This is a genomic window from Arcticibacterium sp. GJ41-1 (assembly GCF_055808875.1).
The window spans coordinates 1,967,451-2,082,793 of the sequence record NZ_CM147888.1 but is presented as its reverse complement, the minus strand read 5'-3'; the positions used below and the strand labels follow the sequence as shown (position 1 = coordinate 2,082,793).

Below are 115,343 nucleotides of genomic sequence, written 5' to 3'. Positions count from 1 at the left end.
ATTCTTTGGTGGTAATAATTTGGGTTTGAACTGACGCCATCTTATCAAAAGTGGTACCGCTGCTTTTGACCACCACCTCATTTAAAGTACTGGTGTCAGGCTTTAAAGTAAACTTAAAAGGACCTGCTCCATGAGCCATCACAGTATCTGTTTTAAAACCCAGATAGCTAATAATTAACTGATGTTGTCCTGTGTTTTTTGGAATGGTGAATTGACCGTTTACGTCGGTCATGGTGGCGTTTGATGGCTCTGATAGCCATTTGACCACTGCTCCTATTAAAGGTTGGTCTGCTTTTTCTAAAACAGAACCACTTATTTGTTGGCCAAAGGCCGAAGTATTAAAAACTAATACTGTAAAAAGTATGATATATTTCATAAGATATTTTAAATAAACAATTGACTAACAACCGAATACTAAAATTATCTTATAGCAAAAATGTCTGAATTTTAATAAGGAGTTTCCGGCCAGTATTTGGCGGAGCATTGGCTAAAAAATCAAATGCCTTTTGCTCTGGAAGAGCATCAAAAATAGCATGGAAATTAAATACCCTTGGAAGAGCCTCCATTTTCAAAACAGGCCAAGCCACATTTTGAAAAGATGAACTAGTTTCTAATTCAAGATTTTTGAAGTGAGCATGCGTTTCGCAGCATTCGTTTTGCTTAAAACTTAGCTCTCCGCTATTATTTTCTACGGTGATGGACTCCATAGAGCAGGAGTCTTCCTCGGAAAAACTACTAGTAGTAAGGCCTATGGCATGACAAGTATGCTCAAACATGGCAAGCCCCGTAGCACTAAAAAGGATAATTAGTGCCATAAAAACGGCCAGTACTTTGAGCGATATTCTCATGATGTTGCAAAATTAACGAAAAGTTTCACGAATTAGTTACATCTAAATCCTTGCCAATTGTAAGATTTGCAAGAAATGGCATCTTATTTGGAAATAAAACCATGAGATATATCGTTTTTACCGTGTTACGCCTTTCCAAGAATAAATGATAATTAGACTACTTTTTTGCTTCCTTCTTTTTAATACGGCTCAGGCCCAATTCTTTAGTCAAACGGATAATACCCTGGAGACTAACAGAAAGAACCCCGTTTCGTTTTCTCATCAGCCATTTTTACTGCTGAAAGTTACGCCTACGGCAGTTTTAGGTAGAGATAATGTGCTTCAATATGGTGTAGAATTAGCTCCGCCTTTTGGTAAGTTTAGTTTTGGTTTTGATTACGGAAAAGGAAAAGGCGACTGGTCGTTTAATAAAGAGCAGAAAGCAAATCACCCTGAGCAAGAAACCCGAATTATACGTGGAGAAATTAGAGGTTATTTTTCTGATTGGTATCCTTTTTACGCTTTAGACAAAAAGCCATTTGGTAGGTATTACTCGCTGGAATATGTTCAGAAAGATTTAAAATATGCGGCTTCGCCAAACCTGGAATCATACGGTGGCACGCAGGTAGAAGGTATAGGTCCTTTTGATGTCAATTACATAGAACGAGCTTTGCATGTAAAATTTGGAAAGCATTTTATCATTACAAAGTGGTTTTTTATTGATGGTTTTGTGGGAATTGGTGTAGGGCAGTACAGCTCTCAATCTGACGATTTAGAGGCTGTTCAGGTAAAAAATAGTTTCAGTTTTAAAAGACCAACTAGAGATTTAGCATCCAAAGGTTTGTTTTTAAGTAAAACCGCTGGAGTAAGACTTTGTTTACCGCTTTAAGAAATAAAATATTATGATTAAGGTTATAAAATATTCAATATCACTTTTGTTTTTGGTAGGTATGTTGGCATCATGCTGGGCTCCTAGATGCCCTATGGACACCTGCAGGTCAAAATACGAACATAGGCATAACGACCAAGTGGCAGGCGTCTTCTCTCCTAGATACGGGCTGCCTCACCGCGTGCATTACTTATGGGATAAAGACAAAGGCGAGAGTAACCCGGGTACAGATTTTGTCCCTGGTGAAGGCAGCAAGAAGAAAAAGGCCAAGAAACGATACCCTTGGGAGAGGTGGTAGGGGTTTGTTTAGAAGTCTATCACTAGCTTGGTCGAAGGGTCTTAATCGCTGTAAGCGAGCCTAATTGTTAGGTGCTGTTTTTATTTTTTTTAGCCCAATCCATTCGTGTTCAATATCTTTCATTAATAATGCATTGTCAAATTTTACAGAACCTTTTGGAAAAATATTTTCATTTTCAAAGAAACTTGATTTAACGCTCTCAACTTCTAAAAGTGATACTTTCCAATTATATGCTTTTAACTCAAGTACATCAAAGTCATTTTTGTCAGGTGAATATCCAATAGAGCCATTTTCAAAGAATTTAGAAACACATTCTAAGTTTTCAAATACACTCTCGGTATTCCAAGAGTTTGTTTCTTTTGCTTTTATTGATAGTGAAGTTTGGTCATCGCTGATAAAACCAACTTCGTAGTTTCCGCCTTTTTCTATTACTTTAAAATCTGCTAAATGATGAATTCCGGGAAATATAGTTCCGCCTGCTAAAGAATTTAATTTAGAAGAAGTGTCTCTTCTTGGAATATAAACCCCTTCTTTTTGCTTTCCGTTTTCAGTCCATTCAACAGCAATTCTATGAGCTCCATTTTCAGAGGAAATTCCGATTTGTTTCGGCAAACCTTTCGGTCTGATTTCTTTTAATCTTATCAAACAGATTCCTGCAATTCCTTTTCCGTTTACCAATTTTGGTTTAAAAGGTTTCGGTAGATAATTTTCCAAGACTTCTTTATCAATTTGGTAATTGATAAAAATTCGTCTATCTATTATTCCTTTTATTTTCGGTATTTTCATTTGAGTGAACAAATTGCACCTAACGTTTGAGCTATGAACAGTACGGGAGCAAGCTGGCGTTTGCTTTCCGCCACGCACATAGCGAAATCTTTTGGTTTTCTTTTTTTCCTTGTCCCGCTAAAAAGCAAAATCCAAAAGATTTTGCGGACTTTAAAAAGTACAATAACCTTTCGATTAAGCCCGAAGCCCGCATAGTTTATAGGTTTTGTTGTGCTTTCGATATTTTTTTACCGTTAATATTATGTCCTCGAATTTTCTGTCAATATGCAATTTTAAAATGTGTTTTACTTCATTCCAATCTTGCGAATCATATTGAATGTCAATTTTTTCTCCATACATAACAGAAACTTTCTGACGTTTATTAACCTCAATTACATATTCTTCGTCATTATCCATTAGTATTGATATCCAAAAAGCACCATGCTCCTCATCCATTTCCTGAATATACTTTATCGCTTTATCAATATCCTCAATCGTTACATTTCCTTTATCATATCCAGCTGCGTACTGGATGTAAGAATCAGACAGCACAACTCCTTTAGATTCATGAAAATAATTAATCAGTCTCTCATGAAACTTTTTAAAGGATGGGATTCGCCTTACAGATAAATAATCCAATAGTCCTTTATTGTCATTTTTTGACAATAAGTAAAAGTAAATCGCATATGTGATTGAGAACCCATTACTTAATCCAACTGTTTTTGAATCGGAGTTGTCTTGTTTGTCGTCTTCTGGATTAGGATATTCCTCGACAAGCTCAATCTTTGATTCTTTTGAGTAGCTATAACAAGTGAATTTAATCAAGTCATCTTTCTTATTCTCATATATTGAGAGTAAATCTGAAGATGCTATGCCGCTTTGTTTTTGTTCTTCCTTAGATAATCGTTCCAATATTTCTGAATCAGAAGTTATCAAGTCTGCTTTCAAAATTGATGATAGCTCTTTGTCAACCTTTTCAATTAATGGATGATTAAATAATTCTATTTTCTTTTTAAACCACATTAATTTTTAATCTATCTTTTTTACTCATAAATTGACGCACCTTTCATAATAGTCATGAAATTCTCCCAGGTGGCTTTGTCTGCATCAATATTCAATTTCATATTATCGTAATAGCCTTGTACATCTTCGGTATACCTTTCCATAGCTTCTAAAAAATCATCAAGAGTCTTATTCTCCCATTTTGAATCATTGTTTGTCAGGTCTTTTCTAAACTCTTTAAGAAACTCTATAAAATCTAATCTTGTCATGGTTGCAGGGTGTTTTTTATAATGAAGCACAACATTAGTACACGCAAATTAGCCGTTTTTAACGGATAAAAATGGCTTAAAAGAATAAATTGATTATCCGGTAATCCGTCCTTTAAAACGCAAAAAGCCCACCTAAGAAAACCAAGATGGGCAAATGTTAGCTAGAATTTTAGATACTCAATATTCTTACCAGCATTGCTGACATCCGTCTGAAGGCTGAAAACTATATTTCACGAGGTCAAAAAGAGCTTATGGAGCGGGGCTAGCAAATATCTGGGCTTGAGCTCAACATAGGCTAAAACGAACCGAAGCCCTACTTCGCTGCATTCGAGCCAAATTGTTAGTGGTAGTCTTTATTAATCTATTAGCCGCCTATGATAATTTATTTGTCCAAGATGATAAGTCAAATGTTTTAATAAATGAACTAGTAAGTATTCATTTGTTTCTACTTTGGAAAACTTCAAAATTGGATAATCGTTTTTCAATTCTTCCTTTGTAATAGATAACAGCGATTTTTTAACCATTTCTAAGGTGGTATTTATACTGTTAATCAATTCAATTCTTGGTACATTTTTTTGAGTAAATTCAAGTTCTCTATTCCTAACATAGTTTGTTTTTCCAATTTCTTTTCCAATAAAAGTGTGTAAGTTCCCAATTAAATGCAAAGTTAAATTTCCTGCTGAATTAGAGATGCTTTTTTCTATTCGCCAAATATTCTCTTCATTCTTATAAAGTTCTATTTCAGTGATTAAGTTGTTCAGGTCACTTTCAAAAAAGGTTATTAACTCGTTTCTATTCATTTGTAAAATCTATTAATTTTCATTAGTATTTAAGACTTATTTATCTCGAAGTGTAAATCAGATTCTGATGTTGTGTAATTACCACTAACATTAGTATACACGCAAATTAGCCGATTTTAACGGATAAAAACGACTTGAAATAATAAATTGATTGTTCGGTAATCCGTCCTTTTAAACGCAAAAAGCCCACCTAAGAAAACTTAAGATGGGCAAATGTTAGCTAGAATTTTAGACACTCAATATGCTTATTCACCAATGCTGACATCGGTCTGAAGACCGAAAACTGTATTTCACGAGGTCAAAAAGACCTTGTGGAGGGGGGACGCATAGTCGATATCTGGCGAATTTGGCGAAAGCCAATTGAACGTGTTCATCGCTTGTTACCTTTCGTTAATTAATTCACTTCATATTATTCTTTCATGGCGAATCTTTATCCACTTTCTATAAGTCAGGCTACGCCAAATCCATTCTAAGGGGCCAAATTTGAAATATTTTAACCAGATATGGCTAAAAATAATTTGCGATACTAAAACAAGAATAGCAATACCTGATGTATGTAATAAACCGATTTTACCAATTAAATTAAATCCAAAATTGTAAAATATAATAATCATGATTATGGTCTGAAACAAGTAATTGCTCAGAGCCATTCTCCCCACAGGGATTAAATATCTAAATGCTTTTCTACCTATCGAAGTTTGAACAATTTTAGAAATGGAGGTTATATAGAAAATGCACATAAATATCTGGCCAGCCAATGCTAAGAGCTTATAAAGAATGTTTAATGGAGTTGATGGGAACATATAGAAACTTCCACCAATTGTTTTAGCTGAAAAAGTAGCCAAAAGACCTACGATTAAACTGGTTATTAACAATAAAGTTGATTTTGATTTTTTTGTAAAGAATTCAATTGAAGCGAAATAGTAACCAAGAAGAAAAATTCCAAGGAATTTAAAATATCCTCCTGATGGAATATAACCTAAGTATTTCCAGACAAGATTATGAATGTTTAAAAAGAATATGTCTGCAATTGAACCATTCTGGAATGTATTGATAACTGCTTCAACGGTCATATCTGGATATTGAACATGTGCAATGGCAGTCGTTTTTTCAGGACTAGTAGAACTCAAAGCCTCAGAAAATGGCAAGAGAGATAAATCGATTAAAAGTGGAAATAGCAGGAAAAATAACGACCAGAGAATAAGATTTTTTGACTTGACATTCCGGAATAAAATGAGGATAAAACCAAATATGGAATAGGCAAGTAAAATGTCTCCAAACCAAATTAAACTGTGCAAAAACCCTATCAATAACAGAAAAAAGAGTCTTCTTCGATATGTTTTTAAAAAATCAATAGAATCTTCTTTGTTCTTTTCATATTGAATATAGAACCCAACAGCAAAAAGAATTGAGAAAAGGGTGTAAAACTTTCCTGTGACTATAATATGTAAAAATGAATATAATTTTTCATCTAACTGAAAATCAGTTATTTGTTTAAGGTCATCAAAGGGCATAAAAACGTATCCGCTAAAAAATCCCATGTTCATGAAAATGATTCCAAGTAAAGCGAAACCTCTTAGGATATCTAGAATTTCAATTCTTTGTTTAGGTTCTATTGGTTGATTAGATGTCATGAGTTCAATATTCTATTTGAAAGAGAAATTATATTCTCAGCAAAAATTTCAATAACGTGGTTTTGACCTTAATGCATGGTAACAATAGTAAACATGTAAAATGGCCGTTTGAAAAAGATAAAAAACGGCTCAAAATAATAAATTGAATTCGGTAATACGTCCTTTAAAACGAAAAAAGCCCACCTAAGAAAACTTAAGATGGGCAAATGTTAGCTAGAACTTTAGATACTCAGTATGCTTTTTCACCAATGCTGACATTGGTCTGTAGGCTGAAAACGGTATTTTACGAGGTCAAAATGAGCTTATGGAGCGGGTGCTTATTCGAAGGACCTTAATCGCTGCATTCGAGCCTAATTGTTGCACCTTTTATTTATTCATCCATTGAAATCCATGCAGTCGAAATTCACCTCGCTCCTTCAAGTCAAGAAGTATAGGGGTTGAATAGGGAAAAGCCCTAAAATCAGTTCCTTTTATGGTGATTTTTTTAGAATTTTTGTCTTCTCCTAAATGAATCTCTTTGAAGTTGTCACCATTCAAATCTTGAATCAATATCAATGATGAATTTAAGGGTTCATCCAATTCAAAACTCTCTTTCAAAGGGTGGTTCATAATTATTATGAGTTTGTTAGAGTTCAAGTTAATGGTGGAATCAAGCTTGTTACCGAACATGAATTCGATATCGGAACCTGGAGTTTCTTCCATTTCATCAAAATCATAGTTTAGGTAATCTGTCGAAATCATCTTGGATTCAGAAACCCTAAAGAACTTATCAGTCCAGAATGTTCCAGTTAGATTTTGTTCAAGAATTGTAGATGCTTCTACATCAGTTAGACCAAATCTGATAAGGTCTTCGACACTTGATTGTTTAGTGTCTGCTGGTCGATGAACAAGACAAATAATGTCGAAATTCTGTTGTTCTGCTAGAGCATCTTTTCCTCTGTCAACTAGTTTAATAGTTAAGATTGAAATTCCAACAATTCCAAATACAAAGAGTAGATGACGGATGTTGAATTTGCTTTCTGATGTTGTTAGCAAGTAGAGGTTGGCAAGTCCAACTCCAACTATCCAAATTATCTGGAATGGAAAACTGATTGCACCAATCCAAGGTCCGAACACAAACCAAAGGAGTAATACGAAAATTACGGTTTGTATTGTTGTAAAGACAACAGACAAGATAAATCCAACCACAAAGTGTACTCTCTCAAATGCCTTGTTATAAAGCCTAATCAATAAAAGAGAGATAGTTGAAAGAATAAGAGTATAAACAGCAAAAGGTGCTACATCCCCCTTACCAAATCCATCGTTCGAAAGGACGTATAGATATGCTATTAGAGTTGAACAAGCAGTTAAGATTAATATGTAAATAATTTTCTTCAATACAGAGAATTGGTGCTAACGGTTGGTATATGCAAAGTAGGCGATTGCGGGCTTCAAACTTATCAAACCGATATGATGTTGAAGCGGGCTACAACCCTTGAAATTACTGCTATCACGCCTATTTTGTATATACATTGTTAGCGGTTGTTATTCCTTTTCTGCTTTCAATATTTCTGTTAATTCCAGTTTCAATTTCTCAATTGTTGTTGCAGTAATAAAATAAATTCGTCTACCTGCAAGTCCTGTACTTTTCCTAAAATCAGAAAGCATTGAAAAGGTAGAAAAGTCAGCCATTCTATTTGTTACAATAATCAATGCATCCAAACCTGAATTATCAAATTGATGCTTAATTTTCATTAAAATGTCTTGTCGTATACGAGATTTTACTTCGACACCAATTTTCCTATTGTTATGTTTAATCAAGAAGTCAAATGAAAAGTCTTTAGCATTTTTGGTATAATCTTCAAATTCTAATTTCATTTGACTGATAGCTTCGCATACAAGAGACTCAAAATTCCTATAATCAACAATAGATTCAGGTCGCGTTTCTTGTATTTCTTCAAATTTCTTTTCCAACTCATCGGTAATCTGTTGCTTTCTCTTAGTTATTAAACCATAAAACAATAAAACACTAATTACCAAAGAAAGGATTGAAAGAATATATGTAAGTATTGAGAAAAGCGATTTTTTGGTCTCTGCTTTTGAAGTAACAATCTGGTCAACAGGGATAAATAGTTTTAAACTATCAATTTTATCATATAAAACTACACGTTGTTTAAGAGGAATAAATTTATCACTCATAAACGATTCTTGAACTTCAACGAGAACTTCAATATTTGACTTTGGATATATAATGTTGTATTTAATCTCTTTTCCCTTTATTAAAGTGGGAACAAGCAAGCTGTCAATTTTATTATCCGAGAAAAGTATTTCTTTAAGGTCAGTAATAATTTCATTACTTGCTGTTTCCTGCCTCTGTCTATTAGCGTCCATTACATAATCAGGAATAACAATAAGTCCATAGATACCAAAAAACAAAGTAGCAATTGTTCCAATTACACCTATTATGTTCCAAATATTTTTTCTCAATTTATCCATATTGCTTGAGTGTTTTTTAATAACCGCTAACGATTGGATATAGCACATATTAACCATATCCATCTTGTATAATACACTAATCTAACCCGTTTTTTATTGATTTAAGGTCTCTAGGAAACACTTTAAGGCAAATAATTATCCGTTTGTAAACGATTAATAATGCTGTTAATCTTCTCAAGGTTAGCAATGAGTCAACTTACGAGATAATTTTCAATAGCCCTTTCAACGTCTTTAAACTCACTCAATCCTACATTATCATCTCTTATTAACTACTGGTTTAAATTCGCATCAAGGCATTTGCTTTATTCTCAACGTTATCAATTTCCTCAAAAAAAGGAATTAACTCAGGTTCTATCCATCTAATCAGGTTGTATAGTTTAGTTCTTATGCCCAAGGCTTTAGAACAATCTATAGCAGCCCCCACAAAACATAGTGGTTCACAATGATTCGTTCTATTCCGAAATGCTCTAATATCATCAAGCTTAGCATAAATCTTTGCTCTATCTTCACTTGCAGGCTTATTCGCAAATATTTGAATAGGTTCTCCTCCAATTAATCTATAATGATGAGCCAAATAAAGAGCCACCCAGAAACCAAAATTTTGGTCCGATACAATTTTACCACTTGTAATAGGTATCCCTCTATTTCTAAGCTTATTTTCCGTTTTTTGTACCGACCTTTTAAGAAAGTAATTAGAATTTCTCAAGGAACTATTACTCATAAATCCAAGCCTTTGATTTATTATCCAATCAGTATCTCCAAAATGATGTGAAAGCTGTTGATTTAGGCTATTTCTAAGAATAACTTCAAACTGAGTCAATATTGGATGAAATGCTTGAGCTAATCTAACATTAGCATTGTATAGCCTTTTAGCCCTTAAATTATCATTTCCCGTTGCCAAAAGGTATCGATTAATTCGTGGTCTTGATAGGTATTTATTTCTAAGTTGTATTTTCATTCTATTGCAAATATTATAAATAAGTGGTACTTTTGTAGCATATAGACTTGTTAAAGCCTCTTCTCCTCGTGAGAACGTAATCAAGTAGAAGATTAAAGGGAACTCATTTTTGAGGTCCCTTTTTTTATGTCCTTAATATTGCTAACTAGAGAGCCCTCAACAGTTTCACAACCTTAGTCTTCCACGGTAGAATCTCATTTTTGTAGCCAAAAACTATCGTTCATTTTTCTACTATACGACCTTAAAGATACTTATGCGAGCCATCACAAGTCGGCTTTCTTTTGGTATGACCGCATACACAATCATTTATACCTATTCCGTTCTTAATTCTGTCGGTATATTTCTCAATTCTTGAAAGACGAGTAGCGGATTGTTTAGCACCTGTAAAATGCAGATTATAGGCTCGCTGTCGGCCTGGGGTTAATGCTTCAAAAGCTGTTTTAAAAGCTTTGTCTTCTTCAAACTTCTGTAATAACTCTTCCGGAAACTCTAAGTTCTTACTTTTGGGCTTATCTATTTTTAGACCTGCTTTTTCTACTTCTATGGCTTCATAGATATAGGCTTTGAGCGTGGCTTCTAAATCTACAATATCTTGTAAACTGGTAAAGCGAGCCATTTTTACCGACTGTGAGTTTTCACCAGGCGAAACTAAAATGCCTTTCGCGTCATTTAACAACACTCCTTTGAAAAAGCTAAGGGTACAATACTCCTTAAAGTTGCCAAATAAGGCAATGTTGCTCCCATTAAAAGTATAACAAGGCACACGCCATTTGTACTCTTCTGTTAGGCCACAGTCTAAAAGAATGGTTCTTAACAGAGCAGCTTCTTTTTGCCACTGCTTTATTCTGCCTATATAGTCGTCTACCTTTGGATTCATTTTAATGGTTTTTTCTTGTGATAAAAATAAGTATCAAATTGCTTTAAATGCTACTTAATTACAGTTCTTCTTCTCAGATTCACATTTTATTCCGTTGGCCTTCCAGCCGGGATTTCATTTTTTGCGGGTCGCCGCACCGTTTGAAAAAAACGAACCAAAAAAAGCAACACGGCAGCGGCCGACCGTCCTGTAAACTCACACGCTCAAAATCCTGTAAAGTCAAGTTTTAATTTAGCTTTATGGGTTAAATTTTGACCGTATTCAAACAGTACAGGGCGACATAAGGAATTTACATTCTTTTACTATTACTATGAGTCATTTCTTGTAACTATAAGCCAAGCCCATGGCCACACTGTTAAAGTTATCGCCTGATTTGATTTTGGCTTCGCCAAATTTCTCTAAAAACACATTTTGCAAAGCCCTAACCATCGATGTACCACCCGTCATAAAAACAGAATCGATGGATTCATAAGTAGCATTGTTTTTTAATAAAAACTCATCTAGGTAAGCACTGATTTTTTGAAGCTCTTCTGCTATAATTTCCTCTTCAAATTCTTTGACTGAAACTTCTTCTTTAAAATCAATTTCGTCTTCCTGATAAGCAAAAGTTGCTGTATCTTTCTTGGTCAGGTCTATCTTTGTTTTTTCTACTTTTTGAAACAGGTAATAGCCTAAGTTTTGCTCTATCAAAGTGAGTAGGTTCTTTACTTTTGGGTTATCGCCAGACCTGAAATAAGATTTGCGAATAGCCTCACGCATCTTATTGGTATTTAAGAAGTTCATTTTTGCCCAAGTAGTGATATTGACAAAATATGAAAGCGGTAAAGGCACCAATTTCTCAAAAAACTTCTCTTTTACTCCTCTGCCAAAATGTGGGGTTCCTTTATGCCACATGAGTTTAGAGTCAAAATTATCTCCTCCTATATAAATACCCCCCTGCACTATTTCGTCATGCGATTTATTTGCTCCTAAATGCATCAGTGTAAAGTCGGATGTACCTCCGCCAAAGTCTGCCACCAAAACCAATTCTTCTTTTTTAAGGGAGCGTTCGTAGGTAAATGCCGCCGCTATGGGCTCCATCTGGTACTTCGCTTCCTCAAATCCTGATAATTTAACCGCATTTTCTAAACGCTTTTGAGCGATAGCTTCTTTCTCAGGTTCTTCACTAAAAACTACGGGTCTTCCTATCACCGCTTTTGTTACTATCACGCCTAAATAGTCATCTGCCTGTTTCTTTAAGGCAGTTATTATCAAAGCCACCAAATCTTCTGGCTTAAACACTTTGTTGGCTATTATAGTATGCGTGAAACTCTTAATCGGCAATACAGACTTTATGGATTTCATCAATCGCCCGTCAGACCTACTTTCCACATATTTCTCAATAGCCTCTTTCCCTGTAAAAAAGGAAAAGCCATGTTCCATATTTGGAAAAAAAAGCACAGAAGGCATGGTAAATACTTTGACTACCTCATTTTTGTCAAGGTCTAAAATAGCTAGTGCAGAATTGGTAGTTCCAAAATCGACACCATATATAAAGTTGGGCATGAGAGGAAATTAAAAATGGGCTGCAAAAGTAGCCTTTCAGATTTTAAACTCTCCCATACCTTTTGAAATAATCGTAAAAAGGTTTCAATTTTAGAATCATAGGGGATAATACATTTGTCATGATTTTGGCTTTTTAGGCCAAAATCCCGCCAAATGCTCTTTGGGGGACTGTGTTCATTATGGATTAGTCCTTTTTACCGATGTTTCGCCCCTAATGGGGCTTGCCAAAATCTCGCCAAGTGCTCCTTGGAGGGGCTTTGTTCATGACGGCTTACACCCATTTTTTTACCAATGTTTCGCCCCGAATGGGGCTTTGCTCAATCATGACTTTGGCTTTAACTGTCAAAATCCCGCCAAATGCTCTTTCGGGCTCTTTGTTCATGACGGGCTTAACCCTTTTTTTTACCGATGTTTCGCCCCTAATGAGGTTTTTCTGAGATTAGTTTATATCTAACCACATCAATTCTAGTTTCCTGTATAAAGCGTCACCACACCTTTGGCAGGCACTATAAAGATTTCTTCTTTGCCTATTCCAGCTATTTCCTCCGCATCACTTTTTTCTCCTGTTCTAATTAGTCTATAATTATTAGCACCACCCCTTAGCTGCACAGCTTTACCTTCTTCAGAAACATTAATTAATACTACGGTAGACACGCCCTCATTTTCAAAAGCGAGTGTCAGAATATCATCCGTGGAGCTAGATGCTACTCTGTAGGCATTTGGTCTTATGTATTTATAAAACTGCTTACTCACATAATATCTTTTTGACTTTTCGCCTGCCGCATTCATCAGACTGTAAGCGTCTAAGTTTTGCGTACTCAGCGACCAGAAAACCCAAGCTGAAACTTGCCCATATTTTAAAGCCGTGTACATGGCTTTTGCTAAATCATTTGCTCCATTTAAAGAGTTTTCATAGCCAGAAGTTTCTGTCATCCAATGTGGTTTTCCGTATGCCGCACCCCAGCCGTACATGGTTTCCCAGGTGGTCGCATCTACACTGCCTGCCGTAATTCCATCAAAAGCATAACCGTGGGTGGCTATAATATCCACGTATTCTCTGGTTTCTGGGTCATTTAACATAGGCAGCGTCATAGATTTGACTCCGTCAAAATAGCCTACATCTTCGGGTGCAAATAGTTTGGTAGTTAGTTCCTCTTTTTTAAATCGTTTTCCTACGGTAATTATCAAATCTTTTAATGCTTCGCCATCATACACGCATGACTGATAAAACTGTGAAAATCGAGGTTCGTTTTGAACACTTAATGCATATAAATCAACACCAATTTCACGTTTGAAAATTTTGCAATAAGCCACCATAGACTCCGCAAATTCCTCATAATTTTCTTCTTTCAGTTGGTTTGTAGTTTCATCAGGCGTTCTAGTATAAGCAGGTGCCGAATTATTCTCTGTTCCATTATCAATGCTGTTGTTCCATTTCATCCATGGAGCAGGAGACCAAACCGAGGCAATAAATTTCTCTACACCTGCCTCTTTTAAAGCCTTCAAATGTGGTATTCTGCCGGCAAAAGGTTCATGATGTCCGTCTATTTTCTCATTGATATTGAACTTACTTAAGTCGGTATCAAAAGGGTCGTCATTATCATTTACGATTTCAAAATTGGTAGGTACATCATCTCTAATAATAGTTATGCCTAGGTCTTCTACCAAGTCTTTGACAAACCTATCTGACGTAAAAGGTCCAGCTCGCCAGTACTCCGTTTGCCCACCAAAACCACCGAAGCCTTCCATCTTTTGAAACTTGGTAGAAGGGTCTACCGTAACAAGGTCAAAATTGGTATTTATATTCACCTGAGCCTTCACAGGGCTAGAATTACCATCTGTAACCGAAATACTTACCGTATAAGTATTTCCTGCCTCAAAAGTAGCCATTTCTATAGCTGCTCCTGTTTTAGTAGTACCATTTCCAAAATCCCAAGTGTAGGTAAGTGGGTCAAATTCTTGGTCTAAAGCATCTGCCGAAAACTCAAAAGTAAAGGGATTGGTACTTACCAATTCTGCTTCAAGCTTTACTATGGGAGCCAAGTTTGGTTTTGCATCTTCTTTAGAGCTACAGCCCAAAACAAGAAGTGTGATTAGTAAAATATTAATTCTATTTAATTTCATTTCAATCTTAGTTTTCAATTTCTTTTAAATACCTGAAGACGAGCATCATTATTGCCTACCAACAGTAAGTCAGCATCCTTCTTTGTCTTAATTTTTTCAATAAATTTAGCTTCTTTATTTGCCAAGAAACCACTGTTTTTCAGGAGGGTAAAACCACCTTTTTTATCATTCAAAAGGCAGGTTCCCAAACTGGCATCATACCAGCCGCCAATGGTTTCTGATGCTGTGGAGTTTCCTACCAAAAGTGCATCTGAATAGCCATCGGCATTAAAATCGTCAATCAAAATGCCGTAAATAGGACTAAATTGAGTTTCAATGGGCAGCTGATGTGCCACAAATGCTGAACCCGTATTCTCAAAATAGAGTGTTCTTAATTCACTTATTTCAGCATGGTAAGCAGATTGAATTTCTTCTTTGGTAAAAGACTCTTCAAACCTAGCTTCCGCATATTTTCTATAATCAGGAAATCGCCTTTTCATAGACGGGATTTGAAAAGTCAAAATATCTCTGGTAGCCAGCATCCATTTTTCATGATGAAGATATCGTGTGACAATAGGGTCTAATGAGCCATTTTGGTCAAAGTCTGCCGCATATATTTCAATGGGTTCATATTTAGCCGTTTTAAGGTTGGTATTTAAACCAAGGTTTCCTGCCATGATGTCTAAGTCGCCATCTTGGTCAAAGTCTGCCACAGCCAAACTGCTCCACCATCCCGTTGGGAATTTTGTGTCAAAATCACTTTTAGAAGACAAAGCGTATGCTCCTTTTGAGTTTTTAGTGCCAAAGAATATTTTTAGCGGCATCCACTCCCCTGCTATCGCCAAATCTTGCAGACCATCTTGATTAAAATCTGCCGCAACTGCATCATTTATTAAGCCTATTTTCAATAATTCAGGAGCTTGCTCTCGGGTGATGTCTTTAAATACGCCTCCTCTGTTTTCTAGTAAATAGCTATTTGCAGGAATAGGATATTGCCCTGAAACACATCTACTTCCTCTAAAAATGTCTAAATCCCCATCTTGGTCAAAATCAATAGCTACCACAGCGGAGCCACTCACATCCATTTTAGGCAATAGGTCTTTCTGCCATTTAAAACCTCCCTTTCCGTCGTTTAAATAAAGACGGTCTTGATATGCTTGTGAGTTTCCTTCTAAATGACTTCCTCCACTTACCACATATAAATCTTGGTCACCATCCCCATCTGCATCAAAAAACAGAGCATCGGTATCCTCAAAGTAGGCTTCTTTGGGTACTTCAACATTTGTAAAAGCACCATGCTGGTCTTGAAAAAAAATGTAGGACTTTTGCCCATAATCAGAGCCAATGAAGAAATCTTCCATCCCATTTCCATCAGCATCTTTGACCGCGATAGGCGGCCCATTTTCAGATTGCTTATTGATTAAAAGTGGCGTTCTGCCAAAATCATTAAACTCATTTTCAAAGTGAGTAAAATCTAAATCAGTTTTGAACAATTCGGTAAACATTGGAGCAGATTCCGTTTGTTCCTTTTTCATTTTCTCATTTGGCTTATAAGCTACATCATAAACCTTGTTTATAGGGATATCCTTTTCGGTTTGACATTGACCGTCCGGCCAAATAATCTCTACAGAATCTACCTTATTTCTTTTCCCTAAGCCAAAATGAACAAATGGCTCCACCGAAGACACAAAACCTCTGGTTGGGCTAAAATGAGCCGTTTGAACTAAAGAATCTGCATACACTTTAAGTTTTGCACCCTGCACTAGCTTGTGCTCTAAACTTATTCTTAGCCAATTGTTCTCTTTCGAATTGTTCTTATAAATTCCCGCAGGGCTATCAATGTTATTGACCACCAAATCTAAGTCGCCATCGTTATCAAAATCAGCATAAGCAGCTCCATTTGAGAAACTTGGTGTATTTAATCCCCAACTTTCAGACACATCTTCAAAAGCTAAATCCCCTTTGTTTTGATAACAAAAATTAGGAATCTTAACCTCTGGCAGGTTCATGAGTTTTTTATAGGCATCCTTCCTTTTTTGTGTTGGGTCACCAAAACCTCCGGCATGTAACTCTTGTAAATAAGCCGTAAAATCTAGATTGGTTACATCTCTCCTATAGCCGTTAGAGATGAAAAGGTCACGCTGTCCGTCATTATCAAAATCGGCAAAAAGAGGAGCCCAGCTCCAGTCAGTTTTCTCTACACCTGCTAATTGCGATATTTCGCTCCACTGCAATTGACCTTCTTGTGCCATTTGAAGGGTGTTTCGCATGTATTGTGGCTGATAACCCATTTTGAGGTCCATCTTAAAACGCTCATAATTGCTTCCTGGAAGCATCATTTTTTGCCTTACATTGGTATTGGGTAGCATGTCTACCACCATTATATCCATTAAATGGTCATTATTGAAATCAGCAATATCAACACCCATGGCATTATGCGTTTGATGCTTTAAATAGCTAGCAGCCATGTTTTTAAAAGTGCCATCTTGCTGATTTACCCAAATCAAATCGTTTGACAGAAAGTCATTAGAGCAGTAAATATCTTCCCAGCCGTCATTATTTAAATCGGCTATGGCTATGCCCAAGCCATAACCTTCGGTCAAAATTCCAGCCTCGGTAGACACATTTTCAAACAGTGGCTGGGCTGCTCCATTGTTTCTATAAAGTCTATCGTTTGAAGCTCCTTCCCCATTGACTTTTTTAGGCCGCAGTGCGTTTCTGTTATATTTTTCTAAGGCATTAGTTAACACATAGGCATCTAAATCGCCATCATGGTCATAGTCAAAGAAAGCCGTTTGCGTACTGTAGCCCATATCGTCTAAGCCATATTCCCTAGCCATTTCTTTGAACGTTAGTTCTCCACCGTTTACACCTGATTGGTTAACAAACAAAAGATTAGCCCTTTTCATAGAATCTTCTACAAAACCTGCGACAGAGATGTAAATATCAGGCCAGGAGTCTTGGTTAATATCTACCACGGTAACACCTGTGCACCAAGCGGAAGTACCAACATTTGCCGTTTCCGTAACATTTTCAAACTTAAGCCCCTCGCCAGTATTTAGATATAACTGCGAGGAAACCTGATTTCCCGTAAAAAACATATCCAGAAAACCATCTTTATTAAAGTCGCCAATGCCCACTCCGCCACCGTTATAGACGTATTCAAATTCTAGGACATTGAAGGTTTCACTTTCTACTATGTCGTTAGAAAAAAGGACACCAGACTCTTCAGGAGAAATGAGCTGAAACCGCTTTTCGGGTGCTGGTTTACAGCCAAACAGTAAAGTCAGGCCAATAATTATATACTTACCTCTCATTTTAAAGCGAATTCCTTTTGATAAGAAGCATCGGAATATTGACACTTTGTTTTTGATTCTTTGTGATTATTGAGCGAAGCGAGTTACTTACAGCTTCCGTATCGGTTTTTATAACTGAAATACCGCCTGCTATCAATTCTTTATAGATAGAATCTCCAAAAGAAACTAGGCCTACATTTTCCCCAATAGTTAAGTCTTTTCTTTTTAAATCTTTGACAATAGACACCAAATGTGCATTATCAAAAACCATAAAAGCGACTCCGTCGGTCACCTCTACTTCATCTGGCGAATCGATGATGCGAGCATCTAAATTATTCAACTTAGCAAAAAGCAAGAATTCGGTGTACCATTCTGCTGGAATGTATTCATTATCAGTGGTTACAAAGTAGAGCGTTCTATACTTTTGAAATACCTCCGCATTTTTAAAGAGCACATTTTTGAAGTTAGCATAGTTGCTATAATTGATGCTAGAGCAAGCTGATAAGGCATCTGTCTGTTCCGAATCAATGAAAATAAGTCTTTCATTAGGTATTTTACTGAAGCCATCTTTCATGTCATTTGCTTCATTAAGATGTGATGAAACCACTACAAAGTGATGATAGTCTCCCGCTTGTTTTTCTAGTCGCTCTAAAAGGTATTCTTTTCTATATTCATGCAGACAGATATCAATCTTATAGGTCTTATCTAACTGCGACGATAAACTATTATAAATGGCTAGGGTGTTCTCTGTTATTTTGCCAAATATCAATAGCACTCGCTTTACTTTCTTTTGCTCTGTAATGAAAAAACCTTTCCGATAAGTAGACTTCACGTGGCCACTTTGAAAAAGTTTTTTGTATGCTTTTTCTACCGTTGCTCTTGCCATCAGAAACTCTTCACTGGTTTCATTAATGGAAGGTAATCTATCGCCAGGTTGGTAAATACCATCTTCTATTTGCGATAAAATCCTATTGGCTATTTGTAAAAATTTTGGAGTTTCGCTTCGCTCATCAATAGCAAAGCATGCATCGTTAGTGTAGGCTAATTCTCTCATAATTATTAGTTTTATTTCTTTCGAAATTGACTGGTGATAAAGCTTACAATCTGATATTATAAAGCTTCCTAGTCAATTTCAATTCGGGTTGTTTTTCTATGGTTCAAATGTACTTTGATGGCCTCCAAGCTATTAGGACAAATCGCACAAAAAACAGGACATTACGCACAAGGCTCCCATAACCAACTGATAATAAAAGATAAAGCCCAGTCAAAAGACTGGGCCATATTCAAGAAAATTCACTTTACTTACTTAAACCTTATATTTTAGTAACCCGTATTTTGCTGCACATTCGGGTTTAAATCAATTTCATTTAACGGTATTGGGAAATAAAGATTTTTAGAGACGTCAAAGGAAACATCATCTCTAGCTGAGCTAAAATCATAGCCTGCTCCTAAGTTGATTTTTCCTGCCATGTGCCATCTTCTAAGGTCTAACCATCTGGTGCCCTCTTCACCTGCCAGCTCCATTAATCTTTCTTTATTAATCCAGTCAAAAACTTTAGCTTTATCAGACTCGGCTGTACTATAATTAGCAGGAGCAGTTCCTTCCGGATTCATATTTCTAGCTCTAGTTCTAACCTCATTAATTAAATCTATAGCTGCTGATGCCGAACCTCCGCTTTCTAAAATAGCTTCTGCTTTTAGAAGTAATATGTCAGCGTATCTTAAAATTCTTGGATTGTTTGCAGAGCCTACACCTGTATTAGTTTTAAGGTCGCCTGTGCTCCAATATTTCTTAAAGCTCAAGTCTGATGGGTCAATAGTAGACGCTATTCTAGGGTCACCTTCTTCAAAGGCATCCATTAGTTTCTGTGTACCTATAAAAGGAGCTGTTCCAAATAAAGAATAATGGTTTTCATAAAAACCCCAATAAGCGGAAGTAGAACCTACACCACCAGCTTGGAAATCATTTGGTAACCAAACATTATCATTATCTGGCTGAGAAGCTTGAAATTCAAAAAGTGACTCTGAATTATTCTCGGTTTGAGCATTAAAGTTATCGGCATAGTCCGCAACTAATTCTCTATCAGTTATTTTATCCAAAGCAGCCAAAGCGGCAGCGAAGCTTTCAGTACTTTGCGTAGCACTTCCTTTAAATATCAAAGACTTACCCAACATACCGTTAGCAGCACTTTTGCTCACTCTACCTAGGTTATTATTATCCCAAGAGCTTGGCAATAGATTAGCAGCAGCCGTAAAATCTGCAATAGCTTGGTCTAATAAGTCTGTTCCGCTTGAACTAGGAGGCGTAATCTTATCAGAAGACTGAATTCGCTCATCTATCAAAGGTGCCGTTCCAAAGTAATTCCAAAGCAAGAAATTACCATAGCCTCTAAGAAAGAGAGCTTCGCCCATCATGTTATCCTTATAACCAGCAGTAGTAATTATTCCAGACTCTTCATTAAGTTTTTGAATGGTCGTATTTGCTCTATTGATAAGCTGATACGTTACTTGATAGAAACTATTAAGTTTACCATCAGCGGGCTGCAAGGTTCCGAAGAGCTCAAAAGAAGCAGTACCTGTGGTGGTGATATCATCACCTGGCAGTTCCCATAATGCATGAAGGGAGTTTCCGCCATTATACCAATAAAGGTCCGTCAGTTTAGCGTAAACACCAATTACTGATTTAGTATAATGCCCTTCCTCGGTAAAGTAAGATGCCTCTGTAGGCGAAAGCGGGTCTAAGTCTATTCTAGAATCATCACAGCTGGTGTAAATCAGCATAGAACAGCACAAAAATGTAAAAATGAATAATGCTCTTTTTTTCATAGATCTATTATTTAAATCGTTTTGAATTTCTTTTTAAAAGGATGCCGTTATACCTGTGGTAAATGACCTAACTGGAGGAATTAAGCTTCCACCTGGGCTTGTATCTTCTGGGTCAAGACCAGTCCATTTTGAAGCCACAAATAAATTAGTTCCTCCCACATAAATTCTAGCTCCATTAATAAAGCCTACGCTTTCTAAAATATTGGCCGGTGTGGCATAGCCTAACTGTACATTTTTAAGGCGTAAGAATGCGGCACTTTCAATAAATCTATCGGAGTATCTATTGTTTCCGGCTGGGTCAGACCTTACCGCTCTTGGCATGGTGGTAGAAGGATTTGCTTCTGTCCATCTATCAAGGGTTGTAGTCCACTGGTTATTACCAGCACCAAGCATTCCTTCTCCGTTTGCTCTAAAGCCATTATATCTATAAATATCACCTACTCCTTGGAAGAAAACAGATAGGTCTAATCCCTTATAATTAGCTCCAACATTAAATCCATAATAGAAACCAGGAATAGTATTGGCTAAAAATGTACGGTCTTCTGCGTTTACTACGCCATCAGGCACACCATCTGGACCACTTACATCTTGGAAATACATATCACCCGGTTGGAAATTATTATTGTTATTTCCATCCGTCATTGTGGCTGTCCAAGCATCTATTTCTCCTTGGTTTTGGAATATGCCATCTACTTTATAACCCCATAGATAATTCATAGGCATTCCTACTTCAATACGTCCACCACTGCCACCAAAAGGTTGGTCACGGAAAGTTTTCTCTACCGTATTATCAACCGTGGTAAGGTTACCACTAAAGCTATACTGTAAGTCGCCTACGTTTCCGTTATACCCTAACTGAAACTCCATCCCTTTGTTTCTTACTGCAGCAATGTTTAGAATTGGTGCATTTTGATTACCAACACTTGCTGGTAATGCCGCAGCTTGTAGAATCCCAGAAGTTAATCTGTTATAGTACTCAATAGTAGTGGTCATTTTTCCTTTGAAAAACGACGCATCAAAACCTAAACTATACGTTTCACCAATTTCCCAACTTAAATCTTCTACAGGAAAATCAGGTAAGGCTGCACCATTTTTTAAAGTTCCGATAGCGTTTCCGTTTCCAGAACCAAAGGCATAATCTGGAGTATTAGAAATAAGAGACAAGTAAGCAAAAGAACGTGTCTCTTGGTTTCCTAGTCTACCCCAACCAGCCCTTACTTTAAAATCGTCAATAAAAGTCAAGTCTTTCATAAATGGCTCTTGACTAAGTCTCCATGCAGCTGAAACCGCTGGGAATGTTCCCCACTTATAACCCGGAGCAAATCTTGAAGCACCGTCTCTTCTTACCGTAGCGTCTAAATAATACTTACTTTTGTAATGATAACTTACTCTTCCTAAATAGCCTTGAAGTGCATTTTTCTCTCTAAATGAGGCCGAAGTAACATAAGGCTGTACTGTATTAATATTCCTAAAGGCTTCTTCAGAAAACAATATTTGAGAAGAATTTCCGCTCATGTATTCGTAAGAATAGTTCTGGTCCATGGCATTTACCAATAAATCTAAATGATGGTTTTGGTTAATAACCTTGGTATAGTTAATACTAAACTCTTTTATGATATTCAGATTCTTAGTGTGACGTTCTCCGTAACTACCTTTTGACGTTCCGTCTCCTATAGTGTACGGGTTCCCGGCAGTTTGTGAGAAAAGATAATTATCAAATTCTGTCCAAGAATTTCTTCTATTATAAAGCCAGTCAACACTCATTGTACCTTTTATTTTCAAACCAGGAATAGGCTCTATTTGTGCAAATGCTGAACCCATATTTCTAAGTAAAGTGTACCTATTATCCGAAGTAGCCGCACGTCCAAAACCATTTGAATTAGTTTCTGGGCCGTAAAGAAGATTTACGTCACCATCAAAAACATAAGGAGGAATAGATGGCAAATACTGTGGACGGGTAAAGTTTTCAAAAACTTGTCCTAATTCAGGATTAGGAATAAAGTTAACACTGATTGATGGAGCATAACCATAAGGACCATTTGGGTCATAAATTGGTTGCCATGGAGATGTTTCAGCAGCATATCTTAAATCGCCATAAGCTCCTTGGTCAAGTACTTTATTATGCGATAATCTGAAATTTACGCCAGTAGAAATATATTTATTGACTTTACTATCTATATTCATTGCCAATGAGAGCCTATCCATAGCATTTCCTTGAAGCGAACCCTCTGTGGTACTGTAACCACCAGAAACGTAATATTTGGTAAACTCATTTCCTCCAGACACTCTCAAACTGTAATCCGTATTTGGAGCATTCGAATTTATAAGTGGCGTTTGCCAATCATAGGTTTCCCTATTGCCAAGGTAGTTAGGACTAGAAGCATCAAACTGGTCAGGAAGATTTCCTGCCTCATTAGGATTATTTGCATAAGCTTCTCTGTAAAGGTTGACATACTGATTTACATCCAACATATCTAGCTTCTTTGTCACATTCTGAACACTATGTGATATAGACATGTCAATCTTTGGAGCACCAGACTTACCTTTCTTAGTAGTTATCAAAATAACACCATTGGCAGCTCTAACACCATAAATAGCTGCAGCCGAAGCATCTTTCAGCACAGACATAGACTCGATGTCATTAGGATTTATCATGGCCAAAACATTGACACTACCTCTAATATCACCAGTTAATCCATCTGTGGTACCGCTACCATACTCCGTTAACGGAATTCCATCAACTACATATAGGGGTTCGGCGTAGCCAAATGTACTTATCCCTCTGATTCTTACTTGAGGTCTAGCAAAAGAACTTCCACCTGGTGTAGAAACAAAAACACCAGCCATACGACCTTGCATAGCTAATTCAGGAGACTGTGCTACACTTTTTGAGATGTCTTTAGAAGATACCGTGGATATGGCACCAGTTAGGTCTTTCTTTTCTCTAGAACCATAACCTATAACCACCACTTCATTAAGTGTACCTTCCTCAGCATTTAATACAACATTGTATTCGCTAGCACCAGTAATGGGAACATTTTGAAGAACATAACCTACATAAGAAAAAACAAGTGACTTAGCTGACGCAGGTACTGTCAGGCTAAACTTTCCATTCATATCGGTAATAGTTCCTACGGTGGTTCCGCTTACCAGAACACTAGCCCCAGGTAGTGCTGTGTTATCCAAGCCATCAGTGACGGTACCATTTACCGTCTTTGTTTGAGCCTGCGTTTCGAGGCAAAGAAAGAACACGATTGCCATCGAAACCAGAAATTTAAAACAGGAGTAATTTTGGTTCATAATCTATTTTACTAGGTGAGAATAATTGATTGAAATGCTAAATTTGTATCTTTCGAGGATTTTTTTATCCTATTCTGTCTGTTTAACCATGTCGTTTTTGAAGAAAGTATTGCTCTTAAATCTACTCCTTAGCACCGCTTATGCTCAGATAGATTTTAAGCATCTCACCACGGCTGACGGATTATCCCAAAGTAATGTTTGGCAAGTAATTCAAGACAAAAAAGGCTTCTTTTGGTTTGCTACCTCTGATGGGTTAAATAGGTTTGACGGCTATGATTTCAAGGTTTTTAGGCATGACTTAGAGAATCCAAACAGCTTACCCATCAATGACATCACCAATGTATTTGCTGATTCTAAAAACAGCATTTGGGTTTCTACCCGAAACAATAAACTATGTAGACTAAATGATGATGGAAAAACCTTTCAACAACACTCTATTTCAATAGGAGGAAATGAAGTAGAGAACTTAAGTATTTCGACATTTGCTGAAAGCGAGGGCAAATTATGGATAGGTACCATGGAGTTTGGCCTTTTCTATTACGACTACCAAACCAAAGAAATTAATAGAACCAAGGTAACTAGTTTAAGAAAATCAGTAACAGCCCTTTTCAAAGATGAGCAAGACCTCATGTGGGTGGGTAACAAACAGGGAGAAGTTATGATTTTCAACCCTACATCTAAGGCCATATCAACGTTTAAAATACCAAAAAAATCAAGTGAAAAACCTTTCCATTATTCTATCACCTTTATAAAGAAAGATTCGCAAGGAAGAATATGGGTAGGTACAGCAGGAAGCGGTCTTTTTGAATTTAACATTCAAACTAAAAGCTTTAGACAGGAATTACTAGACCCAAACTTATATGAAACTGTTAATCTAATTACAGACCTTATAGAAGACCATGATAGAAACTTATGGATTCTTACAGACTACGGTGCATTTTTCTATCCTAATGGAGACAGCTCTAAAAAGGTCTATTTATTTCCCGACCCTGATAATGACAAAGCTTTAAGTACACATGCTTTAAAAAAAGGAATATGTGATAGAGATGGAAATATAGTAATAGGCACTTGGCAGGGTGGCATCAACATAAAATATGCAGAGACCGAAAAGTTTAACTCATTTAGGCATCAACCTTTTAACGCTCAAAGCTTACTGACCGACCGAGTTACAGCCCTTGCCCATGATGATGCTGATAATATTTGGGTTAGTTCTACCAAAGGTCTTACCGTCATTTCTAAGAACAGAAAGAAATTCCAACGCTATACCACCGAAAATTCTTCTTTACCGAGTAATGACATCAATGACCTTTTAGCTACCAAAAATGGAAACATTCTGATATCTACATGGACCGAAGGCTTTTCGCTTTATGAAACTAGCTCAGGAAAGTTTATTCCCTTTAAACTGAAAGGAAGTAAATCAGTCAAAACTTTTGCAAGAGCAGGAGATGGAAAAGTTTGGATAGGCACCATGGAGAGAGAATTATATCTCTTTGATGAAAACACAAAGTTGGTAGAAAGAGTAACCCATACCACTCTCGTAAAAATCCTAAAGGAATATGACATTAATCTCCTTTACGAAGACTCCAATAACAATCTCTGGATTGGCACTTATATATCTGGGCTGGTAAGGTGGAATCTAAAAACCGATGAAGTAAAGATTTTCACAGCAGATGAAAAGGTAGGCTCTTTGCCATGCAATGCTATTTCAACCATGCATGAAGACCTTCAAAAGAGAATATGGATTGGTACCAGTGGCTGCGGACTCTTATTGTTTGACCCAAAAACAGAAACTTTTCAAACCCATAACAAACAAGATGGTCTCATAAACAATAATGTATCTAGCATTTTAGAAGACCGTCAACAGAATTTATGGATAGCCACTAATTCTGGCATGTCACGATACGACCCATTTTCTGAAAAGTTCGAGAATTATAATCAGTCTGACGGTTTAGTAGGTCATGAGTTTGTTAAAGAAGCTGCATCTCAGTTGCCAAATGGTGACTTGGCCTTTGGAAACATGCAAGGCATGGTAGTTTTCAAGCCAGAACAGGTCAGAAAAATAACCTCAGCCCCTAACCCATATCTAACCGACTTAAAGATATTTAACGAGTCCATAGACCAAGAAAGTAGCAGTGCACCTACAAAACTTGATATGACCCAAGCCACGGAATTGGTTTTCACACCTTCTCAAAACATTTTCTCTATTGAATATACCGCTCTCTCTTTCCACCCTTACCATAACATAAAATACGCCTATAAGCTATCAGGTTTTGATACCGACTGGAATTATGTGGGTGCTCAGCGTACAGCTCCGTATTCTAATTTGACCGAAGGTACCTATACGTTTATGGTAAAAGCGGCTGAAGGCAATAGTCCATGGAGTGAGGCAAAAATGGTCAAAATTATAGTTTTACCACCATGGTACAGAAGCTGGTGGGCATATGGACTTTATACTATTTTGTTTTTAGCGGCTATAGTAGCTTGGCGACAAAACATTTTAATACGAGAGCGTTTAAAAGCAGACATTAGGATTAAGCAGTTAGAAGCGGAAGCCATAAAGGCACTAGACGATACTAAATCTAACTTCTTCACCAACATCTCACATGAATTCAGAACGCCGCTTACTCTTATTTTAACACCATTAGATAAACTCATAAACGACAGAAGTCAAAAGAGTCAAGTCAAACACCAATTTTTGGTGATGCAGCGAAACGCTCAAAGGCTGTTAAGACTTATTAATCAAATATTAGATTTATCTAAAGTAGAAAGTCAAAGTTTAAAGCCTGAAATTACTCAGAACGACATCATTGCTTTTCTAAACAGAATAGTAGAATACTTTGAAGATTTAGCGAAGAACAAAAACATCACCCTCACTTTTCAGTCAAACGTAGCATCTCATCAAGGTTATTTTGACGCAGACATTGTAGAAAAAGTCATTTATAACCTATTATCAAATGCCTTTAAATTCACTAATGCTGGAGGCGACATTAAAGTTAAAGCTAACGTAGACCAAGCTACGCAGCAATTAAGCTTAGTGGTAGAAGACTCTGGAATAGGTATTTCAGAGCAAGATATGTCACACCTTTTTGAACGATTTTATCAAACTCAGGGAGAAACTAGACAGAAGAAAACAGGCTCAGGAATAGGGCTGGCACTTACCAAAGAGCTGGTCGACTTACACCTTGGAACCATTAAAGTAGAAAGCCATCAAGAGGTAGGTACAGCATTTCACATTCAACTACCCATGGCAGCTTCACAGTATCCTAAAGACTGGCTTAATGCAGCCAAAGGCTTGGATATACCGAAGCTAAAAACAGTCAAACACAGCATAGAAACCACTCAAAGCTCTGATGTATATACTAACACCTTAAAGCCTCTTTTACTCATAGTAGAGGATAACGAGGAGTTACGCCAATACTTGCAAGAGTGCTTCTTAGAAGACTACAGAGTTATTACAGCAGAAAACGGTAAAAAAGGAATAGAAAAAGCTAAAAGTGAAGTTCCTGACTTGGTAATTTCGGATTGGCTTATGCCTGAAATGGACGGAACAGAGTTTTGTAGAGCTCTTAGAAAGAGTGAAAAAACAAGTCATATTCCGTTTCTACTTTTAACTTCTAGGTCTGCTAATACCAGTCAAATAGAGGCTTTTGATATGGGAATTGATGATTATATCACCAAACCATTTAACCTGAATATTTTAGAAACTAAGGTCAAAAGCCTTATCAAAAACCGTCAACTGCTAAGAGATAAATGGAGTAACAAGATTTTAGCATCGCCATCTGAAATAGAGCTACCAGTAATGGAAGAACAGTTTATTCAGAAGGCTGTTGATTTTATTGAAGCCAATATTGACGATGCCAACTTTGACTCAGAACAGCTAGAACTGGCCATGAATATGAGCCGTATGCAGTTTTACAGAAAGCTAAAGGCCATTATGAATCTTTCTGGAACAGAATTTATTAGACAAGTCAGACTAAAACGAGCCATCCAGCTAATGGATAGTGGTCATTTCAATGTTTCGGAAATAGCTTGGCAAGTTGGATTCAATGACCCCTCGTACTTCAGTAGATGTTTTAAAAAGGAATTTGGCGTGTCTCCTTTAAAGTATAGAAAAGAAGGAAAGGACGTTTAATCTACGTTAAAGGTTTGAAGCTCTTCAAACACCGTTACAAACAAAGGATACTTTTCTCCAAGTTTATTATACTCGGCGTTTTCTTTATTAAGTCTATGTTTGGTCACTTTAGCTTTCAAAACGTAAGTCCCTTTTTGATTTATGTCCGTTTCAATTTTGAAAGTTCGTTCTTCGCCAGGAAGCATGTTATTATCAGAATTTTTTTTAGCCTCAGGGTACCATTCCCACTCCTCTCCTATTCGGTACTTCTCTGTCTTTATTAGTTTTCCGGTTTCTGTTGAAAGTGTTAATTCTATCAAGAAAAAGCGTTCTGGGTCTCCTGTTGGTACTTTATGACCTGCGTTCTCGTTTTTTAACCTTAGTTTATAAATGAATGCTTCCTCATTCAAATAAGATTTAGCCAGTTTATCTGGATAGAAATTATAACCATTCAGCATGGTGGTTTTAACTGAATCAAACTTTGGAATTCCTGAACCTGAAAAGAAATGACGATGACTTTTTCTTACAGGAAAACCAGGCACTATACTTCTTTCCACATCTTCCATATGGCAATCTTTGCAGTTTTTCTCTCCATAAAATGGCCCTGCTTTCCACTCATCTCCTGTTTCAAAAGTACAGGCCAACGTTGGCGTGATTACGGCATTAGCATTATGACAAGAAATACAAAGATTCTCAGATAGTAATTCAGGAGCCACCTTCACTTTATGTGGAGCCATTCCTGTGCCTTGTGTTCCTATAATTTCATTATTCCGTACATGACAGCTAGCACAGTTTATACCTTCCTGCTGAAGTACTGGGTCAAAGAATGGGTTTCGCTCTTTTACAGGTCTATAAATGTCACCATTGATAAGTCCTGTAACTATTTCTTCTTGTTGGTTTTGAAGCGGAATATGGCAATTAATGCACATAAAAGGGCTTGACTCTTTTTGAAGTTCTGCCTGAAACTGAAGGTCTGTCCATGCATGAGCGTGGGTCGCTAATTTCCATTCAGCATAATGCTCTTGGTGGCACACACCACAATCTTCCGACTTTAAAGAAACCAGTCCTTCTGGAATTTCTTGATGTGGTATAGGGGTTTCCCAAGACTGGGTCAAAGGCATTACCTTATCTCTAAAAAAGATGGCATAAACGGCGGCAGCTACAAAACCGACGAAAATAAGAACGTAGATTATTCTCTTCAATAATTTCTATTTTAACAAAAATACATCAAAGGCTTTTCACTTTAAGTGATTTTTGTCACAAGATTAGCTCACTCTTCCTCTTTAAAAAGAGCGTTTGGCATATTATCAGAAGAACTAACTTTCATTATACCCGATTCATCTACTTCCGTTTTTAGAATTGGCATTCTGTCAATTTTACTTTCCTGAATGCTAAACTCCTTATTAAAAAAAACTTTAGCCGTTGGATCTTTTAGTGCTTCTCCATATTGAAAATCCTTTATCAAAGAGCCCTTTTGAGAATAGGGTATTTGAGCGGTAGCGGCAGCACTTACCAGTATTAAAAGAGAGCAGAGATATTTCATAAATCTTGTGTTTAGCCTTTAATTTAAATCAAGTGGCTTATAAAGAGCAAATTATTTAACATTTGATTTTAGAAATACCCCAGCCACCAATTCAAAAATCAAGCTTACAGTTAACCCATTCTTCGTCAAACTTAGCTCCGTATTTTTCGTAGAAAGTTATGGCAGACTTGTTCCAGTCTAAGACTTGCCACATCATACCGGTGCAGCCTTCTTCTTTACCTTTCTGAATAACGGCTTCAAAAAGCATTTTACCAGCTCCTTTGCCTCTTAATGATTCCTGTACCACTAAGTCTTCTAAATATATTCGCCTGCCTTTCCAGGTAGAATAACGGTAATAATAAATAGAAAGACCTACTACTTTCCCATCAACTTCCGCCACAAAAGCACCAAAAATAGGATTGTCTCCAAACCCATCTTTAAGCATCAATTCTTCCGTATTAGTTACTTGCTCTGGAGCTTTTTCATAAAGGGCTAATTCTTTTACCAAGCCCATCATAGCAGGCACATCAGCCGCTATGGCCTCTCTTATCACCGTATTCATTCTTAAATATTCTTAGTTATGTTGTACGTAATGGTCCCATTTAGCTATCAGGTCTACCATATCTTCAGGTAGTTCTGAGTCAAACTGCATCCACTCTTCTGTTTCCGGGTGTTTAAAACCAAGAGACTTAGCATGCAGAGCCTGACGCGGCATAATTTTGAAACAATTGTCAACAAACTGCTTATACTTTGTAAACATATTTCCTCTTAATGCTCTATCGCCACCATAAGTAGTATCTCCAAAAAGTGGATGCCCTATATGCTTCATGTGAGCTCTAATTTGGTGCGTACGTCCTGTTTCCAAATTGCACTTTACTATACTCACATAACGCATTCTTCTTATAACCTCATAATGCGTAATGGCCACTCTACCGTGGTCCCCTTCAGGAAAAACCTCCGATATTCTTCTATCCTTAAAACCTCTACCAAGGTTCGCATTAATAGTACCTTTATCATCTTTAGGCTCGCCCCAAACCATGCAATAGTACGTTCTCTCTGTACTATGGTCGGCAAATTGCTTTGCCAAATATTGCATAGCATATTCCGTTTTAGCAATTACTAAAAGGCCTGTAGTTCCTTTGTCAATTCTATGAACTAAACCCGGCCTGATGGTTCCGTTTTTAGACGTAGGAAGGTTCTTAAAGTGAAAAACCAATGCATTTACAAGCGTTCCATCCCAGTTATTAAAACCAGGGTGCACCACCATGTCAGCATCTTTATTTACCAATAAAACACTATCGTCTTCATAAATAATATCAAGCGGAATATCTTGTGGGATAATTTCAGATGGCTCTTTCGGAGGTTTTGCCAAAGAAATAATGATATTATCTCCAGGCCTAACTTTATAACTTGATTTTACTAGGTTTCCATTAACTTTTACAGACTCACTATCAATAGCGTGCTGAATTTTATTTCTAGAGCTATTAGTATGATGTCCTATAAACTTATCAACCCTAAGTGGCGTTTGCCCTGGGTCTGCGGTAAGATTGAGATGTTCGTACAACTCATCGTCTTCCAAATCGTCTTCTATATGTTTCTCTTCCAAAAAGATGTAATTTTAGCCCGCAAGTTACCTCTTTAAAATTGGTTTTTGAAAAACACATCCTATATCCTACGCCATTAGAAAAACTATCTAGTCCAGTTTTTGACAAGAAAGGACTGGAAATATGGGTAAAAAGAGACGATTTATGCCATCCTGAAGTCTCAGGCAACAAATTCAGGAAACTGAAATTCAACCTTTTAAGAGCTAAAGACCTAAAAAAAGAAACGTTAATTAGTTTTGGCGGAGCTTACTCAAACCACATTTATGCTTTAGCGGCAGCTGCCAAATTATTTAATTTTAAGTCGGAAGCTATCATTAGAGGTCAAGAGCTTAATGAGACATCTAGCCCTACGCTGGCATTTGCTAGTCAAAAAGGGATGAAAATGCATTTTGTAACACGCTCTGACTACAGAGAAAAGGAAGCTTTAAGTTCTAATTTCTCCGATGAAAGCAAGTTTTTCATTCCCGAAGGGGGAAGTAATCAATACGCATTACCCGGCTGTGCTGAAATCATTGATGAGGTTTTGACCGAAATTACGCCAACTCATTTTTGTTTGGCCGCAGGCACAGGAGGCACTGCAGCTGGTGTATTATCAAATAAAAATTTTAAGGGTGAAGTCTATGGATTTCCTGCACTGAAAAACGGAGGTTTCCTGATAGATGAAATTCAAGATTTGCTTCAAGAGCCAACTGACAGACTTAGTTTTTTTGAGAATTACCATTTTGGCGGCTACGCCAAATACAATGACAAGTTACTTAGGTTCATCAAAGATTTTGAGAACGAATTTAACATTCAGCTAGAACATATTTACACCGCAAAACTATTTTACGGAGTATTTGATTTGATAGAGAAAGGGCACTTTCCTGCTGGCTCAAAAATAGTTATCTATCACTCTGGAGGACTTCAGGGGAGATTAGCTAGCCTTTAAAACTACCTTAAGCTAAACTCAAACCAGAACTTTATAAGGAAAGCACTCCGATTAACTTTCTCCGTTTAAGCGAATGTTAAATCCAATATTTTGTATTAATTTCGTTAGCAACACATTACAACCTTTTAAGGACAAAAAAAATGAAGACCTTTCTTTCTCTTAGTTTGCTTTTAGTATCGTTTTTTTCCTTCTCGCAGGACAATGTTGCCTACTTTTTAGACAAAATATCTACTGCCTCCTCAGGTTCTAGGATAGATGTAAATGCTGAAGGAGATACTATACTTGTTTCTGAATATGATGCCAAAAATGTAAGGTTGAACACTACACAGGCTTTTGAAAAAAAATATTTGGGCACACCCTATTTTAAGAATGGTTGGTTTAAAGAAAAGGTGCTTTTAGAAGGAGGAGAACCCGTAGAAGGGCTAATAGCCTTTAATCTAGAACAAAACACGCTTTATTATTCCAAAAACAAATCAACCCCCTCTGTGGAGCTGAAACCTCTAGAGTTCAGAATAAACGGGCATAATTTTTCCCGATACGAAGATGAGATAAAAGGAGCAGGCGATTATTATTATGAAACACTGTCTTATTCTGAGCCAATGCTCTTAAAACTATATGACTGTAAATTTACCCCATCTAGCTCTGGAGTTAGTACTGGTTATGGCTCTTCTAATTCCAGTATTTATGAAGGGGAATTTGAAAAAAGAGAACGTTTTTACCTTGTAGTTGACAATAAAATGATTTTAGTAAGCCATAAGAAATCCTTCCTTAAGAATTTGGGAAAGTATAGTGAAACGGCCTCTACTATTGTCAAAAAAGATAAGCTTAACATGAAAAAACAAGGAGATATTGTCTCCTTGTCTAAATCTCTAAGTAAAATATGATTTGAATCTATTACAAAATGTACTGGCTCAAATCTTTATTCTTAACAAGGCCAGATAGTCTTTCTGTCACTTTTTCTTTATCTATTAACAATTTAGAGCCTGGTTCTATCTTATCTGGAACATCAAACAGGATTTCATTTAATAAATGACTCATAACAGTTTGAAGTCTTCTGGCTCCAATGTTTTCCACCTCGCTATTCGCTTCAAATGCTATTTTAGCGAGTTCTTTGAGGGCTTCATCATTAAATTCTAAGTCTACCCCCTCCGCTTTTAGCATAGCCACGTATTGCTTTGTAAGAGCATTTTTAGGCTTACTAAGTATTTGATAGAAGTTTTCTTCTGTCAACGACTCTAGCTCTACCCTGATAGGGAAACGACCTTGAAGTTCAGGAATCAAATCAGATGGTTTTGACACATGAAAAGCACCTGCAGCTATAAACAATATATGGTCTGTATTAATAGAACCATGTTTTGTATTCACTGTAGAACCTTCCACTATTGGAAGCATATCTCGCTGCACACCCTCACGGCTTACATCAGGACCACTTTTACCTCCACCTGCTGCTATTTTATCTATTTCATCAATAAATATCATCCCAAGGTTTTCAGCTTTCCAAATAGCTTCTTCTTTTACCTCATCCATATCAATAAGCTTAGCAGACTCTTCTTCTAAAAGAATCTTTCTAGCTTCCGAAATAGGCAATTTCCTTTTCTTGTTTTTCTTTGGCATCATGCCACCTATCATTTCCTGAATATTCATCATGGAAACATCATCAATAGGTCCACCCATAACGCCAATTGGCGAAGCTGAAGAATTTTGAACATTGATTTCAATCTTCCTTTCGTCTAGCTCACCTCTCTTCAGTTTGCCCCTAAAAGATTCTCTTGTTTTCTCATTCAGTTCTTCATCTTTTGACGAAGTCATACCTTCAGGAATTCCAACTTGAGATTTCTTTGACATTGGTGGAATAAGAATATCCAATATCAATTCTTCTACAGTATCGGCTGCTTTTATCTTAACTTCTTCTTTTTTCGCTGTTTTGACTAGATTGACAGAATGCTCTACCAAGTCACGTACCATGCTTTCCACATCACGTCCTACATAACCTACTTCCGTAAATTTTGAAGCTTCTACCTTAGTAAAAGGGGCATCCGCTATTTTAGCTAACCTTCTAGCAATTTCGGTTTTACCCACACCGGTAGAACCAATCATCAATATATTATTAGGAACTATCTCGCCACGAATGTCTTCGTCAGCATTCATTCTACGCCACCTATTTCTCAGAGCGATCGCTACGTTTTTCTTAGCGTCTGTTTGACCAATGATATATTTATCAAGCTCTTCTACGATTTGGCGTGGAGTGAGATTCTCTATTTTTTTTGACATCTAGCTTTATCTTTAATTTGGAGTTTGCAAAGCAAATCAATCTTTCGGTCTTTCCAAAAGAAAGGATTCTGGAATGGAAGAACATCAAATGAGGGGGAAATCATTCCGCTTAAGAAGGAAATTTAGAGGCTAATTTAATGACGAACCACAAAACGCTGTGTAAGCTTCTTTTCGCCATCTACAGCCACAGTAAGGATATACAATCCATCAGGCCATGAAGATACATCAATTTTCTCTGTGTCTTTAGTCAAGTCCAGAACGTAAGAGCCCAATTGTTTTCCATTAATACTAAATACAAACATATCGGCACTTCTAGCTGTCTTAGGAACTATATAATCTATGTTTAAATCATCCTTAACTGGGTTAGGATAAATTTTGGCTACCGTAATAGCTTCTGAAGTACCTGTTGGTATCATGGACGAGCTTTCACAATCACAAACACTGATGTTTACAAATTCACCAGGAACCTCATCTACTAAGCTTTTAACTTCGGCTTCTACCAAAGCACTTCTTGAATCCTTCTTTTTATCATAAAAAGCAACAAAGTACTTCCCTACTTTATCTGGTCTAAAAGAGTTTCCTTTTCCAACCTGATTAATACCAAGCTCGTCAGAGTACCAATAAGTCTTAACTTTTTTACCTCCATCATTCTCTACTTTGAGCGATGGCATTACTCTAGCCGGACTGTAATACTCCACCGTACTTGCCAGTTCTGGCATTTGCATTAATTGCCCATTACAATCTGGAGCATTTACAATTTTGAAAGAACGACATTCTCCACTCATATCAGTGGAGACCAAGGTTACATTAGGCATAAATGCAGGTATATTATCTACCCTATAGTATCCTCCTCCAAGAGAAGTTACATACCCAGAACTTGAGGTTAACGGTAGAATATTTAATCGCCTTAAAAAGTTTGTCAATACAGGAAAACTAAGGTTAGATAAGGCATAGTAAACCTTCTCTACTACACTCCAGTTATCATTAACTAGATGAACTACCATGCTATAACTATCTACCGTAGTGTTACAGTAAACAGAATCTACCACAATCGCAGGCCCCTTACAGCTCTCTACTAAAATAGGGCAACAGGAATTAAACGTACATTCGCCTATCTGTTTAGTATACGTATATTCGCCGCCTTGTTTAATGCTTAAGGAGCTGTCGGCATTAATTTCTGCAATCGTTGAATTTGTTGTTTCATTAATGGCCGAAAAGTTACCTGCAGCGTCTTTGTAATACCAAGTAAGGTTAGCATAACTATCTAGAGTCACTCTATACACTTCGTCCTTTTTTATAGCAATGGGTACAGATACACAACTGGTAGCAGCAATAGCATGTGAATTATCTTGTGTCGGCAGTTGCTGTCCGTAAAAAATTGTATAGCTATTTGCCTTTGAAACATAAGAGGTAAGGTATGATAAACCTTGCTCTTTAACTCGAGCCCTTATAATAAGCTTTGGTTGCTGGCCAGCTTTCAAATCCCCAATTTGCCAAACATTGCCGATAGGCGTAAACTCCCCTATATCTGCAAAGAAGTAAACCAACTCTAATGACTCGGAGAAAAATTGCTTTAGTTCAAGGTTAGTAGCAGCTTGCCCTCCATTATTTTGAACTATGGTAGTGAAGGTTATAATATCGCCAATTTCAGGAGAAGGATTATCCACCCCTTGTATTACCTCTATTTGCGTGTAATCTAGTTTTTCGGCAAAATTAATATGAGAGAGATGAACAGACTGCTCTGTAAAACAATCCTCTGTTTTATTATAGAGCTTTATTTTATATGCGGCATCAAGACTTGGATTTTTTAAACCTTTTATCTCAACGCTTGATTGACCTTCCACAAGCTCAGATGCCAGTGAAAAATCGAATGGTGTGTTGTTTTCTAGGATTTCGTAGTGGGTAGCATTTTCAATGCCTGAAATGACAATTTTACCGTCATTAGTTGTAGCGTTTGTTACGTTTTTACCTCCAACTCTGTAGGTAGGAACTTTACAGCTATTTATTTTGATGGTATTAGCATCTTGTTGAGAAAAAACTGGAATAATACTTAGAAGAAAAAGACACCCAATAAAAGCTTGTTTTATTGCAGTGAGGGCGGAACTCAAAATATTTGGGTTTCCATGATTCATTCTAATTCTGTATTCTATCAGGAAGTTTTATTAAGTAAGTAGTAGTAAAAAGGCAACCTTAAAAGAAAGGCTTTAAAGAAAGCTAGCCCAGGATTCCTCCTGGACTAGCTTCAAAGTATAATATAAATATTAAAGTGTTCTTGTGATGCTTGCTGGCTCACAATACCCTCCTGGGCACACACAATCTTTTTCTGTCAAGTCAACCGTTCCAGTTTCTACACATCCAAACTCATTAGTAATTTGGATAGCATATGAAGTTGGACCAGAGCCTACAGTAGGATTTGTTAAGTTTGAAGCAAATGCTCCACCATTTGCTCTCATGTCAGTTCCAGTTTGAACCGGTTCTGTAACTGAGGCAGGATTAAAGGTAGCTCCCGCATGCCATAACAGTTCATCAGAGTCACGATAGTCTGTAATATACAATCTTGCGTCATCTTGAGCTGCGTCACCCACACAAAGTGCGTTAACCGCTATAGGCTCAATATTCGGCTTAGGATTAACAATTACACGAAGGTCTTCCATTGGTCCCTCACAAGATAAAGTAGAAGCGTCTGGTGCAATATACTGCCACTCTTCCCAAACTAAACCATAACTAGAACCGGCGTCATCTGTAGTTGGAGTTGGTACCGCTACTCCATCATCTGTAAACGCTGGATAAGTCCAATGTGTATAAGTATTTGATGGTGAAGTAGTACTAGCAGTAGATGGTGTCAAATGATTATCCAATGAAACAGCCGCATCATCTAAACAGTATACTGGGTCATCAAAACCAGGTCTGTCTGGCGTATCTTTTATATACACTATAAGCTCTGCATTATAAGATTCACAACTTGTAGTTCCGAAAGTCTGCGTAACATAAAATCTTAAAGTATCTACCGAAGAGGCATCAGGAGTAGGAATAACGGGGTCGGCAGGTGTTCCACCAGCACCAGTGGCTAATGTATCATCATACCATGTTAGCGTATAAGCTGCACTTAAAGGTGTTGCGGTTAAAGGTACTGTAGTAGTAGACCCTTCACAGTAAGCCAAATCTTCCACTACAGGTGGCTCTGGCAATGCATTAATATTCACTACAAAAGAATCTGGATAAGACTCACAGCCATTTAAATCTGTTTGCGTAACATAATATGGCCCAAATTGTCCTGCAATAGAAGAATCTGGTTTATCCCATAGACTACTTGTATAAAAAGGTGTATCTCTTACCGGTGTTTGGTACCAGCTAAGAAACCCTGTAGCTCCAGTACCTGAAGAATCCACTACGTGCTCAATAAACTCAGCAATCTCATCATATTGACAATACGTGCTATCTTGCATAACAGGAGGCTCAGGAAGTGGATTCACCAACATTGTTACAGTATCAGTTTTAGCACAGTAAGTATCAACAGAACCCGAAGTAAATGGACTCGTAAAAGTTTGAGAAACTTGAACTACGTAATCACCTGAATGTGCTACAGGATCCGCATCTAAAATGCCAACACTGTCGCCTATAGCTGCAAAAGTAGTTGCGGAGTCTGCCTCATACCACCAATTAAAATCATAATCAGTACCTGGGAAATCCGTCATATTAGTAACCGTCAACTCTATCTGCTCTTCTTCACAAATAGGAGTATTAGAAGAAGCTATTGGCTTTTCTATATCCGTAATAACAAATTCAAATGTAGTAGAGTCTATACATGTTGCATGAAGTTCATCTAAAGCTTTTAGTTTATAATAATATGTACCAGCTGTTTGTGGCAAAGTAGACAAGTCTAATGTTAAGGCTGTTTGCCCTACAATAGTATCTGTAGTTGGGTTATCAGTTCCGTTATCGTTAAACCACTGATATACTACCTGCCCTCTATCAGAATCATAATTTCCAGGAGGTGTGTTATCTTGTGCTATTACTGTAGGAAGTGTTTCATTCAAACAAATAGCGGCAGGTGGCATAGCTAAAAGCTCTGGCCTTACACCTTGAACTATATCAATAGGACAACATCCTACTGCATCACAACTAGCATTAGTTGGATGATCGTATCTAAAGTTATAAGAACCCACTGATAGTATAGTTAATGAACCATCAGCATTAAGTGTATATTCACCAGGAACAGATGCAGTAATATCTGAACCATCTTTTTGCCATGTAATACCTGTATAAACATCACTAATCAAAGTGAAGTCAAATGAATCTGTAGTACACCAATCCCATGGAGTAGAAATACAGGTAGAACTCTCATCATCTTCATCTTCAAAAGCACTTCCACCCCCTTCAACCAAAGGCATAGAGTCTAACTCATCCACTGAACCGTCACCGGCAGTATTAACCTCTGCTCCTATTTGAAAAACACCTCTTTCACTTACAACATATGTTAATTGTAAGGTGTAAGTTGCTCCCGCGGGTACTGTACCTACATCCCATAATAAAGTTCCTTCATTATAAGTACCATTCCCTCCTGTGTCAGACGAACCTCCAACTAATTGCAAACCTGATGCCGGCTCATTAACAATAATTTGAACACCAGTAGCATCTACTGTGTTAACTCCCGCATTCGTATTATCATTAAATACAGAAACAGTCACCGTTACTGTAGCACCTACGGTAGTGGCATCACCACTTTTAGCTACAGTGACGTCTAGATCAGTATAATCTGGTTCCGCAGACCAGTTTACTCTTGGTAATACAATAGTAGAGTCAGAATAACAGCTATTATCAGGCATTTGAACCCTAACTGTGTATTGCTGCCCTGCTGGGGTTGCTGGATTAGCCAAACCTGTAGCGATATATCGCCCTAAGGTATTTGTCTCAGTAGCCGCTGTAAGCGTTCCATAAGTTGCTGAAGGCGTACCAGAATAGGTGGTACCTGAAGCGTAGTCTACAATATAATCATTGGCTGGTACACCAGATAACACTAGTTTAGCGTCACCTACTCCTTCCGCAGATTCATCAATAGATTGGACTGTGAATTCAATTTTTTCGGCACACTCTATTTGGGCGAAGGTTTTAGTATTCGCTAAAAATAATAAGCAAGCAGTTAAAAGAATGAATCCAAACCGTCCAAGCCCTTTCATGGCGAGCTTTTCTCTGTTTTTAATCAATAATTCCATTTGATTTGATTTGAATTAAATAATGTTTAAAATTTATTTTATACATGGGGGGGTTGCAAAACCTTTTAGGTGTGTGTGTCTCTTTAAAAATCTATATTGTAGGTCTCTCGACGTCAATTTTTACTTTACTTTATTAATACTAGCTGGCTCGCAAAACGGTAAACAATCGTCACATTGTCTTTCGAACTCAACCGTATGGTCAACAGGGCAACCATCTCTACTTAGTATCCTTACGGTATAATAAGTGGTAACTCCTGATGGGTTATCTATTGTTTCGTACATTCTACCATTTGATGGTATTACTGCTGGTGTTGCTGGAATTGCGGTAGAAGCATCAAAAGTGCTGCCTTCGCTAAAAGAGTAGGTTTCTCCTTCTCTAAATCCTGTTGCTATTAAAATTCCATTATCTAAAGGAACTTCACCAACACATGTACTATTTACAGTTATCACCTCCGCATTAGAAGTTTCCCTGATTTCAGCAACTGCTAATGCTCTATTAAAGCTTTCACAATTACTTGTTGATGTACAGCTAGCAAAATAATTCGCAGTGGCCACCAATGATTTAGTCTCAAATGTTGTGCCAAATCCCACAATTGAATTAGAAAATTGATTATCAAACCAGGTGATAGTTCCTGAACATCCTGATGCCGTGAGCGTTAACACCCCAGGACCACATCTATCAGCATTTGTAACAATTGGTGCCTCTGGAGCAGGGTTCACAATTACATTAACAGAATCAATAGTTTGGCACGAATTTAAATCCGTGACTTGCACTATATAAGAACCACTATTCAATGTATCAACATTACCTATGCTAGGATTTTGCAAACTAGAAGTGAAACCTTGTGGACCTGACCATGCATAAGTATCACCTCCGTTTACCGTTAAAAAGACTGAATCTCCTTCACAATATTCGCCTCCAGTCATTGAGATTACTGGTAATGGATTAACCGTTATAAGAATAGTATCTTCAGAAGTACAACCATTAGAATCAGTGGCCACCACTATAAAACTTGCGTCAGCAGCTGGAGATACTGTATGAGAATTCCCGTCTGGTAAACCATTATTCCAAGAATATACTATTGGAGCATCTCCACCTGTAGAGCTTGCTGTTAACAAGGCTGTAGAGCCAAAGCAAATAGTAGTATCAGCAGAAACCGTCAACACTGGACCAGGGTGGTCTGTTAATGTTACATCTGATAAGTCTATTGGACATTCGTCATTCTCCCATCTTACCCATAAATCATAGGTGGCTGGAGCTAAACCAGAATAACTTACGCTTCCCGCATTATCGTTAACCGCTGTTTCATAGGTAACACCACCATCTAAACTAAATTCTATTTGTGTTCTGGTAGCTTCATCTGGGAAGGTGAAAGTTATTTGACCATTATCTGTAGTACATGTAGGGTCTACATAAGTTACTGTAGCGGTTGGAGCTGGACGCTCTTCTAAGTCTACGTCCCCTAAATCAATAGGACAGCTATTATCGCCCCACCTTGCAAAAATCTGATAAGTGCCTGCACTAAGCGTATCAATACTATAAGTATTTAATGAATCATAAGTGAAGTAAGGATAAGTTAGCCCTCCATCAACACTAAATTGAATAGTATCTTGATAAGGCTCATTTGAAAAACTGAAGGCTATTTGACCATTATTTGGTATACATAATGGGTCTACATTGCTCACTGTAACATCAGGAAAATCGTTCACAATTAAAATAGCTGGTGCCGAAGATGCGTCTGTACACCCTACACCATCCGCAAAACTGTTAATTCTGTACTGATACTGCCCAGCGACAGCTGTGGATGGACTGTAAACAGAATCCGTTTCACTACCAATATTTTGCCAAGTGACACCATTAAATGCTTGCCACTGATAGGTAATATTTCCAACACCATTCTGAGGACTTCCCTCAAAAGTAACTGGAGTTCCAAGGCATACTTCTGCATTACCTGGAAGAACATCAATTGACAACTGCGGTAATACTGCAACACTAGCAATATCAGAAACGGCAGTTCCGCAGCCAACTCCTGAGGCAGTAGCCTCTAATCTGTAATATAAAGTATCAACTGATGCTGTACTTGGAATAAGCTTAGCTTCAGTAGAATCTGCTATTGGATTAAAAGAACTTCCATCTGAAGAACTAAACCATTGATAAGTCACGGTACCTGTACCTGTACCTGATGTAGTATCAGAGACTAACTGTACCAAACCATTTTGGCAAACTATATTATCATCCAAAGACACATCTACTTCAAATACTGGAAGTACCTCCACTGTAGCAGTAGCCGACCTAACGGTACCACAGCCAGAACCAGATGCTGTGGCTTCTATGTAATAATAGGTAACTCCTAATGAGGATGTATTAGCTGTTAAACTTGAATCTGTTTCTCCAGGTATTAATGTAAATACACTATTATCAGAAGATTCAAACCATTGATATGTTACCGTTCCTGTACCATTGGTGGTATCAGCCACTAAATTCACATTACCGCCCACACAAACTGTATGATTTGTCAAAGCTACATCCACAGAGAATATTGGTAAAACCTCTACGCTTGCCGAAGCGGAAGTAACCGTACCACAACCCGAACCACTTGCTGTGGCTTGAACTTGATAATAAGTTATACCTTCTGAGCTTGTATTTGCAACATATACTGAATCGGTAGCCCCACTTATTGGACTGAAAGTACTGTTATCCGTAGATGATAACCATTGATATGTTACTGTTCCTGTACCATTAACCGTATCTGCCTCTAACTGTACAGCTCCGCCAATACAAACTACGGCATTATCAACATTTACATCAACATCAAAAATTGGTAAAACGGTAACCGTAGCATTGTCAGAATCAACTGTTCCACAACCTGAGCCACTTGCTGTGGCTTGAACTCTATAATATAATGAGCCTACTGCACTCGTGTTAGGAATGTAAGTAGAATCCGTTTCTCCGCTAATTGGTGTAAATGTGCTGTTATTTGAAGACTCATACCATTGGTAAGTAATAGTACCGCTACCTGATGTAGTATCGGCAAATAGTTCTACAGCTCCGCCAATACAAACAGTGTTGGATAATAATGTTACATCAACCTCAAAAACTGGTAAAACTTCTACAAAGGCTGAATTTGATGTTACCGTTCCACAACCTGAGCCACTTGCCGTAGCCTCAATTCTATAATATGTAATTCCTACAGAAGCAGTATTTGCTGTCAAATTGGAGTCTGTTTCTCCGCTAATTGGTGTGAAAGTGCTATTGTCTGAAGATTCAAACCATTGATACGTCACTGTTCCTGTTCCATTTGTGGTATCGGCTATTAGCTCAACAGCCCCTCCTACACAAACAGTGTTATTTGCTAAAGAAACATCAACAGAAAAGACAGGTAAAACTTCAACCGGAGCAGAATCCGATGTTACTGTTCCGCAACCCGAACCACTTGCCGTAGCTTGAACTTGATAATAAGTTATACCTTCTGAACTTGTATTAGGAACGTAAACTGAATCGGTAGCCCCACTAATTGCACTGAAAGTACTGTTATCTGAAGATGAAAGCCATTGATATGTAACCGTTCCCGTTCCGTTAATAGTATCTGCTTCTAATTGCACCGCTCCTCCAATACAGACAACTGGATTATTTACAGAAACGTCAATATCAAAAATTGGCAAAACGGTGACGGTCACATCATCAGAAATAGCGGTTCCGCAACCCTCTCCGCTAGAAGTGGCCTGAACTTGATAATACATGACTCCTTCTGATGAAGTAACTGGTACAAATGCGTTTCTGGTAGAGTCTGTTACAGGACTAAAATTTGAACCATCTGTACTGCTAAACCATTGATAAGTTACTGTTCCAGTACCAGAAGTAGTATCGGTAATTAATAAAACCTCACCACCAATACAAACAGTATTTGACAACAAACTAGCGTCTACTTCAAAAACGGGTAGAACCTCCACTGTTCCAGTAGCAGATCTTACTGTTCCGCAGCCAGATCCTGAGGCTGTTGCCTCTACATAATAATAACGTGTTCCTACTACAGCGGTATTGACATTCAACAAGGAATCTGTTTCTCCATTAATTAAAGTAAATACACTATTGTCGTCAGACTCAAACCATTGATAAGTTACTGTGCCTGTACCATTCGTGGTGTCAGCAAATATTTCAACAGTTCCTCCGACGCAAACAATATCATCACTTACTGTAATTTCAATTGAGAATATTGGTAAAACTTCAACAGGTACTGAAGGTGAAACTACTGTTCCACAACCAGAACCATCTGCAGTAGCCTCTACTCTATAATAAGTAATACCTTCAGTGGCTGTAGATGCAACATAATTAGAATCGGTAGCACCAGAGATGGGGCTAAAGCTTACATCATCTGTTGACTCAAACCATTGATAAGTTACTGCTCCTGCTCCATTTGTTGTATCGGCCACTAATTCTACAGCCCCACCAATACATACTAGCGGGTTGTTAACAGTAACATCTACTGAAAACACTGGTAACACTGTTACTGAGGCATTTGCTGAAGTAGCCGTTCCACAACCAATTCCACTAGCGGTAGCCTCTACTTGATAATACATTAAGCCTTCTGAAGAAGTAACTGGAGAATAAGTGGAGTCTGTAGCTCCGCCAATTACACTAAAATTAGTGCCGTCTGAACTACTTAACCAGCGATAGGTAATATCTCCTGAACCAGAACTAGTGTCGGCAGTAAGCACTACAGATCCATCAATACAAACAACATTATCAATCAAGGAAACATCAACATCAAATACTGGTAAAATTTCTACCCTAGCATCGTCTGATGGAGGAGCATTACATCCATTTCCATCAGGTATGGTTGTTAATCTATAATACTCTACTTTAACCACATCAGAAGGTACATTTAAAGTAGCGGTGGTATCATCTGGTAAATCAACCCATGGAGCATTTCCATCAGAAGAATATTGCCATTGGTACTGATACTCTCCTGTTCCCCCTGTTATGGTTGGTATAAGTTCTACATCACCATTTAGACATAGACTTATATCTGTAGTGTTTAAATTGATAACGGGATCGTCTACCACATGAAATAATACAGCATTAGAAAGAGCATCATTACAGTCAAATGTTAAATCTTCAACAAAGACTCTATAATATATTTGATGAGCTACAGACGTTTCTGGATGATAAACAGAGTCTTTTTCTCCTACTATTTCGGTCCAAGTACCAGTGGTATCATAAGTAGAGAACCATGTAAAATCAAAATCACCAGAACCGCCCACTACCTCTGCCGTAATAAAGGCCATACCATCAACGCAGACTGAGTCTGGGCCAATTGATACCGTAAGGGTAGGCTGATCTTCAACGGCTACATTAATAGTATCTGTAACTGGACATCCTGAAGAATCTCTTACAGTTACTATATAATCAGTAGTTACACTTGGATTAACATTTACTGTAGCGGTGGCAGGCAAACCATTATCCCACTCAAAAGTATAAGGGGCATTTCCTCCAGAAGGAATAGCTTCTAGTGTTACTTCGCCAGAACCTATACATTTAACCTGATCTTCTGTTACTAGAACTTCAATAGGCGGAACTATAATTTGGGTCAATGCACTGTAGACAGAACACTGCGGGTCATCAATAGTACCTGCGGTAGTAGCAAGTCTAATTCTATAAATTCTCCCACTTAAAGCAGAAACTATTGGTGTTGGCAAAGTTAAACTCACATCCATAACTCCAGAAACGTAAGTTCCTTCAGCTACTGCGGTAACTTCATCCCATGTAGCTCCGTTATCATCACTTTTCTGCCATTTGAAGAATGTGTGCTCCGAATATGGGTCACCAATACTGGCATTAATTTCTTCACTATCTCCTCCAAGGCAAGCTACCGTGGTACCACTAAGTTCAATTTCTAGTGGACACTTGCTCACTTTAATATCATCCAAAATCCAGTTATTACCAAAACCTCCAGGAGCAATGTTTCTAAGAGCAAAAAGAGCTGATGTAGTATTATCACCAGTTTTAAAGGAGAAACCTACTTTTTGCCAACTGGTACCTCTTACTTCACCAGACCTCGCCATTATGACACCATCAATAATAAATGCAGCATCAGGCTGAATTGGTGAATCTGGGGAGATATTTCGCATCCACGCAGTAAAGTTATACTGCGTATTTGGACACAAATCACCAATTTCCTTTTCAATTACAATGTTAGGTGTATAACCAGCATTGATAACCATCATATAGCCCTGAGTATCTCCAGGAGTATGATCTTGACTTAAAATATCCCACCAACCTGTGGCTTGAGAAAATTGAAAAGCTTGATGATTATTATTATCACAATCTGTCTCGTATACTATGGAATAAAAACTATCCCAAGGAGAGTAACAAGTATAGTTAGAATAGCCATACTGCGTCTCTGTCAAAACTGGACCGTTTTCATCTGTTCCAGAACCAAAATCTCCATTTGGAAATAAGTTTGGAACCGAATCATCATCACAGAAAACGTCACTTGTACAGTCTGCACCATTATTTGGTACTTCAATATATCTTTCTGCGTAACAGAATTCGTTTGCCCTAGACACCTTAACATAATATAAACCAGGGGTTAGGTCTTCTATTGTACTATTATCTAATGTTGATATTGGTACGGAGGCTCCTTTTAAAGTGGCCAGCCAAGTAACATCATCAGATTGGCGAATTCCTTGTAATTGTATTGAACCATTAGCAGCATAACAATCTGAGGCTGCCGTAACATTTTGCCCAGTAAAGTAAGACGAAGTAGTGGATACTAAAGTGTTATTAACATTCTTACAGATATTCTGTGTACCATAATCTCTTACATAAAAGAAATAATTACCAACTCCTAAACCACCAAATGTATGAGACCCTCTATACCAGTTGACTCCATCCAAACTTGTTTGGTATTCGTTGGTAGCGGAAATCGTAACCTGCCCTGTATTCGATGTACAGAAAGCTGGATTAGAAGGAATTATAACATATTGTTGGTCACAAATATTATTACAATTATTAACCACCGTTAAATTTGTAGTAGCTGTAGCTGTACAGCCATTAGAACGTGTTGTGGTAATGGTATAAGTTCCCCCATCAGAGTTTTGCGTCACCAAAAATGTAGGAGATTGCGAAGGACTAGACCAACCCGAAGGACCTGACCAACTATAAGCACTTACGTTATTTCCACCACCAGTAAATTTAGCTGTAGAGCCTTTGCAATGCCTTTGTGTTACTGAAGCCGTAGCTGTAGGTACAGGCAATATATCAACAAAGACCTCGGCTCTCGTAGAACTAGGACAAGTAAACTCTGTACAGTCAACATAATAATTTCTATCACTGCTTAAAGAAGGGCTAGTAAAAGATTCACCAGTTCCTAATACTGTAGAACTACTAGAAGTGCTATACCAACTATAAACTCCTGAACAGCCAGAAGCCGTAATGGTTACTGTACCAGGCCCACACCTCTCCACGTCACTTACAATTGGTGGGTCAGGAATGGTATTTACAGAAATTGCCACTGTAGCACTTGCTGTACAGCCTTGAGGTACCGTAGTCACTACCAAGGTATAAATACCTGTCATATTGGTAGTACCGTTGGTTCTATTAGGGTCTTCCTGTGAAGAAGAAAAAGAGTTAGGACCGGTCCAAGCGTAAGTTCCACCGCCACTACCTTGTAAATTCAAGGTTTGTCCTACGCATATATCTGCAATAGTGACAGAAGCTACTGGCGTTGGTGCTGGATTAACGGTTACATTCATGGTAGAGATAGATGAACAATTATTGATATCAGTTACCTGAACGGTATAAATACCATTGGCTCCAGCAGGAACACTAGCTATTGTTGGGTTCTGACTTGAAGATAAGAATCCATTAGGTCCTGCCCAGCTATAAGAATTTCCTCCACTGGCAGTCAAGTTAAGTGTTTGACCTTGACAAGTAGGCCCATTATTTGAGGTTGCAACTGTAGGTAATGGATTTATAACCACATTAACAGAAGCTGTAGCTGTACACGAAACTGAATCTGTTACTGTAAAAGTATAAACACCATCAGCTGCTAATGTTACATTGTTTATTTGTGGAATTCTAAGACTTGAGGTAAATGAGTTTGGTCCAGACCAATCATATTGGTCTGCAGTAGATCCATTTAATATTAGTGTAGCTCCTTCACAAACCGGCCCATTACTAGTAGCACTCGCGGTGGGAATTGAAACTACTATCTCGGTTGTTGCTGTACCTGTACAGCCATTTGCGTCTGTAACAGTCACTGAGTAAATGCCAGCATCAGAAGCGGTCATGCCACTTATTACTGGATTTTGGGCATTTGATGTATAACTGTTTGGTCCTGTCCAGGAATAAGTAGAACCGCCAGTTGCGGTCAAAGCTACATTTTGCCCTAAGCACGATATTCCACTATTATTTGCTGTAGGATATACAATAGACACATCTACATCATGTGTGGTAGAGTCAATACAGCCATAGGTATCTATTACAGATAATGTGTAAATTCCTTGAACCAAACTATCCGAAACGGAAAGTACGGGATTTTGAGAAGAGCTCGTAAAACTATCTGGGCCTTTCCAAGTATAAGTTGATGCCGAACCTGTACTAAGATTCAAACTAGAACCGAGACATACTGGTTGATTACTTGAAATTACCGGTACAGGTAATGCCCTAACCGTAACAGATGTAGTAGCGGTGGTGGTACAGCCTGCTACATCTACAGTAACACTATAAACTCCAGAATTAGATGTATTAGAATTTACTATAAACGCATCTGCATCAGATGAACTAAAACTAGATGGACCCGTCCAAGAATAATTGGTCCATCCTGGCATCTCTAATTTCAATGAGTCTCCGGTACAAATAGATGGTAAGGAGATTATAGGATCTGAAGTATTAAGAATCGTTACATTAATACCCGTGGTAGCAGTACAACCCAATGAGTTATTTACGGTTACTGTATAAACTCCACCTTCTGAAGAGCTAGCACTTGGGATACTGATACTAGAAGAAGAGCTTGTAAATGAATTTGGACCAGACCAACTATAGCCTATACCTCCAGCTGCTTCTAAACTTATTAAACCACCTTCACATAATGCAGTATCACTAGAAACCACAAGGCTTGGGAATGAAAGTGATAATTCTGTAGTGGCAGATGCCGAACAGCTAGAAGCATTAGTTACAGTTACTGTATAAATACCTGTTTTGGCATTGGTAATATTATTTACTGTCGGGTTTTGCTGATTTGAGCTAAAACTATTTGGACCTACCCACGCGTAAGAAACTCCACCAGAAGCCTGAAGTTGGGCATCATCATATTGACAAATGGTTCCGGGGTCGGTTACGGAAACATTTGGCAAGCTATAAAGCGTAAGTTCTGTAGTAGCAGTTTCAGTACAAGCATCATTAATAGAAACCGTGACGGTATAAATACCTTCATTACTTAGTGCAGTATTTGAAATACTTGGATTTGCTGAAGAAGAACTAAAACCATTTGGTCCAGCCCAGCTGTATGTATCTCCTCCTGAGGCCGTTAAATTAATAGTACTTCCAACACATTTAGGACCGTCATTACTAGCAGTTCTATTATTAGCAACTACATTAATAGACACGGTAGCTGTAGCTGTACATGAATTAGTATTGGTACCAGTTACTGTATAAACGCCCGTATTAGAAACAGAAGGACTGTTAATTGTTGGGTTTTGACTGTTTGAAGAAAAACCATTTGGACCAGTCCAAGTATATGAATTACCTCCAGAGGAGTTTAAATTCAATGCATATCCAGAGCATATTTTTGAATCTGGTGTACTGGCAGTTACTGTAAGGCCTGAAGTGACTGAGACATTAACAGCGGCATTGTTTGAACAACTATTAGCATCAGTAACTGTCAAATTATAAACCCCTGCATTTGATGGAGACACCGAAGCTATGTTTGGATTTTGATTAGTTGAGCTAAAAGAGTTTGGACCAGTCCATGTGTAATTATTACCTCCGCCTGACGTAAGGTTAATAGTACTTCCTGCACATACTGGAGAATTAGAGCCTATACTTACTGTTGGTAAATTATTAACCACTACAGCAATAGTATTAGTAGCAGTACAGCCTTCGCTATCGGTAGCAGTAATACTATAGGTGATATTACTATTAGGGCTTACATTTTTACTACTTCCTGTTCCTAAACCATTACTCCAAGAGTAACTAACGCTTCCTACTCCATTCAATAGTGAAGCTCCTAAAGTAGAACTTTCACCAAGACAGATGGTAGGGTCACTATTAGTAGTATTCAATGTTCCAGAAACCCTAGCAATATTAACAGAGCCTAAATCTACGGGACACTCATTATTCCCCCATCTCGTCCAAACTTCGTAATCACCAGGACCAAAACCTCCAATGGTAGTACTCCCTACATTATCGTTTACATTATTTCCGTAAGAGCCGCCATTATTAGTACTAAACTCTATTCCTGTTCTACCACTTTGGTCTGGGAAGGTAAAAGTGATTTCACCATTATTCAAACCACAGTTAGCGTTTTGACTGGTTACAGAAACATTTGGAGCCACATTAACAGTTACATTGGTTGACGCCGTGGCTGAGCAACCTGAATTAGTGGCAGTTACCACATAATTACCAGAAACAGCTGAACCTACATTTGCGATAGTAGGGTTTTGCTGAGAAGAACTGAAACTGTTTGGTCCAGTCCATGTATACACCGCACCAGAACCACCACCAGAAACACTTAAGTTTAATGACTCTCCTGTACAAACAGCCGAATTAGAAGTAGCCGTGAGATTACTAATGGCACAGTCATCTATTATAAGATCAAAATCTGCAACATCACAGACATTCCCATTGCCCCCTGACTCACTATACTGCGTAACCTTGATACTATATGTTCCTACTCCCCAGTTTAAAGATACTGCATCAGTTGGCATTCTATATGGAGAAGCACTTTCAATATTACTTTGATTCGCATCTCCTGTGACCTGGAACTCCATACTACCAACGGAACCAGTTCCCGTGGCTTCAATATTCCAATTATTGGGCAATTGACCTGTGTAAAGAGTAGCTCCGCCAGTAATGTCAATATCAGAACTTCCGCCCAAATCATTAATCATAACCTGATCAATATCAGAACACGAAGGGTCTGGAACGCAGCTTATATTTGCTATCCAACCTGATTCGTTCACGGAATAATCAGATGTAAACCTTATAGTCAAACAGCCTTCTGTAGAGGTAATTGTCCCTGGGCTTGAATTACCAGTGTAGTCATCGAACAATTCGTCTGAAACAGAAGTACCATCATAGATTCTTAGATAATCATACCTGTCTTCAAGGCTAAAACTGCTAAAGGTAAAACGAATATTATTCCCTGGGCTAGCACAGTAAGTTCTTGTGTAGTCTTCATAATTAGAATAATTCCCACCGCTTCCACCAGTATCTGTAAAAGTACCAGAACATGTAGAAGGTAAGTCTGTTAAGATAGAGACATCGTCTATAGCAAAAATATTTCCTGATGACTCTCGAGTAAACTCTTTTATGGCAAATGTTACCGTACCCGTAGAAGTAGCAGTATAAACCACCGTTATCTTTTGCCAAGTATCATTGGCAACTGAGGTACTACCTATCTGAGAACCATTGGCTGTCCAGCCCAAAGTAGAAAAATTTCCATTATATGCATTCCTATACCAAAAAGACAAGGTGTAAGTCTGTCCGTTGGTTACAGAAATATTAGTTTGCCAAACATCATCATTATTAGTACTTCCATTAGCTATTAGCATTTCGCCAGCACTAGTACCTACAGTGTGATCATAAAAATCGTAAAAGGCATTATTTACATCTCCGGGCTCATCATCAATATCATAGTCGCCATTACTAGAGCCATTCCAATCGTAATCAGAAGAAAAACCATTTCGGCCATCATTGAAATCACCGTTTGTAACTAAATCAATAGGAAAAGCAAAACTTTTAAACCCTATCAGCATGAGAAAGGCTAAAACACCAAAAGCCCTGCAGTATTTAGCATGAAGGGCTAAACCTTTACAAGGCTCATCTATCAGTTTTTGTATTTTCCTTTTAGGATTACTCACTTATCGGTTTTGGTATTCAGCAAGATTTGCTATTAAAGACCTTCAGTCTTCCAGCATGACTTTACACTTCCTTGTGCAGAATCTCTTATATAGTACCAATCACCGTGCCAAAAGGAGGTAAACGAAAACCCAACAAGCATTCAAACTGAGACAGGAAGCTCTTTAACAATAAATTACCTTCAATAATAAAATATTTAAAAAAGCTAAGCCGCTTCAAAAAAGCATACTGAAATTCTATTTAAAATAGAGCTATTTATCATTCTAGTGTTGGACGTGTAAAAAGCCCCCAACAAGTACAAAAAGCTAGTATTAAGGCCTAATCGCTCTGTTTTTATCCTTGAAAAAACTTAATTCATATATCTAAAACCTTATTTTTTGATAAAGAAATGGCTAACTAATCACAAAAACTGTTATAACTCTAATGCCAAAGAATGAGATGGAAAATATTTTTCCCGACATTTGAGAAAAATAAAATTTGATGAATTTCTACCCAGGTCCTTCCAAAATTTATCCTTCTGTAAAAGGTTTCATGTCTGAGGCCTTTGACTGCGGTATTTTAGAGAAAAATCATAGAAGTGATTCCTTTATGGACATGCTAAAGGAAACCATTGATTTGTTTAAGACAAAAATGGCTGTCCCGCCAGAATACGAAGTCTACTTTACCTCATCTGCCACCGAATGCTGGGAAATAGTGGCACAGTCGGTACTCTCTGGAAATGTTCAGTTTGCTTATAATGGAGCCTTTGGAAAAAAGTGGTTTAAATACACCGTTACTAATCCTAGTCCAAACATTGACAGAAGCATTGAAACCATAAATGGAATTAGAGGTTCTCGTTTTTTCTTAGACCAAGAGCTTTCAGAAATACAGATTGCCGAAAACTATGACTGTTTTTGTGCGGTGCAAAGTGAAACCTCAAATGGAAGCTACATTAACAATGAAAACCTCAGAAAACTTCCTGCTCACTTCCTTAAATGTTTTGACATAACCTCATCTTTAGGAGGCTATGCTATTGATTTTTCTGCTGGTGATGTTTTCTTGGCCTCTGTGCAGAAATGCCTTGGGCTTCCTTCTGGAATGGGTCTTATGATAGTTTCACCAAAGGCAATAGAAGCAGCCATTAAGCTTAATGAAAGAAATCATTATAATAGCTTTCTTTTTATTCGAGAAAATTTTCAAAAATTCCAGACCCATTACACACCAAATATTTTAAATATTTTCTTGCTAAACAGAATCCTTGGAGAAGTTGAAAATATAGAAATAGTTTCTTCAAAGCTAAAAGATCGTGCAGACGACTTTATTGAACATGTAACGTCTTTGAAAGGAATTAATCCATTGATTAAAAACAAACTAACCCAGTCTCCAAATGTCATTGCTATTGACGCTGAAGAAAAAATAATCACCATGATTAAATCTAAAGCCAAGCAAAATGAAATACTTTTGGGGAATGGTTACGGAGAATGGAAAAATAACACCTTTAGAGTGGCCAATTTCCCAGCTATACCAAACCAAGATTATCATCAACTAAAAGCTTTTTTAAGCGACACTTTAAGTAATGCCATTTGATTTTAAAGAAATTCTATCTGTAACGTTAATTCTATTTTCCATCATTGATATTTTGGGCTCTATACCTATTATATTAAATATTAGAAAAAAGTCTGGCGGTATTGAAGCAGAAAGAGCCACTATTATCTCTGGGGTTTTAATGTTTGGTTACCTCTATCTTGGAACAAAAATCTTAGCATTATTTGGTGTTGATGTTAGTTCTTTTGCGGTAGCAGGTGCTATTATTCTCCTTTTAATGGGTTTTGAAATGATATTAGGAAGAGAAATCTTCAAACATAACCCTACCACTGGGGCACGTTCCAGTTCTGTGGTGCCTTTAGCATTTCCTATGATTGCTGGAGCCGGAACCATGACTTCGCTTTTATCGCTAAAAGCTGCCTATCATGTTGAAAACATTATTGTAGGTATTCTAATTAACCTTGTCCTGGTTTATATAGTACTTAAATCATCTTCTTGGTTAGAAAGAAAAATAAGTCCAGCCAGTATAGAAGTCTTACAAAAAGTATTTGGACTTATACTGTTGGCCATTGCTATCAAACTTATCAAGGCCAATCTCCTTTTATGATTTCATAGGTTTTCATGAATACTTTCCTGCTTTTAATGCGTTAATTAGATGAATCCCTTATTTTAGACCTATTAAATTTAAATCATCTCAAAGCTAGATTACATGGAAAAACTTGTTTCAACACCAAAGAAAAAGAACACTTTAGAGCGTAAAGAATTTATGAAACAGGTAGGAATAGGCTTCGGCGGAATTCTACTGATGAATTGTCTTCAAGCTTGTTCGGACTCAGAAATACCTGACCCAATGCCAGGAGGCAGTGGAGATAAAGTAGATATAACATTAGACCTTAACTTAACTGCAAATAACAAACTGAACACACCAGGAGGTTACGTGGTAACAAATGGCGTTATAGTAGCACGAACCTTGGCCGATAATTTCATAGCGGTTTCTGCTAAATGCACCCATCAGGGCACTATATTAGAGTACAGACCTTCTCAAAAAGACTTTTATTGTCCACTTCATGAGTCTGAATTTTCTGAAGCGGGTGCGGTAGAGAAAGGACCTGCTACAGGTGCTTTAGTGAGATATAATGTTACTTCTGACGAAACGTCCAATACTGTCCGTGTTTTTGAATAAATGATAATAAGAGCACAAGACGGAGATTTATTAAATACAAAATCAGACCAAGAATACTTCAAAAAAGTTAAAGCTTTCATAGTAGCTTGGGAAAATGGGCAAGAGTATATTGAAGTTAAAACTTCAGGTTCTACAGGCACTCCTAAAATCATTTCTCTCTCAAAAGAACAGGTATTAGCATCTGTAGATCAGACTGCCAAAGCATTTCATTTAGACCAAGATTGTATTTTCTTGTGCAATCTTTCTGTAGATTTCATTGCGGGCAAACTCATGATAATTAGAGCCTTAGAGCTTGGTGCCGAACTTATAGTTTTATCGCCAGAAGGTGACATACTAGAAACTCTTGGTCAACACAAGTATCTTTTGACTAGGAATATGGGCAAAAACTTCTTTGCTTTTGTGCCTATGCAGTTAGAGAAATTGCTAATTAACCCCCATGCCTTCGAGGTGCTTAATACGGCAAGAGCCATCATTCTAGGAGGTGCGTCAGTTGGTGAAAAGTTATTACAGAAAATTCAAGAAATCAGAACACCCGTTTACGCCACCTATGGCATGACCGAAACGGTAACTCATTTAGCTACCAAAAGACTAAATGGCGATAAACCAGATAAATATTTCAGAGCTTTCTCTGATACAGAAATCAAACTTGACGAGCGAGGCTGCCTGTGTGCTAAAAATAAAGCTACAGGAGACAAATGGGTTATCACCAATGACTTAGCTACGCTCAAAAAAGGTAATCAATTTCAGTTAAATGGGCGTATTGACGGAGTTATAAACAGCGGTGGTGTCAAACTTAATTTGAGTGAGATTGAATCAAAAATTGACAAATTAGGTTTAATCACAAAACCATTTTTCTGTTTTGGTATTCCTGATGAAAAGCTTGGTCAAAAATTACATCTCTTTGTAGAAGATTCTTTTAAAGATGATGCTCTGGTAAACCATCTCAAAAGGAAATTGCCTAAATTTGAGGCTCCAAAGCAGGTTGTTTTTGTTAATTCATTCTCAAAAACTGGTTCTGGAAAAATAGATAAAATAAAAACTGTAGATGCATATTCAATTTCAAACAAGTGACCTAGTTCCCCCTCCCTACGCCTATGCTGTAGAAATACACCTAGAGAAAAAAGAAAATGGAGAACAACACCTAGATTTTGAACTAAGCTATTTAGACCGTGATGGTTTATCTACAGACGAAATATACGACGAAGGTTTCTCAGAAGACGACGACTTAAAATGGTCTGGTGATTTAAATGAGGATTGGTCTGAATACATTGAGAGCATAAAAAGCGATTTGCATCTTATCAAGAAATCAGAACTCCGCTCAGGAGATAATTTCTGGCAAATAACGTATAATAAAAGAACAGGATACCCAGACGAAACTGAACACCTTTCTATTTTTATTCAAGAACTACAGCAAGCCGCTTTTGAAGCCGCAGAAAGAGAATCTCCTTTACTAATCAGGGTTTTACGAATTTCTAATGAAGAAAGAAAAGACTACAGTTTTGAAGCTTCATTCAAAGAAAGATCATACTCTGAAACCCTAAATGGTCAAAAGAAAAGTCACCCATGGGATGATTTAAACATTTTCTTGAAAGATGTATTTTCTGGAGATTTCAGACCAGAGCAGGCGAGCAAAAAAGCACCTAGAAAATCTGGCTTATATCTTAGCATTGGAGACGAACTTTGGTATGAGTTAGGAAAAAGCTATTTAATTCAGCCTTCTAAAATTCAGCAGTACTTATCCTAATCGCTTTAACTCTGCTTGTAGCTTTTCTACTAAATCATTCAGTGTACTTAGGTCTTTAGTTGGCTGCGGAAGCGTTTTTGAAAAGAATGCTTTCACCTCCCATAGTTCCTTAATTTCAGAAACTGGAATTTCTATGGTGTCTATATCGCCAACTTCGGCACTTAAAATCACCGTACCTTTTCTCCCTATTTGACTAAAAACTGTGCGGTATAATATTCCGTGTGTTTTTGACACCACCAAGTACCTATCGCCATCTTCTAAATCACTAAAGTTTTCAATTGGTGATACAAACAATACACTTTTAGCAAAAGGGAAATCCTGACCCGTTTCAAAAGCCCTATAATTCTTACCCTTCGGTAAGTCGAAAGATACTTTTTTAAGCTGGGGTTCTAAAGATGCCCAAGAGCTATTTAGATATTTGGCGAAATACTTTAACTCTACCAATGGAATAAGTGGCAAACCATGCTTGCTCTCACCACTGTCTGTCAAGCTAATATTAAGCGAGTGTAATTGTTCTTCCAGAGTCGCATCGCTCCCCTCTTCTCTTAAAATTATATCTTTTTCGTCCTCCTCTTCCTCTATTTGCTTTAAACGCTCTATCTCTTTTTCTAAAGGACTGCCCCAAAGCTCATCTTCTGTCATAGTTTCTACAGAAAGATTAAAATGGTCGGCTATTCTTTTAAGTTTTGGATATGGCGGCATGGCTCTCCCGTCTTCATAGGCATCCACAGATGCTCTGGTAAGACCTAATCGCTCTCCCATATCTGTTTGAGAAATATCTATTTCCTCTCTTAGAAACCTTAAATTTTTAGCAAAAACCGACGCCATAAATCACTTAATAATTAATACGCTTGAAGTTAAGAAATTAAGCACCAATTAGTCTAGCGTTTCTATTACTAAATTATGATTTGTGTAAATACAGATATCCGCCGCAATGTGTAAACCTTCTTCCACCATCTCTTTTGCGGTAAGCTGCGAAGCATGTTTTTTAATAGCAATAGCCGCCGACTGAGCATACATACTCCCCGACCCTATTGACGCTATTTGATTATCTGGTTCTAGCACATCACCTGTTCCAGATATTATCAGCATTTCATCTTTATTTGCCACTATCATCATGGCCTCTAACTTTCTTAAATATCTATCTGTACGCCAATCTTTAGCCAATTCTATAGCCGCTCTCTTCATATTTCCGCCATAGGCTCCCAATTTCTCCTCAAACTTTTCTATCAGCGTAAAAGCATCAGCCGTACTTCCTGCAAAACCTGCTAATATCTTACCATCAGCTAGTTTCCTTACCTTTCTCACGTTTGATTTAGCTACGGTATTTCCCATGGTAGCCTGACCATCTGCCCCTAAGGCTACTTTGCCATTATGAATTATTCCAAGTACCGTTGTTGATTTTATCTTTGTCATCTCTCTTTGTCTCTATTTTAAGCTTCGCAAAAGTAAAAATTTATGTACTAAGTTCTCTTTGAAATCATGCTTTGCTCCCAAAGCTTTCGCTTCAAAAAACGTAATCTTGACTTAGTTTCTTAATTAAAACAATCTTGATACGCTCTAGTAAGTTCAAAAGCACTAATATTAAATTTCAATTGCAGGAATTTATACCTTTGAAATAGAATAATCAGCCAATCTCATGTCGTTCAAAAACAAAACATTGATAATAACCGGTGCTGCTCAAGGCATTGGATTTGAAATTGCGAAGCAATTAGCCTCAAAAGAAGTAAACATTATTTTCAATGACATGGACAATGATTTGGGCTTAGCCGCCCAAAAAGTTTTACAAGACTTAGGAAATTGTCGTTTTGTACAGGGCGATGCGGGAAATTTAAATATTATAAAAAAGCTTATTGACACCGCTATTAATGAATTCGGCTCTTTAGACTTTGTTATTGCCAATGCGGGTATAACCACTTCTTGCCCATTTTTAGATTATACCAAAGAAAAACTAGACCAGCTCCTTCACATCAACATTCAAGGCACTTTTTTCATAGCTCAGCAAGCTGCCAAACAGATGCTAAAGCAAAACACTGGCGGTAGAATTATCATGCTTTCTAGCACCACTGGTATTCAACCCCATGATGAATTAGAAGCTTACGGCATGACCAAAGCCGCTATCGCGTTCTTAGCCAAATCTTTAGGCACCAAACTAGCTCCACATGGCATTACAGTAAACGCCATTAGCCCTGGAGCCACAGTTACCGAAAGAACAGTATCCGTAGAAGGGTATGAAGAAGGCTGGGCAAAGCTAATTCCTACCAGAAAAGTTTCTAAAACTAGTGATATTGCCGCTACGGCACTCTTCCTTCTATCTGATGGAGCGGGGCAATTAACAGGTCAAAATCTCGCTGTAGACGGAGGCTGGCTAAACGTAGGACCCATGCCAGATGCTATATAAAAAATGGGTATAATTTAGCTATCAAGGGCTTAAGCTGAGCTAACATCAAACTTGATATACGCCTATTATCCTGTTTTATCTCACATAATCACTTTTTACTTCTCTCAGGTCAAAGTTTTTTCCGACTTTTGCGGAAATTTTGTTTCAACAAATATCCTCAATGGAAAAATTCGATAAAAATTATATTATAGGTTTTGTATTGCTGTTTTTGATGTACGGTTCGTACATGTATTTTTACCCAGCGGTACCTAAAGAGCTTCCAGCTACAGAAACTACTCAAGAAGTTCAAAATTCAAACACCACCACCAATGCTGCTGCAAGCACTCCAGTAGTTTTAGATTCGGCTGCTGCACAAGCACAGTATGGAAGTTTTGCATCTGCAGTTAATGGTGAAGCCAAAGATGTGGTTCTAGAAAACGCAGAACTTAAAGTAACCATCAGCTCTAAGGGTGGTGTGGTTAAAGAAGTTGCTCTTAAAAACCATAAGACATACGACGATTTTGATAAAGGTATAGATGCCCCAATGGTCATTATTGATGAGAGTAACTCTGATATCGACCTTGAAATTAAAACGCCTTCAGGAATTGTAAATCTTTCTGATTTATACTTCACAGTAAGTAGTCAGTCATCAAATGCTGCAGTTCTTGAACTTAAGTTAGCGGATGGCAAAACAGTAAGACACTCTTATAGCCTTCCTGAAACTGGTTATGTTTTAGATTATGATTTAGCTTTTGACGGAACTGCTGGTTTGATTAATAATGAAGCTGTTAACTTTAAATGGGAAAACAAGCTTAAAAGACTTGAGAATGATTTAGAGGAAAACAGAAAAGCTGCTCAAGTTAATTATTATGAAACGGATGGCGATTTTGAAGACATTGGTTTAAATAGTACAAGCGACGAAGCAGAACAAGCAGAAAGTCCAATTAGCTGGTTCTCTTTCAAACAGAAATACTTCACCAGTGGTTTTGTAAGTAAAAATGAAGGATTGGATAATCTTAGCGTTAGCTTACTTACTCCAAAGAACGATACGACTATAGTTAAAGATGCCACTGTTTCGGCTCTTATCCCTATTTCTGCTCTTACTTCAGGAAAAGGTAATTTCAGATATTACTTCGGACCTAATACTACAAAAGACCTTAACACGGTAGCAGACGGATTTTCTCAAAACCTTTACTTAGGTTATGACATCATTAAACCTATTAACAAGTACGTTTTTGTACCATTGTTTAACTGGTTAGAGCAGTTCTTCACAAACTACGGTTTCCTTATCATCGTGGTAGTTTTGATTATCAAATTAACATTAACTCCACTTTTATATAAGTCTTACACAAGTTCAGCCAAAATGAAAATTCTGGCACCTGAAATAGCAGAGATTAAAGAGAAAGTAGGTGACGACTCTGTAAAGGTTCAGCAAGAAACCATGAAGTTATACCAACAGGTAGGCGTGAGTCCACTGAGTGGTTGTATTCCAATGTTGCTGCAAATGCCAATTTTGATGTCGGTTTTCTTCTTGTTTCCAAACATGGAGATGTTCCGTCAGAAAGGCTTCCTTTGGGCAAAAGACCTTTCTACCTATGATGCTCCACTAAGATGGGCTACAGATTTACCAATAATTGGAAATCACTTAAGCCTTTTCGTGGTTTTAATGACTATTTCCAGTTTAGCTTTTACATACTACAATAACCAGATTACCCCTGCTCAGCCAGGTCCGGTAGATATGAAGAAAATCTCTTATATCTTCCCATTGGTATTCTTCTTTGTATTGAATAGCTTCCCTGCTGCATTGAGTTTTTACTACTTGGTTTCTAACTTAGTAACTATTGCTCAGCAGCTTACGGTTAAAAGATTTATCGATGAAGATAAGATTAAGGCCGTTTTAGAAGAAAATAAAAAGAACTACGCAACTAAGCCTAAGAAGAAAAACAAATTTGCCAATTACATGCAAAAACAATTGCAAGCTCAAGAAGAGGCAAATAAGATAAAAGCTCAAGAACTTAAGAAGCGTAAAAACAAAGGCAAATAATAATAAAGATGTTCTGTGTTGATTAGCACAGAACATTTTCGTTTTTTTACCGAAGAACCTAATAAAAACATATGCGATATCTAGTAATTGCTTTACTATTCATGGCACAGTTGACCTTCGCCCAAAGGTCTGACCAAGAGTATCTTCTAGAATATAAGGAAGCTGTGCAGCTTTATGCCAGCGACGACTTTAGTGGTGCTTTGCAAAAACTTACGCCCTTATCTTCTAAAACTTACACTAATTCTGTAGTGCCTTACGCTCTTTACTATTACGCCTTGGCCTCACTGAAAGAAAACAAAGCATATCAGTCTAGAGGAGCTTTAAGAGACCTTTTTACAAGATTTCCAGACTGGGACAAAATAGAGGAGGCTTACTATTTATATGGAGTGGTGAACTTTGAAGACAAGTATTACGCTGAAGGTATCCCCTATTTAGAAAGAATTACATCAAAATCTTTAGAGAAGGATGTTTACGGATTGATGCAAACAAATATTCCTACTATTGAAAATGTAGTTTTACTGAAGGAATTAAACCAAAAATTTCCAAATCAGAGAATTGTTGCAGAAACATTGGTCAACAGAATTCAAGCAAGAAAATACAATACTAAGGCTGACCTAGAGCTTTCAGACCAATTGACAAACCTTTTTAACCTAGTTCCTGAAGAAGTTAATGGGTCGGGTTCAAAAGGTGGAGTTAATTATGAAAGAGCTTTTGACGACCATACCATGGACTTTGGCGTTTTGCTACCATTTGCCTTAAAAGACTTCAATTTAAAAGAAGCTATTGGTGAAAATAGGTATGTATATGATTTATTCATGGGCATGAAATTAGCCGTAGAAAAACTTACTAAAGAAGACATTCCAGTAAGACTATACGGATTTGATGTTGACAAAACTTCTGAAAGTTTAGAGGGATACCTTAAAGACAAAAACTTTAAAAAGATTGACCTTATTATTGGACCACTTTATGGTAGACCTAATAAAGTAGCCGAAACCTACACTGCAAAAAATAAGATTTTCCAGGTGCACCCTATCTCTAACAGTAGGAGCCTCATATCAGACGAAGAATCAAGATTTTTACTTCAATCATCTAACGAAACCCAAGCCGAAAAGTGCTTAGATTTTGTGGAAACACTTGATAGACAAAAATCAGTAAGTGTGTATCACGACGGTTCTAGAAAAGACTCTCTTTTAGCTCATATCTATGCTGAAACAGCAAGAAACAGAGGATACAAAGTAATAGAAGAGAAAAGATTCATCGATAAAGAATCAATTTCAGCGAATAAAAATCCTGGCCATGTTTTTATAACAGGTGACGCTAAATTTGGCCCAAAAATAATTAGGGCCCTTGGTCAACAAAAATCTGATTCTACTGTGATAGCAACAGATGCTTGTTTTAACATGGAATCTTCTACAAGAGATTTGTTATCAAAAAACCTCTACTTGGTATATCCACAATATATTGATGGGAAAAAGAGTGTGGTAAATAGTTTCAGAAGAACCTATATAGATAAAATGAAAATGATTCCATCTTACTACGCCTACCTTGGCTATGACATGATGCTCTTTTATGGCAGAATGTTAAAAGATGGAAAAGAAATATTTAGACTTAACCTAGACGAAAGCCCAAAAATGGATGACCTTCTTCTTAGTGGCTTTGACTATTCTGATAAGAGTTTTGAGAACAAAGTAGTACCAATAGTTAAGTATAACAGAGGACGATTTGAAATAGTAAATAGTAATGACTAATAAGAGCAGCCAACTTTTCAACGAAGCACAGAAATATATCCCTGGTGGTGTAAATTCTCCTGTAAGAGCCTTTAAAGCCGTAGGAGGAAATCCAATATTCATGGAAAAGGCAGAAGGTGCCTATTTATATGATGTAGATGGCGGAAAGTATATTGACCTTATAAACTCATGGGGTCCTATGCTTTTGGGTCATGCCTTTAAACCTGTTGAAAAGCGAGTTCAAGAAGTTCTTAAAAACTCATTCTCATTTGGAACACCTACTTCTTTGGAGGTAGACATGGCCAAATTAATAACCGAACTAGTTCCATCTGTAGAAAAAGTAAGAATGGTAAACTCTGGTACAGAGGCTACCATGTCGGCCATTAGACTAGCTAGAGGATATACAGGAAGAGATAAGTTCATAAAATTTGAAGGTAACTACCATGGTCATGGTGATTCTTTTTTAATAGCCGCTGGTAGTGGTGCTGTTACCATGGGCGAGCCAGATAGCCCAGGTGTAACTAAAGGCACAGCTAAAGATACGCTTCTAGCTCCTTTTAATGATTTAGAAGCCGTTAGAAATTTAGTAAACGCTAACAAAAACGAAATAGCGGCCATAATTTTAGAACCCGTAGTAGGTAACATGGGTTGTGTGCTACCTAAAAAAGGTTTTTTAGAAGGCTTAAGAAAAGTCTGTGATGAAGAAAAGATAGTTCTAATCTTTGATGAGGTAATGACCGGCTTTAGATTGGCTTTAGGTGGTGCTCAAGAAAGGTTTGGTGTAATACCAGACATGACTACTTTAGGAAAAATCATAGGAGCAGGAATGCCTGTAGGAGCCTATGGTGGAAAGAAAGAAATAATGGATTTTGTAAGTCCAGCTGGCCCAGTTTATCAAGCAGGTACATTGTCAGGAAACCCTATGGCTATGGCTGCAGGACTTACTATGCTTCAGCATTTGAAAGATAACCCAGCTATTTATCAAACTTTGGAAGAGAACGGAAACCAAATAGTAGCCGGAATCCAAAAAGATTTGAAAGAAATGGGACTACCATACACCATGAATCATGTGGGTTCTATGTACAGCCTATTCTTCACATCGGAACAGGTAACAGATTTTGAAACAGCAAAGACTACTAATACCGAATTATTCGGTAAATATTTTAGAGCAATGATAGAGAAAGGTATTTACCTACCTCCTTCTCAATACGAAACCGTATTTATATCAACAGCTTTAAGCTCTTCTGACATCAGCACTATTCTAAAAGCTAATAGAAAGAGCTTAGAAGAAATATCAAAGTAGGATTTGCTAACATCTACGGTCAGTAGTTCGAACGAAAACCGTTAGTATCGGGTTTTAGCATAAGACTATAAAAAGCCAAATCTTGCAAGAAGAAAAAGTTAGCGGAAAAATATTTGATAAGGCCGTCCTTAAAAGGCTATTGACTTTCATTGTACCTTATAAGTTTAGGTTCATTTTATTAGTGGTTTTGATTTTAGTAGGAGCAGTACTCTCTCCTATTATGCCACTACTGATAAAGTATACCATTGATGGACCTATTACTAATGGAGACTATCCTGGGCTAAGCAAAATGCTTATGCTAATGATAGGCTTGCTTTTCACCTCTTCTATTTTAACTTTTTTCAATACTTATCTTGCTGGTTGGCTAGGACAACATATTATTAGAGACATTAGAGTTCAGTTATATGATAAGATTCTTAGCCTAAAACTCCGCTTTTTTGATGAAACACCAATAGGAAGGTTAGTTACTAGAACTATTTCCGACATTGAAACCCTGTCAAACGTTTTCAGTTCTGGTTTTGCCGCAATAGCGGGAGACGTGCTACAGCTAATCTTAATTATGGCCGTCATGTTTTATACAGATTGGCGACTTTCTTTAATTAGCTTGAGCACTATTCCTTTTATGCTCATCAGCACCTATATTTTTAAAGAAAAGGTTAAAAAGTCTTTTAATAAGGTACGAAATGCGGTTTCAAACCTGAATAGCTTCATGCAGGAGCAAATTACGGGTATGAGCTTGGTTCAAGTTTTCAATTCTGAAGACATCTCTTTCAAGAAATTTATTGAAATCAATAAAAATCACCGTCACGCCAATATTCGTTCTATATTATACTATTCCATTTACTATCCAGTAGTAGAAGTCATATCTGCTTTAGGAGTAGGTTTAGTGGTTTGGTACGGAGCTAGAGAGATTTTAAACCCGGCGGCAGACGTTACTTTCGGTACCATCACTGCTTTTATTATGTTTATCAATCAATTCTTCAGACCAATAAGAATGATTGCCGACAGGGTAAATACCCTTCAAATGGGTATAGTAAGTACTGATAGAATATTAAAGGTTTTAGATAGCGAAGACTTTATACAAAACAATGGAAGTATTACTGCTCCTATAAAGGGGGAAGTAAGCTTTGAAAAAGTGTGGTTTGCGTATAATGATGAAAACTATGTGCTAAAAGATATTTCATTTGAGGTAAAAGAAGGAGAAACAGTAGCTTTTGTAGGAGCTACGGGAGCTGGGAAAAGTTCTATTGTCAATCTTTTAACTCGCTTTTACGAAATTAACAAAGGGCAAATCAAAATTGACGGCATTGATGTCAAAGATTATGAAATGTCTCATTTAAGAAGACAAATAGGAATGGTATTGCAGGACGTATTCTTGTTTTCAGATACCATCCGAAACAATATCACACTGGGTGATGAGAACATTACAGACCAACAAATTATAGAAGCTGCAAAAATGGTAGGGGTACATAATTTCATTATGCAATTACCTGGCAACTATGATTACAATGTTATGGAGCGAGGTTCTACTTTATCTGTAGGTCAGCGTCAGCTTATTTCTTTTGTTAGAGCTATGGTTCAAAACCCAAATATCATAGTTTTAGATGAAGCCACCTCTTCTATAGATACAGAATCAGAAGAATTGATTCAAAAAGCGATAGAAAAATTAATGAAGGGTAGAACAGCCGTGGTGATTGCCCACAGACTGAGCACCATTCAAAAGGCTCACAAGATTGTAGTGGTAGATAAAGGTAGAATAGTAGAAATGGGCACCCATGACGAGCTATTAAAAAACAAAAATGCCTACGCAAATCTTTATGAAATGCAGTACGCTGCAGCATTAGCATAAGGTATTTTTTTATTTACTCTTTTAAACCTAATTCTAACAACTTCAAAAAAATAGCCATTTAGACTCTTTAAATGGCTATTTTACCAATCAATAAAAGTCCACTTCCCGTCCTATAGTTTTGGCACGTAATTTGTAAAATACTAATCAGTATAAACTCAACAAATTATGAAGCCCCTAAATAATTTTTACCGCATCATCCTAACCACACTAATTGTAAGCCTTGCGTTGAATGTAAATGCGTCCTATTTTGACAATAATCAACCTCCATATGAACTTTCTGCTGGATATATTTTCAAGGATGGCCTTTCTAAAATCAAGATCAACGGAAAATTTGGTTTTTTAGATAAAACAGGAAACGTAGTGGTCCCATGTGATTATGACCAAGCTTCTGATTTTAATAATGGCTTAACCATTGTTAGAAAAGGTGAAATGTATGGTTTTGTATCTACATCAGGAAAACAATTAACTGCATTAACTTATCAAGCCCTTGAACATTTCAATGGTGACCGTGCCTTATTTAAAAAAGATGGCAAATACGGATACCTTGACCTTACGGGTAAAGAAATTATACCTAATAATTTTGAAGCAGCATTGACTTTTGAAGGAGATTACGCTGTTTACACAGAAAACATGTTAGCTGGTTATATGGACCGTAATGGTAACACTGTAATAGAACCACAATTTAACTTCGCCCTTAACTTCACTGAAGGTTTAGCTCCAGTAATGAAAGATAGCAAATGGGGTTATATTAATACATCTGGTAAAACTGAAATAGACTTTATTTTTGACTTTGCCTCTAATTTAAAAGAGGGAAGAGCTACCGTAAGAAAAGACGGAAAAGCGGCTATAATTAACAGTAAAGGTTCATTTATAACCAAATATGACTTTGACAATGTTTCTGAATTTATAAACGGATATGCCATTTTCATTCAAGATGGCACTTTTGGAATTATAACTAAAAAAGGAAACATAAATCTTTCAGGTTTTAACAGAATTGTTCAGTCTGATAATGGAATTTATGCATTCAAGAGAAACAACCTTTGGGGTTTTATGGATGCAGATGGCGAGGAACTAGTAATACCTGTATTTAATAAGGTAGGTGATTTTAAAGAAGGTTTTGCCAAAGTACAGAGTAACGGAAAATATGGTTTCATTAATGAGATGGGAAAAATTGTAATTCCAATCATTTATGACTCAGCAAATAGTTTCTCTGATGGTATAGCATCTGTTCAAATAAATGGAGTCTACCATTTTTTAAACACTCATGCTGAAAACGAACTTACCGTAGCAGTTGATAAGACTTCAAACCCGGAAAGCATTGTTATTCAAGTTAATAACAACAGAATGATATTCACTAATGGTAAATTTCAATTGGCTAGTAACTATTAATTAGATCTTGTTAACATTAAGTTTTAAGCCCTCCCTATCGGAGGGCTTTTTTTTGCCTATTACTTCCCTACTTTATTCACCCTTAAAATTCAACAGTAAGTACATTACTGTTATTCGTATAGAGATTAGAAAAAAACACTTTTTTGGCATGGATAAATGTATTCTCTTTTGATTTAATCACGTATACCCATCAACTACACTTTCATAATTCCAATTTCAGTATTCATACCTTAAAACGTCAGAAAATACGCATTTAAAGCCTTCTGGCATACATTTAGCATCTCATTAAGTATAAACTTCAGAAACTATGAGAAAGCTATACACTTCATTACTAATTACTTTTTGTTTAAGTCAATTCTCTTTATTCGCCAATCCTATTAAGAATTTTAATGCTGGCTATTCCTTTAAAGAAGGAAGGTGCAAAATCAAAATTGATAACAAATTTGGTTTTATGGATAAAGAAGGGAAAATAATCATTCCTTGTCTATATGACTACGTTTCAGACTTTCACATGGGCCAAGCCATTGTCAGACAAGGTAAAAATTTCGGTTTCATTTCAAAAAACGGAAAAGCCCTTACCTCTCTTATTTACGAGTCTCTAGAAGGCTTTCAGGGTAACCGAGCTCTTTTTAAGAAAAACGGTAAATACGGATACTTGGACAACAATGGTAAGGAGACCATCCCTGCACAATTTCAAAAATCTCTTGGCTTTGAGGGTGACTATGCCGTCTTTTCAAAAGAAAATCTGTCTGGGTTTATAAACAGACAAGGTGAAGTGATACTAGAGCCAAAGTTTGACTTTGCTATGAACTTTACAGAGGGTTTAGCACCTGTCATGATAGATGGCAAATGGCTATATATAGACATAAAGGGACAAACAGTTATTAATGAAGGCTATGACTTTGCTTCTAACTTTAATGAGGGAATTGCTACTGTTAGAGTAAATGGCAAAGCTGCCATTATAAATAAACATGGTCATAAGCTTACCGATTTTGATTTTGACAATATCTCTGAATTCATAAATGGGTATGCTCTATTTATCAAAGACGGTAAATTCGGTACCATGAACAAAAAAGGGAAAATTGCAATCTCAGGATTAGACAGAATCGTTCAATCATCTTCTGGTATATTAGCCTATAAAAAGAATGACCTATGGGGCTATATAATGCCTAATGGCACGGAGGTAATTACACCCGTTTATACTGAAGCTGGTGATTTCAATAACGGCTTAGCTAAAATAAGCATGAACGGTAAGTTCGGATTTATTAACAAGTCAGGTAAAATAGTAATACCAGCTAAATATGAAGCTGCAGGTGACTACTCTGATGGTCTTGTTTCTTTAGAACTGGATGGCTCCTACTACTTCATGGATAACAAAGCTTCAGAAAAACTTCTCCTTGCCATTGAAGAGAACGATGCTTCTGAAAGAATTACCGTTACAGTTAATGAGAATCTGATGGTCTATAATAATGGAAAATTAGAATTCGCTTCTAGTAAAACCAGTAACGACACCGTTAGATAATTAAGCATTAAAATTTGCTAAAAAAAGCAAAATTGGCACGAAAGATCTACTAAGTATATACGATAAAATGTATACCGCAAAACCTAAAAAACATACCGCAAAACCTAATACTCATACTCCGAAATACCCTTATTCATACCCGTACAAATACTCTTGTAATATTCAATATGTATTTGGCACGTATTTAGTACTGTTAGTATATATACGTTAACAAACTATGAAACTAAAGATTACATTAACTCTAACGCTTCTAGTTCTTGGAAGTTTCTCTGTACAAGCAGAGAAAGCAGACAGCAATGGTCTTCCTGCTTCGAGCTTTAACGCTAGTTATTCTTTTAAAGAAGGAAGATGTAAAATAAAAATCAATGAGCAGTACGGTTTTATAAATACTGATGGCAGTATAGTTATACCATGCAAGTATGAATACGTTTCTGATTTTCAAAACGGGTACGCTATTGTAAAGAATAATAATAAGTATGGTCTCATCTTGAAAAATGGTACCACGTTCACTGAAATGACTTACGATTATCTAGAACCATATAATGGTAATAGGGCTCTTTTCAAAAAAGACGGTAGATACGGTTATCTAAACTTATTAGGAGAAGAGGTAATCGAAAATAAATATGAATTTGCTAGAACTTTTAAAAATGACCTGGCTATTATCAAAATAAACAACAGAACAGGGTTTATTAATAGAGAGGGTAAATTAGAAATTGCACCACAATATGATCTGGCAAATAGTTTTTCGGAAGGCTTAGCTCCTGTTATGAAAGACGGAAAGTGGGGTTACATAAATACAAAAGACGAACTAATTATTAAGTTTAAGTTTAAAGCTGCTTCGGCATTTAAAGATGGATTAGCCACTGTAATACATGATGGCACTACCCAAATAATTAACAAAAAAGGAAATTCTAAAAGCAGAAAGAATTTTGACAATGTAACAGAATTTATAAAAGGTTACGCTCTATGCTTTAAAGATGGAAAGTACGGCATCATCAATAAGAAAGGATATGTTACTGTTTCTGGTGTAAATAGAATGAAACAGTGTAGCAATGGTTTATATGCCTTTACTCGAAATAACCTGTGGGGTTTTATCACAGCAGAGGGTGAAGAAATTGTTACTCCTACCTTTAGTCATGTTGACGATTTTCATAATGGGCTAGCCAAAGTACAGATTGACCAAAAATTTGGTTTTATAAATGAGCTAGGAGAAGTGGTTATTCCTCTAATTTACGATTCAGCAAACGACTATTCAGAAGGTATGGTGTCTGTCAAAGTTGCAGACAATTACTTCTTTCTTGACCAAAATGGAATGGAGAAATTAGCCTTTTCTTTGGACGCTAGATCTGTTGCAGAAAACATAATAATTACAGTCAACGAAAATAAATTATTATATAATGATGGCAAACTAGAAACTGCCTCATTAAAATAAAGATATCAGTTTTTTAAGTAAGCAAGTTAGCGAGCAGACCCCTCTTCTGGAGGGATTTTGCTTTTTAAACCACCCCACTTTTACAACCCTATTCGTATTTTAAAGCCTGAAATAAATTCGCTCAGATTCCACAAGGTATAATGAGTAATAAAAAAGTTTTCTCTCAGGAACATATCAGAATGTATTTCAATAATATCCTTCATCATTAAAGTTTTAATACTCTTAAAAAAGTTCTTCGTCCACCTATTCAATTCAATCAAGCCTATATACGCAAATATTTTATTGAAAAATAGAAAATTGGCACGCCAGCAATGGTTTCTACTCATTTCTTCAGGTATTTATACGTATACAGAACAAATTCTCATTCATACATAAGAAAAGCCAAGTTCATCCAAACCGCACCGCTTAATCACTTATGCCTATACGTTTTGGCATGTATTTGGCAACTATCTAAGCGAATCTGTAAAAATCTCAAACTCATGAAATTCAAAGTATCAATTGTAATATGTTTTCTTCTAATTAGTGTGGCCACTATTGCGGCTTCACAAGAAGACAAAGGCAATTACTTGCCGGCATCAAGCTTTAATGCTAGCTATTCTTTTAAGGATGGCATGTGCAAAATAAAGATCAATGGTTTATATGGTTTTATGAATAAGGAAGGACGTATTCTAATTCCATGTAATTATGAGTACGCTTCCGATTTCAAGAATGGCTTTGCTATTGTTAGAAACAATAACAAATTTGGTTTTGTTATGAAAAACGGAACAAAGCTTACTGAAGTAAAATACGAACACCTTGAGCCATTTAACAGCGAAAGAGCCTTGTTTAAAATGGATGGTAAGTTTGGTTATCTTAATAGCAGTGGTGAAGAGGTAATTGCAAATACCTTTGAAACCGCAATGGGTTTTGAAGGTAAAACCGCAGTAATATCAGTTAATGGTAAAGCAGGTTTTATAGACAAAGTAGGAAATCTAGTTATCAAGCCAGAATATGATTTTGCACTAGGTTTTGCAGAAGGCCTAGCTCCAGTATTGAAAGATGGAAAATGGGGCTACATAAATGAAAACAATAAGGTAATTCTAGATTTCAAATATGACATAGCCTCTACATTTAAAGAAGGAATAGCTACCGTCATATCAGAAGGCAAAACTATTATCATAAATCAAAAAGGAAATAGTTTAACAAAGCAGAGCTTTGACAATGTTTCAGAATTTGTAAACGGTCATGCCTTATGTTTTAAAGATGGAAAATTTGGCATCATTAACAACAAAGGAAACATTAAAGTATCTGGTTTAAATAAAGCCTTTCAATCTAACAACGGCTTATATGCTGTAGGTAGAAACAACCTTTGGGGTTTTATGTCTGCCGAAGGTGAAGAATTAATAGCTCCAACATTTACTAGCGTTGGCGATTTCCACGAAGGACTGGCTAAAGTTCAAATGGACGGTAAATTTGGTTTCATTAACGAATTTGGTGAAGTAATTATACCATTGATTTATGACTCTGCTAGAGACTTTTCAGAAGGAATGGTTTCTGTAAAGCTTGGTGATACTTATTTCTTCCTTGACGATTTTGGAACAGAAAAACTAGCTTTCACTCTGGACGGCAAGTCTTCTGCTGACAACATAATAGTGAAGGTTAATCAAAATGAATTACTATACAATGATGGCCAGTTGATTACGGCATCATTAAAAAAATAAAATCAGTTTTTTAAGTAAGCAAGTTAGCGAGCAGACCCCTCTTCTGGAGGGATTTTGCTTTTTTGGGCATTTGAAAACGTTCTAAACGTTTAGTTTACATGCAAAGTATAATAAGCCTCCCCTATTCAATTCTCTAAATCTGGATATGAATGATGCTCCTTAATTGAAATTATTCAGCATAAAACTTGGTTATAATAGCATCAGGCTTAGGAACTAGACCTATAAATAGTTAATTTCGCCGCACATTTAGAACACTCAAAATCATATTATATGGCATTCAATATTGATATCATAAAGGCTCTTTATAGTCAATTGGCTGGTAAAGTAGAGGCAGCAAGAAAAATCACAGGGAAACCTTTAACCCTATCTGAAAAAATATTGTACTCTCACCTTTCTTCAGAAGAAACTCCAAGAGCTTTCAACAGAGGGAAGGATTATGTAGACTTTGCTCCAGATAGAATTGCATGTCAAGATGCTACTGCTCAAATGGCTTTGCTTCAGTTTATGCAAGCTGGTAAGCCACAAGTAGCTGTTCCTACTACGGTACACTGTGACCACCTTATTCAAGCCAAAATGGGTGCTGATAAGGATTTGCAAGCTGCATTGAACTCAAGTAATGAAGTTTTTAACTTTCTAGAGTCTGTTTCTAGAAAATATGGTATCGGTTTCTGGAAGCCAGGTGCAGGTATTATTCACCAAGTGGTTTTAGAAAACTATGCATTCCCTGGTGGAATGATGATTGGTACAGATTCTCACACTGTTAACGCCGGTGGACTAGGAATGGTTGCTATCGGAGTTGGTGGAGCTGATGCCGTTGATGTAATGGTAGGTATGCCATGGGAGCTTAAATTCCCAAAACTTATTGGTGTTAAATTAACTGGAAAACTTTCTGGTTGGTCTTCTCCTAAAGATGTTATTCTTAAAGTAGCTGGTATCTTAACGGCCAAAGGCGGTACAGATGCTATTGTAGAATATTTCGGCGAAGGAGCTGCTTCTATGTCTTGTACTGGTAAAGGAACTATCTGTAATATGGGAGCTGAAATTGGAGCTACTACATCTACATTTGGTTATGACGACTCTATGGAGCGTTACCTTAGAGCTACAGGAAGAGACGACGTAGCTGATGCTGCCAACGAAGTTAGAGAGCACCTTAATGGTGACCCTGAGGTTTATGCTAACCCAGAGCAATACTTCGACCAAGTGATTGAAATTGATCTTAATACCTTATTACCACACCTTAACGGTCCATTTACGCCAGATTTAGCTACGCCAGTAGGTGAAATGACTGAAAAGGCTACTAAAAACGACTGGCCTTTAGATGTGGAGTGGGGTTTAATTGGTTCTTGTACTAACTCTTCTTACGAAGATTTATCAAGAGCAGCTTCTGTAGCAAAACAAGCTATTGATAAAGGACTTAAAACTAAAGCCGAATTTGGTATCAACCCAGGTTCTGAGCAAGTAAGATTTACCGCAGAAAGAGATGGTCTTCTTCAAGTATTTGAAGATTTAAATGCTACTATCTTTACTAACGCATGTGGACCATGTATTGGCCAGTGGGCTAGAGCAGGTGCTGAAGATAAAAAGAAGAACACTATTGTTCACTCGTTTAACAGAAACTTTGCAAAAAGAGCTGACGGAAACCCTAACACGCACGCGTTTGTTGGTTCTCCAGAATTAGTAGCTGCAGTAGCTATTGCGGGTCGTTTAGACTTCAACCCTATCACAGATACACTTACTAACGATAAAGGAGAGCAAGTTAAATTTGAAGAGCCGACAGGCCTTGAACTTCCTCCAAAAGGTTTTGATGTAGAAGATGCAGGTTATTTAGAGCCAGATGCAGACGGAAGCGGAATCACTATCAATGTGAAAGAAGATTCTGAGCGTTTACAATTACTAGAATCATTTAGCCCATGGGATGGCAAAAACATTTCTGGAGCCAAACTTCTTATTAAAGCATACGGAAAATGTACTACTGACCATATTTCTATGGCAGGCCCATGGTTACGTTTTAGAGGTCACTTAGATAACATTGCAAACAATACGCTTATTGGTGGTGTAAATGCTTTCAACATGGAGACAAACTCTGTTAAAAGTCAAATCACTGGCGAATATGGTGCTGTGCCTGATACACAGAGAGCTTACAAAGCCGCTGGTATACCTACAGTGATTATTGGAGACCAAAACTACGGTGAAGGTTCTTCAAGAGAGCATGCAGCCATGCAGCCAAGACACTTAGGTGTTAGTGTGGTGATGGTGAAATCTTTTGCTCGTATTCACGAGACTAACCTTAAGAAGCAAGGTGTCTTAGCATTGACTTTTGCTAACCCTGCTGATTATGACAAAATCCAAGAAGATGATACTTTCAACTTCGTAGATTTAGCTGATTTTGCTCCACAAAAGCAAATTACAATTGAGGTAGTTCATAGTGACGGAAGCAAAGACACTATCTTGGGTAATCATACATATAATGAGGCTCAAATAGAATGGTTTAAAGCAGGTTCTGCTCTTAACCTTATCAAGCTTAAAAACAAATAAGAAGTATTCAACACTTCGTTTTAAAATGACTCGCAGAAATGTGAGTCATTTTTTTTGTCCTATATGTTAACTTTCAATTATTATTATGAAAAGGAAATAATCTTTAGATAATAGATAAGTCTGGAGAAAATTAAAACTTATATTCATTTTTGCTTCTACAAATCACCAGATATGAAAAAAGTACTACTCTCTTTACTATTCTTTTATATTTCTCCTGTATTCGGTCAAAAGCAAAAATGCCTCTTGGTTCTTCTAGACGGTATTCCGGCAGATGTTTTAGAAAAGACTGCTACGCCAAATATTGATAAAGTTTCAAAAAAAGGTGCCTACGCTAGAGCTTACGTGGGCGGAGAGAAAGGGGGAACTTCGGAGTCGCCTACCATTTCGGCCGTAGGTTATAACAGCATGCTTACTGGCACATGGGCCAATAAACATAATGTGTGGGGCAACAGCATCAAAAAACCAAACTACTCCTACCCTTCTATCTTTAAAGCAGCTAAAGACGCAAACCCTGAAATAAAACTAGGAATATATTCTACCTGGGAAGACAATAGAACGAAACTACTGGGCGAAGGTTTACTAGAAACCAATAAACTTCATTTAGACTATGTTTTTGATGGTTATGAACTTGACACCACTACTTTCCCACACGACAAACAAAGAGAATATATCAAAAATATTGACAACCTGGTAGTAGCGGAGGCTGCTAAAAGTATCAAAAAAGATTCTCCTGACCTTTCTTGGGTATATTTAGAATACACTGACGATATGGGGCATAAATTTGGCGACAGCCCTGAAATGACTGCTGCCGTAAAACTCGCCGACCAACAAATTGGTCAATTATATGCAGCCATTAAAGAACGAGAGAAAAAGCATAAAGAAGAATGGCTTCTAATTGTCACTACAGACCACGGTAGAAGCCCGGAAAACGGAAAAGGACACGGAGGTCAGTCTGACAGAGAAAGAACCACCTGGGTAGCCACAAACAAGTCAAACGTAAACGAAAGGTTTCAAAATGGTCTTGCTATTGTAGACATCTTCCCTACTGTAGCTCAGTTCTTGGAAATAAAACTTGAAAAAAGTGTAGAAGAGCAGTTGGACGGGATTTCGTTTTTGGAATAAAGTTTCTTGAGCAATATTCTCAAAGTACTCGTTCACAGAGAAGCCCAAAAAATCTTCGACTTTATAACAAATTTCTAGAACCTCACTATTCTGATATTGTATATATCACATTGATTGAATATGCTTTTACTGGTAATAATACAGACACTCCTCTGATTTGGTACTGAATAGGAACATGCCTGCGTGTCCCTCCTTTATTATTTATTCCTGAGTAAAGGATTTCTCCTGAATCGGTTACCTGCATAAAGGTAGTTCCACCACTTACTGTGGCAAAGGGGCTACCATTACCCTCGCCTGTTCTCCTTACCCAAAGACTTAAACCATCTAAGCCATTGTCATTTTTTTGTACAGTGATATAATAAGACTCTGGCATTTTACCTCCATTAAAGTTAATAGTTGTTTGGTCTGCAGAACTTGTAATAGTTCCAGAGTAATCTAAACCTGCTTCAATAATTTCACTAGACGAAACGGAGGTATTCCAGCCCGACTTCACTTGAACCCGCTGTGCATGGGAAACAAAGGAGCTAACTATTAACACTAAAAAAACAAATACCCTCATTAATTGTCAGTCATTGTAAAGACTATTGAAAACGTCTTTGATGCATTTCTTAACTTACTAAAGTCCACCACTTTCAAAGAATAAATTAGGTTATAACCATTATATACACCATCTCCCGTATATGCTCCACCAATACCATTAATAATCGTTTGTGGTGTATCTCCTAATATTATTGATGAAGTAGAATAACCTAATGTACCTGCTCCGCTCCCTGAGTAATGAGAAATATCGAGTTTCAAATCAAGTCCACTTAAAGTTCCTCCTGACAATTGTGCTGATATTTTCCTTGATGTATTAAGATCTACAGCCGAGGTGAAGTTTATCCATTTAGTAGAATTCGTTACTTGATTCTTAATACCATCTCCTGCTTCATTAGGAGCAGATAAATCTAAGTTGAAACCACTATTATCAGGTTCAACATCCATTTTCGAAACACTTGACAAATTGAGATTTACCAAAACACTCGATTGACCGTAAACGGTACTTGAAATAATGAAAAATGTTATTAGGTACCTCATTTATTGGAAGATGATAGGTGAAACTGTTGACCCGTATTTTGAATCCTTCGGTCTATTGTTACTAAGGTGAAATTAACCATTTCTACCTTACTAGATTCAATTTTAACACTGGATACGTTGTTTAATATCTCATAATCCTTTTGATTTCCTGGTATATACACCGTTAATTTCCAATCGCCTGGCTTTATTTCTTTAAAAGAATATTTATCGTTCTTGTTGACGGATGTTACGTAAGTTTCTTCTCCATTGGTCAGTTTGGCTAACACTACTGGTTTAGACTGATCTTCTTTGGTATATTGATATTTATCCGTAATCCTAAAGTCTAGTTCGCCAGTAACTGCACCTGTTTTTACTAATGGTATCTCTAAGAAAACAGTACTATCAGCTACAATATCTACCTCTAATGGGGTTTTCTTTTCAGATTTAATTCCTGCCAATTCAAAAGTTGGGGGAATGGTAAAAATGTATTTATCTGGAAAAATATTATTAAAATGGAAGTTACCCAAAGAATCCGTTAAGGTTTGATAAGCCCCCAACTTTACCATGATGCCCTTTTGTGGAATACCCTCACTTTTTCCAACTAACTTACCTCCTAAGTGTCCAATATTCTTATTTTTTGCTAGCCTAGGATTTAGCTTAACAGTGTATTTTATACTAAAAAAAGAGGTATTCTGAATATCTACAGATAAGCCTGGAGAAATAGATCTAGCTCCAACTAGTGAAAGTGAGTGCTCTTTGAAATTAAAGGTTAGGGAGGCATTGGTAAAGTTTCTTTTTTCATAGAACTCATCAGGAGCATAGTTATTTCTATACATAAAATTCAGACGGATAAAGTCTTTGTAATTCAGGTCAACATTGCCGCCGTAATAAAAAAGGTTTTGATTTGTATTATCTGCTGAAAACTTACTAGTATGCTGATACTCCAAATATCCACCAATTACAAACCACGGCGTCACTGTTATATTAGGTTGAAGAGTGGATGCATAAGATTTCATCTTTTCTTGCGTATCAGAGACCAAAAGGTTTGCTGACTTTCCAAAACGACCTTGAGCACTGATTTCAAGTCTTGGCGAATTGTACGTATATGAAAAGTTGGTGAAATTCTCTTTATAATGGAATGAAGCAGGTTCTAATCTATCTTCACGCTCTTGGTTGGTAAAGGTTAGCACCCCTAAATGTTTCGAATTTAACTTATATGTAAGAAGAGCCGAATGAACTTTACTTAAGGGTGAAACAGAAAAGGAAGTGATATCAAAGCTCCTATTTAAGCTCGAAAAACTGCTATTAAGTCCCAAAAATATCTTAGAAGTAACCTGATAGTTTACCGAATTGAAAAAGAAATTACTGTTGTTATAAAAACCATGATAGTTTTTACCTGCCCTAATAGTCCTATTCTGAATTCTTAGTTTTCCTACTCTATAATAAGCTTGGCTGTAAATAGCCATATCTAATTTACCTTTTGCCAAACCAATACTCACTTCGGCATCGAGATCTAACTTTTTCCATTTAAAATAGCCAGAGGTGCTAACTAAGTTTGATATAAAATCGCCGTTCTTATCCGATAGCTTTTTTGTTATCTGATTTAGTTTAATTTTGGTTCTATTTCCAACAAGTGTCTCATAGCTAGCCCCAAATGCATAGTCCTGATTTAAAGCAAATCTCGCTTTTTGAAAGAATAGTGAAATGTTACTATTTCCCGTTTGATGTTCTAGTTTTATTCCTCTACCAGCCCTTCCAAATTCTAAGAGGTTAGAAACCCTGTTGGAAAAATCTCCTAGTATCACATTGCTATTGCCTTTATATGTATAACTCAGCGTATACTCATCATAACTGCCGAGATTTGGAACAGAGATGTTATTTGGGCCGTTGGCTACAAAATCTATAAAGTGTTTATTATCCCAGTCTAAAAAACCTCTTCCAGCTACATCAAAACGAAATGCCGTAGCCTTCTCATTTCCAAAAGAATAGTTTAAATGATTAACACCAACAGTTATAGGCAACCTTAAATGGTTGTCTATTTTATTCTCCCTGTCGCTGTAAACTGGTATTGAAACTACATTATAAACAGGTTTTTTACTATCAGAAAAGACAGTTATGTCTGACGAAATTTGCCAACTTGATTGATTAGTAAAGGGTATTATCTGGGTAACTTTTACCGTTTGACTACCGTTAGCCTCTACTATAATATCGTCAAAATCTATTGTTCCTAGGGTGGTTGTTAGTTTAAGTCTTTCAGCCGTATTTCCTAAGTTTTGAATCAAAAAAGGAGTTATTAGGGTATCTCCTTCTAAAACATGATTTGTCTTCTTGAGGTTGACAACTTCGATATTATAATTTTCGGAAACCTCTACATCAATGCTCTTAAACCCAATTATTTGGTCTCTTACGAAAAGACCAAATTCTAAATTATACTTCTGGGATGGTGTGTTTTTGGCAGTAGAGATGGTATACATATACCTCACTCCAGTTTCTCTGATAAATTTCTTCTCTGAGAGAATACTCCATCCCTCTGGCAGCTTTAAGCCACCAACATTTTCAGGAAATGAATTATGAAAATTCTTATTAACTTCTAAAAAAAGGGAGAAATAGTTGCCGGGTTTTATTTCTTCTAATTTGTTGACAACGCGTATTTTTTCAAGATTTTGACCGAAGGAACAAAAACTCAATAGAGTAAAGAGAAGTATGTAAACCGCGTTTTTCAAAGTTTACTTTAACGAAATTTTCGTGTTGCAAGGATGTTTCAATTAATATCAAGAGTGATATTTGAGGCAAAAAGGTCTTTGCTATTATCCATTACTAAGACCGTTTCATAGGTTCCTTTAGGTAAATCCTTTAATTCAAGAATGTAGGAAGAACACATTTTCGGATATATTCTTCTGTTCAAACATACAAAGGTTTCTACTTTCTCTCCGTTTTCATTGTATACCTCAAGATACAACCTAACTTTTTCAGAAAACTCGCTGTTATTTTTTACCATAACGTTCATCTTCTTTGTGGTACTGGTTGAGTCCTCCGAATCTTCCATGGCTAAATCGCTAACAAAGAGTTCAGATTTTTCCATGGAACCATTATCTGCAATTATCTGGACAGCGTATCGCATGATTGAATTAACACTTACTCCACTGGGCTGAATCTCATTGACAGGATCTGCTGCTTCAATCATCAAAACCGACCAATAAGAACCCTTTTCTAGCCCTTCAGGCAGTTCTATGCTGTAAAAAAGTGTATATTCTTCGCTTGGCTCTAATGTTTTTTCATCTATGGTTGTGCTTAACCATTCAGTGAGTGACCTTCCTGTTTCTGCATTATCAATGTATCTTATGCTTTCGCCGCAGTAGGCAGTCAAATCTTTCTTATAGAAAATGACTCTTTTAGCTACAGCAGACTCATTACGAAGAATAATTTCTCCAGTAACTTGTTGGCCTGAAGAGGTAGTATGAACATGTGTAAGACCGTTTAAAATCACTACGGCAGCCCACAATGAGTTACTGGAAATAACCAGCAAAGTTATAAGTACAATTTTTTTCATTAGGAAATCGGTAAGAATAAGAAACTGACGGCCGAAACCGTCAGTTATCTTTTATTAATCGTCTGCTAAAGTATAAGTAACGGTTACTGCATAATCCTTTGCTCTTAAATCAGCATAAGAACTATTTGGAGCATTAAAACTATAGGTTAACCGGTGACCTTTACTAGCACCAGTCTCTGTATATGCACTTCCAATTCCAGCAACAGCTACCTGATCAACCGTGCTAAGTGTAACCCTTCCTGCTGTAGAACCCAAGGTACCTTCACCAGTACTTGCGTTTCCAGCTTTAACTTTAATAGTTATACCAGGCACTAATTCGTCAATTTTCACATCAACGTGTCTTGAACTAGCCCCTCCGTCAACGAGAATAGAAGAGTAATTCAACCAAGTATCTGAATTGTCTTGAGCTTTAGTGATTTTCTCACCAGCTTCTAATGGTGTGGCTTGTGTAAATTCTGCATTAAAATTCTTTGATGCTGTCGACTCTAAATCTAGAAGTGCAACATTTGGTACTTTTACAGTAATTACGTGATTGTCAGTTTGGGTATCTTGAGCCATACTAGTTACTGACATTAGAGCACCAACTGCGAAAGTCATGAATGTTAAATTTCTTTTCATCTTTTTGTTTTTTGTTTAATTTTCCTTTGGCTCGGGAATATGGCAATTTCAGTTTTCTAAGTACCAACGAGCATTTGCTCAGTACGTACCAAACACCATGCCAACTGAAAAAATAAAAGGCAAAAGACACAATAACCACAAAAAGCTACTAATCAACTATTTAAAACAAAATACACACTCCTACAATAATCAGAATACCCTTATTGGAGCTACATCTTAACCGCTTATTATTAAGCGGTTACATAAAATGTTAACACAAAAATAATTCATCTCCACATTTTTTTATTTTATCGATAAAAAAAACATTTTAATCAAAAAAAATACCCTCTTGCGAGGGTATTTCTTAAAAATGAAGAACATTTTATCGTTTATCTTCTAAAATTCTTTCTTCCACCAGAAGCATTTCCGTCTCTACTACCTCTGTTATTCGGTCTTCTATTATTCTGTTTCTTATCAGCTTTTGGCTCCGGCTTATCTACAGGTTCATAACCTGGTATAATTTCACTTGGCAATTTCTGATTTAATAATTTCTCAATTCCGCGTAGATATTCGTACTCATCTATACATACTAATGATATAGCGTTTCCGCTAGCTCCTGCACGCCCAGTACGTCCAATTCTATGTACGTAATCTTCTGCTATATTAGGTAGCTCAAAATTGATTACATAAGGTAGTAATGGAATATCCAAACCACGTGCAGCTATATCTGTAGCTACCAAAACTCTTATCTCTCCATTTTTAAAACCTGCTAAGGCTCTAGTTCTAGCATTTTGAGTTTTATTACCATGAATGGCAGCAGAAGAAATACCTTTTTTACTAAGTTTTTCACTTAGTCTATTGGCTCCATGTTTGGTTCTAGTAAAAACTAAGACCTGTGTCCAGTTTCCTTCAGAAATCAATTTGATAGTTAAAGCAGTTTTATCTCCTTTATCTGCCAAGTATATTTTATGTTCTACTTTCTCTGCAGTGGTGTTTTCTGGTGTAGCCTCTACCAAAACAGGGTTTCTTAAAAACTCACCCGACATTTTCTTTATCTCTTTAGAAAAAGTAGCGGAGAATAATAAGTTCTGTCTTTTAGAAGGCAACAGAGCCATAATCTTTTTTATGTCTCTCAAGAATCCCATGTCGAGCATTCTATCGGCCTCGTCTAAAACCAGTATCTCCACATTACTTAAAGAGAGTGCTTTTTGATTATGTAAATCAAGCAGCCTTCCTGGCGTGGCTATTAAAATATCAACGCCTTGTCTCAAAGTTCTTACTTGTGGATTTTGGTTTACCCCACCAAAAATTACCGTAGACCTGATATCTAAAAACTCGCTATACTCTCTTACGTTATCGTAAATCTGAGCTGCTAGTTCTCTTGTAGGTGTTAGAATTAAACTTCTAATTGTTCTTTTTCTTGGTTGCTCCCCTTGCGAAAGCAGCTGTAAAATGGGTAAAGTAAACCCTGCTGTTTTTCCTGTTCCTGTTTGAGCCGAAGCTAAAACGTCTCTTCTATTTAAAACTTCTGGAATTGCTTTTTCTTGAATTGGAGAAGGTTGTGTATAACCTTTTTTATCAATGGCCTGTAATAATGAATCAGACAAGCCTAATTTTTCAAATGACATTAAGAATTGTTTATGAAACAACAATTCAAATTTTAAAAGTTGTTTCGGATTAAGCCGCAAAGGTACGTCTAAATTCTCACTTGGTTAATTTTAAAAGTAAAACAGATAGTTAAAGCACCATTTAGCACCGTTCTAAGCTAAAAAAAGAACCATTTAAAATCATTATTTACCACACAAAATAAACTTTATAAACGTTTAAGCTTCAAGCAATATATTTAACTAGCTATAACTTATAATATAAATGAACGAAAACAACAGCACCAAGCTGGACAGATTCCTATGGACGCTATCCGGCTTTAAGTCTAGTATCATATCCTCTTGTGGTATTGACAAATTTCACGCAAAAATAATTAGCGTACTCCTTATCATAGTTGGCTTATATGCCGCTCTTGCTTGGACCTTTTTTTTCCAAACCTTTAGCGAAAGCATTTACATCCCTGTTTTGGCAGGACTCTTCATGGGTTTCTTTATCATTGCTTTTGATAGAGCCCTTATTTCTTCTTTATCTTCTGGTAAAACAAACTACTTCTCCTTAGGCTTCCGATTTCTGTTAGCCATTTTATTAGGTGTGTTTTTATCTCAACCAATGATTTTAAAGTTTTATCAACCTGAGATAAGCCGTGAGGTGGAAATACTGGCAGATAAAAAAGTAGCCGAAAGAAAAGTAGAGCTAGCCGCACTATATAAAACAGAGCTAGAAAACCTAGAAAGCCAAAAGACTACACTTCAAACTCAAATAGACGATACCCAAAACCTCCTATCTGCTGCCGAAAGTGATTTCAAAATAGAAATGGATGGCTCTGGTGGCACAGGGAAATACGGATATAGCACCGTAGCAAAGCAAAAAGAGAAAATATTAAGACGCTACGAGCAAGATTTTAACAGCATAAGGCAAGCTAATATCCCTAAAATAGAAGCTATTCAAACGCAAATAGACGACTTCAATAATAAAATATCCAGTGAAATAGGCCTTTATCAAAGTGAGAATAATGTTTTTGGAACATTGATTCAGGCGGAAGCATTAAAAGCAATTATTGACAATGACGCCTCTGGTACTTTGAAGTTTCGTTTCTACCTGCTCTCACTTATTCTTATTTTAATAGAGCTATCTGCCCTCATCGCTAAAATGCTTTTTAAAATGGAAAGCTATAAAGGAAAGGTGAGTTTGATAGAAATGGAAGAAGTTAAGACCATAGAAAACGAAAAGGAAATTCTATTGACCAAAATGGATGAGCTCAAAACTCTCCGATTAGAAAGTGAAGTGGCTTTGCAAAAGCAGTACTTTGAAAATGCTAAAGAAGTAAATGATTCAAAACTGGCTGAACACCTTCAATCATGGAAAACTGACGGCGAAGGCACCGCAAAACAGTACTGGAACTCCTTTAAGGATAAATTAACTTTGGAAAGAAATTTTTAGATAATTGACAGTATATCTTTCATTCCTTTTTTGAATGTCAAGAAATAAATTTACTATTCCTTAAATTGAAAGAAAAACCATTTTCTATGTACAGATTGTTTCTCTTGTTCTTTGCCTCTTTAGTGTTCACTAGCTATACTCCCATCTCAGATTCTTATAAATCAGAGAACTTGGAAATTGAAAAGCTCACAGAGAACACCTACGTTCATACTTCTTTCTTTCCATATAAAGGAAGCAAAGTAAGATGTAATGGTTTGGTTTATGTACATAAAGGAGAGGCTTTTATCATTGACTCGCCTACTGAAAACGTTTCTTCCCAAGAATTGATAGATTGGCTAGAAAATGAAAAGCATTTAAAAGTGGTGGGTGTGGTAGGCACACACTTTCATGCAGACTGCCTTGGCGGATTAGAAGTGTTTATGGAGCGTAACATTCCCTCCTACTCTACAGAATTGACTAAAGAACTAGCGGTGGGGGAAGAAATGCCACAAGCCGAGCATACATTCAAAACCAAAAAGTATTTCATGGACAAAACGCTTCTTCTTAAATATTACGGTGCTGGGCATACCAAAGACAATATTGTAGCCTATATCCCCTCTGAAAAAGTACTATTTGGCGGATGCCTAATAAAAGAAGTGGGAGCTTCTGAAGGCTATACGGGCGATGCTGATGTAAACGAATGGTCAAATACTGTCAGGAAAATTAAGAGTAAACTACCTGAAGCAGAATACATAGTACCCGGACATGGTAAGTCTGGTGACGTTAGCCTTTTAGATTATACCATTGAGCTTTTTGATAAATAAGCCAAAAAGAAAGGTCTCCATTATAAAATAGAGACCTTTCAAATCAAACTAAGTTTGTTTTATCATTTAGTTAATGAAGCATAATAGATATCATACCAATCTTCTTTTGATAATTCAATATCCGTAGCGGTAGCTACATTCTTAATTCTTTCAAGATTAAGAGAGCCAATAATTGGCAACACACCTAAACTTATAAGCCAAGCCACAGCTATTTGCTCCAAATTAGCATCATGCCTTTTGGCCACTTCCTTCAAGCTCTTTCTTAATTTAATAGCCTGCTCAGAGCCGCCTTCTAAAATTTCACCACCTGCCAGCGGAGACCAAACCAAAGGTTTAGCATACTGCTCTTTGATAAAATCTATTCTTCCGTCTCTTATTGGGCTGGTATCTAACAGGTTTAATTCTATATGGCTAGTTACTATAGGTACACTCAAGTGCTTTGCTAATAGTCTATGCTGGTCGCCCGTAAAATTGGCAATACCTATATGTTTCGCCTTTTTAGTATGAATTATTTGCTGCAAGACCAAAGCCGTTTCTTCCGGATTTGCTGTATAGTCAAAACCATTCAACAGAAAGATATCTAGATATTCTGTTTGTAAATCGTTCAAAAACTTATCTACCGAGTCTAGCAAATAGCTTTTTGAATTATCAAAATATGGTTTGCCAGAACTCAATTCTCTGATACCACATTTTGCAAAAATCACAATATCCTTACGCTCTAATCCTTTTCCACTTAAAACAGAGTTAACAATCTTCTCTGTCTCTAGCTTCTCCGAAGTATCACCAAAGTCAAAAGTGTTGATACCTAAGTCTAAGCATAAATTTATAATCTCTTCAGCCCTTTTAGGGTCTGCCATCTTCTCATTTTCCCACCTCCAAAAACTGTAAATAGCTTTGGATACTTTAGGACCACTATCGCTTAAATATACTTTTTCCATCTCTTTCTGTTTAGTAGTACAAAAATAGGATAATTTAAGACTCCACTATGTAAATGAGCACAGCACAAATTTATTTTTTTGCTTTAACCTTACAAGTGCTTATTCTCAAGACCTTGTATAATGGACAAAAGCTAGCAGTACTGGTCAATAAAAAAACTACAGAAACCGCAATTAATACTAAAGCCAAAGTGCCTGTAATGATATTTTGCCAGTAAAGTAGGGCTATTACTAGTGCTACCGCAATTCTGAGCATCTTGTCTGTACTTCCCATGTTCTTTGTCATATCTGTAATCTTAATTGGTTATTAATTAATCAAATGTACCTCGGCATAAAGTCTTAAAAAGTGATAAAAATCACAAAGTCAAATGATTTTGATAGGCTCGACCTTTTCTGCTATTTTTGCAGCCTAATATTTATCAAAGAAAAGATGGCTTTAAAAGTAGGAATTGTTGGCTTACCGAATGTTGGAAAATCAACACTTTTCAATGCAGTTTCCACCAGTGCAAAAGCTCAAGCGAGCAATTACCGTTTCTGTACTATTGAGCCTAATGAGGCTCTAGTAGACGTTCCAGACGAAAGACTGGTTAAACTAGAAGAACTGGTAAACCCAAACAAAGTAATTCCTACACAAATAGAGGTAGTGGATATTGCTGGATTAGTAAAAGGTGCTAGTCAAGGTGAAGGCTTAGGAAACAAGTTTCTTGGAAATATTAGAGAAGTGGATGCTATCATTCATGTAATTAGATGTTTTGAAGACGACAACGTTCTTAGAGACGAAGGAGACATCAACCCAATTTCCGATAAAGAAATTATTGACTATGAACTTCAATTGAAAGATTTGGAGAGCATTGAGAAAAAGGTCAAAAGAATAGGCAAAATGGCCCGTGTGGGTGGTGACGCCAAAATGAAATTTGAGCTTGACGTAGTAGAAAAATGCGAAGCTTGGCTTAAGCAAGGAAAAAATGTAAGAGAACTAGAACTTAGCAAGGAAGAACTTCCTGCCATAGCAGATATGTTTTTACTTACCGTAAAACCTACGCTTTATGTAGCTAATGTAGACGAAGCCAGCATGCATACTGGTAATAAATATTCTGAAGCTTTACAAAAAGTAGCTGATGCGGAAGGTGCACAAATGATAGTGCTTTGTAATAACATTGAAGCAGATATTTCAGAAATGGAAGACCCTGATGATAAGGCAATGTTCTTTGAAGACTATGGCATGAAAGAAGCAGGTTTAGATAAATTACTTAGATCTGCTTATAAACTATTAAACTTAAAAACTTATTTCACCGCAGGTGTGCAAGAAGTAAGAGCTTGGACTATACAGGAAGGATGGACTGCTCCTCAAGCTGCTGGAGTTATTCATACAGATTTTGAGCGAGGATTCATTAAAGCTGAAGTAATGAGCTATGATGATTTCACAAAGCATGGTTCTGAGCAAGCCTGTAAAGAAGTAGGACGCTTAAGAATAGAAGGAAAAGAATACATAGTGAAAGATGGTGACATCATGCACTTCCGTTTTAACGTTTAAGTTTTAACGTTTTCTATAATTATCAGGAAGCTTAAACATTTCAAATGTTGGCATAATGAAATTATAACTATCCCAATAATCGGTACCTAAACCAACCGTGGTTCTGAAATTTTCGGTAGTGATGGGCACTTCTGCGTCTTGAATCATTCGAGCTGCTAGTTGTCTTGTCTCAGTTGCCAAAAATTTCAGTTCCCATCGGGTATTTACATCAAATCGTTTATCCAGTTTCTCTTTGTATTCAAGGTCTACTGTGATACTATTTTCATGTAAAACCCATTTTTTACCTGCCCTCCTGTATTGACTCACGTACTTTAGGCTTTCTCCTTTTAGCTTAACAGTACCATTCCCCCCTCCTATCACATCAAAAAGCCCTTTAGGCGTTAATTCATATTCTAACCTAATAATAGCCTTGCTATACGGCTCTATCCATATTTTTCCTGTTCGACCGCCCCTTAACCTAGAAGACCTGGGTTCAAAACTAACCGATAGTATTTCAATGCCATTAAAAGACGTTTGCATAGAGTCTACCCTAAACTTATAGCTTCCCAGGCTTCCTTTGGTTAAAAATTCTGGGAGTTCGGTCTCTAAGCTTCGGCTGGCTATAGGCATTCCGTTCACAAACTGCCACGCCTCTATTTTAGAGCTCTGCCCTTTCCAATCTATATATCGAGATTTAACCACTCTTATTTTGTCATTAAACACCTCTTCTTCAGGAAATCTTTCTACCCTAAGCACGGCTTCTTTTACTTTAACCACACCAATACCTTGAATAGTGGCTACTTCTTGATAAAATCCATTTTGAAAAAAGTTAGTATGTATGTTATTCTTTTTGATAGAATCAACTGCTGCTTGCACCAAAACTTTTGCTTCAGCTATACCTAGGGTACTCTTAATCAAGTCGGCTTTCTCTAAATACACTTTATACTCACTAAGTTTCAGTAACTCTCTGGCAGGCAAAATTCTTGTCTTATAACCAATAGCAGAAAAAGAAACAAAAGAGGAGTCTAACACCAAGTTTGGGAATTTAAAAACAAATTTTCCTTCAGCATTTGAAGTAGATGCATAACCACCATATTGCATATCAATCACCACCGAAGGTAATCGCTCTAAGGTCGTTTTATCCTCCACCACTCCTACCACCGTCGCCACTCCCTGAGCCCATAAGAAACAAGGCATCAACCAAAACAAAATAGTTTTTATCATACTTATCAAAAACCTCAAACTAGTTCAAAATATTATTTACCTAACCAACTGAATTAATATTTATACCAACTATAAAGAATTACTTACCAATCACACAATTTCTTGGTATCTCTTCTCAAAAAAAAGTAAATTGCTTTAACCTTTTATGTGAAAACTTAATTTTCCAAACTGCAAAAATGAAAAAGATATTTAAACTTTCCTTAGTTATAGCCTTAGCATTTAGTAGCGTATTTAGCTACGCTCAAATCTTAAACCCTAGAAGACTTGGTAAAAAAGTGGCAGACAGAGCTGCACAAAGAGTTGAACAAAGAGCCGAAGGGAAATTAAATGAGGGTATTGATAAAAGTGTAGACAAAGCTTTTGATAGTATCTTCAATTCCTCAAAGAAAACGACCGAAACTACGTCAAACACAGAAACTAAAGCAAGTACGCCTTCTACTGATAACTCTTCTGCTGATATATCTCAAGAGCAAGCCATGGGCATGCTAAGTGGTTTATTTGGCGGAATGGCTTCTACCCCTCCACCATCAGATAGCTATAGTTTTAATTCTTCTTATGTAATGAACATTAAGACTAAAAACTCTGATGGCGACTTTGACATGCAAAACAAGTACTACTTTACATCTAATGGCAATTATATGGGCTCTAAGATGCTAAGCGGCTCTAACCCTCAAATGTCGAAACAAGCACAAGGACTTGAGGCTATCATAATTGACTTTGAAAAAGAAAGCATGTACACTTTCATGGAAGCAGAAGGTAACAAAAGCATGATTGGGATTTCTATGAAAGCAGCCGGAGATATGGCAACTAAAATGGCTCAAGAAGAGAATTCAAAAACAAGTATTACTAAAACAGGTGAAAGCAAAACAATTGCAGGATATGCCTGCGATGGATATCTTTTAACACAAGGCAAAGACAAAAACCTTATCTGGATTAGTCGTTCTCGTGTTCCCGTGGTTTCATCCTATTATAAATCTTTTCAGAAAATGGCTTCATCAGGCAGCACTAGCCTATTTAAAATTGATGATACCGCTAATGTGGAGATGATGAAGTTTGCAGCAGAAGGAAGAGCCATGCTAGGCATGGAAAGCAAAACCGATGGCAAAGAGCAAATGTCAATGGAAGTAACAGATATCAAAGAAAGTGACAATTATACTATCCAAACTTCAGGTTATGAAAACATGATGGACTTTAACAAAATCATGCAAGATGCTCAAAAGCAGCAAGAGTCTGAAGATTAATCTAGGAAATGCCTGATAGCTAATTCATAGCCTTTAAGCCCTAAACCGCATATCATACCTACACACCTACTAGTTAGGTAAGAATGATGGCGAAAAGTCTCACGAGCATGAATATTGGAAATATGTACCTCAATGGCTGGTGTAGTGACAGATGACAATGCATCAGCCAATGCTACGGAAGTGTGTGTTAAGCCTCCCGCATTTATGATAATACCATCATAATCAAAACCTATTTCATGAATTTTGTCAATAATAGCTCCTTCATGATTACTTTGAAATTGACTTAAAGCTACTTCTGGAAATAGCTCACTTACCACTTTGAAATAATCATCAAACGTTTTATTACCATAAACCTCTGGCTCTCTTTTTCCTAAAAGATTAAGGTTTGGACCATTAATAATGATGATTTTTTTCATGATTAAATTTTAGTGAGTTTTAAATTATGACAAATGTAGGTTTTTAGATGTGATTAAGAAATGCCCAAAACTTTCGATTTTTCAAATAGTTTAAGTCATTCTCATAACAATAAGACTCCTTCTCAAAAGAAATCATCCTATACGCCGTCCAAAAGTTCCGAACTTTTAAGTAATGTAGAAACCACTCTAAGCCATACCAAATGTAAAAAAACACAATAAGTAATTCTAGCTGTTGCCTAATATGAATTTTCTCGTGATTGATAAGTGTAATCGATGGTTCCTTTGAACGGATTATAATAAAAGGGAAGATGGTTATTCCCGATATTTTTGGCAGCTTTATTCCTTTAATAGTTATCACTTATGTGCGAAAATGTTCTTCTGCAAATTAAGTATTTAGATTTACTTATTGGAATGTCTTAAAACATCTACCACATTATTATAAGCAGGTTTATAGGCTTCATTCCCTACTGTAATTTCAACATCTTTAGAAGATTTACAACCATCCTTATCTACAGTCAAGCGATAAACATATTTACCTTCTTTTTTAGGAGATATCCATAAGTCCTTCGACTTAGAGACAACTTTCTTGTCAATATTTCTCCACTCATATTTAGTATCTAGGTAAACATCGCCTGCCTGTAATTGAATAGCTTCGTTTTCATTAAACCTTTCTTTATTGATTTTGGCTTCTGGCGTAGGCTTTACAATAAGCTTAATTCTACCTTGTACTACCTCCCCATCTTTAACAACATTAACCGTATAAATACCATCATGATTTAACTGCACTTTCTCAAATTTCACTGCAGCTGATTTGCTTATAAAGCCATGTGGCCCTTCCCAAGTATAATCAGCACCTTCTTCATAATTAAGAAGAGATAAAATCAAACTTCTTCCTACACAAGTGTTTACATAAGACAGACCGGTCTCCTTCAAAAGCTCTTGATACTTAATGGTTTTTTGGTGCTCAAAAGAATAATATAGCATGCTAGAAGTGTCGGCCAAAACACTTTTATTCGGACACTTTTCAATCAAAGGGTCTATTCTTATAGCCTTCGCCTCTGCAAAAATTGCAATAAGAAACGAGCATATAAGCAAAGACTTATAGGTTAGAATAGATATCATTATAGGATGGTTGAGTAACACACTTTACCAAGCAAATTCCATGCTAAAAAATCCCCCAACAGCTAAACTGAAGGGGGATTCAAAAAAAATGTCCATAAAATATTACAAAATAGTAAAGCCTAAAGTAAGCTGCCATCCACTGGCTCTTTGGCTAAATTTATCTTCGTTTTTAAAGCTTAATGCGTTTATATCAGTTAAGCTTCCTTCTTTTCTTAAATCTAACTCCACTCCAAAAACTTTAACACCTACTCCTACTTGATAACCCCAAGTAGCGTTTTCAAATGCAGCATCCGTATTGGTGGTATATTCGGTCAAAGACTCTTTTAATTTTTGATCTTCAGACAATTTAAGAGAAGCTACTGGACCACCCATTACTCTTAAAAATTTAACTGGTTTAAAACCCACCAATATTGGTATGTCTAAATTTGTATATTTCACATCTACCACTTGTACTGGTCCTCCATTTGCTGGTCTTACCTCTACTTCTCCACCTTTAGTGGCTATTAATAACTCAGGCTGTAAGTATAGTTTTTGCCCCAAACGCCCCCAAACGCCAAACACAAATCCGGTTTTGGTATCAAGGCTCTCGTTTATATTATCTTTAAGCGAACCCGCCTCTGTAGAAATATTGGTTAAGTTAACTCCACCTTTTACCCCTAAAGCAGACTGCGAAAAGCCAACCGAACTAATTAATAATAAGGCCAATACTACTGTAATTCTTTTCATAATTCTTTCTTTTATGTTCTTAAATTCGCGTAATGTTCTGGTCAATAAACGGTACTTGCTTTTATCTTAGTACAATATTTCTAAATATTACTCGTCTCTGAAAGTTTAGATGTAAGGTTTTATTTATCGGTTGCACTAGTGAACCTTTTTCTTCATTATTTCTTTAAATACCTACCCTCACAAAAGGAAACTCAATAAATGGCAAAACAAAAAACTGCTTATTTCTGTCAAAAATGCGGTTATAACGCTCCAAAATGGTTAGGCAAATGCCCATCTTGTTTAGAATGGAACTCCCTGGTAGAAGAGTTAATTACAAAAGACGAACCAGAAAAAGGAAATTGGCGATTTGGAAGTCAAAACACTAAGCCAAAATCAAAGCCAAAAAAGATAAATGACATTCACACTACGGAGCAATACCGTATTATAACAGAAGACAGTGAGCTGAATAGAGTTTTAGGAGGTGGTTTGGTACCAGGTTCTTTGACACTTATTGGTGGTGAACCTGGCATTGGAAAGTCAACACTGATGTTACAAATTGCCTTAAGTCTTAAAGATTACAATGTTCTTTATATTTCTGGGGAAGAAAGTGAGCAGCAACTCAAAATGAGGGCGACTCGACTTAAGTTTGAAAACGACAGATGTTATATTCTAACAGAAACTTCTACCGACGCCGTCTTTAAACACATAGAAATGTTAGAACCAGATGTGGTGATAGTAGATTCTATTCAAACCATGGTCTCGCCATTGATAGAATCAGGTGCTGGCTCTGTTTCACAAATTAAAGAGTGTGCCGCCGAGTTCATGACTTTTGCCAAAGAGTCTGACGTTCCTGTAATAATGATTGGCCATATTACTAAAGAAGGTAGCTTAGCAGGTCCTAAAGTATTAGAACACATGGTGGATACAGTATTGCAGTTTGAAGGCGACCGTTACATGGCATACAGGATTTTAAGAACTACAAAAAACAGATTTGGTAGCACCTCAGAATTAGGCATTTACGAAATGCAAACTGATGGACTGAGGGAAGTTAGCAACCCTTCAGAAATTCTATTGTCTGAAAGAGCAAGTGAAATTAGCGGAATCAGTATAGCCTCCATGATGGAGGGAAACCGCTCCTTAAACATAGAAATCCAATCATTGGTAAGTACTGCCAATTATGGTACGCCACAGCGTTCTAGCAATGGTTTTGACGGCAGAAGACTTCAAATGCTATTGGCCGTTTTAGAAAAGAGAGGTGGTTTTAGATTAGGAACTCAAGACGTTTTCTTGAATGTGGCTGGTGGATTAAAAGTAGAAGACCCAGCCATTGACCTAGCTGTATGCGTTAGTGTGGCATCTTCCTATGAAGATTTGGCGGTAAGCCAGTCCTACTGTTTTGCGGCTGAAGTAGGTCTTGGTGGTGAAATTAGAGCCATTAGCCGTATAGAAGCTAGAATATCAGAAGCCGAGAAATTGGGTTTTAAAAGAATTTACATTTCGCAGAATAATATGAAAGGTCTTGATAAAGCGAAATTCGGAATTGATATAATAGCTTCGGAGAAACTTGAAGACGTTTTTCGTGACCTTTTTGGCTAAAATTTCTGATAAGCTTTTAAGGTTTGACCCTGATTAGGCCTTTTAAAAATTGTAACTTTACAGCATTAAAAACAATAAGATTTGCCAGATAACTATATTGACATTTTACTTTGGGTTATTGCATTCCCAAGCGGTTGGTTTGTAGGAAAACTTATAAAGTCAACTATCTTCCCGCTGCTTCACAGAAAAGCAAGAAAGACTGAAAACAGCATTGATGACGCAGTTATTGACCTATGTGCTAGGCTAGTTATTCCATTTTTCTGGGTGGTTGGTATTTGGATAGCTTATCACTTCAGTAATCTTTTTGCCGAATATAAGCCTGATATCAGAATTGCTATTTTGGTGTTTAACATCATTATTTTCACTTGGGCGTCTTCCCACTTTATTGCAGAGATAATTCAGCTCTATATTTTCAGAAAAGGAAAGGTATTTCCTAACACTTCTATATTTACCAACATTATCAAAATATTGGTATACTCCGTTGGTATTCTCTTTGTGATGCATGTTTTGGGCATTCCTATTGCCCCAGCATTGACCGCCCTTGGAGTGAGTGGTTTGGCAGTTGCTTTAGCTCTTCAAGACACCCTGAGTAACCTTTTTGCAGGTTTGCAAATGCTAGCCGCCAAAAAACTAAAACCTGGCGACTATATTCAACTGGATAATGGCGACGAAGGTTTTGTAGAAGATATAGCATGGCGTAACACTACTGTAAGAGCTTTAGGTAATCACATTATTATAGTACCAAACAGTACTATGGCAGGTAGTATTGTCAAAAACTTCATTCTGCCAGACTCGCAAAACTCTGTACTAATACCTGTAGGCGTATCTTACGCCTCCGACTTAAAGATGGTGGAGCGAGTTACCATAGAAGTAGGAACAGAAATTCAGAAAACTGTCCCTGGTGCAGTAGAAGACCATATTCCTTTTGTAAGATACAATGAATTCGCGGACAGTAGTATAAACTTTAATGTGATACTGAGAAGCAGTGATTTCACAAGTCAATACCTCATAAGACATGAGTTTGTAAAAGCTCTACATGAGCGATATAATAAAGAAGGAATTGATATCCCGTTCCCCATCAGAACGGTTTATATGAAGAAAGAGGAGTAAAATTTCAAAGCCAAAGAATTAAAACTCTTTGGCTTTGAAACTAATATGCTTAGGAAACGTCTTCAGAACTATTAATCCATGTCATAATACCTGCTATGGCGGCAGGTATAGCAAAAATCAAGAAGTTGGTTCCGATGGTTAAACCCATACCTATCAACAAACCTGCTAAGGCTGGCCCAGCTATTCCGCCAAATCTCCCGGCTCCCATTGCCCAACCTATTCCTGTGGTTTTTATTTCCGTTGGGTACATTCTAGCGGCAAAAGCGTAAAGACCAACAAAACCGCCTTGTATCCCAAAACCTAAGAAGGCAAACACTAATAATATAAAGTCAGAACCTACAAACAAACCAAAACAAGCCATTAAGACAGCTGTCAAAATAAGTATCACGCCAATGGTCTTCTTTAAGCCATATTTGCTAGAAAAATACCCCTGTGTAACTATACCAAAGAAAGCTCCTACATTAAATACTGTACCTGCATAAATTGCCAATTCCATAGATAAACCGGCATCAGTAGCTAATTTAGGTATCCAACTCGTCATAAAAAATAGTGCTCCAAATGCCATAAAAAGTGCTAACCACAGCTGTAAAGAAGGTATCTTATATTTCCCTTCTAAAAGCTTTCCTACCGCAATGGCGGATTGTGGTTCGGCTTTAGGTGGCAACGCTTCTATTTCATCAAAGTTCATTTTCTTCAAAATAGCGTTTACCTTATTTAAAGCATTCTTAGGCTGCTTTTTGATATAAAAATCCATTGACTCCGACAAGAAAATAATAATTAAGGGTATAGAAACCAAAGATGCATAACCTGCATAGTGATACATCTCTTCCCAGCCTTGTGTAGGAATAACTTTAGCTGCCACTAAACCTGAAATAACAGCCCCAACAGGATACCCAGAAATCACAAAACTTACCCAAAAATTACGAGACTTGTTTGGTGTATATTCTGATGTTAAAGCTGCGGTACTTGCTAGCATACAGCCAATTCCTAAACCAGCAAAAAATCTATAAACCAACAATTCGTCAACACTGGTGGCAAAGCCTGTTAAGTAAATAGAAATACCCATCAAAACTCCACTAATAAGAATCATATTCTTTCTTCCTATTCTATCTGCAAATGGAGCTAAAAATAAAGTTCCGACGGTCATACCAGCCAAACCAGCACCAAAGACCACTCCTAAAGTTTGAGGACTAACAGACCATGCTTCTGCTATGGCGGGGGCTGTATAAGAAATTACCAAAACGTCCATGCCGTCTAGCATGTTCATTAAAAAGCAAATTAAAATGGTACCGTATTGTAGTTTTGTTAATTGACTCTTGTCAATTAATTCAGATGGGGAAAAATCCATTATTATTTTTTATAGGGTTGTAAATGAATGCCTAAAATAAGACCAAAAATTGAATTTATGACCTTAAACTAGCTTATTTAACGCTTTTCCTTTTTAAACAAAAAGGCATTGAATAATAATGGGAATAGTGAGCACGCAGCAAATGAGCTTATACCGACTAGTAGTTAAGCTTTTACACGTAATACCTTTTCCATATTGAGTATACCCGTCAGGAAATCTAAAAACCAAACTATAGATTCTGATTGATAATAAGCCGCTAGCTTTTTAGTTATCTATCATTGATAAAACTAAACCTCAAACGTAAAGCCCTTTTCAATGAGCTTATTATACATGGCTTCATCAAACCTGTATAACATAGCCGCACGGTGAGAAACGTCTTGCTCTCTTTCATTACAAGACACCAAAAGGTTCATTTTTGAGAACTTGCGTCTAAAGTTAGACTTGTCTAGTTTTTGGCCAAGGATGGCTTCATAAAGCTCTTGAAGTTGTAAGAGCGTGAACTTCTCTGGAAGTAGATTAAAACCTAGCGGTTCGTGCTGAATTTTATGCTGAAGATGAGCGAAACAACTATCAAGAATATGCCCGTGGTCAAAACTCATGCTAGGTACTTCTCTCACATTAAACCACTGTACATCTGTAACCGAAGGTCCTGCTTCTAGCTCAAACTTATCAATATTTACCAGAGCATAATAAGTGATGGTAATAACTCGCTTATCTGGAAATCTCTCTAAATCACCAAAGGTTTTGAACTGCTCTAGAAATACATTTCCTAAGGCTGTTTGAGAAGATAATATTCGACTAGCGGCTTCATCCAAACTCTCGTTATACTTAATCCAGCTACCAGGAAGTGCCCATTGACCTTTAGTAGGACCTTGTCCGTGTTTTACTAAAAGTGCATACAATTCAGAGTTTTTAAAGCCAAAAATGACACAGTCAATAGATAAAGCGTCAATTATTTCATCAGAAAGTTTCAAGAGCTGTTTGGGCTAGGTTAAGGCACAAAGTTACACTAAGAATAGCTACTAGCAAATTTGAGAAAGAGCATAAAAAAAGATTGGCTTGTGCACCAATCTTCTTTTATCGTTTTTAAAATCGTTTAATTTTTAGGCTGATAGTTTTTATCTGTAGTTAAGATAAACTTATCCATTTTGAAGCCATCTTCTCTCATAGAAAACTGAATGGTATGCTTTCCTGCTTTTTCAATGTCTAAATAAATTAGATAAGGCACCCCACAGTGTACTTCTTCCGTACGCTGCTTACTTTCATAATACCATTGATTTTTTCCGTCACACCACTGTAATCTTGCTCCAGTTTCTGGCCATGTTCCGTCTATTCCCACGTGCACTCCATTATCTTCTGTTCCTGTAGAAAGTGCCCTAGCCCAAACATAATACCTTCCTGCTTTAGGAATTTTGACATCATAAGATACTATGGCAAGCACTCCTGGCGTATTAGAAAAACTAGTGCCCACTACCAGCTCGTCATCATGTGTAACTCTGCTGTCTGGCAATATTTGAATGAAACTTTTACCAGAAGCATTTGGGTCAGATTTTACGTACCATTTTCTAACATCGTCTTTGGTTTGCTTAGAAAAGCTCTCTGCTTCTACCTCAATGGTTTTCTGAGCAAAACCTACGGTCATAGCCGCGGTACACAGCAAACCTGTGATTAATACATTTTTTAATTTTGTCATTTTTATTGTTCGTTTAATAGGGTTGAATACTGTTTTGATAAATCATTAAAAGGGCCTGGGTAAGTGAGTGTCTTTGTTTTAAGGTTGTTCTTAAGGTCTCTGTCTACTTCTTTAAGTCTTGGTACCAAAGGTGGATTTTCCGCAAAAGTCCAGTCAAAATAAAGTCCGCTTTGCACAAAGTCCCCAAAACCAAACTGATGCGTACTGCTACCACGTTCACCGGCAGCCTCTAAAGCCTCAGCCGTAAAAAGGTCTGGCTGTATGCTGTTTACATAAAGGTTATTTTCTTGAATAGACGACTTACTTATATGCGAAACCTTACCATTGATAAAGATATTATTTGCCACATGATGGTTTTCAGAAACTAGCCTTTTGCCATTCAATGACCTATTGGTAGGTGCCACACCATGTACCGCATTCCCAGTAAAATTGGCAATCAAATTATGATAAATCTTCACAGAATCTGCGTCGTTAACAAAAACGCCATTACCATCCACATTCCAAATGAAATTATTGTCCACCATGTTTGGGTATTGCGAAGCTTCAATAAAAATCCCCCCCTGCACCGTAGCTATATCATGAATAATGTTTTGACTCACTCGCGAGCCATTATTATCCCAATCTAGCCAAATAGCATTTCCGCCAGTAATATTATGAATGTAATTTCTTCTTATCAGGCTGTTGGTTACATTTAAGATTTTAATACCAGCCACTTCCCAATAGTTTTCGGCGTCTTGCCAGCCGCAATTATAAATGTGATTTCCTTCTATTAAAGCATCATGCACCACATAACTACGCATTCCTGCAGTTCCACAGTCTGAAATCGTATTGTTTCTAATTATCATTCCGCCTATGGCATCAGGCTTTTTTCTTGGAGATTTTACGTTTAAAGGATTAGTGTCAATTTCTTCAAAAGCATAATAGCCAAACTCCAATGCAGACGAGTTCATTTGCTTGAAGGTGTTGTTTTCAAAAATCCAGTGGTGCCCACCCAAAGCCGTAACCGCTCCGGTGCTGGTACGAAGAAAACCATTGGCACAGTGCTCAAAAGTCAAACCCTTTAATTGGATATAATTTAGGCCAATACTTTGTGGAATAAATAGATGCTCGGATACGCCAATTTCTACCAAAGAGCCATTAGGATTTCCACTGTCAAAACCATGAATGTGTAAGGTCTTTTGGTCTTTATCTACCCAAAAACTGCCTGAAACTCTAGCTAAATCACCATAAGCGGCTAGTTGTGTCAATCGCTTTCCGTTTTGAAATACTAAACCTCTGGTGTTGTTATAAGGTGTAATTTTCTTAACTCCTTCTGCCCAAGGCATCATTGGATATTCGTCTGGTTCAATATTCATCAGCTTAAGCGGAAAATAGTTATCGCTAAAAAAAGAGTCATCCAATGTAACCATCCACGTTTTACGCGACCATGTATAACTTCTAGAAGTGTCTCTGGCGGCATCCGTATAGATAGAGCGTTGAATCCAAGGTTGATTAATCACTTTTGAACCTTTGATAATTACCTCGCCATCGTTCGCAGCTTCATATGCTATCATTTTACTTTCAGAACTTCCTCCATGAAGAAGTTTGACAGTTTCTTTATAAACACCAGCATGAATAAGCACTTTCTCCCCTGCTTTCACCACCTGAGCCGCTTTATTGATGGTTTTAAATGGAGCGTCTTCCGTTCCTGCATTGCTATCAGACGCCTTTGGGTGCTTCTGATTTACTACATATACTTTAGAATATTGGGTAGTATTTTTCCATTCTGGATTAAAATCCCAATCGGTTCTTGACCTGCTTTGCCCAAAGCTAATTTGCGTGCAAACGCTCAGTAAAAGGGCTGTTAAAATTGTTTTATACATAGGGTTGAATATTATAAGGTCTATTTATTATGTAGCTTTTCAAAAAGAGTATCAGACGATTTAAGGTACTTTTCTTGGTTAGTTTCCTTAAGCCACTGGCTTTTCATGTATTCGTTTTCTGTTAGCCTAGCGTCAATATTTTTGAAGAAATTATTGTTCTCCCACATTGGTCTCGACTTCCAGTTTCCGTTGATATAGCTTATTGCTTTTATCACGTCTGGATTATCATTTATAGCTTTGAAATAGGGCGTAAACCATTCTTTCCACGCTCTTTCGGCATCTGCTGTTTTAGTCAAATCAAGATGCTCGCTTACTCCGTTTGAGTCTAAAAGCACTGGAGTGGATTCTGCAATAAACAATGGCTTTTTATGGTCGCGGGCAAACTGAATCATAGGGTGATTAGCATCATCTGGCGTGAAGAAAGAATAAGCCACCCAGTCCACATATTCATCTCCCGGGTAAAACTTATCAAAGGTCTCACGGTTGGCTCCTTTGCCTTTTGACTGCCAAGTGTAAGCCACATTAGTCACACCCATGCTGTCCAGTTTATTTTTGACACGTCTGTAAGCAGGAATGTAATGTTCTGATTTGTAAAAATTCCACTCGTAACCATCAAATTCATAACCAATTCTTAAGAAAACGGGACGTTCCCCAAGTTCTTTCAACCAGTTTCCTAAGCGGTGAATTAATTGGTCGTGACCTCCAATAGCCGTTACGCTGTCATTTCCTTGGCTCATATCTAAACCTATGGCTAGACATGAATTGTCAAAATCTGAATCAGAAAGAGCTAGCGACATATTTTCTGGGCCATCGCCCCAATCATCTGTAGTGGTCAGGCCATCTAAACCTTTATGCATAAAACCAAAAGATTCATGTCCTGTCAAAAAATCGGTATAGGCCGTGTATCCACCTGGAGTGGGCAAATAGTCATAATAACCGTCTGAATAATTATCTAAGCCACCTACAGCTTCTAATTCTTGACCAGCAAAAAGAATAACCTCGCCATCAGCTGGTTCAAATTTAGCTAGTTGCTCAGTTTCTTGCTCATCCGTTGGTTGACTAGTGCAAGACCAAACAGCAAATAAAACAAGTGGTAATATGGTTAATTTAAACATGTTCATATCGTTGATTCTTAATTCTTTATTTTTTTGATAGGTATGTAAATAATGTATCTGAAGCCATCAGATATCGCTCTTTGTTAATTTCAGATAACCACTGCGTTTTCATGTATTCGTTTTGGGTTATTCTGGCGTCAATGTTTTTAAAGAATGGATTGTTTTGCCACTGCGTACGCGTTTTCCATGGGGAATTGATGTAGTGAATGGCTTTTATCACATCAGAATTTACCCTCACAATATTAAAAAAAGGGGTAAACCATTCGTTCCATGCCTTTTGAGCGTCTTCCGTTTTAGTTAGGTCTAGATGGATACTGGTGCCCGTATTGTCTAAAATCACAGGACTAGCTTCGGCTATGAAACAAGGTTTTTTATGGTCGCGAGCAAACTCAATCATAGGATGATTAACCTCTCCCGTGGTAAAAAATGAAAAGCCAACCCAGTCTACCACATCATCTCCAGGGTAATATTCTTCCATGTTTGCTCTGGTAGAACCTCCACCTTTCGACTGCCAAACGTAAGCCACATTTTCAATACCCATTTCTTGAAACTTTTGATGGATGCGTCTGTATGCTGGTTTGTAAAACTCACTTTTGTAATGATTCCAGTCATGGCCATCAAATTCGTAACCGATTCTCAGAAAAACAGGGCGATTGCCCAAGGCTTTTATCCATTCGCCTAGTCTTATAATCAAATGGTCGTAATCGCCTTTTGCTGTTTTTTCATCTCCGCTATTGGCAATGTCAAGCCCTATGGATAAGCAGGAATTGTCAAAATCGACATCGTCCACCAATAGCGACATATTTTCAGGACCATCACCCCAATCTGCAGTAGATGTTAATCCATCCAAACCATTTCCACCAAAGCCAGTATAAGCTGTAAAGCCCGCGGGAGCATGGAAATAATCGAAGTAACCATCTGAATATTCATCCGTGCCGCCAATAGACTCTAACTCCTGCCCCACAAAAAGCAAGACTTTTCCAGTAGGTGGTTCAAACTTGGCTAAGCCATCAGTTTTAGGTTCAAACTTAGGCCCGACTACTATCTCTGGCGATTTTTGAGTACAAGCCGCAGATAAGGCTACCGCAATAATTCCTAGTAAGATATTTCGCATGACAGGTTCTTTTTTATGGAACTTGGAAATTGAAACTCTTCCTCCTTGTATGTGAAATAATCAAAATAAGCCGGGCGTTTGTGCCCCTCTAAATCTTGACAACAAAGACCTACAAAAGCACCCGTAAAAGCTGGCATATAGCTAGGTCCACCGTCTCTCACGTGGTCGTCAGACATAATAGTGGCGTCTAACACCTCTCCTATTGCTAACCATTTATCAGCTTCTAAAGCATAGAAAAACTGTAAATCTGCACCATTCATTTCTACTTTTAGATAGATATTGGCACCTTCTTCTATATCCAAAATAAGCGGTTCGCCTAATGCTTCTGACTGCTCAAAAAGGTCATGAGAGGTAAGCTGAACGCATAGCTGCCCTGCCTCATTTCTACTCACATTTAAGTAGTGATAATGTGAGGTATTATAGTAGCAAACCAAACCTGCCATTTGCTGAAAGCTCTCAGGATTAAACTGAAGGCTAGTGCTTGCGGTCATTTTATAACTCTGAATTCTTCTTGCTATCAAACTCTGCTCATGGGTAGAGTTCAAAGACTGCCTGCCATAAAGACAAAGCTTTCCTTTTGGCTCATTTAAGCTTAACCAATCTGAACTTACAGGAACTCTGAGCGACTGAAATTCTATATCTAAAATCTCCGAATCAAATGAATAAACCTCATTAACTTCTCCTACTATAGGCTCCGCATCAGTTTCTATGGGTACTTCTACTCTCGGAATGCACGAGCCACTGCCTAAAGTAGGCCATTCGCCATCTGCCCAATTAATGGTTTCAATAGAGGTTTCTCTTCCTAAAATACACTTCCCTTGTGGCGTTAAAGGGCGACCAGTTAAGAAAACAATTATCCACTCACCTGTTTTGGTTTGCACCAAATCTGCATGTCCGCTTTTTTGCAAATAATAGTTTGGCTCATTTCTACAAGTTAGCAGAGGTCCATTTGGGCTGATTTCATACGGGCCAACTAAGTTTTTTGAACGAGCTATAGAAGCCGCGTGACCGTATTCTGTACCACCTTCTGCTGTTATCAAATAGTAATATCCATCCTTTTGATAAATGTGTGGACCTTCTGTAAGGCCAAGTTCTGACCCTTCGAAAATGTAATGCTTTGGGCCTATCAGTTTCTTTAATGTTTCAGAGTATTCTTGAAGAATAATACCACCAAACATTTTGCCTTTTCTGTGGTCTACCAGTAAACTTGTGTACCATTTGCTGCCATTATTATCATGAAATAAGCTACCATCAAAACCAGAAGCGTCTAAGAAAATAGGCTCCGACCAATCGCCAGAAATATCGGTAGTGGTCACAAGGAAGTTTGGCGTGTCTTTCCACTTTCCTGAGAAAGATTTCACGTTGGAATATACCAGATAAAATACACCATTATCATAAGAGAGGCATGGAGCCCATACCCCACATGAGTCCGGTGCTCCTTTCATATCTAACTGAGAAATTCTGTTAAGTGGTCTACTTATTAATTTCCAATTTACAAGGTCTTTTGAATGGTGTATTTGAACACCTGGAAACCACTCAAAAGTGGAGGTGGCAATGTAATAATCATCTTCAACACGAATGATAGAGGGGTCTGGGTTAAATCCTTTTAGAATTGGGTTTTTAACGAAAGTCATTAGTCTATTAATTGTTTTTCTAGTTCTTCAAGCGATTTACCTTTGGTTTCTACCACGTATTTCCAGGTAAAAATCAAACAGAAGAACATAAAGCCGGCATATATAAAGTATGTGGTACTGCTACCAAAATTTGCTAATTGGACAGGAAAAAATGTGGCTACTAGAAAGCTTGAAAAAGCATTGATAGTACCTACCGCCGAAATGGCGAATCCACGAATTCGGTTTGGGAATATTTCTGAGAATATAGCCCACATCACTGGTCCTAAAGAGATAGAAAAACCAGCGATAAAGCCAAGGATGCTTAACAGCACCAAAAATGAATTAATCTTAATGCCGTCTTTTAAAAGAGCAGGCTTATAATTCCCAGAAGCGATGCCGCTAGTAGCCAGTGACTGGTCAATGGCACTGTAAAATTCAAGCTCGTCTAAGAATGATTTATCCTTTATGGTAGAAACTGCATTGATGAACGTATTCTTTTTATTAATCAAAGCCACCGCATTGTCATTTGACAATGTGATGCTAGAAACTTCATCTTTCCCACTGAAGAAAATGGCATTATCGGCTTCCAATTTAAAACCATCATAATTGACAAGTTTACTGTCATTTGCTTTGGCTAAAGCCCAAAGGTCATTTTCAAGAATGCTCTTAGCAGAAACGGCTATTTGCTCTGAATTGACAATGTAGCGAGCTTTCTTGAATTGAATTCCTGTAAAAGTCAAAGAGAAAGCCATCAAAGATATCCCTGCATATAGGAGAGGTTTTCTGCCTATTCGGTCAATCAAGAACATGGAAACAATGGTCATCACCAAAAAGACCAAACCAAGAACTGCTGCCTGCATAAAAGCTGCATCTCTACCTCCACCGGCAGACTCAAACACCATGGGAGCATAATAAAGAATGGCATTTATTCCAGAAAACTGCTGTAAAATGGCCAGACCAAAACCTATAATTAAAACTAGTCTCATCTTCTTTGAGAAGAAGAAAGAAGCCTGCGATTTTAAGCTTTCTTGTCCATCAGGATTTATCGTTTTTTTGATTTGCTCAAGCTCCGCTTTAGCGTATGCTTCATCTCCCACTTTCATAAGCACATCCATGGCCTTTGACTCTCGCCCTTTCATCAGCAGCCATCTTGGGCTTTCTGGAATGATGAAAATACCGATGAAGTAAATAAGTGCTGGAATGATTTCAATGCCCAACATATATCGCCAGTTGGTAAGTGGGTCTTCAAATGCTTTTAGCACAAAATAGTTAGAAAAGTAGGCGGCAGATAAACCAATCACAATCAGTAACTGGTTAAAAGAAACCAACCAACCGCGGTCTTTGGCAGGGGCTATTTCCCCTATGTAAACTGGTGCAACAAGTATAGCAACTCCCACGCCAAACCCACCAATAATTCTTCCGAAAATGAAGAAGTTTATGTCTGTTGCTAATGCTGAAATTAAAGCTGAAACAGCAAACAGAACTGCGGCTATAAGTAAGGAGGGTTTTCTGCCTATTTTATCGCTCATAGGCCCTGCTATAAAGTTACCAAGAATGGAGCCCCAGATAATACAAGAAACAGAGAACCCTAAAAGGAAAGAACCATCTTCAAGGTTAAAAACTGTTTTGTAAAAAGGCACCGCCCCAGATATCACCGAGCCGTCAAAGCCCAATAGAAACCCTCCAATGGCAGCCGTGAAGGCTATTAAGGTTATATAAATTGTATTTTGTTTCATTTATAATTTGTCGTCAAAGTCTTCATTTTAATTGTTCTATCACCTGAACATGGTTACTGTTTCTTGCGGCTATAATTAGTCTTCTGTTCTGTCCTTTTATTTGAATAATATCGCGTATATCTCCATTAAGATTCAAACCCGTTTTCTCTTTACTTATTGGCACAAAATTACCTTTGCCATCTCCCTTTAAAAGACAGCCTAAACTAGCATCCATTCTACCTTGCTGCACTCTAAATGGAAAGAAGTTTCCGGCTATTAAAATGTCCTGAATGTTGTCTCCGTCAAAGTCATCATAAATGATTCCTGAGGCCACGCTAAATTGAGCTTCTTCAGGTAATGCTTTTACCGTGAAAGTGCCGTCTCCATTATTTATAATTAAGGAAGAGTTGATATTATGTATGTTGAATTCCTTAGAAGCCTGAATTTGCTCTTTTGAGAAAATATCTTGAATGGTAGCATTGCCAAAATCAGCATATTTGATGAACCTAGAATTTAAACTTGGAATTTGAGCGGTTAGCTCATCGCGAGAATTAAAAGGGTAACTTTTACCCTGCAAAAACCAAGTCATTACGGGGTCTATTCTACCATCATTATCAAAGTCATTCACATAAGTGGTTAAAGGCTCTTCGGCTGTTGGTTTAAACTGGGAATTGGTGCCCATATTTCCTGCTATAAAATCAATATCACCGTCATTATCAATATCTGCAGCTACTAGTTTGCACCACCATCCATCATTTTCGTTTAGGCCTGTAGTTTCCGTAATTTCGGTAAACTTCCCTTTGGTGTTTTTGAAAAACTTGATAGCCATCCAATCACCAGAAAGTACTAAGTCTGTCCAGCCATCTTTATCAATATCTGCCCAAATGGCATCTGTTACCATTCCAGCATTAAACAGTGCCTCATCACCTACCTGATTAATGACATTTTTAAAACGAATGCCGTTTTTATCCGAGTCGTTTCTTAGGATGATGTTTCCACCATTAAGAGGGTAATTCCCAGGAACAGCTCTTGCTCCTACAAATAAATCTAAGTCACCGTCTTTGTCAAAATCTTCTGCTTTTACGCAGCTTCCACTGTATATTTCTTCTGGAATAGCTCCTTCTACTTTCTTGAAGTTTCCTTTTCCGTCGTTTTCATAAATGCGGTCTTGCAATTCAGGAACGGGGTGTAACCACTCAGTACCGCCACTTACCACATATAAATCTTGGTCGCCATCGCCATCAGCATCAAAAAACAAAGAACTGATATCTTCATGCGATTGGTCAGCTAGCCAAGGTTGAGATTTTGATTTAGAAAAGATTCCTGACTTATTTTGAAGGTAAAGAATTGCACTTTGACCTACTGGAGCACCTATAAATACATCTTCCAATCCATCCCCATTTACATCTGCAGATGCCATTTTAGGCCCTTGTTTTGACAGTTCATAAGGAATTAATGATTCCCGTTTAAAGTCAACATACTCGTTTTCTTTTTGAGTAAAATCTATACCTGAATCCTTTGTGATTTCAGTAAAAAGCGTTTGATGAATTCCTTTTTGATTAGAAACTTCTAAAGCGTCTTTCTCATAAACTTCTGTCAATTTATTGACCGCAACATTTTCTAGTATTTGACTTTTTCCGCTAGGCCAAATGACCTCTAAAGTTTCGATAGATTTAATATCTCCTAATCCAAAATTGAGCGTATAGTCTACCGAAGATTGATAGCCTCTTACTGGATAAAGTTCTTGGTACTGTGCTCCCATTTTGGTTCTGATTATAACTTTAGCACCTATTCCAAAAGTATTATTTCCTGAGCCATGTAATTTTACTTTCAGATAAGCATTCTCATTGATGACCTCCGCATTATTTCGGTAAACCCATACTGGTTCGTTGTTATTACAAACGATTAAATCTAAGTCGCCATCGTTATCCAAATCAGCATAAGATGCTCCGCTAGATACTCCTGCTTCAGATAAACCCCAAGAATCTGAAACGTTTTCAAATTTCAGATTACCCTTATTTTTGAAAGCATAATTACTCAGTTTGGTTGAAGGCATTTTTTTGAGCAAGTCGTAAAGCGGCATATTTTCCTGATATTTCTCACGAGTAGAAATGTCTTTACCATCTTTTATGGCTTGCTGCATGGCGGCTTCTACCTCATATTTCACAAAGTCAAGGCTGGTATAATCTCTTAAAAATCCATTGCTCACAAAAAGGTCTTTCCAGCCATCGTTATCAAGGTCTGTCAATAAAGCACTCCAACTCCAATCGGTGTTTGAAACGCCTGCGAGTTGCCCTATTTCACTAAATACAGGAAGCTTTTCTTGGTCTAAACCTTGGTTTAGCTGTAACATGTTACGGGTGTTTTGATGCCCATAACCACTTTCTACCATTAATTGGTACTTGTCGTATTGGTCTGCTCCTTGTACTGTTTTTTGACGGAGATTAGTCTCAGGAAGCATGTCTAAAGTTACCACATCTGGCTTGAGGTCATTGTTATAATCTGCAATGTCAAGCCCCATGGTGCTTCTGCTGATGTGAGCAAAAACTGTTTTAGCTACTTCTTTAAAAGTGCCATCGCCATTATTTAAATAGCAGAAGTCTTGTTCCTCAAAATCATTACTAACATATAGGTCCGGGTAGCCGTCATCATTCATGTCGCTGGCGGCAATACCCAGGCCAAAGTTTATTCCGCTGCCATAAATGCCCGCTTCATCACTTACATCGGTAAATGTATTATTGTCGTTCCGATAAAGGCGATTGCCAAATTGCGGGTGGCGAAGGTTTCTTAGTTTATTCGTATTAAAAAATGGCGAATAAAATCCGTTAGCGTGATTTAATAAAAATAGGTCTAGGTCACCATCAATGTCGTAATCGAAGAATAATGCCTGACTGGTGTAGGTTCCAAATGCGTCAATTCCGAAGCTTGCTGCTTGTTCTGAGAAAATCGGAATACCGTCCGGATTATTTCCTTGGTTTATGTAGAGTTCGTTTTTGCGTTCCTCATCTGTACCAAATCCTGAATAACAAACATAAATATCAAGTTTGCCATCTGCATTAATATCCGCAAAAGAAACGCCTGTTTTCCAATGTGCTCTTCCTGCTACATTGGCAGTAGCCGTTACATCTTCAAACTTTAAACCTTCCCCTTTATTGAGGTATAGTTTTGACGGCACTTGATTTCCTGTGAAGTAAATATCAGCAAAACCGTCATTGTTTAAGTCTCCAGTAGCAACACCTGAGCCGTTATAATAATATTCGTAGGTTAATACGTTTCTTTCTTTGGTTTCTGTAAGTTGATTTGTGAATGAGATTCCTGTCTCTTGAGCTGATAATTTATCGAACAGCTTTATCTCTTTTTCAGAACATGAAAAAAGTAAAAAGAAAGAAATAGCCATACCGAAGATCGGTGTGGCTATTTGGTTCAAAAAATCAAAAAAAAGATTTCTCTTGTTCACTTTTTTATTCAATTTAAAAAAATACAACAACCCGATAAGTATCAGGCTGCTGTAATCGCTCTTATCTATTTATTAATATCCTGGATTTTGAATCAGTTTAGAATTTTTGTCCATTTCAAACTGAGGAATTGGGAACACGTTTTGATGCTCTTTAAAGCTTCTTGGTTCGTAAATTTTCTTAGTATAAACATCTACATCACCTTCTCTTTCTATTTCCATCATATACGCTGGCTGATTAAAAACAGCCATTCCTTCTTTCCATCTTCTAACATCCCAAAATCTATGCTCTTCAAAGACTAATTCTACACGTCTCTCATTCTTGATTTTCTCTCTCATCATATCCTGGGAAAGACCTGCTTCTAAATTTGGCTGACCAGCCCTGTTTCTTACTCTATTGATAGCATCATATACACTAGCATCTGGACCAGCTGCTTCATTTTGTGCTTCAGCATAATTTAGTAAAACTTCTCCAAGTCTGAAGAATATCCAGTTATTGTCTTGCCCTTGGTAGGTTTGAGAAGAAATTCTAAGGTTATCGTCTAAGAATTTTTTCAATCCATAACTAGTTTGGCTAGAAGCATTGGCACCATCATAGGTATATACAGTAATACCTTTCCATTCCGAGCCATTTCTAATGATAGTTTGGTCCATTCTGGCATCTCTATCTGCATAAGGGTTTTGAGGATCATATCCAGAAGCTGGGTCCGTAATTGGCTTTCCGTTGGTCATTTCATAAGTATCTACCAAGTTTTGCGTAGGTGCAAAACCCGCCCAGGTACCATCACTAAGTCCTACGCTCATACCTAACATATAAGATGCAGGATGCACTACGTCAGGCTTAACAAATTGTCTTGAAAAAATAACTTCTGAGTTATTGTTATCAATAAACAAACGGTAATAATCAGGAAACAATGTAAACTCATTTTTGTCAATTAGTTCTTTAGCAACACTTGCTGCATCCGCCCATCTTGACGTTTCGTTTCCTGGGTTATTTAATGGACTCGCAAAGTATAATAAAGTACGAGCCTTTAATGCAAGAGCAGCGGAACTAGTAGCTCTTCCAACATCATTTCCAGTAAATTTGGCTGGTAAAACAGCTGCCGCGGCATCACAGTCTTTTAAGATTTGTGCCACACACTCCTCATACGTATTTCTTGGAAGCTCTAAATCATCAGTAATTTCCTGAACATTCGTGATTAAAGGAACAGCACCAAAAGTTTTGATAAGGTCGGCGTAGCTAAATGCTCTTAAAAATAGAGCTTCTGCCTTATATCTTTCTTTTACTGCTTCGTCTCCAGGTACTTCATCTATTCTAGATAAAAGTACGTTTGCTTTACGAATGGTAGCATAGTTCATTACCCATAAATCTTCTCCATAAGGAGTGAAAGATGGCGTAATATCCGCCGTATTAAACAGTTGAACTTTAGCATCTAGTTTACCATCAGCATCATCAGAACCTGCTCCTAAGATTGACATTCCTCTAGACCAAGAGTTCCCACTTCCATAACCAAAATCTTGACGGTTAAAGCCACTCTGAAGACTACCGTAGATATTGTTTACAAATTGATTTACCAAGTTAATGTCAGACCAAAGTGTGGCATCCGACACAAAAGAGGTTGGTTTTACATCTAAAACATTATCGTTACAGGAAAGGCCAGACAGCAAGACTAGACTCAATCCAAATATTTTTATTTTATTATTTCTCATTTTTTTCAAAGTTTAATCTTCACAAATATTATTTAGAATTGAACACTTAGGCCTACGTTGTAGACTTTCTGCTGCGGGTAATACCAGCCGTCAATATTTGTGTTTTCAGGATCTACATTTAGTAAATCTGTAAAGGTTAATAGGTTTTGACCAGAAGCTGAAACTCTGATGTTTTGTGCTCCAATTTTAGTTAAGAAGTTAGGTGCCAAAGTATAAGCTACCTCTAGGTTTTTCAATCTTAAATAAGAAGCGTCTTTAATCCAGAAGTCAGACACTAATTGGTTGTTTTCTGCTATCACAAGTACTCTTGGCAAGCTAGCATCAGTATTAGTTGGCGTCCATCTGTCTAACCACTCGTTGGTAACTTTTCCACCATTATAAAATGACCAAACAGCATTTGATTTCAACTGCTGATACACTTGTTCTGCTCCTTGAAACAAGAAGTTCAGTTCTAAACCTTTATAAGCTACACCACCTGTTATTCCGTAAATAATTCCTGGAATATTGTTTTTACCTAGGTAAGTTCTGTCATCATTGTCAATTTTTCCATCACCATTGATATCATCATATTTGATATCACCAGGTCCTAAGTTTGTATAGGCCGTTTTAGGAGAATTGTCAAAATCTTCTTGGTCTACAAATAGACCTAAAGAACGAAGACCATAATAGCCATTAATAGCTCTTCCTGTTCTTCTTAAGTCATCAGAAACTCCTGGAGACTCATCTGCAAATATGATTTCATTTGCCGCTTTAGTAATGTTACCGCCCAAATGGTATGAGAAGTCTTTTGTCAATTGCTTCTCATGATTTAAGCTAATCTCAAAACCTTTGTTTACCACAATACCTATATTTTCTGTAGGCAGGTTAGCACCAAAAGAAGTAGGTACAGATAAGTTTCTTTGAGCCAAAATACCTTCTCTACGCTCGTGGAAGTAAACCACATCTGCAGTTAAGAATCTATTTAAAAGGCTAAATTCTAAACCAACATCCGTTTTAGTTGACGTCTCCCATGTGATGTTTGGGTTTGCCAAGGGTCCTGGAGCTAAACCAGAATAATACTGACCACCAAAAGCATAACCACCGAAATTAAACGGAGGTCCACCAGCGTAACCACCAGAGTTGTTAGCTAAATCGTATCTGGCGTAATATCCAAATCTTGAAGAAATTTGGTCGTTTCCAAGTTTACCATAAGAAGCTCTAAGCTTTAAAAAGTCAATTGCCGCTATATCACGAATAAAAGACTCTTCTGAAGCTATCCAGCCCACAGATACCGCAGGAAAAATACCCTTACGCTTACCAGGAGCAAAGTTTTCTGATTGATCTTGACGAACACTGGCTTGTAATAAGTACTTGTTTTTGTACATATAATTAAACCTAGCTGCAGTACTTAATAAACCATATTCGTTTCCGCCACCACCAAGGTATTGGTTAAGCGATGGACCCGCGTTTATCACATCTAATGCAGAAGTAGTATAAGTGTTTCTACCACCATTAAGGTACCTGTCATAATTAGTCTTTTGAAGAAAAAGTACTAAAGCAGATACTTCATGGTCTTCATTCAGTTTTCTGTTATAGTTAATATGCCCCTGTAATTCAGTACCAGAAGACTGGGTAAACTGCTCATTAAGACTAGGATTAGAATAAGGCGTAGGAATAAGCGTGTTATCCAGTTGTCTTTCATAAAGTGTAATGTTATCATTCCACCTTTTGTTATATCCTGTAGTTTTGTCAAAAGCCAATACTCCTTTCAAAGAAAGCCCCTCAATCCATGGAATATCTTGGGTCAATTGGAATGTAGTCAAAAGCACATCATAGTTATTTCTATTATAACCAGCCTCTTCTTGAACGAAAGCAAAAGGATTTGGATATGGTCTTGGATTAGCTAATTTGCCATCAGAATACTGATGTGGGAAAATTGGAGGGTTTCTAAACGCCTCTTGCATAATGTTTGTACTTCCTGCTACAGGAGCATCTTTATCTTCAATTCTACCAGATAAATCTACAGACAACTGTGTAGTTTTAGTAAGTTGAAGGTCCAAATTAGCTCTTGCATTATATCGCTTATTGCTAAGTGTTTTGTACAAACCTTCCTGATTTAAATAACCAAGAGATACGAAATACCTTGCTTTTTCATTCCCTCCATTAATAGAAAGATTCTGCTGAATCATTGGAGCAGAACCTCCTAAAAGTATTTTACCCCAATCTGTGTTTGGATATAAATCTGGGTCAGAACCGTCTTTATATTTTGTAAGTTCTTCGTCTGTAAAAAGTGGCTCACGACCATCATTTGCTAATGCCTCATTATAAAGTGTGGCATATGTATGAGAGTCTGAAAAATCTGGTAAACCTACCGCAGACTGCGAACCATAATTAATGCTATAATTAACACTCAGTTTTCCAGCTGCACCACGCTTTGTTGTCACCAAAATAACACCATTAGCACCTTTAACACCAAAAATAGCTGCTGAAGATGCATCTTTCAAGATATTAACTGACTCTACTTCATTAGGATTTAAGAGGGCAAAATCATACTGCGACCTAACAATTCCGTCAATTACAAAAAGTGGGCTAGATGAACCATTAAAGGTAGACACCCCACGCACTAAAATTTGTGAACCATCACTACCCGGCTCTCCAGAACTTTGTTTAGCAATAACACCCGTAACTCTACCTGCAAGCGTATTACTAAGGTCTGCTACTGGATTACGTTTAATTTCATCTGATTTAATAGTACTTATAGAGCTAATCAAATTCTTTTTTGACTGCGTTCCATATCCTACTACTACCACCTCGCTTAAATCTAGATTTTCTGGCTCAAGAACAAAGTCAATAACACCAGCATTTCCTACTAGTTTTTCTACGCTTTTCATTCCGATGTAATCTATTACAAGGGTAGAACCTTTGGTAGCTGAAATTTTGTACTTACCGTCTTTGTCAGAAATAGTAGCAACGGTAGTGCCCTTTACTGCAACAGTAGCTCCGGGCAGGACCTCCGAAGTACTCATGTCTGTAATAGTACCCGTGAGCTGCAGGCTCTGGGACTGTGCTAAAAAGGGCTTAAAGCCCAAGATAGCGAAGAAGCAAATGAATGTAAAAATTTGTTTCATAGTTAAATAATTGGGTTGATTTTGATACTGATTTTCATAAAATTTCACACCTAAAACTCTCCAACCTTTTGAGACCCAATTTTGAGCAAGCCAATTCTTAATGAAATCAGCTTTATAAGAACAATACAGGTTTAAAGTATTTCGAGAACTCGTGATAGAATCATTATGCATTTAACTTTTGGTCTTTTTTACTAAAAGCTTATAGTTAAATCGACCACAAGTTAAGTAGGGTTTTCAATAAACCAATTATTTTTATAAATATATTTATTTACAAAAGTATACTAATGAACCATAAACGCTCATTTTCAGACACTTACAAAAACAAGGCTAATTGAAAATAATATTGGAATTTTCATGGACACTTAGCTTAACACAAGATTTTAGCTAAAAAAATAGAGCTGATTCCCCCTATATTAAAAGCGTTAAAGGGGCCTAAAAAGATGAGTGAACTTTCGAGCAAGTTTATAGCTCAGCTCCGCTAAACAAATGACAGGAAGGTGTAAAATAGGCAGGGTTTAAATCATTCAAAGCTATCGCTCGAACTTTTGAACATCATTACAGAACTATTCTTAATTATTTTGATAACAGAAGCACCAATGCTTCAGCGGAATCCTTTAATGCCAAGATTAAAGCATTTAGGTCCAGATTTAGAGGTGTCAGGAGTATTGATTTCTTCCTTTTTAGGCTATGTCAAATTTATACTTAAAGAACTCATTCCCCAAGTTTTGTGCTTGACCCAACAGAAGTACCAATGTTCATGGGAATCTTTCAAGCTAGGCGTCGCACAGTGCCAAAGTAAAAGCTTTTAGGAGAAGATTTAGAGGTGTCAGGAGTATTGATTTCTTCCTTTTTAGGCTATGCCAAATTTATGCTTAACAAATTCATCCCCCAGATTTTGTTCTTGACCCGTTCTTTTCAGAAGAAACGTAAAAGTTTGGGCATAAAAAAAGCCTGAGATTTCTCTCAGGCTTTCTGTCGGGGTGGCAAGATTCGAACTTGCGACCTTCTGCTCCCAAAGCAGACGCGATGACCGGGCTACGCTACACCCCGAAAATTCCGAACACACAAGCGACAAAATTAATTGTCAATAACAACGTGCGGAGGGAGCGGGATTCGAACCCGCGGTACCCTTTAGAGGTACGGCAGTTTAGCAAACTACTGGTTTCAGCCACTCACCCATCCCTCCTTCGTCCGAAACGGAGTGCAAATATACAGCAATTGTTTTCTAGAAATCAAATAGAATTAGAAAAAAGTGTAGTTTTTTTTCAATAAAATTTCAGCCATAAACATTACCTCCTCTTTTTCAATGAATTACGAAAACAATAAAATTTCACGGTCATAATTACCATTATTAGCCGAAGACAGTCTTTTATGAGTATAATGCAATGAAAGAAATCAATAGTGGTCACATTTCTTAGAATAGTATAATTTCCAAATTCAATTTAAATCCTTAAATTTGTGAACCTTTTTATATAAGACCCAATTGGGCAAACAATAAATTAACTCTAAAACCAAAGGTTAATGATAAAAGATATCTTTGAAAAAGTAGTAAATAATATGGGACCGATTGGCTCGGAAGCCCATTACTCTCACCACTATTATTCATTTCCGAAACTTACTGGCCCTCTTGGACCATATATGAATTTTGGTGGCACTAGAATGCTTAACTGGTCTTTAAATGATTATTTAGGATTAGCTAACCATCCAGAAGTATTAAAAGCAGATGCAGAGGCCGCTGCAGAAACAGGCTTAGCTTACCCAATGGGAGCTAGAATGATGACAGGTAATACAGACCTTCATGAAGAATTAGAAAAACAACTGGCTGAATACGTAGGAAAGGAAGATGCCTTTCTTTTAAACTATGGTTACCAAGGCGTTATGTCTGCGGTAGAAGCCATGGTAGATTCTAAGGATGTAGTAGTTTATGATGCAGAAAGTCATGCATGTTTAATTGACGGTGTTCGTCTTCACAGAGCTAAAGGCGGTAAAACATACACCTTTAAGCATAACGACATGGAAAGCCTTGAAAAAAACCTTATTCGTGCTACCAAAATAGCAGAAGAGCAAGGTGGTGGTATCCTTGTAGTTACTGAAGGTGTTTTTGGAATGTCAGGAGCTGTAGGTTCTTTGGATAAAATAGTTGCCTTTAAAGAAAAATTCCAATTCAGATTATTAGTAGATGATGCTCATGGTTTTGGAACTATGGGTAAAACTGGCTCTGGAGTACCTGAACATCATGGTGTTCAAGACGGTGTAGATATCCATTTCTCTACTTTTGCTAAGTCTATGGCCATGATTGGGGCTTTTGTAGCAGCCGACCATGATATTATCATGTATCTAAAGTACAACATGCGTTCTCAAACTTATGCTAAGGCTTTGCCAATGGCTTTTGTTAAGGGAGCACTAAAGCGTCTTCAATTAATCAAAGAGAACCCACAGTTTAAAGATAACCTTTGGACGGTAGTAAGAGCTCTTCAAAATGGTTTTAAAGAAAGAGGTTTTGATATTGGTGTAACAGAAAGCTGCGTAACGCCTGTATTCTTACATGGAGACTATAATTTAGGAATTGTTACTAATCTAATTAGAGACATGAGAGAAAACATGAATGTGTTCTGCTCTATTATAGTTTACCCTGTGGTACCTAAAGGTG

Annotated in this window: 78 protein-coding genes, 2 tRNA genes and 1 pseudogene (2 of these 81 cut by a window edge); 29 read left to right on the top strand and 52 right to left on the bottom strand. The window is 37.2% G+C overall.

Annotated features, from left to right (window positions below; translation table 11 throughout):
• Window positions 1-376, bottom strand: partial view of a TonB-dependent receptor gene (locus AC0L6O_RS08405; protein ID WP_473307774.1) — the beginning only. It extends 1,790 nt beyond the left edge of the window; the window shows 376 of its 2,166 coding nt (coding positions 1-376); the start codon lies at window positions 374-376; the stop codon falls past the left edge of the window.
• Window positions 377-425: 49 nt separating this feature from the next.
• Entirely contained in the window at window positions 426-848 is a 423-nt protein-coding gene (locus tag AC0L6O_RS08400; RefSeq protein ID WP_473307772.1) for an HYC_CC_PP family protein, read from the bottom strand.
• Between the two features lie 145 nt (window positions 849-993).
• Here AC0L6O_RS08400 and AC0L6O_RS08395 point away from each other — a divergent pair, with 145 nt between their 5' ends.
• Both AC0L6O_RS08395 and AC0L6O_RS08390 read left to right on the top strand, forming a co-directional pair.
• Entirely contained in the window at window positions 994-1,716 is a 723-nt protein-coding gene (locus AC0L6O_RS08395) for a hypothetical protein (protein ID WP_473307771.1), read from the top strand.
• A 13-nt stretch (window positions 1,717-1,729) separates the two neighbouring features.
• Window positions 1,730-2,014 (top strand): hypothetical protein, encoded by a 285-nt coding sequence (locus tag AC0L6O_RS08390; RefSeq protein WP_473307769.1) that lies wholly within the window; start codon window positions 1,730-1,732, stop codon window positions 2,012-2,014.
• A gap of 60 nt (window positions 2,015-2,074) precedes the next feature.
• On the opposite strand, the gene AC0L6O_RS08385 is transcribed toward AC0L6O_RS08390, so the two are convergent.
• The 15 genes from AC0L6O_RS08385 to AC0L6O_RS08315 all read right to left on the bottom strand — a co-directional run bounded on the left by AC0L6O_RS08385 (window position 2,075) and on the right by AC0L6O_RS08315 (window position 23,825).
• On the bottom strand, window positions 2,075-2,800 hold the full coding sequence (locus tag AC0L6O_RS08385; protein WP_473307768.1) for a DUF2071 domain-containing protein: 726 nt from the start codon (window positions 2,798-2,800) through the stop codon (window positions 2,075-2,077).
• A 174-nt stretch (window positions 2,801-2,974) separates the two neighbouring features.
• Entirely contained in the window at window positions 2,975-3,802 is an 828-nt protein-coding gene (locus AC0L6O_RS08380; RefSeq protein WP_473307766.1) for a hypothetical protein, read from the bottom strand.
• Window positions 3,803-3,822: 20 nt separating this feature from the next.
• A complete protein-coding gene (locus AC0L6O_RS08375; protein WP_473307765.1) occupies window positions 3,823-4,050 on the bottom strand; it encodes a DUF7660 family protein in 228 nt (75 codons plus the stop codon).
• A gap of 356 nt (window positions 4,051-4,406) precedes the next feature.
• Complete coding sequence (locus AC0L6O_RS08370) at window positions 4,407-4,850, bottom strand: DUF1572 family protein (RefSeq protein WP_473307764.1); 444 nt, start codon at window positions 4,848-4,850, stop codon at window positions 4,407-4,409.
• Window positions 4,851-5,254: 404 nt separating this feature from the next.
• The gene (locus AC0L6O_RS08365; RefSeq protein ID WP_473307763.1) at window positions 5,255-6,484 is read right to left on the bottom strand and encodes a DUF418 domain-containing protein; all 1,230 of its coding nucleotides are present in this window, start codon (window positions 6,482-6,484) and stop codon (window positions 5,255-5,257) included.
• A 366-nt stretch (window positions 6,485-6,850) separates the two neighbouring features.
• The gene (locus AC0L6O_RS08360) at window positions 6,851-7,861 is read right to left on the bottom strand and encodes a hypothetical protein (RefSeq protein WP_473307762.1); all 1,011 of its coding nucleotides are present in this window, start codon (window positions 7,859-7,861) and stop codon (window positions 6,851-6,853) included.
• 147 nt (window positions 7,862-8,008) lie between these two features.
• Window positions 8,009-8,959, bottom strand: coding sequence for a hypothetical protein (locus tag AC0L6O_RS08355; RefSeq protein WP_473307761.1), 951 nt, complete (start codon window positions 8,957-8,959; stop codon window positions 8,009-8,011).
• 277 nt (window positions 8,960-9,236) lie between these two features.
• Complete coding sequence (locus tag AC0L6O_RS08350; protein ID WP_473307759.1) at window positions 9,237-9,917, bottom strand: hypothetical protein; 681 nt, start codon at window positions 9,915-9,917, stop codon at window positions 9,237-9,239.
• Window positions 9,918-10,158: 241 nt separating this feature from the next.
• On the bottom strand, window positions 10,159-10,794 hold the full coding sequence (locus AC0L6O_RS08345) for a YdeI/OmpD-associated family protein (protein WP_473307758.1): 636 nt from the start codon (window positions 10,792-10,794) through the stop codon (window positions 10,159-10,161).
• Window positions 10,795-11,109: 315 nt separating this feature from the next.
• Window positions 11,110-12,339, bottom strand: coding sequence for an Hsp70 family protein (locus tag AC0L6O_RS08340; RefSeq protein WP_473307757.1), 1,230 nt, complete (start codon window positions 12,337-12,339; stop codon window positions 11,110-11,112).
• A 465-nt stretch (window positions 12,340-12,804) separates the two neighbouring features.
• Window positions 12,805-14,463 (bottom strand): PKD domain-containing protein, encoded by a 1,659-nt coding sequence (locus AC0L6O_RS08335; RefSeq protein WP_473307755.1) that lies wholly within the window; start codon window positions 14,461-14,463, stop codon window positions 12,805-12,807.
• 14 nt (window positions 14,464-14,477) lie between these two features.
• A complete protein-coding gene (locus tag AC0L6O_RS08330; RefSeq protein ID WP_473307754.1) occupies window positions 14,478-17,759 on the bottom strand; it encodes a VCBS repeat-containing protein in 3,282 nt (1,093 codons plus the stop codon).
• Window position 17,760: 1 nt separating this feature from the next.
• A complete protein-coding gene (locus tag AC0L6O_RS08325) occupies window positions 17,761-18,792 on the bottom strand; it encodes a GntR family transcriptional regulator (protein WP_473307753.1) in 1,032 nt (343 codons plus the stop codon).
• A 266-nt stretch (window positions 18,793-19,058) separates the two neighbouring features.
• Window positions 19,059-20,564, bottom strand: a complete 1,506-nt coding sequence (locus AC0L6O_RS08320; protein WP_473307752.1) for a RagB/SusD family nutrient uptake outer membrane protein — start codon at window positions 20,562-20,564, stop codon at window positions 19,059-19,061.
• Between the two features lie 33 nt (window positions 20,565-20,597).
• On the bottom strand, window positions 20,598-23,825 hold the full coding sequence (locus AC0L6O_RS08315) for a SusC/RagA family TonB-linked outer membrane protein (RefSeq protein ID WP_473307750.1): 3,228 nt from the start codon (window positions 23,823-23,825) through the stop codon (window positions 20,598-20,600).
• Window positions 23,826-23,961: 136 nt separating this feature from the next.
• Here AC0L6O_RS08315 and AC0L6O_RS08310 point away from each other — a divergent pair, with 136 nt between their 5' ends.
• Window positions 23,962-27,996: a hybrid sensor histidine kinase/response regulator transcription factor gene (locus tag AC0L6O_RS08310; protein WP_473307749.1), complete on the top strand. Its 4,035-nt coding sequence runs from the start codon at window positions 23,962-23,964 to the stop codon at window positions 27,994-27,996.
• Here AC0L6O_RS08310 and AC0L6O_RS08305 read toward each other — a convergent pair.
• The 4 genes from AC0L6O_RS08305 to AC0L6O_RS08290 form a co-directional block, all read right to left on the bottom strand.
• Window positions 27,993-29,177 (bottom strand): multiheme c-type cytochrome, encoded by a 1,185-nt coding sequence (locus AC0L6O_RS08305; protein ID WP_473307748.1) that lies wholly within the window; start codon window positions 29,175-29,177, stop codon window positions 27,993-27,995. The two genes, AC0L6O_RS08310 and AC0L6O_RS08305, sit on opposite strands and share 4 nt — an antisense overlap.
• Window positions 29,178-29,245: 68 nt before the next feature.
• Window positions 29,246-29,518, bottom strand: a complete 273-nt coding sequence (locus AC0L6O_RS08300; RefSeq protein ID WP_473307747.1) for a hypothetical protein — start codon at window positions 29,516-29,518, stop codon at window positions 29,246-29,248.
• Between the two features lie 91 nt (window positions 29,519-29,609).
• The gene (locus tag AC0L6O_RS08295) at window positions 29,610-30,059 is read right to left on the bottom strand and encodes a GNAT family N-acetyltransferase (protein ID WP_473307745.1); all 450 of its coding nucleotides are present in this window, start codon (window positions 30,057-30,059) and stop codon (window positions 29,610-29,612) included.
• 12 nt (window positions 30,060-30,071) lie between these two features.
• Window positions 30,072-31,103 carry an RluA family pseudouridine synthase gene (locus tag AC0L6O_RS08290; protein WP_473307743.1) on the bottom strand — a complete coding sequence of 344 codons (1,032 nt, stop codon included), beginning with the start codon at window positions 31,101-31,103 and terminating at the stop codon, window positions 30,072-30,074.
• Window positions 31,104-31,141: 38 nt separating this feature from the next.
• Here AC0L6O_RS08290 and AC0L6O_RS08285 point away from each other — a divergent pair, with 38 nt between their 5' ends.
• Window positions 31,142-32,029, top strand: coding sequence for a 1-aminocyclopropane-1-carboxylate deaminase/D-cysteine desulfhydrase (locus AC0L6O_RS08285; RefSeq protein ID WP_473307742.1), 888 nt, complete (start codon window positions 31,142-31,144; stop codon window positions 32,027-32,029).
• 140 nt (window positions 32,030-32,169) lie between these two features.
• On the top strand, window positions 32,170-32,913 hold the full coding sequence (locus AC0L6O_RS08280) for a hypothetical protein (RefSeq protein ID WP_473307741.1): 744 nt from the start codon (window positions 32,170-32,172) through the stop codon (window positions 32,911-32,913).
• A 10-nt stretch (window positions 32,914-32,923) separates the two neighbouring features.
• Here AC0L6O_RS08280 and hslU read toward each other — a convergent pair whose 3' ends face one another.
• The 4 genes from hslU to AC0L6O_RS08260 form a co-directional block, all read right to left on the bottom strand.
• The gene (gene hslU, locus AC0L6O_RS08275; protein WP_473307740.1) at window positions 32,924-34,300 is read right to left on the bottom strand and encodes an ATP-dependent protease ATPase subunit HslU; all 1,377 of its coding nucleotides are present in this window, start codon (window positions 34,298-34,300) and stop codon (window positions 32,924-32,926) included.
• A gap of 134 nt (window positions 34,301-34,434) precedes the next feature.
• Window positions 34,435-36,432, bottom strand: a complete 1,998-nt coding sequence (locus AC0L6O_RS08270; RefSeq protein WP_473307739.1) for a T9SS type A sorting domain-containing protein — start codon at window positions 36,430-36,432, stop codon at window positions 34,435-34,437.
• Between the two features lie 129 nt (window positions 36,433-36,561).
• The gene (locus AC0L6O_RS08265; protein ID WP_473307738.1) at window positions 36,562-39,513 is read right to left on the bottom strand and encodes a hypothetical protein; all 2,952 of its coding nucleotides are present in this window, start codon (window positions 39,511-39,513) and stop codon (window positions 36,562-36,564) included.
• A 120-nt stretch (window positions 39,514-39,633) separates the two neighbouring features.
• Window positions 39,634-51,597 carry an Ig-like domain-containing protein gene (locus AC0L6O_RS08260; RefSeq protein ID WP_473307737.1) on the bottom strand — a complete coding sequence of 3,988 codons (11,964 nt, stop codon included), beginning with the start codon at window positions 51,595-51,597 and terminating at the stop codon, window positions 39,634-39,636.
• Between the two features lie 478 nt (window positions 51,598-52,075).
• Here AC0L6O_RS08260 and AC0L6O_RS08255 point away from each other — a divergent pair, with 478 nt between their 5' ends.
• From AC0L6O_RS08255 to AC0L6O_RS08235, 5 genes are all read left to right on the top strand, one after another.
• Window positions 52,076-53,161, top strand: coding sequence for an aminotransferase class V-fold PLP-dependent enzyme (locus tag AC0L6O_RS08255; protein ID WP_473307736.1), 1,086 nt, complete (start codon window positions 52,076-52,078; stop codon window positions 53,159-53,161).
• On the top strand, window positions 53,151-53,726 hold the full coding sequence (locus tag AC0L6O_RS08250) for a MarC family protein (RefSeq protein WP_111372056.1): 576 nt from the start codon (window positions 53,151-53,153) through the stop codon (window positions 53,724-53,726). The genes AC0L6O_RS08255 and AC0L6O_RS08250 overlap by 11 nt, the downstream gene beginning before the upstream one ends.
• 102 nt (window positions 53,727-53,828) lie before the next feature.
• Complete coding sequence (locus tag AC0L6O_RS08245) at window positions 53,829-54,302, top strand: QcrA and Rieske domain-containing protein (RefSeq protein WP_473307735.1); 474 nt, start codon at window positions 53,829-53,831, stop codon at window positions 54,300-54,302.
• Window positions 54,303-55,373 (top strand): AMP-binding protein, encoded by a 1,071-nt coding sequence (locus AC0L6O_RS08240; protein WP_473307734.1) that lies wholly within the window; start codon window positions 54,303-54,305, stop codon window positions 55,371-55,373. It abuts the gene before it with no gap.
• The gene (locus AC0L6O_RS08235) at window positions 55,348-56,046 is read left to right on the top strand and encodes a hypothetical protein (protein WP_473307733.1); all 699 of its coding nucleotides are present in this window, start codon (window positions 55,348-55,350) and stop codon (window positions 56,044-56,046) included. The genes AC0L6O_RS08240 and AC0L6O_RS08235 overlap by 26 nt, the downstream gene beginning before the upstream one ends.
• Here the strand turns inward: AC0L6O_RS08235 and AC0L6O_RS08230 are convergent.
• A complete protein-coding gene (locus AC0L6O_RS08230) occupies window positions 56,038-56,874 on the bottom strand; it encodes a helix-turn-helix transcriptional regulator (RefSeq protein ID WP_473307732.1) in 837 nt (278 codons plus the stop codon). The genes AC0L6O_RS08235 and AC0L6O_RS08230 overlap by 9 nt on opposite strands.
• A gap of 48 nt (window positions 56,875-56,922) precedes the next feature.
• Window positions 56,923-57,462 (bottom strand): ATP-dependent protease subunit HslV, encoded by a 540-nt coding sequence (gene hslV / locus AC0L6O_RS08225; RefSeq protein WP_473307730.1) that lies wholly within the window; start codon window positions 57,460-57,462, stop codon window positions 56,923-56,925.
• Window positions 57,463-57,685: 223 nt separating this feature from the next.
• Here hslV and AC0L6O_RS08220 point away from each other — a divergent pair, with 223 nt between their 5' ends.
• From AC0L6O_RS08220 to AC0L6O_RS08170, 11 genes are all read left to right on the top strand, one after another.
• Complete coding sequence (locus tag AC0L6O_RS08220) at window positions 57,686-58,447, top strand: SDR family NAD(P)-dependent oxidoreductase (RefSeq protein ID WP_473307729.1); 762 nt, start codon at window positions 57,686-57,688, stop codon at window positions 58,445-58,447.
• Between the two features lie 160 nt (window positions 58,448-58,607).
• A complete protein-coding gene (gene yidC, locus AC0L6O_RS08215; RefSeq protein WP_473307728.1) occupies window positions 58,608-60,470 on the top strand; it encodes a membrane protein insertase YidC in 1,863 nt (620 codons plus the stop codon).
• A gap of 71 nt (window positions 60,471-60,541) precedes the next feature.
• On the top strand, window positions 60,542-62,218 hold the full coding sequence (locus AC0L6O_RS08210; RefSeq protein WP_473307726.1) for an ABC transporter substrate-binding protein: 1,677 nt from the start codon (window positions 60,542-60,544) through the stop codon (window positions 62,216-62,218).
• Window positions 62,211-63,500: a glutamate-1-semialdehyde 2,1-aminomutase gene (gene hemL, locus AC0L6O_RS08205; protein ID WP_473307724.1), complete on the top strand. Its 1,290-nt coding sequence runs from the start codon at window positions 62,211-62,213 to the stop codon at window positions 63,498-63,500. The genes AC0L6O_RS08210 and hemL overlap by 8 nt, the downstream gene beginning before the upstream one ends.
• An 82-nt stretch (window positions 63,501-63,582) precedes the next feature.
• Window positions 63,583-65,349 (top strand): ABC transporter ATP-binding protein, encoded by a 1,767-nt coding sequence (locus tag AC0L6O_RS08200; RefSeq protein WP_473307722.1) that lies wholly within the window; start codon window positions 63,583-63,585, stop codon window positions 65,347-65,349.
• Window positions 65,350-65,514: 165 nt separating this feature from the next.
• On the top strand, window positions 65,515-66,738 hold the full coding sequence (locus AC0L6O_RS08195; protein ID WP_473307721.1) for a WG repeat-containing protein: 1,224 nt from the start codon (window positions 65,515-65,517) through the stop codon (window positions 66,736-66,738).
• 307 nt (window positions 66,739-67,045) lie between these two features.
• The gene (locus AC0L6O_RS08190; protein WP_473307719.1) at window positions 67,046-68,260 is read left to right on the top strand and encodes a WG repeat-containing protein; all 1,215 of its coding nucleotides are present in this window, start codon (window positions 67,046-67,048) and stop codon (window positions 68,258-68,260) included.
• A 217-nt stretch (window positions 68,261-68,477) separates the two neighbouring features.
• On the top strand, window positions 68,478-69,692 hold the full coding sequence (locus AC0L6O_RS08185) for a WG repeat-containing protein (RefSeq protein ID WP_473307717.1): 1,215 nt from the start codon (window positions 68,478-68,480) through the stop codon (window positions 69,690-69,692).
• A gap of 479 nt (window positions 69,693-70,171) precedes the next feature.
• Window positions 70,172-71,392 (top strand): WG repeat-containing protein, encoded by a 1,221-nt coding sequence (locus tag AC0L6O_RS08180; protein WP_473307716.1) that lies wholly within the window; start codon window positions 70,172-70,174, stop codon window positions 71,390-71,392.
• Window positions 71,393-71,662: 270 nt separating this feature from the next.
• The gene (locus AC0L6O_RS08175; RefSeq protein WP_473307714.1) at window positions 71,663-73,927 is read left to right on the top strand and encodes an aconitate hydratase; all 2,265 of its coding nucleotides are present in this window, start codon (window positions 71,663-71,665) and stop codon (window positions 73,925-73,927) included.
• Window positions 73,928-74,098: 171 nt separating this feature from the next.
• A complete protein-coding gene (locus tag AC0L6O_RS08170; protein ID WP_473307712.1) occupies window positions 74,099-75,049 on the top strand; it encodes an alkaline phosphatase family protein in 951 nt (316 codons plus the stop codon).
• Between the two features lie 85 nt (window positions 75,050-75,134).
• Here AC0L6O_RS08170 and AC0L6O_RS08165 read toward each other — a convergent pair whose 3' ends face one another.
• The 6 genes from AC0L6O_RS08165 to AC0L6O_RS08140 form a co-directional block, all read right to left on the bottom strand.
• Complete coding sequence (locus AC0L6O_RS08165; protein WP_473307710.1) at window positions 75,135-75,608, bottom strand: hypothetical protein; 474 nt, start codon at window positions 75,606-75,608, stop codon at window positions 75,135-75,137.
• Window positions 75,608-76,126, bottom strand: coding sequence for a hypothetical protein (locus tag AC0L6O_RS08160; RefSeq protein ID WP_473307708.1), 519 nt, complete (start codon window positions 76,124-76,126; stop codon window positions 75,608-75,610). The genes AC0L6O_RS08165 and AC0L6O_RS08160 overlap by 1 nt, the downstream gene beginning before the upstream one ends.
• On the bottom strand, window positions 76,123-78,828 hold the full coding sequence (locus AC0L6O_RS08155) for a COG1361 family protein (protein WP_473307706.1): 2,706 nt from the start codon (window positions 78,826-78,828) through the stop codon (window positions 76,123-76,125). Before AC0L6O_RS08155 ends, AC0L6O_RS08160 begins: the two co-directional genes overlap by 4 nt.
• 38 nt (window positions 78,829-78,866) lie before the next feature.
• Window positions 78,867-79,655 (bottom strand): hypothetical protein, encoded by a 789-nt coding sequence (locus AC0L6O_RS08150; RefSeq protein ID WP_473307704.1) that lies wholly within the window; start codon window positions 79,653-79,655, stop codon window positions 78,867-78,869.
• 54 nt (window positions 79,656-79,709) lie between these two features.
• Window positions 79,710-80,273, bottom strand: a complete 564-nt coding sequence (locus AC0L6O_RS08145) for a hypothetical protein (RefSeq protein ID WP_473307702.1) — start codon at window positions 80,271-80,273, stop codon at window positions 79,710-79,712.
• Window positions 80,274-80,641: 368 nt separating this feature from the next.
• A complete protein-coding gene (locus AC0L6O_RS08140) occupies window positions 80,642-81,880 on the bottom strand; it encodes a DEAD/DEAH box helicase (protein WP_473307700.1) in 1,239 nt (412 codons plus the stop codon).
• A gap of 241 nt (window positions 81,881-82,121) precedes the next feature.
• On the opposite strand from AC0L6O_RS08140, the gene AC0L6O_RS08135 reads away from it, so the two are divergent.
• Entirely contained in the window at window positions 82,122-83,297 is a 1,176-nt protein-coding gene (locus AC0L6O_RS08135; RefSeq protein ID WP_473307699.1) for a DUF4407 domain-containing protein, read from the top strand.
• An 86-nt stretch (window positions 83,298-83,383) separates the two neighbouring features.
• Window positions 83,384-84,100, top strand: coding sequence for a subclass B1 metallo-beta-lactamase (gene bla, locus AC0L6O_RS08130; protein ID WP_473307698.1), 717 nt, complete (start codon window positions 83,384-83,386; stop codon window positions 84,098-84,100).
• Window positions 84,101-84,162: 62 nt separating this feature from the next.
• Here bla and AC0L6O_RS08125 read toward each other — a convergent pair whose 3' ends face one another.
• The gene (locus AC0L6O_RS08125; RefSeq protein WP_473307697.1) at window positions 84,163-85,038 is read right to left on the bottom strand and encodes an aldo/keto reductase; all 876 of its coding nucleotides are present in this window, start codon (window positions 85,036-85,038) and stop codon (window positions 84,163-84,165) included.
• 70 nt (window positions 85,039-85,108) lie between these two features.
• Window positions 85,109-85,321, bottom strand: a complete 213-nt coding sequence (locus tag AC0L6O_RS08120) for a YgaP family membrane protein (protein ID WP_473307695.1) — start codon at window positions 85,319-85,321, stop codon at window positions 85,109-85,111.
• Between the two features lie 144 nt (window positions 85,322-85,465).
• On the opposite strand from AC0L6O_RS08120, the gene ychF reads away from it, so the two are divergent.
• A complete protein-coding gene (gene ychF, locus AC0L6O_RS08115) occupies window positions 85,466-86,569 on the top strand; it encodes a redox-regulated ATPase YchF (RefSeq protein ID WP_473307694.1) in 1,104 nt (367 codons plus the stop codon).
• 3 nt (window positions 86,570-86,572) lie between these two features.
• Here the strand turns inward: ychF and AC0L6O_RS08110 are convergent, their stop codons facing one another.
• Entirely contained in the window at window positions 86,573-87,772 is a 1,200-nt protein-coding gene (locus AC0L6O_RS08110; RefSeq protein WP_473307693.1) for a hypothetical protein, read from the bottom strand.
• 176 nt (window positions 87,773-87,948) lie between these two features.
• On the opposite strand from AC0L6O_RS08110, the gene AC0L6O_RS08105 reads away from it, so the two are divergent.
• Window positions 87,949-89,013, top strand: coding sequence for a DUF4412 domain-containing protein (locus AC0L6O_RS08105; RefSeq protein WP_473307691.1), 1,065 nt, complete (start codon window positions 87,949-87,951; stop codon window positions 89,011-89,013).
• Here AC0L6O_RS08105 and aroQ read toward each other — a convergent pair.
• The 3 genes from aroQ to AC0L6O_RS08090 all read right to left on the bottom strand — a co-directional run bounded on the left by aroQ (window position 89,010) and on the right by AC0L6O_RS08090 (window position 91,277).
• Window positions 89,010-89,429 carry a type II 3-dehydroquinate dehydratase gene (gene aroQ, locus AC0L6O_RS08100; protein ID WP_473307690.1) on the bottom strand — a complete coding sequence of 140 codons (420 nt, stop codon included), beginning with the start codon at window positions 89,427-89,429 and terminating at the stop codon, window positions 89,010-89,012. The genes AC0L6O_RS08105 and aroQ overlap by 4 nt on opposite strands.
• A 399-nt stretch (window positions 89,430-89,828) precedes the next feature.
• On the bottom strand, window positions 89,829-90,551 hold the full coding sequence (locus AC0L6O_RS08095; protein WP_473307689.1) for a hypothetical protein: 723 nt from the start codon (window positions 90,549-90,551) through the stop codon (window positions 89,829-89,831).
• Between the two features lie 102 nt (window positions 90,552-90,653).
• A complete protein-coding gene (locus tag AC0L6O_RS08090) occupies window positions 90,654-91,277 on the bottom strand; it encodes an outer membrane beta-barrel protein (protein ID WP_473307687.1) in 624 nt (207 codons plus the stop codon).
• A gap of 198 nt (window positions 91,278-91,475) precedes the next feature.
• Here AC0L6O_RS08090 and radA point away from each other — a divergent pair, with 198 nt between their 5' ends.
• Window positions 91,476-92,852 carry a DNA repair protein RadA gene (gene radA / locus AC0L6O_RS08085; protein ID WP_473307685.1) on the top strand — a complete coding sequence of 459 codons (1,377 nt, stop codon included), beginning with the start codon at window positions 91,476-91,478 and terminating at the stop codon, window positions 92,850-92,852.
• An 81-nt stretch (window positions 92,853-92,933) separates the two neighbouring features.
• The gene (locus tag AC0L6O_RS08080; protein WP_473307684.1) at window positions 92,934-93,962 is read left to right on the top strand and encodes a mechanosensitive ion channel family protein; all 1,029 of its coding nucleotides are present in this window, start codon (window positions 92,934-92,936) and stop codon (window positions 93,960-93,962) included.
• Window positions 93,963-94,011: 49 nt separating this feature from the next.
• Here AC0L6O_RS08080 and AC0L6O_RS08075 read toward each other — a convergent pair whose 3' ends face one another.
• The 11 genes from AC0L6O_RS08075 to AC0L6O_RS08025 form a co-directional block, all read right to left on the bottom strand.
• Complete coding sequence (locus tag AC0L6O_RS08075; protein WP_473307682.1) at window positions 94,012-95,310, bottom strand: MFS transporter; 1,299 nt, start codon at window positions 95,308-95,310, stop codon at window positions 94,012-94,014.
• Window positions 95,311-95,597: 287 nt separating this feature from the next.
• On the bottom strand, window positions 95,598-96,284 hold the full coding sequence (locus AC0L6O_RS08070; protein ID WP_473307680.1) for an NUDIX hydrolase: 687 nt from the start codon (window positions 96,282-96,284) through the stop codon (window positions 95,598-95,600).
• Window positions 96,285-96,406: 122 nt separating this feature from the next.
• Window positions 96,407-97,003, bottom strand: a complete 597-nt coding sequence (locus AC0L6O_RS08065; protein ID WP_473307679.1) for a hypothetical protein — start codon at window positions 97,001-97,003, stop codon at window positions 96,407-96,409.
• A gap of 2 nt (window positions 97,004-97,005) precedes the next feature.
• Window positions 97,006-98,865 carry a right-handed parallel beta-helix repeat-containing protein gene (locus tag AC0L6O_RS08060; protein ID WP_473307678.1) on the bottom strand — a complete coding sequence of 620 codons (1,860 nt, stop codon included), beginning with the start codon at window positions 98,863-98,865 and terminating at the stop codon, window positions 97,006-97,008.
• A gap of 20 nt (window positions 98,866-98,885) precedes the next feature.
• On the bottom strand, window positions 98,886-99,986 hold the full coding sequence (locus AC0L6O_RS08055) for a glycosyl hydrolase (RefSeq protein WP_473307677.1): 1,101 nt from the start codon (window positions 99,984-99,986) through the stop codon (window positions 98,886-98,888).
• A gap of 19 nt (window positions 99,987-100,005) precedes the next feature.
• Entirely contained in the window at window positions 100,006-101,094 is a 1,089-nt protein-coding gene (locus tag AC0L6O_RS08050) for a glycoside hydrolase family 26 protein (protein ID WP_473307676.1), read from the bottom strand.
• Window positions 101,076-102,728 (bottom strand): glycoside hydrolase family 43 protein, encoded by a 1,653-nt coding sequence (locus tag AC0L6O_RS08045; protein WP_473307674.1) that lies wholly within the window; start codon window positions 102,726-102,728, stop codon window positions 101,076-101,078. The genes AC0L6O_RS08050 and AC0L6O_RS08045 overlap by 19 nt, the downstream gene beginning before the upstream one ends.
• Window positions 102,728-104,443, bottom strand: coding sequence for a sugar porter family MFS transporter (locus AC0L6O_RS08040; protein ID WP_473307672.1), 1,716 nt, complete (start codon window positions 104,441-104,443; stop codon window positions 102,728-102,730). Before AC0L6O_RS08040 ends, AC0L6O_RS08045 begins: the two co-directional genes overlap by 1 nt.
• A gap of 22 nt (window positions 104,444-104,465) precedes the next feature.
• Window positions 104,466-107,819: a VCBS repeat-containing protein gene (locus AC0L6O_RS08035; protein WP_473307671.1), complete on the bottom strand. Its 3,354-nt coding sequence runs from the start codon at window positions 107,817-107,819 to the stop codon at window positions 104,466-104,468.
• A gap of 132 nt (window positions 107,820-107,951) precedes the next feature.
• Complete coding sequence (locus tag AC0L6O_RS08030; RefSeq protein ID WP_473307670.1) at window positions 107,952-109,586, bottom strand: RagB/SusD family nutrient uptake outer membrane protein; 1,635 nt, start codon at window positions 109,584-109,586, stop codon at window positions 107,952-107,954.
• A gap of 32 nt (window positions 109,587-109,618) precedes the next feature.
• The gene (locus AC0L6O_RS08025) at window positions 109,619-112,693 is read right to left on the bottom strand and encodes a SusC/RagA family TonB-linked outer membrane protein (RefSeq protein WP_473307669.1); all 3,075 of its coding nucleotides are present in this window, start codon (window positions 112,691-112,693) and stop codon (window positions 109,619-109,621) included.
• 523 nt (window positions 112,694-113,216) lie between these two features.
• On the opposite strand from AC0L6O_RS08025, the pseudogene AC0L6O_RS08020 reads away from it, so the two are divergent.
• A pseudogene (locus AC0L6O_RS08020) lies at window positions 113,217-113,399 on the top strand (transposase); the annotation flags it as partial.
• Window positions 113,400-113,668: 269 nt separating this feature from the next.
• On the opposite strand, the gene AC0L6O_RS08015 reads toward AC0L6O_RS08020, so the two are convergent.
• Both AC0L6O_RS08015 and AC0L6O_RS08010 read right to left on the bottom strand, forming a co-directional pair.
• Window positions 113,669-113,743: transfer RNA gene (locus AC0L6O_RS08015), tRNA-Pro, on the bottom strand.
• A 48-nt stretch (window positions 113,744-113,791) separates the two neighbouring features.
• Window positions 113,792-113,879: transfer RNA gene (locus AC0L6O_RS08010), tRNA-Ser, on the bottom strand.
• Between the two features lie 335 nt (window positions 113,880-114,214).
• Between AC0L6O_RS08010 and AC0L6O_RS08005 the strand changes: the two genes are divergently transcribed.
• Window positions 114,215-115,343, top strand: the 5' portion of a protein-coding gene (locus AC0L6O_RS08005; RefSeq protein ID WP_473307667.1) for an aminotransferase class I/II-fold pyridoxal phosphate-dependent enzyme. It continues 134 nt past the right edge of the window; 1,129 of the gene's 1,263 nt are visible here — the first part of the coding sequence; its start codon is at window positions 114,215-114,217; the stop codon falls past the right edge of the window.

What these genes read in the sequence shown, in the direction of transcription:
- AC0L6O_RS08400 (WP_473307772.1), bottom strand. Translation starts at nt 848, where the DNA reads ATGAGAATATCGCTCAAAGTACTGGCCGTTTTTATGGCACTAATTATC.
- AC0L6O_RS08395 (WP_473307771.1), top strand. Translation starts at nt 994, where the DNA reads ATGATAATTAGACTACTTTTTTGCTTCCTTCTTTTTAATACGGCTCAG.
- AC0L6O_RS08390 (WP_473307769.1), top strand. Translation starts at nt 1,730, where the DNA reads ATGATTAAGGTTATAAAATATTCAATATCACTTTTGTTTTTGGTAGGT.
- AC0L6O_RS08385 (WP_473307768.1), bottom strand. Translation starts at nt 2,800, where the DNA reads ATGAAAATACCGAAAATAAAAGGAATAATAGATAGACGAATTTTTATC.
- AC0L6O_RS08380 (WP_473307766.1), bottom strand. Translation starts at nt 3,802, where the DNA reads ATGTGGTTTAAAAAGAAAATAGAATTATTTAATCATCCATTAATTGAA.
- AC0L6O_RS08375 (WP_473307765.1), bottom strand. Translation starts at nt 4,050, where the DNA reads ATGACAAGATTAGATTTTATAGAGTTTCTTAAAGAGTTTAGAAAAGAC.
- AC0L6O_RS08370 (WP_473307764.1), bottom strand. Translation starts at nt 4,850, where the DNA reads ATGAATAGAAACGAGTTAATAACCTTTTTTGAAAGTGACCTGAACAAC.
- AC0L6O_RS08365 (WP_473307763.1), bottom strand. Translation starts at nt 6,484, where the DNA reads ATGACATCTAATCAACCAATAGAACCTAAACAAAGAATTGAAATTCTA.
- AC0L6O_RS08355 (WP_473307761.1), bottom strand. Translation starts at nt 8,959, where the DNA reads ATGGATAAATTGAGAAAAAATATTTGGAACATAATAGGTGTAATTGGA.
- AC0L6O_RS08350 (WP_473307759.1), bottom strand. Translation starts at nt 9,917, where the DNA reads ATGAAAATACAACTTAGAAATAAATACCTATCAAGACCACGAATTAAT.
- AC0L6O_RS08345 (WP_473307758.1), bottom strand. Translation starts at nt 10,794, where the DNA reads ATGAATCCAAAGGTAGACGACTATATAGGCAGAATAAAGCAGTGGCAA.
- AC0L6O_RS08340 (WP_473307757.1), bottom strand. Translation starts at nt 12,339, where the DNA reads ATGCCCAACTTTATATATGGTGTCGATTTTGGAACTACCAATTCTGCA.
- AC0L6O_RS08335 (WP_473307755.1), bottom strand. Translation starts at nt 14,463, where the DNA reads ATGAAATTAAATAGAATTAATATTTTACTAATCACACTTCTTGTTTTG.
- AC0L6O_RS08330 (WP_473307754.1), bottom strand. Translation starts at nt 17,759, where the DNA reads ATGAGAGGTAAGTATATAATTATTGGCCTGACTTTACTGTTTGGCTGT.
- AC0L6O_RS08325 (WP_473307753.1), bottom strand. Translation starts at nt 18,792, where the DNA reads ATGAGAGAATTAGCCTACACTAACGATGCATGCTTTGCTATTGATGAG.
- AC0L6O_RS08320 (WP_473307752.1), bottom strand. Translation starts at nt 20,564, where the DNA reads ATGAAAAAAAGAGCATTATTCATTTTTACATTTTTGTGCTGTTCTATG.
- AC0L6O_RS08315 (WP_473307750.1), bottom strand. Translation starts at nt 23,825, where the DNA reads ATGGCAATCGTGTTCTTTCTTTGCCTCGAAACGCAGGCTCAAACAAAG.
- AC0L6O_RS08300 (WP_473307747.1), bottom strand. Translation starts at nt 29,518, where the DNA reads ATGAAATATCTCTGCTCTCTTTTAATACTGGTAAGTGCTGCCGCTACC.
- AC0L6O_RS08295 (WP_473307745.1), bottom strand. Translation starts at nt 30,059, where the DNA reads ATGAATACGGTGATAAGAGAGGCCATAGCGGCTGATGTGCCTGCTATG.
- AC0L6O_RS08280 (WP_473307741.1), top strand. Translation starts at nt 32,170, where the DNA reads ATGAAGACCTTTCTTTCTCTTAGTTTGCTTTTAGTATCGTTTTTTTCC.
- hslU (WP_473307740.1), bottom strand. Translation starts at nt 34,300, where the DNA reads ATGTCAAAAAAAATAGAGAATCTCACTCCACGCCAAATCGTAGAAGAG.
- AC0L6O_RS08270 (WP_473307739.1), bottom strand. Translation starts at nt 36,432, where the DNA reads ATGAATCATGGAAACCCAAATATTTTGAGTTCCGCCCTCACTGCAATA.
- AC0L6O_RS08265 (WP_473307738.1), bottom strand. Translation starts at nt 39,513, where the DNA reads ATGGAATTATTGATTAAAAACAGAGAAAAGCTCGCCATGAAAGGGCTT.
- AC0L6O_RS08255 (WP_473307736.1), top strand. Translation starts at nt 52,076, where the DNA reads ATGAATTTCTACCCAGGTCCTTCCAAAATTTATCCTTCTGTAAAAGGT.
- AC0L6O_RS08250 (WP_111372056.1), top strand. Translation starts at nt 53,151, where the DNA reads ATGCCATTTGATTTTAAAGAAATTCTATCTGTAACGTTAATTCTATTT.
- AC0L6O_RS08245 (WP_473307735.1), top strand. Translation starts at nt 53,829, where the DNA reads ATGGAAAAACTTGTTTCAACACCAAAGAAAAAGAACACTTTAGAGCGT.
- AC0L6O_RS08240 (WP_473307734.1), top strand. Translation starts at nt 54,303, where the DNA reads ATGATAATAAGAGCACAAGACGGAGATTTATTAAATACAAAATCAGAC.
- AC0L6O_RS08235 (WP_473307733.1), top strand. Translation starts at nt 55,348, where the DNA reads ATGCATATTCAATTTCAAACAAGTGACCTAGTTCCCCCTCCCTACGCC.
- AC0L6O_RS08230 (WP_473307732.1), bottom strand. Translation starts at nt 56,874, where the DNA reads ATGGCGTCGGTTTTTGCTAAAAATTTAAGGTTTCTAAGAGAGGAAATA.
- hslV (WP_473307730.1), bottom strand. Translation starts at nt 57,462, where the DNA reads ATGACAAAGATAAAATCAACAACGGTACTTGGAATAATTCATAATGGC.
- AC0L6O_RS08220 (WP_473307729.1), top strand. Translation starts at nt 57,686, where the DNA reads ATGTCGTTCAAAAACAAAACATTGATAATAACCGGTGCTGCTCAAGGC.
- yidC (WP_473307728.1), top strand. Translation starts at nt 58,608, where the DNA reads ATGGAAAAATTCGATAAAAATTATATTATAGGTTTTGTATTGCTGTTT.
- AC0L6O_RS08210 (WP_473307726.1), top strand. Translation starts at nt 60,542, where the DNA reads ATGCGATATCTAGTAATTGCTTTACTATTCATGGCACAGTTGACCTTC.
- hemL (WP_473307724.1), top strand. Translation starts at nt 62,211, where the DNA reads ATGACTAATAAGAGCAGCCAACTTTTCAACGAAGCACAGAAATATATC.
- AC0L6O_RS08195 (WP_473307721.1), top strand. Translation starts at nt 65,515, where the DNA reads ATGAAGCCCCTAAATAATTTTTACCGCATCATCCTAACCACACTAATT.
- AC0L6O_RS08190 (WP_473307719.1), top strand. Translation starts at nt 67,046, where the DNA reads ATGAGAAAGCTATACACTTCATTACTAATTACTTTTTGTTTAAGTCAA.
- AC0L6O_RS08185 (WP_473307717.1), top strand. Translation starts at nt 68,478, where the DNA reads ATGAAACTAAAGATTACATTAACTCTAACGCTTCTAGTTCTTGGAAGT.
- AC0L6O_RS08180 (WP_473307716.1), top strand. Translation starts at nt 70,172, where the DNA reads ATGAAATTCAAAGTATCAATTGTAATATGTTTTCTTCTAATTAGTGTG.
- AC0L6O_RS08175 (WP_473307714.1), top strand. Translation starts at nt 71,663, where the DNA reads ATGGCATTCAATATTGATATCATAAAGGCTCTTTATAGTCAATTGGCT.
- AC0L6O_RS08170 (WP_473307712.1), top strand. Translation starts at nt 74,099, where the DNA reads ATGAAAAAAGTACTACTCTCTTTACTATTCTTTTATATTTCTCCTGTA.
- AC0L6O_RS08165 (WP_473307710.1), bottom strand. Translation starts at nt 75,608, where the DNA reads ATGAGGGTATTTGTTTTTTTAGTGTTAATAGTTAGCTCCTTTGTTTCC.
- AC0L6O_RS08160 (WP_473307708.1), bottom strand. Translation starts at nt 76,126, where the DNA reads ATGAGGTACCTAATAACATTTTTCATTATTTCAAGTACCGTTTACGGT.
- AC0L6O_RS08150 (WP_473307704.1), bottom strand. Translation starts at nt 79,655, where the DNA reads ATGAAAAAAATTGTACTTATAACTTTGCTGGTTATTTCCAGTAACTCA.
- AC0L6O_RS08145 (WP_473307702.1), bottom strand. Translation starts at nt 80,273, where the DNA reads ATGAAAAGAAATTTAACATTCATGACTTTCGCAGTTGGTGCTCTAATG.
- AC0L6O_RS08140 (WP_473307700.1), bottom strand. Translation starts at nt 81,880, where the DNA reads ATGTCATTTGAAAAATTAGGCTTGTCTGATTCATTATTACAGGCCATT.
- AC0L6O_RS08135 (WP_473307699.1), top strand. Translation starts at nt 82,122, where the DNA reads ATGAACGAAAACAACAGCACCAAGCTGGACAGATTCCTATGGACGCTA.
- bla (WP_473307698.1), top strand. Translation starts at nt 83,384, where the DNA reads ATGTACAGATTGTTTCTCTTGTTCTTTGCCTCTTTAGTGTTCACTAGC.
- AC0L6O_RS08125 (WP_473307697.1), bottom strand. Translation starts at nt 85,038, where the DNA reads ATGGAAAAAGTATATTTAAGCGATAGTGGTCCTAAAGTATCCAAAGCT.
- AC0L6O_RS08120 (WP_473307695.1), bottom strand. Translation starts at nt 85,321, where the DNA reads ATGACAAAGAACATGGGAAGTACAGACAAGATGCTCAGAATTGCGGTA.
- ychF (WP_473307694.1), top strand. Translation starts at nt 85,466, where the DNA reads ATGGCTTTAAAAGTAGGAATTGTTGGCTTACCGAATGTTGGAAAATCA.
- AC0L6O_RS08110 (WP_473307693.1), bottom strand. Translation starts at nt 87,772, where the DNA reads ATGATAAAAACTATTTTGTTTTGGTTGATGCCTTGTTTCTTATGGGCT.
- AC0L6O_RS08105 (WP_473307691.1), top strand. Translation starts at nt 87,949, where the DNA reads ATGAAAAAGATATTTAAACTTTCCTTAGTTATAGCCTTAGCATTTAGT.
- aroQ (WP_473307690.1), bottom strand. Translation starts at nt 89,429, where the DNA reads ATGAAAAAAATCATCATTATTAATGGTCCAAACCTTAATCTTTTAGGA.
- AC0L6O_RS08095 (WP_473307689.1), bottom strand. Translation starts at nt 90,551, where the DNA reads ATGATATCTATTCTAACCTATAAGTCTTTGCTTATATGCTCGTTTCTT.
- AC0L6O_RS08090 (WP_473307687.1), bottom strand. Translation starts at nt 91,277, where the DNA reads ATGAAAAGAATTACAGTAGTATTGGCCTTATTATTAATTAGTTCGGTT.
- radA (WP_473307685.1), top strand. Translation starts at nt 91,476, where the DNA reads ATGGCAAAACAAAAAACTGCTTATTTCTGTCAAAAATGCGGTTATAAC.
- AC0L6O_RS08075 (WP_473307682.1), bottom strand. Translation starts at nt 95,310, where the DNA reads ATGGATTTTTCCCCATCTGAATTAATTGACAAGAGTCAATTAACAAAA.
- AC0L6O_RS08065 (WP_473307679.1), bottom strand. Translation starts at nt 97,003, where the DNA reads ATGACAAAATTAAAAAATGTATTAATCACAGGTTTGCTGTGTACCGCG.
- AC0L6O_RS08060 (WP_473307678.1), bottom strand. Translation starts at nt 98,865, where the DNA reads ATGTATAAAACAATTTTAACAGCCCTTTTACTGAGCGTTTGCACGCAA.
- AC0L6O_RS08055 (WP_473307677.1), bottom strand. Translation starts at nt 99,986, where the DNA reads ATGAACATGTTTAAATTAACCATATTACCACTTGTTTTATTTGCTGTT.
- AC0L6O_RS08050 (WP_473307676.1), bottom strand. Translation starts at nt 101,094, where the DNA reads ATGCGAAATATCTTACTAGGAATTATTGCGGTAGCCTTATCTGCGGCT.
- AC0L6O_RS08045 (WP_473307674.1), bottom strand. Translation starts at nt 102,728, where the DNA reads ATGACTTTCGTTAAAAACCCAATTCTAAAAGGATTTAACCCAGACCCC.
- AC0L6O_RS08040 (WP_473307672.1), bottom strand. Translation starts at nt 104,443, where the DNA reads ATGAAACAAAATACAATTTATATAACCTTAATAGCCTTCACGGCTGCC.
- AC0L6O_RS08035 (WP_473307671.1), bottom strand. Translation starts at nt 107,819, where the DNA reads ATGGCTATTTCTTTCTTTTTACTTTTTTCATGTTCTGAAAAAGAGATA.
- AC0L6O_RS08030 (WP_473307670.1), bottom strand. Translation starts at nt 109,586, where the DNA reads ATGAGAAATAATAAAATAAAAATATTTGGATTGAGTCTAGTCTTGCTG.
- AC0L6O_RS08025 (WP_473307669.1), bottom strand. Translation starts at nt 112,693, where the DNA reads ATGAAACAAATTTTTACATTCATTTGCTTCTTCGCTATCTTGGGCTTT.